The following is a 113,546-nucleotide window of genomic DNA, read 5'->3' as shown; positions in this document are numbered from 1 at the left end:
TCCTCTCGGCCGAGGAGAACCTGCGGGTCCTCGGCCAGCTGGTCGATCGCTTCGAGGACCGCATGCCCGAGCCGCGCCGCATGGACGGCACGCTCGAGGACGCGGCCTACGCGGCCCGGATCAGCGCCGGCACCGTCGGCCTCCGGCTCGTCGCCACGCGGTTCGTCGCCAAGGCGAAGCTCAGCCAGAACAAGCCCCCGCACGTCGTGGAGCGCGTGCTGCACGAGCTCGAGCACGGCGCGGAGTACCCGAACGAGGCGCTCGCCGCGGAGATGCGGCGCGCCAGGGACCGGGCCGCGGGCGGATCCACCGGGGCCGACGCGTGAGCGGCCTGCTCCTCGCGGGCGGCCGCCTGCCCGGATCCGACGCGCCCGTCGACGTGCTCGTGCGCGACGGCGTCATCGCGTCCGTCGGGCCGGCCGGATCCGCGGACGCGTCGGGCGTCGAGACCCGCGCGCTCGACGGCCGGTTCGTGATCCCGGGCCTCTGGGACAACCACGTGCACTTCACGCAGTGGACGAAGGTGGCGCGCCGCCTCGACGTCTCGCGTGCGTCGTCCGCCGCGGAGGCCGTCGACCTCGTGCGCGACGCGCTGGCCGCCCGCGCGGCGTCCGCCGGATCCGGCCCCGTCACGCGCGCCGGCGCCCCCGAGGCGCTCGTCGGCTACGGCTTCCGCGACGGCCTCTGGCCCGACCTGCCGACGAAGGACCTGCTCGACGCCGTCGCGGGCGACATCCCGGTGCTCCTCGTCAGCGGCGACCTGCACTGCTGCTGGGCGAGCTCGGCCGCGCTCGCGCCGCACGGCTACGGGGATCACCCCACCGGCCTCCTGCGCGAGGACGACTGCTTCGACTTCATGTACCGCGTGGAGGAGGGCGACGCGTCGTCGCTCGACACGCAGGCCGTGCAGGTCGCCCGTGAGGCCGCCCGCCGCGGCGTGGTCGGCATCGTCGACCTCGAGATCGACTGGAACGCCGACCGCTGGCGCCGCCTCGCCGCCCTCGGCCACGACGCGCTCCGCGTGGAGGCCGGCATCTGGCCGCAGGACCTCGACCGGGCGCGCGACGCGGGCCTCCGCACCGGCGACCCGCTCGAGGGCACGGGGGGCCTCGTGCGGGTGGGGCCGGCCAAGGTCGTCACCGACGGATCCCTCAACACCCGCACCGCGTACTGCTTCGACCCGTACCCCGACCTCGACGGCCAGGGCGGCGACGCGCACGGCGGCGCGTGCGGCCAGCTCTCGGTCCCGCCCGAGGAGCTGCGCGGGCTCATGGAGCGCGCCGCCCGGCAGGGGCTGCGGCCCGCGATCCACGCCATCGGCGACCACGCCAACCGGCTCGCGCTCGACGCGTTCGCGCACCTCGACCGCGTGCTCGGCGGCGCGCACCGCGACGCCGACGGCACGGCCGGATCCATCGAGCACGCCCAGCTGCTGACGCACGAGGACGTGGCGCGCTTCGCCGCGCTCGGCGTGGTCGCGAGCGTGCAGCCCGAGCACGCCATGGACGACCGCGACATCGCCGACGTCTACTGGGCCGGGCGCACGGCCCGTGCCTTCGCGCTCGCCGACCTGCGCGCCGCGGGCACGCGCCTCGCGCTCGGCTCGGACGCGCCCGTCGCCCCGCTGGACCCGTGGGCCACCATGAGCGCCGCCGTCGGCCGGTCGCGCGACGGCCGGGAACCATGGCACCCCGAGCAGGCCATCGACCGCGCGGCCGCGCTCGACGCCTCCGTGCGCACGCGCGTGGCGGCGGGGGAGCGGGCCGACCTCGCGGTCGTCGACGCGGATCCGCTCGCGGGCTCCACCTCCGCCGACGACCTCCGCGCGATGCGGGTGTCCGCGACCCTGCTCGGCGGCCGGTTCACGCACGACACGCTCGGCGGCTGAGCGGCAGGAACACCGTACGGTCGCCGGGCGTTGGGCCCAGCATGAGAGCGATCACCTACACCCGCACGGGTGCCCCCGATGTCCTGCAGCCCGTCGACCGCGACGAGGCCGCCCCCGGATCCGGCGAGGTGCGCGTCCGCGTCGTCGTCTCCGGCGTGAACCCGACCGACTGGAAGTCCCGCGACGGCGGGGCGCCCGGTCAGGAGCTCCCGTTCCCCGAGGTCGTCCCGAACCAGGACGGCGCGGGGATCGTCGACGCCGTCGGCCCGGACGTCACCGACCTCGCCGTCGGCGACCGGGTCTGGATCATGCTGGCCGCCCACGGCCGCCCCACCGGCACCGCGCAGGAGAAGACCGTCCTCCCCGTCGACCGCGTCGCGCCCCTGCCCGACGGCCTCTCCTTCGACCTCGGCGCGAGCCTCGGCGTGCCCGCCGTCACCGCCCACCGCGCCCTCACCGTCTCCGAGGACGGCCCGTCGCGCCTCGCGCCCGGCGCCCTCGCCGGCACGCACGTGCTCGTCGCGGGCGGCGCGGGCGCGGTCGGCCACGCGGCCATCCAGCTCGCGCGCTGGGCCGGCGCGACCGTGATCACCACGGTCAGCTCGCCCGAGAAGGCCGCCCTCGCGACGGCCGCCGGCGCGCACCACGTCGTGGACTACAAGCACGGCGACGCGGTCGCGGAGATCCAGACCATCGCGCCGGACGGCGTCGACCTGATCGTCGAGGTCGCCCCCGCGCAGAACGCGGAGCTCAACCAGGCGGTCGCGAAGAACCGCGCGTCGGTCGCCGTCTACGCGAACAACGGCGGCGACACCGTCACCCTGCCCGTGGTCGACAGCTTCGTGAAGAACCTGCGCTACCAGTTCCTGCTGCTCTACACGGTGGGCCGGGAGGCGCTCGACGCCGCCCGCGCGGACATCCACCTCGCCCTCATCGACGGCGCGCTGCCGGTGGGCGAGGAGGCGGGCCTGCCCCTCACCCGCTTCGCGCTCGAGGACACGGCCGACGCCCACCGCGCGGTCGAGGACGGCGTGACCGGCAAGGTGCTCATCGACGTGACGCCCGCCTGATCCACCGGGCCCCTGACGACGGATGGCCGCACCGCCCTCGGGCGATGCGGCCATCCGTCTGCGGGCCGCCGGTCGGCGGCGGATGCGGCTACTCGGTGCCCGCGACGCGGCCCCGGGAGCGCGGCCGGGCGAGCAGCCGCTGCATCACGAGCGGCGCCAGGGCGCTCGCGTTGAGGCAGGTGGAGATCAGGAACGTGATGGCGAGCAGGTTCGTCGGGATGTCCCACGCGTCCCCGAGGAGGTGCAGCGCGAGCACCCCCAGCGAGACCGCGAGCAGCAGCCACGACGATCCGCGGAGCCACCGCGGGGTGCGCGCCCCCGCGAGGGCGACGACCGCCATGACGGCGGCGTTGGCGATGGCGAGGGCGAGCGGGCCGGTCATGCCGGCCCTCCGCCTGGAGCGAGGTGCGTGATGGCGTGATCGTGCATGGTGTCGTCCCCCTTCGACGGGCCGGATGGCCTGCCTCGACTCTTCCGCAGGGGGAGCGTGGGGTGAAGTCGGCGCTATCGGGGACACGGGACAGCCCGGGCGCGTCGTCAGGGTGCGGCGCGCACCCGCGGCGTCGTCCCGGAGAGGTCGAGGCCCACGTCGACCAGCTCCACGCGGCCGCCGAGCGCGCGGCCCGGTCCCCGCAGGAGACCGGGCTTTCCCGCGCCGAACGTGACCGTGACGTCGGCCGGCAGCACGGTCGGATCCGGCACCCGGCCGTCGTCGCAGCCGACGCCGCTCGGGATGTCGCACGCCACGACGACGGGGCCGTCGGCGGCGCGGACGACGGGCAGGAGCGCGGACACCACCCGGCGCGCCTCGCCGCGGAGGGCGGGGCTCGCGGTGGTGCCGATGCCGAGGATCCCGTCGACGACGAGCGCGGAGGCCCGGCCGAGCGCCGCCACGCCTGCGTCGTCGAGCTCCTCGGACGTCGTGATCGGCACGCCCGCAGCGGCCACCCGTGCGGCACCGGCCTCGTGGATCCGCGACGCCGTGCGGATCACCCGCACCTCGCGTCCGTCCCGGGCGAGCTCGGCCGCGGCGAGCAGGGCGTCGCCGCCGTTGTTGCCCGCCCCGACCAGCACGAGCACGGCCCCGGCGGGCACCTCGGCGCGGCAGACGCGCGCGAGCCCCGCGGCCGCGACGCGCATGAGCTGCGCCCCGGCCGCCAGCAGCGGGGCCTCGGCGGCGCGGATGTCCGCGGCCGCGTAGCCGTCCGCGATCGTGGCGCGGTCGCTCGTGGCGGGCTCGCTCACGACGGCACGATCCGCTCCACCAGCATCTCCGCCCACGCCCGGTAGACGCGGCCGTACAGGGTGTCCTCGGGGTTCGGCGCCGTGAACTCGGGGATCCGCCAGGCCGGGAACGGCACGCTCTCGGCGCGGTCGTGCCGCGCGACGACCCGGCGGGTGCTGCGGTTCAACGCGTCGGCGTGGCGTCCCACGGCACCCGCGATGAGCGGCGGCGTCACGGGGGAGATCTCGAGCGGCGGCACCTCCGTCACGAGCACGAGCGCGCCCTCCGGCATGCGGGCCTGCATGCTCGTGATGCACGCGTCGAGGAGCGACTCCCACAGCGGCGTCGGGGTGAAGCGGATCGCGTCGCCGATGCCGAGCGCCACGACGGCCACGTCGGTGCTCGCCCAGGCCGGGAACGCGTCGAGGCCCGCGCGCCAGGAGCGGACGGTGAAGTCGGGGAAGGACTGCACCGACCAGAAGACGCCGCGGCCGGTGCGGACGGCGAGCTTGTGCGCCACCTGGCCGGCGACGCCGAGGTCGTGCGACACGGTCTGGTAGCCGACCGCGGTGCCCTCGCCCACGACGGCCAGGCCGTAGGGATCCGGCCCCGGCAGCGAGCCCGTGGGGGAGTCGCGCGGGAAGGTGGCGCGCCGCATCTCGCGGTAGAGCACGCGGTACTGGAGGAGCCCCACGGTGGCCGACCGGAGCGACGCGAGCGGCCCGGCCGAGAGCGCCCGCCAACCCGGTGCGGAGAGCGCTCCCCGGGTGTCGTGCGCGTCGGCGGCGTCGTCGCGACCCGGTTCGGCGTCGGGGGGCGGTGCGCCGGTCATCGCAGCCCGTCCCGTCCGTCGCGACGCCCCCGGAATGAGGACGATCGCAGGATATCCCGTGCACGGGCGCCCCCTCCACCGCGACGGGGGTGACGGGGGCGCCGCGGCGGCCGGATCAGGCCAGGATGTCGCGCACCATGGGCGCGACGATCGTGCCGTAGCGCTCGATCCCGCCCATCATGCGCTCGTGCGAGAACGGGCCCGCGCTGTACTTGAGGTCGAAGCGCGTGGCGCCCACGGCCTTCAGCGTCGCGGCGATCTTGCGGGCGACGGTCTCGGGGGATCCGACGTAGAGCGAGCCGTGCTCGATCTCCTGCTCGTAGGACGCGCGGGCGAGCGGCGGCCAGCCGCGGTCCTTGCCGATGCGGGCGTGCATCACCTGGTAGTCGGGGAAGAACGCCTCGCGCGCCTCGGCGTCGGTCGCGCCCACGTAGCCGGGCGAGTGGATCCCGACGGGCAGGCGCGGCTGCTCGAGCTGGTCGAGGGCGCGCGCGAACAGGTCGGCGTAGGGCGCGAAGCGGTGCGGCTCGCCGCCGATGATCGCGAGCATGAGCGGGAAGCCGTGGCGCGCGGCGCGCACGACCGACTCGGGGCTTCCTCCCACGCCGACCCAGGTCGTGAGGCCCTTCGCCGTCTTCGGGAACACGTCGTGGTCGGTGAGGCCGGCGCGCGTCGACCCGCTCCAGGTGACCGGCGTCTCCTTCACGAGCTCGGCGAAGAGGCCCAGCTTCTCCTCGAAGAGGCGCTCGTAGTCGCTCAGCTCGTAGCCGAACAGCGGGAACGACTCGGTGAAGGATCCGCGGCCGAGGATGACCTCCGCGCGGCCGTCCGACACGGCGTCGAGCGTCGCGAAGCGCTGGAACACGCGCACCGGGTCGTCCGAGCTGAGGACGGTGACGGCGGATCCCAGGCGGATGCGGTCGGTCTTCGCGGCGATGGCGGCGAGCGCGACCTCGGGGGCGGAGATCGCGTAGTCGTCGCGGTGGTGCTCGCCGAGGCCGATGAAGTCGATGCCGACCTGGTCGGCCAGCACGCCCTCGGCGACGACGTTGCGGATCACCTCGGCGTAGGGCAGCTCGTGGCCGTCCGGTCCGACCGTGACGTCGCCGAACGTGTCCAGTCCGAGCTCGATCTCCTGCGCCATGCTGCCCTGCTTCCCTATCTATGCGAACGTATGCATCTGGGTCAACTGTAGGGGCGGGGTCGGCATTCCCGCGAATCCGGCGGGCGGTCCGTCGGGTCAGTCGACGACGGGCGCCGCGCGCGCGATCTCGGTGTCCTCGACGCGCGACTCCGGCATCAGCAGGCCCGCGACCACGGTGGCCAGGGCGCACACGCCGACCGCGAGGAAGACGGCGCCGGACGCGGCGATCACGGCGTCCGGATCCTTCTGCCCGCCGGCCGACGCCGCGAAGATCGCGTTGGCGATCGCCCCGAAGACGGCGACGCCCACGGCGCTGCCGATCGACCGGGCGAAGAGGTTCGCGCCCGTGACGACGCCGCGCTCGCCCCAGCCGACGCTCGACTGCGCGCCGATGAGGCTGGGCGTCGCGACGAGGCCGAGGCCGAGGCCCACCACGAAGCAGCCGGCCGCGATCCCGGCGAGCGTGGGCGTGCCGGCGAGCGCCGCGATGGATCCGGTGCCGACGATCGTGAGCGCCATGCCGATGAGCACGGTGCGGCGGAACCCGATGCGGAGGTACAGGCGGCCGGAGAGCGACGCCGAGATCGGCCAGCCGATCGTGAGGGCCGCGAGCGCGAGGCCGGAGACGAGCGGCGTGACGCGCAGCGACCCCTCGAGGTAGGTGGGCACGTAGGAGGTGAGCCCGATGAGGATCGCGCCGACGCCGAGCGAGACCAGGGTGGTCGTGAGCAGCAGGCGCCGCGAGAACACCCAGAGCGGGAGCACGGGCTCGGCCGCGCGGCGCTCCACCAGCAGGAACGCGACGATCAGCACGGCGCCGACCGCGAACGCGCCGATGCTCGGCACGGAGTCCCACGCCCAGGCCTGGCCGCCCTCGAGCACCGCGAGGATCAGCAGGCTGAGGCCCACCGTGAGGAGCGCGGCGCCGGCGTAGTCGACGCGGTGCTTCGTGCGCTCGATGGACTCGTGGAAGCGGCGGACGATCATCCACCCGGCGAGGAGGCACAGCGGCACGTTGACGAAGAAGATCCACCGCCAGGTCGTGAACTCGGAGAACACGCCGCCGAGCGTCGGGCCGACCACGCTCGAGACGGCCCACACGCTCGCGAGGTAGCCCTGCGTCTTCGCGCGCTCGGCGACCGTGTAGATGTCGCCCGCGATCGTGATCGCCATGGGCGCGACCGCGCCGGCGCCGAGGCCCTGGATCGCACGCGCCGCGATGAGCGCGGGCATGCTCCACGCGACCCCGCACAGCACGGATCCCACGAGGAACAGGCCGATGCCGATGAGGATGATCGGCTTCCGTCCCACCGTGTCGCTGAGCTTCGCGTAGAGCGGCACCGACACCGCCTGCGCGAGCAGGTAGATGGAGAACAGCCACGGGAACGAGGCGAAGCCGCCGAGGTCGTCCACGATGGACGGCACGGCCGTGGCGAGGATGGTCGAGTCGATGGCCACGAGGCCCGTCGTCATCATCAGGGCGATGAGGATGGGTCCGCGCTCGGATCGGAATCCGACGCCAGTGGTGTCAGTCATGGGCCTCCCGGGTCGAACGGTGAACGGCCGCAGGGCCGCGCGCATTCCCGCCCCGGGTGGAACGGGTGTGGTCGACTGGGGCATCCCCACCGGAAGGACCCCCTGTGACATTCCGCGCGCCCGACGCATTCACCACCCGCCCCACGCTCCGCGGCACGTTCGGCATGAGCGCCTCCACGCACTGGCTCGCCTCCGGCACCGGCCAGGCCGTGCTGGAGCGCGGCGGCAACGCCTTCGACGCCGCGGTCGCGAGCGCGTTCGTGCTGCACGTCGTGGAGCCGCACCTCAACGGGCCGGGCGGCGACATGACCGCCGTCGTCCACGTCGCGGGGGAGGAGGCGCCGAAGCTGCTCATGGGGCAGGGATCCGCGCCCGCCGCCGCGACCCCCGAGCGCTTCCGCGCCGAGGGCCTCGATCGCGTGCCCGGCGCGGGTGCGCTCGCCGCGGCCGTGCCCGCCGCGGTCGACGCGTGGTTGCTGCTGCTCCGCGACCACGGCACGTGGGAGCTCGCCGACGCGTGGGCTTTCGCCATCGGGTACGCGCGCGACGGGCACCCCGTGCTCGAGAGCGTGCGCCGCACCATCGCGGGCGTCGGCGACCTCTTCCGCGACCACTGGTCCGCGTCGGCCGCGTTCTGGATGCCGGACGGCGACGCGCCCGTCGCGGGGTCGCTCGTGCGGAACCCGGCGTGGGCGGCGGCGATGGAGCGGATCCTCGCCGAGGCGTCGTCCGCGGCCGGCCCGCACGCGACGCGCGAGGCCCGCATCGAGGCCGCCCGCACCGTGTGGGCCGAGGGCTTCGTCGCGGAGGAGATGGTGGCGAGCGTGCAGGATCCGCACCGGCACTCCACGGGGGCCGACCACTCCGGGCTCCTCACCGCCGCGGACCTCGCCGGCTCGCGCGCCTCGTGGGAGGACGCGGTGTCGGTCGAGTTCCGCGGGCTGCGGATCTGGAAGACCGGCGCCTGGGGACAGGGCCCGGCGCTGCTGCAGGCGCTGATGATCCTCGACGGGTTCCCGGACGAGGAGATCGACCCGGCGACGGCCGCGGGGATCCACCGCATCATCGAGGCGCAGAAGCTCGCGCTCGCCGACCGCGAGGCGTACTACGGCGACGCCGTGCCGGGCGGCGCGCCCCTCGACGTGCTGCTGAGCGCGGAGTACGCTGCCGAGCGGCGCGCGCTCATCACGGACGCGGCGTCGCACGAGCTGCGTCCCGGCCGCGTCGACGGCGTCGAGCCGTTCCTCCCGCCGCTCGTCGTCGAGGGCGACGCGCCCGCGTCCGCCGGCGGCACGGGCGAGCCGACCGTCTCCCGCACGGGCGAGACCCGCGGCGACACCTGTCACCTCGACATCGTCGACCGCTTCGGCAACATGATCTCCGCCACGCCGTCCGGCGGCTGGCTCCAGTCGTCGCCGTTCATCCCGTCGCTCGGCTTCTGCCTCGGCACGCGCCTGCAGATGACGTGGCTCGAGCCCGGCGGCCCGTCGTCGCTCGTGCCCGGGCGCCGGCCGCGCACGACCCTGACGCCCACGCTGATCACGCGCGACGGCGAGCCGGTGGAGGCGCTCGGCTCGCCCGGCGGCGACCAGCAGGACCAGTGGCAGCTGCCGTACCTGCTGCGCACGATCGTCGGCGGGTTCTCGCCGCAGCAGGCCGTCGACGCGCCCACGTTCCACACCACGAGCGTCCCCGGATCGTTCTGGCCGCGCACCTGGACGCCCGGCGGCCTCGTCGTCGAGGGCCGCGTGGGCGACGACGTCATCGCCGACCTGCGGGCCCGCGGGCACGTGGTCGAGGTCGTCGGCGACTGGACGCTCGGGCGCCTCTCGGCCGTGACGCGGGATCCCGCCACCGGCCTGCTCGGTGCCGCGGCCAACCCGCGCGGGGCGCAGGGCTACGCGGTCGGACGATGACGCTGGACCGGCAGATCGCCTCGGCGCTCATCGCGGACCACGCCCGGCGCCGCATCGGGAGCGACGCGGCGCTGCGGGCGGCGTCGGCACCCGGCCGGTTCGTCGCAGAGCCGGACGCCGCCACCCCGTCGGCGGGCGTCGTGCTCGGCGCGTCCGAGCAGCGGAACGCGACGTGCGGCGACGTGGTCGACCTGCGGGTGCTCGCCGCGGATCCCGCGCACCCGGCCGTCGACGCGGGCGCGGCCGTGGATCCCGCCGAGCCGATCGTCGTCCGCTGGCACGGGCGCGGCTGCACGGTCTCGCAAGCCTCCGCGTCGATGCTCGCCGAGCTCGTCGAGGGGCGGACGGCCGCGGAGGCGCAGGCGCTCGTCGTCGAGCTGCGTGCGCTGATCCGCTCCTACGAGCTGCGGCCCGGCGCCGAGGACCGCCTCGGTGACGCCTTCGCCCTCGCGGACTCCGGCCGCTACCCGCTCCGCGGCACGTGCGCGCTGCTCGCGTGGCACGCGCTGGAGGAGGCGCTCGCGCGCTGAGGAGGGTCCGTCAGCCGTGCGCGCACGTCTCCTCGGCCGCGGTCTGGCCGGTCACGTCCTTCGGGAGCACCGTGCCGGCGTCGGGGGCCGGGCTCGCGGTGCCGGCGGACGGATCCGCGGACGGCGCCGGGGTGGACGTCGGCGCCTGCACGCCGCCGCCGATGGAGCCGGGCGCGAGGCTGAAGTCGGAGTCGGAGGACACCACGCCGATGAGATCCTTCCCGGCCTGCGTGTCCGGGTCGACGCGACCGTCGTCGCGTCGGATGCTCGGGTACTGCACGAACGTGAAGCGATCCGCGGGGATGTCCTTGACGGTGAGGGCGATGGAGGCGATGGCCGCCGGGCTGTCCATCGACGTCGAGAGGCTCATGTTCTCCACGACCGCGCGGGCGATCTCGTAGACCTTCGCCGGGTTCGTCAAGGTGCCGCTGCTCGTCACCGTGCGGACGAGGGCTCCGAGGAACACCTGCTGGTTGCTGATGCGATCGATGTCGCTCGCATCGCCGACGCCATGGCGGGTCCGTAGGAACTCGGCGGCCTCGTGGCCGTGGATGACGTTGATGCCGGCCGGCAGGTCGAGGCTCGTGTACTTGTCCTTGATGGGCTTGGCCAGGCACACGGGGACTCCGCCCACGGCGTCGGACACCGCTTCGACGCCCTTGAACTGCACGACACCGGCGTAGGGGATGTCGATCCCGGTGATGCTCTTGATGGTGCGGACGACGCAGCCCAGCCCGCCGCGGCTGAGCGCCGTGTTCAGCATCACGTGGGTCGCTCCTGGGACGTCCGACTTGCCGTCCTCGCTCTTGCACGACGGGATGTCGACGAGCATGTCGCGCGGGAAGGAGATGGCGGTCGCCCGCGTGTGATCCGCGCTGATGTGCACCAGGACGGTCGCGTCGTTGAGTCGACCCGTCCCCACGACCTTCGGGTCACCGAACCCGTCCCCCTGTCCGTCGCGGCTGTCGCTGCCGACGAGGAGGATGTCGGCGCCGCCGTCGAGGCCGCCGAGCGCTGGCGGGAGCGCGGCGCCGTCCGAGATGTCGACGGAGTTCGCGGCGACGGTGTTGCTGAGCTCCCATGCCGCGATGGCCGCGATCGACCCCGCACTGACGGCGGCTACCGCGCCCATGGCGGAGATCGTGAGGAGGACGGATCGGATCGCGCTCGGGCGACGAAGCCGACCGTGTCGGGCGATGCCCCCTGGTCCCTGGCGCGCGCGGCGAGGGGTCTCAGCGGAGGAGTTCGATCGTGCGTGGTCGTCGATGTTCACGGATCTCCAAATCGCGGTCGGCAGAGCGGGAGGAACCCCTCGACGTCGAGACGGGACGGGTGGGGGATACCTGCCGCGCCGACATGGTACATGCGGTGAATCCGGTGAATACGGGAGGGCGGGCGCGCGCTCTTGGCCCTGCCCCCGCCCACCCTTATTTCCTTACTGGCGAATTACATCGGCCGGCACGCGGCGGCACGTGTCGCCGGTGTGCAGCATCGCGGATCCGGTGTTCGGGCCGTAGACGCCGTCGACGGTGACGCCGATCTGCCGCTGTACGGCGAGGAGTGCGTTGTACGTCGCGGCTCCGAAGATGCCGTCCTCCGTCAGGCCGCGGTGGTAGCACTGGTTGAGTGACGCCTGCAGGGTCGCCACGCCTTCGCCTCGCGTACCTTTCTCCAGGGTGCAGCGGCCGGTCTCGATGCTCACGTCCTCGTAGGCCGGGAAGTAGTTGACGCGTTCGCCGGCCGAGTTGTTGTAATAGGAGTAGTGCTCGTTGCAGTAGCGCGAGGCGGCATCCGACGTCCTCACGTCAGGCGGGGTGCCGGTGCTGATCATCGTCTGGCTCGTCGACGTCGACCCGGATGCAGCAGGTGCTGCCGCAGGAGCCTGGTCCGCGCCCACCGCCATGGCGGCCGGCGCCTGCGTCAGGCAGGCGGCTGCGATGATTCCGGTGATGATCGCAAGGCGTGGGAGAAACGATACGGATGTCATGTGCAGAACCTCATTCTCGGACCTCCTTGGTCCTCGGCTGAACCGTAATGCTGCCGGCTCTCCGGATTGATTTCTGTGCACAGGAGCGGGCGCGTGGTCCTCGGGAACCGGGTCCTCTTTCTCGCTCCTGGAGGACCTCTCTCCGTCGTGCAATTATTTCTTGAATGTCGAAATGGAGAAACTCCGCAAGAGGTCGGTTTCTGGTGGAATCCGGCCTCCACGGGCAGACTCGCCCTCGGGTCGATGGCGCGGGATTCGTCGACTCACGCAGACAGTGCCTTCTGATCGCGCGAGATCGCCCGACTTCGCCCCCGCGCCGTCGTCCGGTGACGGCGCTGTTCATGGGCGAGCCGGCGATGGCCGCGATCGACTCGGCGCCGATAGCGGCGACCGCCACCAGCGCGGCAGCAGTGACGGCGACGGAGCGGATGGCAGGTGAGCGACGGAGCCGACCGTGCCGTGATGTTCCCGCCGATTCGGGCCTCGTACGCGATGGGTCTGTCTGGGTGCGTCCCGTCCTGCGGGTTCGTCGCGGGTCTCGGGGCTCCAGGTCGTAGTCAAAGCGAGGGGAATCCGTGCGATGTCGGGACGCTGCGTTCGTCGGATCTGTGACGCGGCGACACGGTACGACCATCGAATAGGAGAGCGCGGGCACGCATTCTCGGACACGTGCCCGCGCCAGGGTGTTCCTTTACTGGCGAAACACGGCGGACGGGACGCGTCGGCAGGCGTTGCCGGTGTGCAGCATCGCGGATCCGGTGTTCGGGCCGTATACGCCGTCGACGGTCACGCCGACCTGCCGCTGCACGGCGAGCAGCGCGTTGTACGTCGCGGCTCCGAAGATGCCGTCCTCGGTCAGGCCGCGGTGATAGCACTGGTTGAGTGACGCCTGGAGCGTCGCAACGCCTTCGCCTCGCGTACCCTTCTCCAGGATGCAGCGGCCCGTCTCGACGCTCGCGTCCTCGTACGCCGGGATGTAGTTGACGGTCGAGGGGTCTCCGCCCTGCAGATACGAGTAGTGCTCATTGCAGTAACGCGAGGCGGCATCCGACGTGCTCACCTCGGGCGACGAGGTCGTGGCCTTGGTGTCGTGGTCCGTCGTCGACGACAGAGATGATTCCGGTGCTGTGGGAACGTGTCCCGCATCAGCGGCCATTGCGGCGGGCGCCTGCGTCAGACATGCGGCGGCGATGATCCCCGTGATGATCGCCATGCGTGGGAGAAGTCGTGCGGATGCCATTCGTGAAACCCCATTCTCGGACCTCCTTGGCCCTCGAGGGGAACGGTAATGACGACGGTCACTGAGATCTGCACTTATGCACAGGGAGCGCGGCGCGATCGGTGGGACGCGCTTCTGTCATCCCTCGCCAACGGAATTCCGCGGTGCATCATGATGTTTTTCTTCTCGTGCTGGAACGGACGATCGCCGGGTGGATTCCGCTTGTGGTGAAAGCGCCCGGACCTGGCCCGAGGGTCCACGTGGCTCTTGCGTGGAGCTGACTGCCGAGGAGCGTCCGAGCCACGCGAGGGTGAGAGGTCGGCAGCCGTCCGACTGCGACTGCCATCCGTCAGGGTCGTAGGTCGACGTCCGCGCCCGTGCTGAGGTCGGCGGCCTCGACGAGCCGGGCGTCGTGGGCGGCCAGGTAGCGGCGCGCGCCCTCGTCGCCGCGCACGGATGCGGCGAGCGACTGCCAGTGGTCGCGGCCGAGGACGGTGGGGTGCCCGGGCCGGCCGCGGAACACGGCCTGGCGGAGCGTCGACGGATCCACCGGTGCCGTGTCGACCACCCGACGGATCGTGGACGCGTCGAGGTCGGGCACGTCGACCGGGACGACGGCCAGCGCGACGGGCGGCGGATCCAGGGCCTCCGCGGCCCGGAGCGCCGCGCGGAGGGAGGCGGACATGCCGTCGGCCCAGTCGTCGGCGCGGACGACGACCGCGTGGTCGGCCTCGGGAAGCGGGCCGAGCAGCGCCGCCGCCTCGTCGGCGGACGCGCCGAGCACCACGAGCACGGGGGAGCAGCCGCCGTCGGCGAGCGCGCGGATCGCGGTCGCGAGCCACGGCGTGCCGTCGGGATGCGTCGCGAGCGCCTTGGGACCGCCGAACCTGGTGCCCGCGCCGGCGGCGAGCACCACGCCCGCGATCCGCGTCGCCGAGCGCCCGTCGTCGTCCGCGCCCCGTGATCCCGCCATCCGCCCATGCTAGGAGCGCGCCCGCCGCGCCCTCGCCGTGCCCGGTCGCGCGGGACGCGCTCGATAGATGGATCCCGACACCGCGTTCGCGCTCGCCCTCACCCTGACGCTCGGCGTGCCGGTGCTCGTGATCCTCGTGGCAGTCGTCCTCGCCGTCGCCAAGGCCCGGTGATCCGGCTGGGGTTGGTACCTCGTCGGGAGCACGATCGTCGCGCTCGTCCTGGCCCTGGGTCTCGCCGTGCTCGCCGCGTGGGCGACGCGGGACGTCGTCGAGCAGCCCGACGGGGGCGCCGGCGCCTTCGGGATCGTGCTGATGGGCGTCATCGGCGGCGTCGCGACATTCGTCATCGGGCTCATCGCGGGCACCGCCGGCCTCATCGCGTCCGCCGTCCGCCGTCGCGACCGCGTGCCGTCCTCCGCCCTGGTCCACGGCTGATCCGGCGCGACCCTGTGCACGACCGTCGCGCCGCGGCGCCCGCAGCCGGATCCGCGACCGCGTCCGACCGCCCGATGCCCGACGGAATCGCCTCCACAGGCGACCGCCTGCCGCCGCGCCGCCGCCCCGATCGGACCCGCCCTCCCGGCCGCGTCACCCGCGCGGCGACGGGCGTCGCCACCCGCGTCGGCCCGACCGGGACCTTCGCCGCGTTCCTGGTCCTCGGCCTCCTCGTCATCACCGCCGCGTCGAGCCTGTTCGCGGGCCTCTACGTCGCGGTCGTCGACGACGACAGCGTCGCGCTCCTCGACGAGCCCGCGCTGCACCTCGCGATGGACGTCCGCTCGCCCTGGCTCGACACCGCCGTCACCGTCTTCACGGAGGCCGCGGGCGTCTACGCCGTGCCGATCGTGGGCGTCGCGGTCGTCGTCGCGCTCGCGATCCGTCGGCGCCAGTGGGTTCCGGTCGTGCTCGGGATCACCGCGGGCGCCGGATCCCTGCTCACGACCGAGGTCGGCAAGGAGCTCGTCGGCCGCGACCGCCCGCCGCGCGCCGACGCCGTGCCGCCCTACGAGACGTCGCCCTCGTTCCCGTCCGGGCACACCCTCAACGCGAGCGTCGTCGCCGGGATCGTCGCGTACCTGCTGGTGCTCCGGCAGATGCGGCGGGCGACGCGCGTGCTCACCTACGTGGTCGCGATCGCGTTCGCCGCCTCCGTGAGCCTCAGCCGCGTCTACCTCGGCCACCACTGGCTCACCGACGCGATCGCGGGCTGGCTGCTGGCGCTCGCGTGGCTGGCGCTCCTCGTCGTGGCGCATCGCGTGCGGCTGCGGCTGAGGGATGCGCGCGAGCGGGACGCCCGGGAAGACACCTGAACTGGCGGGCCTCGTCAGCCCGCCGACACCCGCCGCCCCTGCACGTGCACGCCCGCGATGGCGGGCTCGCGCAGGCCCATCAGGAGGGTGAAGAGGATCTGGTCGGTGGCGCGCTCGTCGTCGTCCGCGCGGATGCCGTGGGCGAGCGTGAGGGCGAGCGGCTCCCAGCGGTCGGGCGTGATCGTCAGGAAGTCGGCGTCCTTGCCCACGTCGAGGTTGCCGTAGCGCTCCTCCATGTCGAGCGCGCGGGCGCCCGCGAGCGTGCCGGTGAAGAGGAGCTCGGCGGCGTCGATCTCCACGCCCGCGTCGCCCGGCTCCGACAGGTGCACCTTGAACGCGTCGTTGAGCACGCGGGAGACGAGCCACTCGTCGCCGGCACCGACGTCGGATCCGATCGCCACGTTCACGCCCGACGCGACCGTGCGCCGCCACGGCATGGTGCCGGATCCGAGGAACTGCTGCGACGTCGGGCAGTGCGCGATGCTGCTGCCCGTCTCGGCGAGCCGCGCGAGCTCGGAGTCCTGGCAGTGCACCGCGTGCGCGAACACGCTGCGGCGGCCGAGGAGGCTGGATCCGCCCCGCTCCGACCCGGGCAGGAAGAGCCCGTCGTAGGTGTCGAGGTAGGTGTCGGTGCCGAAGACCTCGCGGACGGCGGCGATCTCGCCCGTGCCCGGCCGGTCGTTCTCGTTGAGGTGCGAGTGGAAGTGCACGCCCTCGCCTCGGGCCACGTCGTACAGCTCGCCGAGGCCGCGCAGCGTCGCGGGCGTGACCGAGAGGCTGAAGCGCGGGACGATCGCGACCTGCAGCGTCGCCGTCGTCGCGTCGCCCGTGTCCACGGCGTGCCAGCGGTCGATCTCCGCGCACGACAGCGCGATCGCGTCCTCCTCCGAGGTGAGGAGCGGGGTCGCGGGGCCGGAGCCGACCGTCTGGATCCCGCGGCCGCTGACGAGCCGCAGCCCCGCGTCGCGGGAGGCCTCGAACAGGGCGTCCTGCGCGTGCGGGAACGCGGATCCGAAGACGAGCGCGCTCGTCGTGCCGGCCATGATCCGGCGGCGCGTGAAGTCGGCGGCGATCATGCGCGCGAAGCCCTCGTCCGCGAGGCGCGCCTCGGAGGGGAACACGCACGAGTCGAGCCACTCGAGGAGCTGGCCGCCGCCGTGGGCGCTCGTCGTGTACGTCTGCGGGAAGTGCACGTGCGCGTCGACGAAGCCGGGGATGAGGAAGTCGGACGCGGAGCCGTGCACGGGCGCGTCGGCGAACGCGGCCGGGAGCGCGCGGAACGGGCCGACCCACGCGATCCGGCCGGCGTCGTCGACCGCGAGCGCGCCGTCGGGGACGGAGACGAGGTGGCGGCGGGCGTCCTGCACGAGCGGCGAGCCCGTGATGTGGAGGACGTGGCCGCGGTGGACGGCGCGGCGCCCGGCGGTGGCGGGCGGCGCGGGATGGGTGGTCCGGGGTTCGCTCATGCGGGGGGATCCGTTCGCTCGACTGGTGCGCGGCGGTGCTGGACGGCGGGAGCCCGAGGGCATCACGCGGGGCCGGATCCTGCTGCGGCGCGGCGTCGCGTCGCGCGGGATCGGGAACCCGGTCGATCGTCGACCTCGGGACGGGGCGTGAGGTCCGACACGCCGTGAGGCGCGGCGGCGCTCAGGAAGCGGTGACCCTTCTCGGCGTCGTCAGGTCGGGGGCCGCCGGGTCGGTCCCGCGCCGGCGCCTCCCGGCGAGTCCGCATGGAGCAGCGGCTGGAGGAGCTCGTCGATGCGGGCGACCCGACGGCGCCGGACGAGGGCCAGACCGGCGACGGCCACGGCGATCACCGCGGGCAGGGTCCAGGCGAGGGGCGGCCCGCCGAGCACGCCCACGGCCACGGCGCCGCCGAGGAGCGCCGCGGCGACGAGCATCGCCCACGGTCCGCCGAGCTGGTCGTAGACCTCGCGGCGGCGGAGCAGCAGGAACCGCCACGAGTCCGCGTCGGCGTCCGCGGGGAGCCGGCCGTCGTCGATCGCCTCGGAGACGTCGACCCCGCGCGTCCGGGACGGGGTGCCGCGGCGCCGGAGGGAGAGGGCCCCCGTGAGGATGAGGCCGACGACGACGCCGACCGTGAGCGTCCCCAGGATGCGCTCGGGGCTCACATCCTGGCCGAGCACGACGGACCAGTACGTCCGGATCACGGCGTAGGCGACGGCGACGCCCATCGCGGGCACGACCGCGGGCGCGTCGGCGAGTCGGCGTCGGGCGCGCCGCAGCCTGCCGTGCGCGGGGCGTGCGGTGCCGGTCACGGTGTTGGGCGCGGATCAGGCGCCGGCGGGGCGCGTCGGGATGGCGGCGGCGGGGTCCGTGGCGGATCCGCGGGACGCGTCACGCTCGCGGAGCTGGCTCAGGAGGTCGTCGATGCGGGGGATCGTGCGGCGCGCCTGGATCACGCTCACGGTGCCGAGGGCGAGGAAGACGACCACGATGATCCACCCGGCGGACGAGCCGGGGGCGAGGACGATCGCCGCCCCGCCCATCGCGACCAGCACCGCGACGAGCACGGGCATGAGCCACATCGACCGGCGGAACTGCCGGCGCCGCCACTCGAGGGCGGGGATCCACGCGGCGGGGTCGGCGTCGCGCGGGAGCTGGCGCGTCCTCACGGCGGTGGTCACCTCGGCCATCGTGTGGGCGCCGCCGCTGCGGCGGCGCTGGCGGGCGACGACGAACGTCATCACGCCGGCGATGAGCAGCGAGCTGACGAGGGTCGCGACCGTGCGGCCGGGTGACAGGGCGTCGTCGAGCAGGAGGGGCCCGAACAGGGTGCGGACGAGGAAGACCGTGAGCGCGAGGACGAGGAAGACGATCCCCAGGGGAGCCCGCTGGAACCGATCGGACAGGGCCTTCATGCGGTGGTGCCCCGGGTGATGCGCGTCGTCGTCGATGTCATGGTCGGCTCCTCGGGGTCGGTCGGGCGCCGATCGTCGGACGCGGAGCACATTATCCAGCAGCCGGGGGAATCCGGTCGTCGGGGGCGGGCGGCGCCCACTCGGCGCGTCGGGCGTCGTCCGCGCGCACCTGCTCCTGCAGCGGGATGAGCAGGGCGTCGACGCCGTCGCGGCGGCGGGAGCGCGAGACGAGGAGCGTCGCGGTGTAGGAGGCGAAGACGGCGAGGAACACGAGGTACGCCGCATCGGGGGCGTCGAACGCGCGCGAGCGCGGCAGGAGCGCCAACGCGACGAGGAGCGCGAGCGTGAGCGGCAGGGCCCACGCCTCCAGCCGGATCTCGCGGCGCCGTCGCTCGAGCGCGCCCTGCCAGGCGATCGGATCGGCCCCTGACGGCAGCTCGCCGTCCTCCGCCGCCTCCGACACCTCGACCTCGCGCGGCGCCCCGGGCCAGCTGAGGCGGCGCATCCAGAGCGCAGCCACCCTCGCGATGCCCACGAGCACCGCGACGAGGCCGCGCAGGATGATCGACCCTAGGCCCTCCGGCGGCCGATCGAGGTCGAGCGCCGTCAGCCACGCGAAGACCAGGACGGCGACGGCGAGCACCTGCACGACCGCGGGCGCGTCGGCCCAGGCGCGGCGGATCCGCCGGTACAGCGGCTGCGGGCGGTCGGGTGCGGTCGATGCCATGGGTCCCCCTCGGACGGCGTCGGATGGTCGCGCGGCACCGGGGGAGGATCCCCCCGGCATCCGTGTCCCACCCTACGCAGGGGCCGTGCGAGGCTTGACGCGGGCGATACCATCGCGCGCCGTCCGGCCGTCGCCCTCCCGCCCGTCCCGCGCCCGCTCGCCGGCGCTCCACCGGAGGTGCCGTGCTCGAGATCGCCGCCGAGGTGCTCGACGCCCTCGCCGACGGCCGCCGCCTCGCCGTCGCGTGCGTCACCGACGTGCTCGGCAGCGCCCCGCGCACGGCGGGCACGGCGATGGCGGTCGACGACCGGGGCCGCGTGATCGGATCCATCTCCGGCGGCTGCGTCGAGGGCGCGGTCGTCGAGGTCGCGGCGGGCGTGCTCGAGGACGGGGTGCCCGCGCTCACGTCGTTCGGCGTCAGCGACGACGACGCGTTCCAGGTCGGCCTCACGTGCGGCGGGCGGATCGGCGTGGTGGTCGTGGAGGTCGCTCCCGCCGGCGACACGCGATCGCCCGTGCCCGCCGCCGTGCGCGCCGCCCTCGAGGACGCCCGCACCGGACGTGCCGCGTCGCTGGCGCTCGTGCTCGACGGACCGGCGGCCGGCACGTGGGTCACCGGCGCGCCCGATCCCGCTGTGGACGCGGTCGTCGGCGCCGACCCCGCCCGGCGGATCCGCGCCGGGCTCACGGCGCGCCTCGCCACCGGCCGATCGGGCACCACGGAGGTCGACTGCGCCGACGGGCCCCTGCGCGTCCTGCACCTCGTGGCCGCCCCGCCGCCCCGGCTGCTGGTCTTCGGCGCCGTCGACTTCTCCGCCGCGCTCGCCGACGCGGCCGCGCTGCTCGGCTACCGCGTGACGGTGTGCGACGCCCGACCCGCCTTCGCGACCCGCGCCCGCTTCCCGTCGGCCCACGAGGTCGTCGCCGAGTGGCCCGACGAGTACCTCGCGCGCACCGCGGTCGACGCCCGCACCGTGATCTGCGTGCTCACCCACGACGACCGCTTCGACGTGCCGCTGCTGGTGGAGGCGCTGCGCCTGCCTGTCGCGTTCGTCGGGGCGATGGGATCCCGCACCACCGACGTGCGCCGCCGCGCGCTGCTCGTGGAGGAGGGCCTGACGGACGCGGAGCTCGCGCGCCTGCGCTCGCCCATCGGCCTCGACATCGGCGCGTCGACGCCCGAGGAGACCGCCGTCTCCATCCTCGCGGAGGTGCTCGCCGCGCGCGCCGGATCCGCGGGCGCGCCGCTGACCACGACTACCGGACCGATCCACGGGGAGCCCGCATGACCGCCGCATCCGCATCCGCCGCGGCGCAGCCCGGCCTCGCCCGCCGCCTCGGCCTCCTCGACGCCACCGTGCTCGGCCTCGGCGCGATGATCGGCGCGGGGATCTTCGCCGTCATGCCCGCGGCGGCCCGCGCGGCGGGCGGCGGCCTCCTCGTCGGCCTCGCGATCGCGGCCGTCGTCGCGTCCTGCAACGCCACCGCGTCCGCGCAGCTCGCCGCCCGCTACCCGTCCTCCGGCGGCTCCTACCTGTACGGCCGGGAGCGGCTCGGGGCGTGGCCGGGCTTCCTCGCGGGCTGGTCGTTCGTCATCGGCAAGACCGCGAGCTGCGCCGCCATGGCGTTGACCTTCGCCGCGTACGCGGTGCCCGCGGCGTGGCAGCGGCCGGTGGCGGCGCTCGCCGTCGTCGCGCTCGCCACGGTCGGCTGCCTCGGCGTGACCCGCACGGCCCGGCTGGCCCGCGTGATCATCGCGGTCGTCCTCGCCGTGATCGCCCTCGTGCTGGTCGCCGGCCTCGTCGCGGGCGGGCCGGCCGCCGCGGGACCGAGCGTCGACGTCGCCGACACCACCCCCTACGGCGTCCTCCAGTCGGCGGGGCTGCTGTTCTTCGCCTTCGCGGGGTACGCGCGCATCGCGACCATGGGGGAGGAGGTGCGGGATCCCGCCCGCACCATCCCGCGCGCGATCCTCCTCGCGCTCGGCGGCGCCCTCGTCGTCTACGCGCTCGTCGCCGTGACGCTCCTCGGGGTGCTCGGGGAGGCGCGGCTCGCCGGATCCACCGCGCCGCTCGCCGACCTCGTGCGCGACGCGGGCTGGGCGTGGGCGGTTCCGGTGGTCGGCGTGGGCGCGGCGGCCGCGTGCCTCGGCGCGCTGCTGGCGCTGCTCGCCGGGATCGGACGCACGTCGCTCGCGATGGCGCGCGAGGGCGACCTGCCGCGATCGCTCGCCGTCGTGCACCCGCGGTACCGGGTGCCGCAGCGGGCCGAGATCGCGGTCGCCGCGGTGGTCGTGGCGCTCGTGCTCACGGTGGACCTCCGCGGCGTCGTCGGCTTCTCGTCCTTCGGCGTGCTCCTGTACTACGTGGTCGCGAACGCCGCGGCCTTCACGCAGGAGCGCGCGGACCGGCGGTACCCGCGGGCGCTGCAGGTGCTCGGCGTCGTCGGCTGCCTGGTGCTCGTGGCGACGCTGCCCGCGACCTCGATCGCGGCGGGTGCGCTCGTGCTGCTGGTCGGCGTGGGCGGGCGAGCGTTCGTCCTCGCGCGCCGGCGTCGCGCCGTCTCCCGCTGACCGCTCCGCGCCCGCTACTCCCGCGTCCCGCGCTCCCCGAGCGTCGTCGGGCTGTCGAACCGCGGCTGCGGACCGCCGCCGTTCAGCAGCCGCCACACGCGGTCGCGCGACATCGGCAGGTCGTGCGGGCGAATCCCGATCGCGTCCCGCACCGCGTTCGCGAGCGCCGGCGCGACCGGGTTGTAGGGCGCCTCGCTCATCGACTTCGCGCCGTGCGGCCCGTTGTCGTCGTGCGTGTCGGCGAACAGCACCTCGGTCACGGGCAGGTCGGCGAGCTGGGGGATGTGGTAGTTCCGCAGCACGTCGGTGAGGATCCGCCCCTCGCCGTCGTGCACGACCTCCTCGAACAGGGCCGTGCCGATCGCCTGGGCCGTGCCGCCCTCCACCTGGCCCCGCAGCTGCGCGGGGTTGAGCACCGTGCCGGCGTCGACGGCCTGCACCGAGCGGAGGATGCGGACCTCGCCGGTCGCGGGATCCACGGCCACCCGGAAGGCGTGCACGTTGAAGGCGAGGGAGCGGAGCGCGCCGTCCTCGTGCGCCGGGGCGGAGAGGCCGTCGGGGCCCACCAGCTCGGCGACGGGGATGGAGACGGAGTCCGCGACGAGCGCGTCCGGCGTGAGCGCGAAGGCCTCTGCGGCCAGCCCCGTCCGCGCCGCGGCCGCCGCGCGCAGCGTCCCGGCGAGCGCGGTCGCGGCCACGTGCACGGCCTTCCCGGCGACGACCGTGCCCGCGGATCCGAACGCGCCCGTGTCGTAGCGCGTGACGTCGGTGTCGGACTGGCGGATGCGGATCCGGTCGGGCGTCGTCCCGAGCGCGGTCGCGGCGAGCTGGGCGTGCACGGTGGTCGTGCCGTTGCCGAACTCGGCCGTGCCCACCGACACCGTCACGACGCCGTCGGCGGCCATCGCCACGGTCACGTCGGCGAAGTGCCCGCGCGGCGGCATGGTCGCGATCATCGCGGCGGCCATGCCCTCGCCCACGAGCCAGCGGTCGCCGTCCGGCACCGGATCCCCGCCGCCGTCCGCCAGCGCCGCCTCCGCGAGGTCGAGGCACTGGTCGAGCCCGTAGCTGCCGCCGAAGCCGAGGTCGGGGCCCTCCGCGTGCGTGATGATCAGCGGGTCGCCCGGCACGACGGCGTTCCGCCGCCGGATCTCGAAGCCAGAGATGCCGAGCTCCCGCGCCAGCTCGTCGAGCGCGGACTCGATGGCGAAGATCACCTGACCGAGGCCGTAGCCGCGGAACGCGCCGGACGGCAGGTTGTTCGTGTAGACGCTCTGCGCGTCCACGCGCTTGGCCGGCGAGCGGTAGAGCGCGATCGACTCGTTGCAGCCGTGGAACATGACGCCGGGCCCGTGGTTGCCGTACGCGCCCGTGTCGCTCAGCACGTCGACGGCGAGCGCCGTGAGGACGCCGTCCGAGGTCGCGCCGACGGTGACGCCCACCCGCATCGGGTGCCGCGCAGGGGAGAGCGTGAACTCGTCCGACCGCGTGAACTCCAGCTGCACCGGGCGCCCGGTGGCGAGCACCGCGAGGGTGACGACGTCCTCGGTGAGGATCTCCTGCTTGCCGCCGAACCCGCCGCCGACGCGCGCGGTGAACACGCGCACCTGATCCGGCGAGAGCTCGAACAGCCGGCAGATCTCGCGCTGCACGAGGAAGGGCACCTGCGAGCTGGTGCGGAGGATCAGGCGGCCCTCCTCCATCCAGCCGACGGTCGCGTGCGTCTCCAGGTGCGTGTGGGCGACACGCTGCGTGGACCACGTGCCGGTCACGACCGCGTCGGCGCGCGCCAGGCCGGCCGCCACGTCGCCGTGCTCGCCGTGCATCTCCGCCACGATGTTGCGCTGCGGGTCGGCGAGGCGCGAGACGGCGGGATCCTTGTCGCCGTGCACCAGGGGAGCGCCCGGCCGCCGGGCCTCCTCCGGGTCGAAGACGGCGGGGAGCACCTCGTACTCGACCCGCACCAGGCGCACGGCGGCCTCCGCGATCCCGACGTCGTCGGCGATCACCGCCGCCACGCGCTGCCCGCGGAACCGCACCACGTCGTCGAACACGCGGCTGTCGTCCGGATCGTCGAAGCGGTCCTCGTGCCGCGCGGACGAGTAGAGCGTGGCGGGGGAGTCGTGGTGCGTGAGGACCGCGTGCACGCCCGGCAGCGCGAGCGCGTCCGTCGTGTCGATGGAGCGGATGCGCGCGTGCGGGTGCGGGCTCCGCACCAGGCTCGCGTGCAGGAGGCCCGGGACCTGGACGTCGAGCGTGTACGGCTCGAGGCCGCTGACGACGCGCTCGCTCGCGGGCGCGTGCAGCGACGTGCCGACGCGACCGGTCTGGGCGCGCTCGGCGGCGCGGGCGTCGTCGGCCGCGGTCGGGGATCCCGTCGTCCGCACCGGCCCCAGCCCCTCGGGTCGCGGCCCGCCGCAGCCGTCCGCGTGCGCGTGGTCGGGGCCGCCGTGCTCCCCGCGGATCGCCTCGTCGATCGCCCGGTACCCGGTGCACCGGCAGAGGCTGCTCTTCATCAGCCGCGGGAGGTCGTCGAGCTCGTCCTCGGCGAGGGAGGCCGCCGTGACGACCATGCCGGGCGTGCAGAACCCGCACTGGAACCCGGCCGCCTCCACGAACCGCTCCTGCACCGGATGCAGGTCCCCCGGGGTCCCGAGCCCGGCCGCCGTCGTGACCTCCCGCCCGGCCGCCCGGAACGCCGGCAGGATGCACGACTGCACGGCCTCGCCGTCGAGGAGCACCGAGCAGGCCCCGCAGTCGCCCGAGTCGCAGCCCTTCTTGACGCTGAACACCTCGTGCGCCCGCAGCCACGTGCGCAGGCTCTGCCCGGGGGCCGGCTCCCCCGGGATCTCGCGGCCGTCGACGTTCATGCTCACGGGCGGGCTCCTGCCGTCGTCGTGGTCGCGGCGCCGGGTGGGGTGCCGCGCTCGCCGGATGCCGGCCCGTCGCCCGAGCCCGCCGCATCGCCGGCCAGCTCCGCGCGGATCTCCTCCGCGAGCAGCGCGCTCACGGCCCGGCGCCAGTCGGCCGCGCCGTGCGCGTCGGTGAACCAGGATCCGATGCCCCGCACGTCGTCGGCGAGCGCCGCGGCGGCCGGGAGCGCGGGGTAGCGCAGCTGCTCGGGCCGGAGGGTGGCGCCGGTCACGGTGAGCGTGAACGCGCCGCCCTCGTCGAGCCGGCCGATCACCACGGACCCGGACCGCCCGATGGGCGACAGCGCGATCTTGCGGAACGCCGTCCGCGCGCGCAGCGACGCCGCCGGCACGTGGATCGAGCGGAGCACGTCGCCCGGTCGGAGCGCGGTGGTGCGGTCGCCGGTCACGAGCTCGGCGACCGGCATCCGCTCGTCCTGCACGGGCGCGTCGGCCGTCGCCGCCCGCCAGATCAGCGCCTCCGCGTCGAGCGCGGACGCGAGCGCCGTCATCGGGCCCGCGGGCAGCGCCGAGCAGATGTTCCCGCCCACGGTCGCCACCCGCCAGACCTTCGTCGACCCGAACAGCGCCGTGCACGCCTGGAGGAAGAGGGGATGCGCTGCCCCGCCATCCCCCGGCGCGATGCCGGCCACCCGGGCGATGGTGCACGTCGCGGCGATCTCCAGCCCGGCGTCCGTGACCACGAGCGGCTCCCAGCCGAGCGCGTGCAGGTCGACGAGACCGGTGAGGTGCGGGTGCGGCTCGGCGAAGATGCCGGATCCGCCCGCGAGCGCGGCGACGCTCGGCCCGAGGGCGGCGAGGTCGTCGCGCGTCCGGGCGGGCACGACGGAGCGGACGGTCGGCTGGTCCATGGGTCTCCTCCCGGGCGTCCCGCGGGACGGTCGCGGATCCGGGGAGCGCGGCCGTGCGTGGGGGTGTGACAGCGATCCTCGCATCCGCCGGGCGCCGCCCCCGCCCGCGCGCCCCCGAGTTGCCGACGTCGGGACGCGCTGCCACGCTCGGGGGGGGGGGGGAGACCCGGGGAGACCATGAGCATCCGCACCACCGCCAGCGCCGCCCGTCCCCGCCGCCGATCCCGCGGCGGATCCGCGCTCGCCGCGACCGGATCCGCGCTCGCCGCGTCCCTGCTCCTCGCCGGCTGCGCACCCGCTCCCGACGGACCGCCCGTACCGCCGTTCGACGCCGTCGCCCTGCCGCCCGAAGCGCCCACCGCGGTCCCGGACCAGCGCGTCGCGGCGGGCGAGGTCGTCGCCCTCGCGAGCGTGGACGCGGACGGCATCGACGGGCCGGTCGTCGCCACCTCCGTGCGGGGCGTCACCGAGGGCCACCCCTCCTACTGGTCCGGCTTCGAGGACGGCGCGCGCTTCGCCGACCGGATCCCGTACTTCGCGTTCGTCCAGACGCGGTGGCTCGAGGGCGAGCGCGCTCCGGCCACCGGTCCGGTGCTCCGCCCCTTCCTCGCCGACGGCACCGAGGTCGACATCATCCAGCGGCAGGTCGGCGGCGTCAGCGCGTCCGCGGAGTGCCCGTACGAGATGCCCGTCCTCCGCCGGGACGACGGCTACGCCGCCGAGGAGCACCTCGAGTGCGTCGTCTACGCCGTGCCGGAAGGCGAGGAGCTCGCCGAGCTGCGCTGGCACGACGTCCCGCGCACCATCCTCGAGACGCCGGATCCCGCGACGCACCCGTTCCTCGCCGCCCCCGTCGTCTGGGAGGTCGACGCCCTGCCCGCGGCCTCCACCGAGGCCGAGGGATGACGCCACCGCGCCGCGCGCGCCGCGAGCTCCGGGTCGCCGCCGTGCTGCTCCTCGTGCAGGGCGTGCTCATGGAGGGCCTGGTCGCCGTGGGGCTCGTCGTCCTGCTCGCGCTCGGGATCCCGCAGGCCGCCATCACGGACCACGCCGAGGTCTTCGCGCTGCCGTACCTCCGCGAGAACCTCTACCCGATGATGGCGATGAGCGGGATCTTCGCCGCCCTCCGCATCACCGCGGCCGTCGGCCTCTGGCGGGACCGGCTCTGGGGGCTCGCCCTCGCCTGCGTGATGTGCGTCGTCACGCTCGTCCTGATGGTGTTCCTGCTGCCCGCCGGGCTCCTCGACGGCGTGCTCTCCGGCACGGCCCTCGTGCTCCTCCTGCACGCGCGGCTCGGACGCGACGCGACGGGCGCGGTGCGCTCCGCGCTGAGCCCCACCGACCGCGCCTGATCCGCCGAGGGCCCCCGAGCGGGGGCGCGCACCCGCGCTCGGTAGAATGATCCGTCGCCACCCGTCGGGTCGGCCGACCGCACCAGGCACACGAGAAGCACCAAGGGGATGATCCATGGCGGGCAGCGCACGGCAGTTCAACGTAGCGCTCGAGCCGACGGTCGATCCGGCCACCAGCGAGGAGGAGTACTCCCGCCAGGACGACGCGGTGGCGCCCGCGCCCGCCACGTGGCCCACCACGCACCACCGCCCGGACGTCGTCATCCGCAAGGGCCTCGCCACGCTGGTCAACCGCACGCTCACGCCGCACCAGGCGCTCGTGACCGACCTCCTCTTCATCCGGGACGCGCTCCTCGCGACCGGCATCGACTTCTGGCTCATCCGCGGCAACGACGAGCGCCCGGTCATCGCCATCGACGTGGCGAACCGCGACACCGTCGTCCGCGCCCTCGTCGCCGCGTGCGCCGACGAGCCCCTGTACGCCAAGACCGTCGACGGCCGCCGCCGCCCGCCGCTGCTCGTTGCCGACGGCCGCCTCACCGACAACCCCGACGCCGGGATCTTCCGCCTCTACCGCCCGCGCATCGAGCCGGCCGGCCTCCTGGCCTACGGCGCGTCCACCGCGGTCGAGCTGCAGTTCTTCCGCTTCGAGGGCGAGAACATCGTCTGGCCGGTCGAGAACTCGCTCACGCGCGAGATCCTCCCCGCGGCCGAGGTCGTGCCCGCCACGGTCGAGATGTACGGCCACGAGTGGAAGACGCTGCGCGGCATGTTCGACGCGCAGGCGTCCGACATCACGTTCGACATCGACATGGTCTTCTCCTGGGTCGACGGCAACGACCCCGAGTTCCAGAAGCGCCGCGCCGAGCGCATGAAGGACGTCGTGGTCGGCGAGGGCGACGACTCCGAGGCCCGCTTCCGCCAGATCGACGAGCTCAAGTACGCGCTCCGCTCCGTGTACCTCTTCGCGCCGTGGGTGCGCCGGATCTTCATCGTCACCGACTCCCCGAAGCCCGCCTGGCTGGCCGAGCACCCCGGCGTCACGTTCGTGCGCAGCGAGGAGTTCTTCACGGACCCCGCCGCGCTGCCCACGCACAACTCGCAGGCCGTCGAGTCGCAGCTCCAGCACATCCCGGGGCTCAGCGAGCACTTCCTCTACTCGAACGACGACATGTTCTTCGGCCGCCCCGTGCAGCCGGGCATGTTCTTCTCGCCCGGCGGGATCACCAAGTTCATCGAGGCGGCCACGCGCATCGGCCTCGGCGACAACGACTCCGACCGCAGCGGGTTCGAGAACTCCGCGCGCGTCAACCGGCGCCTGCTGATGGAGCGCTTCGGCCGCCTCATCACGCGCCACCTCGAGCACGCGGCCACGCCGCTGCGCAAGAGCGTCCTGCTGGAGCTCGAGCGGGAGTTCGCCGAGGACTTCCACCGCACGCAGCTCAGCCGCTTCCGCTCGAGCACCGACATCTCGGTCACCAACTCGCTGTACCACTACTACGCGCAGATGACCGCGCGCGCGGTGCAGCAGGAGAGCGCCAAGGTCACGTACGTCGACACCACGTCGCGCGCGGGGCTGGACCTGCTGCCCGGCCTCCTCAAGCGCCGCTCGCAGGACTTCTTCTGCCTCAACGACGGCTCCTTCCCTGAGGTGCCGGCCGACGAGCGCCAGGCGCGCGTGCAGGACTTCCTCGAGCGGTACTACGGGATCCCCGCGCCGTGGGAGGCGGAGGTCCAGGACACCGCCGACGCCGCGTCGCCCGCCGCTCCCGCCGCTCCCGCGGCTCCCGCCCCTCCCGCCGAGTGAGCCGCGCGGGGAGCCCCGCCGACCGCACGCCGTACGAGGTGCTCGGCGTGGATCCCGCGGGCGACGCCGCCACGCTCCGCGCGGCGTACCGCCGGCTCGTCCGGGCGACGCACCCGGACACGGGCGGGGAGGCGCACCTCTTCCACCAGGTGCAGCGCGCGTGGGAGCTCGTGGGGGACCCGGCCGATCGCGCGGCGTACGACCGCGGGCAGGGCCGGGCGAGCACCGCGGACGACGACCCGCTCGGCCCGGACGACGCCGGGTACGCGCCCGCTCCCGGATCCGGCACCCGCATCGGCGCGTCCGTGCATGGCGTCGCGGGCGCGCTCGCCCGCGCCCACTACCTCGACCGCGTCGCCGCGTGGCAGTCGGTCGCTCCGGGCACCGACCTCGGCGTGGATCCCTGGTCGCCCGAGCTGGTGCGCCGCGCCCCGCGCGACATCCGCTGGCTGCTCGCGAAGGCGCTGGCCGAGGAGGCGACCGCGCGCGCCGCGGCGTCGCTCGGCATGGGCGCCACGATCTTCCACGACGTGCGGCCGCTCGACGGCGCGGGCAAGGTCGACCACGTCGTGCTCGCGCCCGCAGGCCTCTTCGCGCTCAGCTCCGAGGACTGGGGCGCGTCCGTCCAGCTGGTGCGCGGCGAGCTGCAGCCGGTCGCCCCGGATCCCGACGGCGCCCTCGCCCCGGGCGACGCGCCCGTGACCTGGCTCGTCGGCGCCGCGCGCGCCCTCGCCGCCTCGGCGGGCGTGCGGTTCGCCGCCGCGGTGGTCGTCGTGCCGGACGACGCGCTCGCGCATCCCGTCGAGCGGGTCGAGAGGGGCCGCAATCGCGGTGCCCTCGTCGTCCGCCGCTCCGTCCTGCCGCTCGTGCTGCGCGACGGCGTCTCGGAGGAGGGGCGGCTCAGCGTCGCGGATCCCTACGCCGTCCGCGCCCTGCTCCGCGAGCGCCTGACGCTGCTCGGACCCGCCGCGGGCTGACGCCGGATCAGGCGGGCAGGTCGGTGGGCGCGTCGCCCGCGCCGGCTCCCGAGTCGGCCGCGTCCTCGTCGCTGCCGAGCGAGTCGCCGCCGCTGGAGAGGCCGCCGTCGCCGGGCGCCTCGTCGTCGTCGACGTGCTGGATGCTCTCGCCGTCGGGGACGGTGCCGCCGACGCTCGCGTCGGAGTCGCCCTCGCCGGGCACGGCCTGCGTGACGCCGGGGGCGCCCTGGACGGTGGACAGGGGATCGATGTCGGAGTCGCTCATCACTCGACCGTACGCTGCAGCCCGGCGCGCGTCCGGCTCGGCGAGATGGGCGCCCGGACCGCGGCTCAGGCGGCGGGGGAGAGCGGCGAGGCGATCTCGTCGACGCAGCGGGAGAACGCGTCGGCGAGCACCTCGAGCTCCCGGGCATCCGGGCGCGGATCCGGGAAGAGCGCCCGCGCCTCCCCGGCGTCCCGACCGGCGAACACCAGGGCGCGCTCGTGCAGCCGCTTGTCCCCGGCGGAGACGCAGGCCTCGCCCATGGCGCCCAGGTGGTGATCGGCCCGCGCCTCGAGGCCCGCCGCGCGGGCGTGCGCCACCCGCCAGAGGATCGGGGTGCGCGGGTTGTGGAGCGTGGTGCTCGCCACGACGCGGTCGACGGCCGCGTCGAACTCCTCGACGGGGAGGATCGTCCGGTCCAGCCGGGCTTGGGCGCGGATCAGCTGGCAGACCTCGACGGCCGTGGCGGGAGGCGAGCCCGGTGCGGCGGCGGGCGCATCGTCGTCGAGCGCCGCGACGTAGTCGAGCGCCGCGTCGAGCAGCGGGCCGCCGCCCTCGCGGCTGTCCTCGGCCGAGCGCTGCGCGAGCTCGAGCGCCGCGCGCTCGTCGCCGACGGCGACCAGCGTCTTGAGCAGGGAGATGCGGCTGCGCAGCCGCAGCATGAACATGGCGCCCCCGAGCACCGCCGGACTCGCGTCCCGGCCGCGCGCGAGGTCGACCCCCAGGATCTCGTCGCGATCCGGCTGCCGGCCGCTGGACAGCTCGTGGACCTCGCGCAGGAGCGCGATCGCGGCGCGCGGCTGACCGGCGTACCGCAGGAGGTCGGCGTGGTTGATGACGCATTCGACGCCGTACCGGATCGCGTCGGCGTCCGTGCGCAGGAGCCGGTCGGCCGCGGCGATCCCGCGGTCCAGCAGCGCGGACGCCCGCCCGGCCTCGCCCGCCCGGGCCAGCACCAGCGTGAGCGTGTTCAGCGCGAGGAACAGGTGGTCGGGCGTGCGGTCGTCGACGCCGTCGACGTAGCGCCGGGCGTTGTCGACCAGCTCCGAGGTGCGCCACAGCTGCGGGGGCGTGTCGATGAGGGTCTCGTTGATCATGCGGTGGCCGGCCTCTTCCCGTGGGGCGCCGGCAGTCCGGCGCTCGTGTCGCGCCGTCGGGCGCCCCGCGTCCCGACGGCCGTGGGCGGGGTCGCTGGCCGGATCGGGACGGCAAGCCCACGGTAGGCCGCACGCGCCGCGGGGCGCCCGTCCCGTCCACACCCGCGGCCCACGCACGAGCGCGCCGCCCGCGATGCGGACGGCGCGCTCGGAGACGGTGGTTCAGTCGATGCGCTTCAGGCTATCCAGGCGGCCGAGGAGGTCGCGGTCCTGCGCGTCGAGGTCGCCCTCGGCGGCGACGATGCGGATGGCGGCCTCGAAGTCGAGGTCCTGGTCGTCGGCGACGCCCGCGACGTCGGCCACGACCCAGAGGAAGCTGACCAGCTCGGGGAGGATCTCCGACAGCACGGCGTCCGGGAAGATCGCCGCGGCCTGGCGGAACATGCGGTCGGTGGCCGGGCCGCCGAACGCGTGGTCGAGGTCGGCGACGATGCCGTCGTCCTCGTCGAGGTCCGTGGAGATCCAGTTGGCGACGTGCTCGCCGTCGAGGTGGATCGCCGAGATGAAGAGGGGCTCGCCACCCGACTCGCTCTCGACGATCTCGGTGATCGTGTAGCCGGCGACGCCGGGAGGCGTGAGAAGGGAGTCGTCATCCATGCGCTCATGCTATCCGGGCGGGACCTCCGGCGGGCCCGGAGTCCCGCGGTGCCGCGCGGATCCGGGCGTCTCCCGCGGGTAGCCTCGACGGATGACCCCCGCCGCCGACGCCGCGCCCTCCGCGGCCGCGGCCTCGCCGACAGCTGCGGCCGCGAGCGACCTGCCCGCGGTCCTGGATCCCGCCGCCTGGCGCGAGCGCGCGGCCCGCCACGCGGACCGCGCCGACGCCTTCTCCGCGGGCTTCCGCGCGCGCCGCCTCGCCGGACGCACCCACGAGGTCGACGACTTCCTCTTCACCTACTACCCGCACAAGCCGTCGCTCCTGAAGCGCTGGCACCCGGGCGCGGGCGCGGTGCTCCAGGACGCGGCGGGCGACGAGCGCGCGGCGTGGCGCTGGTACCTCCCGGACGCCGACCGGGCAGCCGGCGGCGTGCGGGTCGACGCGGCCGGGTACCTCGAGGCGCGCGGATCCACCGCGTCCTTCATCGAGCGGATCCTCGGCCGCACCGCCGCGCGCCCCGGCCGCTTCTCCTGCTTCGGCCTGCACGAGTGGGCCATGGTCTACAGGGTCGGTCCCGGCGAGCAGCGGCACGAGAGGCTGCCGCTGCGCCTCGGATCCGCCGCCACCGACGAGGTCGTCGAGGCGCACAAGCTCGCGTGCACCCACATCGACGCGTTCCGCTTCTTCACGTCCGAGGCCGTGCCGCGGAACGCGCTCGCCCCCACCCGGGAGACACAGCCTGACCTCGAGCAGCCCGGCTGCCTACATGCCGGGATGGACGTCTACAAGTGGGCGACCAAGCTCGGCCCGCTCGTGCCCGGCGAGCTCCTGCTCGACGCGTTCGAGCTGGCCCGCGACATCCGCTCGCTCGACATGCGCGCGAGCCCGTACGACGTGTCCGGCCTCGGGCTCGAGGCCGTCCGGATCGAGGAGCCCGCGGGCAAGGCGCGGTACGCGGCCGAGCAGCGCGGGTTCGCGGAGCGGTCGAACGCGCTGCGGGCGCGGATCCTGGACGAGCTCGCGCACGCCCGCCGCGTGGCCGCCGCCGGGCTCTAGCGCCCGCGCATCCCCTCGGGGTCGCGCAGCCGCTCGATCTCCCGGCGGTCGCGCTTCGTCGGGCGTCCCGCGCCGCGGTCGCGCACGATCGTGGCCGGCGCGGCGTCGCGCGGCGGCGGCGGGGGAGTGAGGTCGGTCATGGCCTCCGCGGCGATCGCGGGACCCACGCGCTTCACGAGCGTGCGTCGCACCACGAGGATCCGCTCGGCACCGGCCACGCGCACGCGCACCTCGTCGCCCGGCCGCACCGACTGCGACGCCTTCGCGCGCTCGTCGCCGACCCTCACGTGCCCGGCCCGGCAGGCGGCCGTCGCCTGCGACCGGGTCTTGTAGATCCGCACGGCCCAGAGCCAGCTGTCGACCCGGACGGCGGCCTGCGCGGACGGCGCGGCGCCCGCGGGAGGCGGGGCGGCGTCGGACGGCATGCTCCGACCCTAGGCGACGCCTCCCCGGTACGCTGGCCCGAGCATGTCGATCTCCCGCCGCACCCTCCTCACCGCGTCCGTGTCGGGGCTGTCGCTCCTCGGGCTCGCGGCGTGCACGCGGACGACGCCGACGCCCGCGACCCCCACGGCCGTGCCGTCGACGACGCCGGCCCCCACGCCCACCGCGGGCGCGGCCGGCGTCCCGGACCCGGTCGCCTTCGCGCGCTCCGACTGGGCCGGCGATCCCTTCGCGCGCGGATCCGGCAGCTTCCTCCGACCGGGCGCCACGACCGCCGACCGGGAGGCGCTCGCCCGCCCCATCGAGGACCGCGTGTTCTTCGCCGGCGAGGCGACGAGCGCCGACCGCCCCGGCACGGTCGCGGGGGCCCACGCATCGGGGCTCCGCGCGGCGGGCGAGGTCGATCGCGCGGGCGCCGGATCCGAGCGCGTCGCGGTCGTCGGCGCCGGCATCGCGGGCACGGCGGCGGCCCGCGCCCTCCGCGACGCCGGGCACGACGTCGTCCTCGTGGAGGCGCGCGCGGACCTGGGCGGCCGGATCCGGGCGGCCGGCGGAACCGGCTGGCCGCACCCCGCGGAGCTCGGCGCCCTCTGGATCGCTGCCGACCCCGACGACCTGCTGCGCGACGCGCTCGAGGCCGCCGGCATCACGCGCTACGGCCTCGCGCTCGTCGCCGAGGACCGCGGCGCCGACGGGGCCGTGCTGGATCCGTCGAGCGCCGGATCCGACGCCGTCGCCGCCGCGCGCGCCTGGGCCCTCGCGCAGCCGGGCGCCGTGAGCCTCGCCGCCGCCCTCCGCGCGACCGGCGCCGACGCGCTCTCCACCGAGGGCGGCGCCGCCTCGCCCGCCGCCCGCCTCGCCGCGCTCCTCGCGACCGACGTCGCGATCGCCCACGGCGCGGCGCCCGACGAGCTCTCGGGAGCCCGTGGCCTCGACGAGCCGGCGCCCGTCGGCAACGTCGCCGTCACGGGCGGCTTCGCGGGCCTCGTGCAGCACCTGCTGCGCGACCAGGACATCGACGTGCTGCGCGAGTCCACCGTGACCCGCATCGCGTACGGCAACGGCCGGGTGGGGCTGCGGCTCGGATCCGGCGAGTCGCTGTCGGTCGACCGCGTGGTCGTCACCGTGCCGCTCGGCGTGCTGCAGGAGGGCGCGATCGCCTTCGACCCGGCGCTGCCGTCCTCGCACGACGTCGCCATCCGCGCGCTCGGTCCCGGCCGCGCCGACCGCATCTGGCTGCGCTTCGCCGAGCCGTTCTGGTCGACGACGGCCACGGTCTGGACCTCGTCCGACGCGGACGGCCGCTACACCCGCTGGTACAACCTCATGCCGATCTCCGGCGAGCCCGTGCTCATGGCCGAGGTGGGCGCCGCGGCCGCGGAGCGCATCGCGGCCTTGGACGACGACGCGCTGCGGGCGGCCGCGCTGCGCAGCCTCGCGCCGTTCGCGGATCCGGCGCTCCTCGCGACGGGGACGGCGACCCCGGATCCCGGCCCGAGCGCCGAGCCGACCCCCTAGGCCGCGGTGCCCGCCGGGCCGTCGCCGAGCGCGTCGCGTCGGCTCTCGCTGCGCGCCAGGCGACGCCGGGTCTCGGCCATCTCGTACGGCAGCAGCCAGCGGACGAAGCTGCTGAGCACCTGCTGGGCTCCGTCGCGGTCGACTCCGACGAGGTCGATGATGCGCGCCATCGCGTCCTCGTGGGACTCCGCCCGCGCGAGCGTCGCGCCCAGCGCCTCCAGGTCGGCGCCGGCGGCGAGCCGTGCCCGGTCGGCGGAGATCTGCGTCTCGACGGCGCTGCGTTCGGCGGCCGCTCCGAGAGCGGTGACAGCTCCCGGGACGTGTCGCGCGATCATCGCGGCCGTGACCCGCACCTGAAGCGGGTCGGCCGTGCGGATCCCCAGGGCGGGCATCGTCGCGCGCGCCTCGTGCTCGCCGGGCTCCAGGTCGCTCCACTGCGACGTGGCCACGTGGACGGGCACGCGCGTGCTGTCACCCGGATCCAGCGGCACGGCGCCGGGCGTCCCGCCGACGAACGCGAAGTCGATGCCGCGGGCGACGCCGCCGCGCGGCGTCAGGCTGCCGACCGTGTGGAACGACGCGACGGGCACCCAGCGTGCGTCGCCGACGTCGACCACGTCGACCACGAGGGCCTCCGGATCGGGGTCGTCCCGCACCACCGACGGCCAGCGCAGCTCGAGCGCCGGCCCTGCCGCGTCGTCGGGTCAGGCAGCGGAGCGTCCGTCGTCGGTGACCATCCGTCCATGCTGTCACGCGACAGCGGGGCGCCGGAGGGAGCGGCGGCTGCCGTCGTCCGCGGCTCAGCGGCGGACGGCCTCCCTGTCGCCCGCGGATCCCCGTGCCCGCCGGGGCGCTGGCGTCCCCGCGGTCTCCGCCACCGATTCGTCCTCGGCATCCGACGGCGCGGGCTGAGAGGGTGTCGTCCCGCGCGGCGCGTCGGAATGGGGCGTCCGCCTCCGCGTCCCGGCATCCGCCGGCCGCACGCGGCTCAGCGCCACGACGAGCGTGGACACGCCCGCGAAGACGCCCGCCACGAGCGCCAGCCACGCGGCGATCTCGAACGGGACGCCGACCTGCGCGGGGTCCAGGAAGAAGTACGGGTACCAGCCGACGCGCGGTCCGCGGACCTCCGTGAACGCGCACCACGCGACCGGGAAGAGCATCGCCCAGCCGACGGCCTTCCACGTGACGCGGGGGCGGCCCGGCGCGAGGGTCCAGTCGAGGAGCGCGTACGCGGGGATCACGAAGTGCAGCAGCCGGCTCGACCACGGCACCTCGACGTAGTACGCCTGCGAGCTCGACTCGAGCACGATGAGGCCGAAGACCACGCCGGACACCACGACGTAGCTCAGCACCACGGCGCGCACGGCGGCCATGAGGGGCGGCTCCACGCGGCCGAGCAGCGCATGCGCTCCGGACGCCGCGAGGACGACGACGCCGGCCATCCCGCTCTGCGTCGTGAAGTAGCTGAACCAGTTCTCGGCGGCGAAGGACGTGAAGCCCTGCACGTAGTCGAAGTCGGCGACCAGCGCGGCGACCACGACGATCGCGGCGACCAGGCGCACGCCACCGAGGATCCTCTGCACGTGTCTCCGATCGCGGCCGACTCCGGGCAGGTCCGCCGCGTCCAGTCTACGAACGAGGTCTCACGATCGGCTCCGTGCCCTCGCGCGTCGCGCGCGGGAGCGGCAGGATGACGCGCATGAGCCCTTCATCGCGATCCACCAGCCAGCAGGTGCAGTTCGGATCCTTCGGCGGCGTCGACGTCCTCGAGGTCGTCGACGTCCCCCGGCCGTCGCCCGGCCCCGGCGAGGTGCTCGTCGAGGTCTTCGCGGCGGGCATCAACCACATCGAGGCCTACATCCGCCAGGGGAGGTTCCCCGACGAGGTGCCGACCGCGTTCCCCAACGGCCAGGGGAGCGACTTCGCCGGCTGCATCGCGGCCGTCGGCGAGGGCGTCACGCGCTTCAAGAAGGGTCAGGACGTCCTCGGCCACACCGTCATGGCCGCCCACGCGACGCACGTGGTCGTGCCCGCGGGCAACGTCGTGCTGAAGCCCGCGCAGCTCCCGTGGGAGGTCGCGGGCGGACTGTTCCTCGCGGGCCTCGTCGCGCACGACGTGCTGCACGCCGTCACGGTCGGCGAGGGCGACACGCTCGTCGTCACCGCGGCGGCCGGCGGCGTCGGCAGCATCGAGGCGCAGCTCGCCATGCGGCGCGGCGCCCGGGTGATCGGCACGTGCGGTGAGCGCAACTTCGACTACCTGCGCCAGATCGGCGTCACCCCGGTCGTCTACGGCGACGGCCTCGCCGACCGGATCCGGAAGGCCGCCCCGAACGGCGTGCAGGGCTTCGTCGACAACTTCGGCGGCGGCGAGCACGTGGCCGAGGAGCTGGGCGTGGCGGGCAAGCGCTTCAGCTCGAGCGACGACCGCCGGGAGCTCGAGCTCGAGGCCGTCCTGCCTCCCGTGGAGGAGGACGACGTCCACCGCTCCCGCACGCTCGCGACCGTCGCGGACCTCGCGGCCAAGCGCGACGTCGACGTGCTCGTCTCGGGCTTCTACCCGCTGGCCGAGGTGCAGGAGGCGTTCGACGACCTGGAGCGCCGGCATGCTCGCGGCAAGATCGTGCTCGGCATGCGGCCGGTGCACTACCCGGGCGACCGGCGCAGCACCGCGAAGGCGCGCGACGTGGCGGAGGGACGCGCCTGACCCGGATCGGGTGACGCCCGCCGGGCGGGGCGCGCGCCGGTCAGCGCGCGACGACCTCCGCGGGCTCCGGCTCGGCCGGGGCCTCGATGTGCGCCTCGCGCCAGCGCAGCAGGTCGCGCACCGCGGGCGACTCGTCGCACTCGAGCATCGCGACGGCGGCACGCGGCGTCGCGTCGTTGACGGCGAGCCAGGAGCGCACGCGTTCGGACGTGTCGCCCACCAGCATCGTGAGCACGGCCGCCGGCACCTGCGGGTTGCGGGCGAGGCACGCGCGGACGCCCTCGTCGGCGTCGCGCGCGAGCGCCTGCTGCACGTCGAGCGGCGCGTGCAGGCTGCTCGCCACGCTCTCCCGCACCTTGGGGTCGCGGTGCTCGGCGAGCAGGCGCAGCCGGCGGATCTTGCTGGGCGTGACCTCGGGCGCGGGATGCAGCGCCGCGGCCTGCTCCGCGGTGAGGACGGCGGGCGCGGTCCGGTGCAGGGCCTCGAGCTGCGCGGCGGTGGTGAACCTGATGCACGACATGCCCCGACGCTATCGAAGGTGCCCGTGAGATGGTGGGTCCATGACCGCTGAGCGCCCGCCCGAGCCCCCGCGCGGGGCGCATCGCGACAGCGGCGACGCGTGGGTCGAGGGCCCCGACGGCCAGCGCTTCTGGGGCGCGTTCGGCGCGTCGGGCCTGCTGGTGCACGACCCGGATCGCGGCGTCCTCCTCCAGCACCGGGTCGCGTGGAGCCACCACGGCGGCACGTGGGGCCTTCCCGGCGGCGCGCGTCACGCGGGAGAGTCCGCGGTCGACGGCGCCGCGCGCGAGGCGGCCGAGGAAGCGGGGGTGCCGCCCGCGGGGATCCGGCCCGTGCTCGCGACCGTGCTCGACCTCGGCTTCTGGAGCTACACCACCGTCACGGCCCGCGTCGTCCGGCCCTTCGAGCCCCGCGTCGCGGACGCGGAGAGCATCGAGCTGCGCTGGGTGCCCGTCGAGGACGTCGACGGCCGCGAGCTGCACCCGGGCTTCGGGCGCGCCTGGCCGATCCTGCGCGACGAGCTGACGCGCGAGGTCACGCTGGTCGTGGACACCGCCAACCTGCTCGGCTCCCGGCCGGACGGCTGGTGGCGCGACCGCGCCGGATCCACCTCCCGCCTCCTCGGCGAGCTCGACGCCCTGGCGCGCGACGGCCTGCCCGCCGCCGACCTCGGCCTGCCCGGCGACGTGCGGTGGCCGGACGTCGTGGCCGTCGTGGAGGGGCTCGCGCGCGACGCGGCGCGGCCCGCGGAGCACGCCGCGGATCCCTCCTCGCCGACGCTGCGGGCACCCGGCGTCGCCGTGGTCGAGGCCGCGGCGGACGGCGACGGCGACGGCGAGATCGTGCGTGTCGTCGGCGCCGCCCGGGACGCCGGCCGCGAGGTCGTGGTGGTCACGGCGGACCGCGGGCTCGTCGCCCGGGTCGAGGCGCTCGGCGCGCGCGTCATGGGCCCCGGGCGGATCCGCGCGCTGCTCGACGCGCGCGCGGACCGCGACGCGGGCTAGGCCGCGGGAGCCCGCTCGGCCGTCGCCGACCCGGCCGTCGCGCCCATGGCCACGGCGGCGGACGTCGCCTCGACGATCCCCGTGCGCCAGAGCGCGTGCAGGGCCTCCGCGGTCGGGCGGTCGCGGGCCGCGAGCACGCCCCCCGATGCCGGGAACAGCGTGTCCTCGCCGTCCGCGTCGAGCACCACGCCTCCGGCCTCCCGCACGATGAGCGTCGCGGCGAGGTGGTCGACGGGCCCGAACGAGCCGATCACCGCGCCCGCGCCGTGGCCGAGCGCGATGCCGGCGACCGTGAGCGTGCCGGACCCCATGATCCGCAGCGTGCACCAGCGCGCGGCGAGCGCGTCGAGCAGCGGCAGCATGCCCGGCCAGGGCGCGTGCCCGGCGAGCTCGGTGCTCACCATCCGGCCGCGCAGCGGATCCGCGTCGGGCGCGTGCACGCCGCCCGGCTCGGTCGACAGGTCGAGGCGCGCGCCGGCGGACCACGCGCCCTCGCCGGCAGCGGCCTCGACGACCGTGCCGCGCCAGGGGTCCGCCACGACGCCCACCACGGGTTCGCCGTCGACCACGAGGGCGAGCGAGAAGCTCGTCCACGGCACGCCGTTCGCGAGGTTCGCGGTGCCGTCGACCGGGTCCAGGTACCAGCACGGGCGACCGGGCACGGCCTCGCCGCCGTACTCCTCCCCGACGAGCACGTGGTGCGGGAACTGCGCACCGACGACCGCGCGCACGTCGCGCTCGACGGCCCGGTCGATCTCCGTGACGTGGTCGGCGGGGTTCGCCTTCGTCGTGACGGCGCCGACCGCGTGCGAGCGGACGTGGTGCACGGCGCGCGCCGCGAGGTCGCGCGCCGCGGCGCGGGCCCGGGCGCGCTCGGCGGAGGGGGCGGACGCGCGGGCATCCGCGGCGGCGGGATCCGCGGCCCGGCGCGCGAGCACGTCGAGGAGCGTCGCCAGCTCGTTCGTCGTGATCGCGTCCACGCCGATGGACGCGAGCCACTCCATCTGCGACGGCTCGTCGACGGTCCAGCAGGTGACGCCGGCGCCGAGGGCGTGCACGGCGTCCACGAGGGCGCGCCCGACGATCAGGTGCGGCATGTTGACGACCGCCGGCCGGAGCTCCGCGAGGTCGTCCGCGGTGGGCGGCTGCGGGTCGGCCCAGGGCAGCCAGATCACGGCGGCCGGGTCGAGCTCGCGGATGGTGCGCATCCCGTCGAGGTGACCGCACCAGGCGACGCGCGGCGTGCGCGGCGCGGCGGCCACGACCGCGAGGGCGGCGGCGGCCGGATCCCCGGACGCCATGTCGATCACGAGCTCGACGTCCGTGCCGGCGAGGAGCTCGAGCGCCTCGGCGAGCAGGGGGATCCGCAGCTGGCCGCCGCCGAGCGCGCGCACGTCGGCGAGGTCGAGGTCCCGGACCCGCGCGTCGACGCCCCAGAGGCGGTCGAGCGTGTCGTCGTGGAGGAGGACGACCGCGCCGTCGCGCGTCACCTGGACGTCGACCTCCACCGTCCGCGCGCCGGCCTCGGCCGCCGAGCGGATGGCGGCGAGCGTGTTCTCGCGGTGACGGGAGGAGTCGCCGCGGTGCGCGGTCGCGGCCGTCATCGCGCGTCGTCCGATGCGGCGGTCGCGGTGGATGCGGCGGGCGCGTCGGATGCCACGGGCGTTGCCCGGTCGGGCACGAGGATCCCGTCCCGGTAGTGCCGCACCGCCCGGAGCGTCACGGTGCCGGCCTCGCCGACCGCGGGCGCGGATCCGGTGACGAGCGCGCGGACCTCCACGCCGCCCGCGTCGAGCACGAGCTCCTGGAAGTGGCCGTGCGGCAGCACGCGGCGCACGACGACGGACGTCGCGTCGGGCTCGGGACGCGTCCCGCGCGGCGCGTAGGACACGTCCTCGGGGCGGACGGCCCAGACGTCCGCGTCCGCGGAGGTCGGGACGAAGGCCTGGGGCGGGCCGGCCGTGAGCGTCTCGGGCGTCGTGCCCTGCAGGCGCGGCGTCGGCAGCAGGTTCATGCTGCCGATGAACGACGCGACCACGAGGGTCCGCGGCCGGGCGTAGAGCTCGGTCGGGGCCGACACCTGCTCGATGCGGCCCTGGTGCATCACGGCGACGCGGTCGGAGATCGCGAGCGCCTCGTCCTGGTCGTGCGTGACCATGACGGTCGTGATCCCCAGCCGCTGCTGGATGTCGCGGATCTCCTCGCGCACCTTCACGCGCAGCTTCGCGTCGAGGTTCGACAGCGGCTCGTCGAGGAGCAGCAGGTCGGGCTCCTGCACGATCGCGCGGGCGAGTGCCGCGCGCTGCTGCTCGCCGCCCGAGATGTGCGCGGGCCGCGAGTGCGCGTGGTGCGCGAGGTTCACGGTCTCGAGCGCGGCCATGACCCGACGGGCGACCTCGTCCTTCGGCAGCTTCCGCAGCGTGAGCGGGAAGGCGACGTTCTTGAACACCGTGAGGTGCGGCCAGAGCGCGTAGTTCTGGAACACCATCGCGCTCGGCCGCTTGTCGGGGCCGGACGCGGTGACGTCCCGGCCGCCGATGACCACGGATCCGCGGTCGGGCTCGAGGAACCCGGCGATCATGCGGAGCGTCGTGGTCTTGCCGCAGCCCGACGGGCCGAGGAGCGCGACGAGCTCGCCGCGCGCGACGTCGAGGTGGAGGTCGTCGACGATGGTGCGGCCGCCGAGGTCCTTGGACAGGCCCTGGACGACGAGGCCGGACGGCGAGGCGCCAGCGGTGCCGTCGTCGTGGACGCGCGGGGGAGCGGCGGTGGTGGTGGATGGGGCGGATGCGGTCATGGCCGGCCTAACGGATCTGGAAGCCCTCGGCCAGACGCCCGCCCATGATGTGGCGGCGGGCGAGCAGGAGGAGGGCGACGGAGGGGACGGAGAGGAGGATCGCGAACACGGCGGCGACCTGCTTCGGGTGGTTGAGGACGAGCGAGTACATCTCGGTCGGCATCGTCATGTAGACGGGCGCGCCCACGAGGTAGGTGCCCTGCGCCTCGTCGAACGCGGCGAGGAACGACATGAGCACGGCCACGAGGATCCCGGGCAGCGCGAGCGGCAGGGTCACGTGCAGGAACGTCCGCACGCGTCCGGCGCCCGCGTCGCGCGCGGCCTCCTCGAGGGAGCGCGGCACGGCGCTGAACGCGGCGGCCGGGATCCAGGTCATGAACACGACGGTCCCGATGAGCTGCACGATGACGATGCCCGTGATCGTGTTCATGAGGTGCAGCCCGTAGAACAGGGACGCCATCGACACGAAGAGGCCCATCTTGGGGAACGCGTTGGTGGCGAACAGGCCCACCAGCAGGATCCGCCGGCCCGGGAACGAGAACCGCGAGAACGCGTACGCGGCCGGCAGGCACACCAGGGCCGAGACGAGCACCGTGATGGGCGCGAAGTACAGCGAGTTGCGGACGGCCGCGGCGAGCTCGGCGTCCTCGAACACCACGCGCCACCAGTCGAGCGTGAGGCCGGCGGGCACGAGGCTCGGGTAGTCCCAGCTCGTCGCGAACGCGTGCGCCGCGAGCCAGAGCAGCGGGCCGAGGATGAAGACCGCGACGACCGCGAACAGGGCCGCCTGGATCCACCCGCGGGCGGAGAGGAGAGCGCGCATCAGACCCGGCCCTCCTTCTTCGCGGACCGGAAGTTGGCCCGGACGTAGAGGAACGCGATGCCCGATGCGAGGACGAACACCACGACCGCCATCACGATCGACTGCTGCGGGTGGTTGAAGCCCGTGAAGTACTTCGAGATGTCGACGCCGAGCATGCTGGGCGCGTTCGGCCCGGTGAAGTACGGCACCGTGAAGGAGCCGAGCACGCCGATCGCCGTGAACGTCGTCGCGATGACGAGCGGGATGGCGGCGAGCGGCACGAGCACCCGCGTGACGATGGCCCACGTCGAGGCGCCCGCGTCGCGCGCGGCCTCGATCATGGCGTCCGGGATGCCCTGCACGCCGGAGGTCGCCATGAGCGTGGCGAACGGGAGGCTCGTCCACACGGATCCGATGACCACCGCGACGGTCGTGTAGCCCCACGTCGGCCCGTCGAGGCCGACGAGCGCGAAGACCGTGCGCACGAAGCCGTCGCCCGAGTAGAAGGTGAGGATCGCCCACGACGCGATGACCACGGGGATGAAGAGGGGAACGATCGCGAGCCCGGCGAACAGGGACGCGAGCCGGCCACCGCGGAGGCGGAGATTGAGGGCGATCGCCAGGGACAGGGCGATGACGATCGCGGTCGAGAGGACGGTCACGACGACCGTCACGCCGAGGTCGCGGAGGAACCGCGGGTCGGTGAACACGTCGACGTAGGCGTCGAACGTCCCCCACCAGCTCGTCGCGGTGCGGGTCCCGAGGCCGATCGTGGCGATCGTGCTGTTGAGGCCGCCCGTGTGGCCGAGGCTGAATCCGATGGCGAGCACGACGGGGATCCCGACGAAGAACGCCAGCAGGAGCGCGGGCGGGAGGGCGAGCGCCAGGCCGACGCCGGCGCGGCGGGTCTCCGGGGAGACCCGCCGCGCGCGGGCGGCCCGGGCGGCGGGATCCGCCGTCCGGACGGCCGTCACTGGCCGGGGACCTTCTGGTCCCAGAGGTTCGACATGTCCGACGCCATCTGGCTGTAGTAGCCGGGGCGCAGCGTCGACGGGTCGGCCGAGGCGAACTGGTCCTTGAGGTCCGCGGGCACCTGGTCGAGGGAGATCACCGGGTAGCCCGCGATGGTGCTGGCGATGATGGCCTGGCCCTCGGCGGAGAGCACGTAGTCGGCGAGCTTCTGCGCGACGTCCTGGTGCTCGGCGGTCTTGGGGATGCCCAGGAAGGACGCGTGGCCGGTGAACGCCGGGTCGGAGATCTGCGCGTACTTGACGGTCGCCGGGAGCGTGCCCGACTTCTGCGCGGTGATGACCTGGTCGCTCCAGACCGGGGCCATCTCGATGGCGCCCGTGCCCAGGAGGTCGAGCACCTGGTTGTTGCCGTTGGGGTAGACGCCGCCCTGGTACATGGCGGAGTTCAGTCCCTTGAGCTCGTCGAAGCCCGCGTCCCACGCGCTCTCGAGCGACTGGTCGTAGCCGGTCGTCATCTTCTCGCGCGTGGCGTCGTCGACGTGGGTGTCGAGGACGGTCGTGACGAAGGCCTGGCCGGATCCGCCGGTGGAGGGGGAGTTGTAGGCGAACTGGCCGGGGTTGGCGCGGATCCAGGAGAGCAGGTCGGAGAGCGTCTTGGGCGGGTCGGTCACCTTCGTGGAGTCGTAGGCGAGCAGCACGGACGAGGCGCGGTAGGGGATCCCGAAGCCGCCGCCGGACTGGACGGTCGCGTCGGGCACGGTCGCGAGGTTCGGGATGGTGTCGGCGGAGACGGGCGCGAGGAGCCCGCCGGTGCCGGCCGCGGCGGTGAAGCCCGCGTCGATGAGGTCGTAGCCGGGGTCGGATCCGCCCTGCACCGAGCTGGTGAGCGTGGCCATGGTCTGGGCGTCGTGCTCGCCGTGGAGGTCGAGCGTCGTGGTGACGGACGCGCCGGGGTTCGCCTTCTCGAACGCGGGGATGATCCCGTCGTCCCAGAGGGCCTGGACGTTGGTGTCGCCGGAGATGAAGACGCGGGCGGTACCCGATGCGTCGGTGACGGCGTGGTTCTGGGCCTGGGCCTGCGTGCTCGTGGTGGGAGCGCAGCCCGCGAGCGCGACCGCGGCGGACGCGGCGGCGGCGAGGGCGAGGAGGGAACGGCGGGGGATCACGGGTCGGGTGTCCTTCTGCTGGGGGAGCGATGCGGATCGCATCGTTTCGATGGTGCGGTGCCGCGGTGGCCCGCGGGTGAACGGGACGTGGCGATCGCGGTCCCCGGCGGCGAACGCGCGCGGCGGCCGACCGGGCCTCAATAGGGTGGGGCGCATGAGGAGGAACTCGCCGCGCACCTCCGTGACCCTCGCCGACGTGGCCGCCCTCGCGGGCGTCTCGACCTCCACGGCGTCGCTCGCGTACCGCAGCACCGGCTCGATCACGCCCGCCACCCGCGCCCGGATCCTGCGCGCCGCGGCCAGCATCGGCTACGCGGGGCCGGATCCCACGGCCAGGTCCCTCAAGAGCGGCCGCACCGGCATCGTCGGCGTCGTGGTCGCCGGCAGCATCCGCCGGGCGTTCCAGAACCCGGTGGCGCTCGCGACGATGGCGGGCCTCAGCGAGGCGCTCGACGAGCTCGACGTGGGCCAGCTGCTGCTGCCGGGCCGACGGGAGCCGCGCGAGGGATCCGCGCCCCTGCTCGAGGGCATGCCCGTCGACGCCGTCGTGTTCCTCACCCGCGGCGAGGAGGTGGACGCGCTCCTGCCCGGGCTGCGCGCGCGACGGATCCCCATGGTCGGCGTCGAGGGCCCGCACGGGGAGGGCGTCGCCGTGGTCGACATCGACGACGCCCGCGGCATGGGCGAGCTCGCCCGTCATGTGCGCGCCCTCGGCCACCGCCGCGTCGCCGTGCTGATGCGCACCACGCGGATCGAGGAGGACGGCCCGCCCGGCCCCGTGATCCCCGTGGGACGCGGTCTCGAGGAGATCGTCAACCGCACGATCCGCGAGCGGCTCCGCGCCGCGCGCAGCGTCTTCCCCGACGCCGTGCGCGTCGAGGCGGGCGGGCGCGACCTGGAGGCGGGGGAGCGCGCCGCGGGCGTGCTGCTCGACCTGCCGTCGCGGCCCACGGCGATCCTCGCGCAGAACGACATGCTCGCCGCGAGCGCCATCCGCGCCGCCGCGGCCCGCGGCCTGCGCGTGCCCGAGGACCTCACCGTCACGGGCTTCGACGGCGCGCACCTGCCGTGGCTCGAGCGCCAGCTCACGACCGTGGAGCAGCCGCTGCACGACCGCGGGGTGCGCGCCGGGCGCATGGTCGGCGAGCTGCTCGCGGGCCGGGCGCCGGCGGACGTCGTGCTGCCGGTGCACGTGCGCATCGGCGACACGGCGGCCGCGCCCGCCTGATCCGCGGCGCTAGCGCCCCGCGGGGTCCGTCACGAAGTCGATGAGCTGCTCCACCCGGCCGAGCAGCGCCGGCTCGAGGTCCTGGTACGAGCGCACCTGCCCGAGGATCCGCTGCCACGCCCGCGCGATGTCCGCCTGCTCGTCGTGCGGCCAGCCGAGCGCAGCGCAGATGCCGTGCTTCCACTCGACGTTCCGCGGGATCACGGGCCACTCGCGGAGGCCGAGCCGCCCGGGCTTCACCGACTGCCAGACGTCCACGTAGGGGTGCCCGACCACGAGCGCGTGCGCCCGGTGCGGTCCGCGGGCGACGGCCTCGGCGATCCGGCTCTCCTTGGACCCGGGCACGAGGTGGTCGACGAGCACGCCCACGCGGCGCCCCTTCCCGGGGCGGAAGCGGTCGAGCTCCTCGTCGAGGTGGTCGACGCCCTCGAGGTACTCGACGACGACGCCCTCGATGCGGAGGTCCTCGCCCCACACCTTCTCCACGAGCTCGGCGTCGTGCCGGCCCTCCACGAAGATCCGGCTGGGCAGCGCCACGCGGGCCTGCCGGTCGGCGACCGCGAGCGATCCGGAGGCCGTCCGCGCAGGACCGGCGGGCGCGGCGCGGGGCACGCGCAGGGCGACGGGCTCGCCCTCGAGCAGGAAGGACCCGCCGAGCGGGAACGTGCGCTGCTTCCGCTTGTAGTCCTCGAGCACGACCATCCCCGACTCGACGCGGACGATCGCGCCGCAGAACCCGGTGGACAGCTCCTCGACCACGAGGTCGCGCGTCGCGTCCTGCGGCCGCGGGGCCTTCTTCGCGGGGCCGCGCCAGCCGGCGGCGAGCACGTCCTGTCCGTAGCGGTCGTCGGCGGGAGGAGGCGGCGTCATCCTCCGAGGCTCTCACGGGACGCGTCGCGCACCCGGTCGACGAGCCGACGCCACGGGCCGTCGACCGCGGCCTCGCCGAGGCGCGCCTCGCGGTCGCCCGCGCGCACGAGGTAGACGAAGCGGTCGGCGCCCGGCGCGGGCACGGCGGGCTCGTCCCACGGGCAGGCGTCCACGAGGTCGTCCCACTCGGCCGCGCCGTCGTCCACGCGCACCGACCAGGTGCGGGTCATGCCCGTCACCCCGCCCGTGCGCGACACGGCGATCTCCACCTAGACCTCGATCCCGACGCCCTCCCACGCCGCCTGGACCGCGGCGACCTCGGACGCGCCCTCACCGTACCGCGCCGCGGCGGCGTCGACCGTGGCCCGCGCGAAGGCCCGGAAGTCGGCGTCGGCGCGCACGGCGCCGGCTTCGATCACGTCGTACCAGACGCGGCCGGCGCCCTCCCAGGCCTCGCCGCCGATCCCGGTGGCCGCGAGGAAGAAGGCGCGGTTCGGGATCCCGGAGTTGATGTGCACGCCGCCGTTGTCCTCCCGGGTCTCCACGTAGTCGTCCATGTGCGCGGGCTGCGGGTCCTTGCCGAGCACGTCGTCGTCGTAGGCCGTCCCGGGCGCGCGCATCGAGCGGAGCGCGAGGCCCGTCGACCGGTCGAGGAACAGCTCCGCCCCGACGAGCCAGGTCGCCGCGTCCGCCGTCTGGCCGAGCGCGTGCTGCTCCACGAGCACGCCGAAGACGTCGGAGATGGACTCGTTGAGCGCGCCCGACTGCCCCTGGTAGACGAGGCCGAGGGTGAGCTCGGTGACCCCGTGGGCCAGCTCGTGCCCGATGACCGTGAGCGAGCGCGTGAAGGGCGCGAAGACCTCGCCGTCGCCGTCGCCGAAGACCATGCGCGTGCCGTCCCAGAAGGCGTTGTCGTACTCCTCGCCGTAGTGCACGGTCGCGAGCAGCGGCAGGCCGCGGTCGTCGAGCGACTCCCTGCCGTAGACCTCGGAGAAGAGGGAGTACGTCGCGCCGAGCCCCGCGTAGGCCTCGTCGACCTGGGCGTCGCCCGTGTCGGGCGCGCCCTCGACGCGCACCGTGCGGCCGGGCAGCTCCTCGCGGTTCCCCGCGTCGGAGATGGTGCGGTGGATCCCCGACGGGTCCCGCTCCGCGAGCGCCGACGGGTCCGGCTCGGCGCCCGGCCCGCGCCGGTCGTGGATGAGGGGCCCCTGGTCGCGGAGGGCGCGGCGGGCGGCCTGGCGGGCGGCGGCCAGGTGATCGGGGTCGGCCTCGGCGAGGCGGGTCAGCAGGTACGGCGGGAGGATGGTGCGTCTCATGGTCCGAGACTCGCACGGGGCGGCGACATCGTCCCGGGTCGCAGCGGATCCGGGGCGGGGGTCGCGCGATCGCGTCCCGTCGCGTACGGTGCCTCAGCTCGTCCAGCGGTACCCGAGCTCGGGCCGGCCGGGCGTGCCGTAGCGCGGCACCCGCTCCACCTGACCCACGTCGGCCAGGTACTCGAGGTACCGACGCGCCGTCACGCGCGACACGTCGAGCGCGCCCGACACCTCCGCGGCCGAGACGCCCTCGGCGGCAGCCCTCGCGGATCCGTCGCCCTGCGCGATCCCGCGCACGAGGTCGAGCGTCTCCGCCGACATGCCCTTGGGGAGGCGCGCGTCGGCCGCGGGGGAGCGCAGCGCCGCGAGCGCCCGGTCCACCTGCAGCTGGGTCGTGCTGCCGCTGCCCGCGCCGAGCCCCTCGCGGTAGCCGACGTACGCCGCCATCTTCTCGGCGAAGGCCGCGAACGTGAACGGCTTGATGAGGTACTGCACGATGCCCGCCGTCACCGAGCTGCGGACGACGGCCTGGTCGCGCACCGCGGTCACGGCCACGACGTCGGTCGCGCGTCCGGCGGCGCGGAGGCGGCGGCACACCTCGAGGCCGTGCATGTCGGGCAGCGTCATGTCGAGCAGGACCAGGTCGATCCCGTCCGGCCCGGCCTCCGCCACGCGCCGGAGCGCCTCACCGCCCGTGTGCGCGACGCCGGCGACCTGGAATCCCTCGAGCCGACCGACGTAGAGGGCGTGGGCCTCGGCGGTCAGCGCGTCGTCGTCCACGACCAGCACCCGGATCACGCGGGGACCCCGCCGTCGTGGGCGCCGTCGCCGTCGCGGAGGCCGGTCGGGTCGTCCGCCCGGGAGTCGGCGGCGGGATCCGCGGGCAGCACGACCCGCACGCGCGCCCCGCCCAGCGGCGCGTCGGCGTCGCCCACCTCCACCCGCCCGCCGAGCCGCGCGGCCGAGCGCGCCACGAGCGCCAGCCCCACTCCGCGCGGTCCGCCGTCGCCCGACTTGGTCGTGACCCCGAACTCCAGCACGCGCGGCCGCACCGCGGGATCCACGCCCGGCCCGTCGTCCGCCACCTCGACGACGAGCCCGCCCGCCTCCGTCCGCGACAGCGACAGCTCCACCCGCCCGCGGTCGTCCCCGCGCGCCGTCGCGACGGACGGGTCGGCGGCCGCGTCGATGGCGTTGTCCACGAGGTTCCCCACGATCGTCACGAGCTCCGTCGCGGGCACGGCCGGGTCGCCCGTCCCCGCGGCGACGCGCACCGACAGCTCCACGCCGCGCTCGGCCGCCTGCGCCGTCTTGCCGCGCACGAGCGCCCGCACCACGGGATCCGCCTCCGCCGCCAGCCCGCCCTCCGACGCGCGGCGATCCGTCTCGAGCTCCGCCGCCGCGAGGGCGAGCGCCTCGCGGGGCCGCTCCAGCTCGATGAGCGACACGATCGTGTGCAGCCGGTTGGCGAACTCGTGGGTCTGCGCGCGCATGGCGTCGGAGAGGGTGCGCAGCGTCGCGAGCTCGCCCGAGAGGCGCTGGATCTCGGTCCGGTCGCGCAGCGTCGTCACCGTGCCGAGCCGCGCGGCGCTCCCGGTGCGGCCGGTGGGCAGCGCGGGCCGCTGCGTCACGACGAGGACGCGCCCTCCCGGCAGGTGCACGACCTCGTCGGCCGTGGCGCCCTCGAGGAGCAGCCGCTCGATCGCGGGCGGCAGCCCCAGCGCGCGGACCTCGACGGGACCTGAGGCGGGATCGAGCTCCAGGTCGAGCAGCTCGGCCGCCTGGTCGTTGTGCAGCACGAGCCGACGGTCGCGGTCGACGAGCACGATCCCCTCGCCGACGGAGTGCAGCACCGACTCGTAGTACGCGAGCATGCGCGCCATCTCCTCGGGCCCCAGCCCCCACGTCGTCCGCTCGAGCGAGCGGCTGAGGAGCACGGCCCCGGCCGCGAGGAGGAGCGCGAGCGCCCCGACCGTGCCGACGAGCCCCGGCAGGCGCGCGCCGAGCACCTCCGTGACGCGGTCGACGGTGACGCCGGCCGCGACCAGCCCCACGATGCCGCCGTCCGCGCCGCGCACGGGCACCACCGCGCGCACGCTCGGCCCGAGCGTCCCCGTGAAGGTCTCGGTCAGCGACCGCCCGGCGAGCGCGGGTCCCGTCGTGCCGAGGTACCTGCGGCCGATCTCGTCGGGGTCCGGGTGGGTCACGCGCACGGTGTCGCGGTCCATGATCGTGACGAAGTCGACCCCGGTGTCGCGCGTCACGTCGAGCGAGTAGTCGAGCAGGGCGGCCGTGGGATCCGCGGACGCGAGCCCCTCCGCCACCCGCGGCGAGTCGGCCACGGTCGTCGCGACGGCCAGGCTCCGGTCCGCCGCGGCCTGCTCGGCGCGCTGCCGCGAGTCGGCCCAGAGCGCCGTGGTCGCGACGACGGCGACGAGGAGCAGGACCGCGAGCTGGACGACCAGCAGCCGGGCGGCGATGCCGCGGGGGAGGCCCACCCGGGGGCGGACCGTCCGCGGGGGACGGGGCGGCTCGGCGAGCGCGCGTCGCGCCATGCTGCCCCCTCGCGTCCGCCGACACCCGGCAGGAACATTATGAACACAACGCCGGAGCGCCCCCGCGCGTGGGCCATCCTGGCGAGGACCGCCTGGTGCACCCGTGCGCCGGCGCCGCTCACGAGACAAGGACGTCCCATGACCCACCCCATCGCCGCGCTCCGCCGCCTGGACCGCCAGCACTACCTCTACATCGCCGTCATCGTCGCGGTGATCCTGGGCGTCACGGTCGGGCTCGTCGCCCCCGAGACGGGCGTGGCGCTGAAGCCCATCGGCGACGCGTTCGTGGCCCTCATCAAGATGATGATCGCGCCCATCATCTTCTGCACCATCGTGCTCGGTGTCGGCTCGGTCGCGAAGGCGGCCACCGTGGGTCGCGTCGGCGGCCTCGCGCTCCTCTACTTCATCGTCATGTCGACGTTCGCGCTCGCGATCGGCCTCGTCGTCGGCAACCTCATCCACCCGGGCGACGGCCTCGACCTGAGCGGCCTGCGCGCGCCGGCGGGCTCGACGGAGGCGACCGGCGAGACGGACTTCCTCCTCTCGATCATCCCGACGTCGCTGCTCTCGTCGCTCACCTCGGGCAGCATCCTGCAGACCCTCTTCGTGGCGCTCCTCGTCGGCTTCGCGCTGCAGCAGCTGGGGAAGCGCGGCGAGCCCGTGCTCGAGGGGATCCGCAACATCCAGGTCCTCGTGTTCCGCATCCTGAGCATGGTGATGTGGGTGGCCCCTGTCGGCGCGTTCGGCGCCATCGCCGCGGTCGTCGGCGCCACCGGGTTCCAGGCCGTCATCAGCCTCGCGACCCTCATGATCGGCTTCTACATCACGTGCGCGCTGTTCATCGTGGTGATCCTGGGCACGCTCCTGTGGCTCGTCGCCCGCGTCAACATCTTCAAGCTCATGCGGTACCTCGGCCGCGAGTACCTCCTCATCGTCTCGACGTCGTCGTCGGAGGTCGCGCTGCCGCGCCTCATCGCGAAGATGGAGCACGTGGGCGTCTCCAAGCCCGTCGTCGGCATCACCGTGCCCACGGGCTACTCGTTCAACCTCGACGGCACGGCGATCTACCTCACGATGGCGTCGCTCTTCATCGCGCGCGCGCTCGGCAGCCCGCTGGCCCTCGGCGAGCAGGTGTCGCTCCTCGTCTTCATGATCATCGCGTCGAAGGGCGCGGCGGGCGTCACGGGAGCGGGCCTCGCGACCCTCGCGGGCGGCCTGCAGTCGCACCGCCCCGACCTGGTGGACGGCGTCGGGCTCATCGTCGGCATCGACCGCTTCATGTCGGAGGCGCGCGCCCTCACGAACTTCACCGGCAACGCGGTCGCGACCCTCCTCATCGGCACCTGGACCCGCGGCATCGACGCCGACCGGGTCGCGCTCGTCCTCGGCGGCGGCGACCCCTTCGACGAGAAGAGCATGGGCACCGAGCACGACGCCCGGCTCGCGGCCCCGGCCCAGGCCCTCGAGGCGGACGTCACGCGCTCGGGCGAGCTCGGCGACGAGCCGCGCGCCTCCTCCCGCTGACCCCGAACGGGGCCACGCCCGGGTGCCGTCCACCGTGGTCCCGGCCGTGTCCGATCCGTTACGCTGTCAGGTCACAGGAGGTACCACCATGGATGGACGCGAAGAGGGTCACGGCGCCACGCGCGTGCCCGAGCAGTACACGAGCACGGACACCACGGCCACCTTCCGCGATGAGCTCGGGGCGGCGCTCGCGGGCCTCGACGGCGCCATCTCCGCGGAGGAGAAGGACGCCGTCACGGCGCTCCCCTCGGGATCCGCCCTCCTCGTCGTCCGCCGTGGCCCCAACCAGGGCGCGCGCTTCCTCCTCGATGCCGACGTCACGGTCGCCGGCCGCCACCCGGACGCCGACATCTTCCTCGACGACGTCACCGTGTCGCGCCGCCATGCGGAGTTCGTCCGCCAGGGCACGTCGTTCCAGGTCAAGGACCTCGGTTCCCTCAACGGCACCTACTTCGACGGCGTGCGGATCGACACCGCTCTCCTCCAGGACGGCGCGGAGGTGCAGGTCGGCAAGTTCCGTCTCACGTTCTACGCGTCGCGCACCGACCTCGTCGGCCGGACGACCGAGTAGTGCCGGCGTCCGCCGCCCGGTCGACGCCAGCCCGCACCCCCGGTCTCCTCAGCATCGGGCAGGTGCTGGCGCGCCTCACGCCGGAGTTCCCCGACCTGACCAACAGCAAGCTCCGCTTCCTCGAGGAGCAGGGACTGGTCCAGCCGTCCCGCACGGAGTCCGGCTACCGCAAGTTCAGTCCCGCCGACGTCGAGCGCCTGCGCACCGTCCTCGGGATGCAGCGCGACCACTACCTCCCGCTCAAGGTCATCCGCTCCTACCTGCACGACGTCGACGCCGGGCTCTCACCCGCGCTCCCCGGCGGCGCGCCCGTCCCGTCGGCCTCCATGCTCGACCAGGAGCGCCGCTACAGCCGCGCCGAGCTCGTGCGCGAGTCCGGCGCCACCGCCCCGCTCCTCGGCGACGCCATCACGGCGGGCGTGCTCATGCCGGCGGAGGTCTACGGCGAGGAGGCCGTGCAGGTGATGCGCGCGCTCGTCGAGCTGCAGCGCACCGGCATCGAGCCGCGCCACCTCCGCGGATTCCGCCAGGCGGCGGAGCGTGAGCTGAGCCTCATCGAGTCCGCCCTGGTGCCCGTGTCCCGCCGCCGCGACGCGTCGAGCCGCGCGCACGCCGCGGAGCTCGCCCGCGAGATCGCCACGCAGCTCGAGGTCGTGCGGGGGAGCCTCATCCGCTCCGCGCTCGGCCGCCTCTCGTCCTGACCGCGTTCGCGTCGACGAGCGGGGCCGATAGGCTGACGTGTCCGCACGGGGCCATCCGCATGCCGGAGGGATCCGTCGGGACCGGTCGATGCGCACCCCCGACGGGGGCGCGGTGGAGGGCCGGGACGACACGCCGGGCGCTTCCGCCGGATGTCGTTGATCGGGCCCGCGGGCCCCGCTACCGTGAGAACACGAACCCGACGAACCGACCCGAGCAGCGCGCGAACCCCACCGGGGCGAGCGCTGAGGGGTGGAAGGCAGAACGATGAGCGACTCCACCCCGGACTCCGGGCGCTACGACCTCGGTCTGCTCTTCACCGACGGCCTCCCGGAGATGGACGCGAGCGCCGGCTACCGTGGTGCCGTGGCCGCGCGTGCCGCGGGGATCACCTACCGCCAGCTCGACTACTGGGCCCGCACCGGCCTGGTCGAGCCCACCGTCCGCGGGGCATCCGGCTCCGGCACGCAGCGCCTCTACGGCTTCCGCGACATCCTCGTGCTCAAGCTCGTCAAGCGCCTCCTCGACACCGGCATCTCCCTGCAGCAGATCCGCACCGCCGTGAACCAGCTCCGCGAGTCCGGCGTCGTCGACCTCGCGCAGACCACGCTCATGAGCGACGGCGCCAGCGTCTACCTCTGCACCAGCAACGACGAGGTCATCGACCTCGTGAGCCGCGGTCAGGGCGTCTTCGGCATCGCCGTCGGCAAGGTCCTCCGCGAGGTCGAGCACTCCCTCGTCGAGATCGACACGCAGACCGTGGATCCCACCGACGAGCTCGCCGCGCGTCGCGCCGTCAAGGCGTCCTAGACCCGAGCCCGGGTCGGCGGTACTCCCGCCCGGCCTCGGAGACGACGAACGCCGCCCCTCGAGGAGGAGCGGCGATCGGGAGCGGACGGGTCAGCGCGCTGCGTTCTCCGCGTAGTCGCCGATCTTCGCCGTGCGCATGATGCGCTCGAGCAGCTGGTCGAAGTTGCGCGCCATCTCCTGCGCGCTCTCGCCGGGCCACACGTGCAGCGGCTTGGCGGCGCCCTGCGCCTGCTGGAGCGAGGTGCGCTCGGGCAGCTGCGGGCTCAGCACGAGCGGGCCGAACATGTCGCGGAGCTCCTTGATGCGGAACTGGTGCTCCAGCGACTGGACGCGGGCGCGGTTGACGATGATGCCGAGGGGCTGCAGGCGCGGGGAGAGGCCGCGGCGGATCTCCTCGATGGCGCGCAGCGCGCGGTCGGCGGCGGCGACGGAGAAGAGGCCGGGCTCGGTGACGACGGTGACGCGGTCGCTGGCCGCCCACGCGGTGCGCGTGAGGGCGTTGAGCGAGGGCGCGCAGTCGATGAGCACGAGGTCGTAGTCGGCCTCGACGTTCGCGAGGGCCTCCTCGAGCTTCCAGATGTCGCGGATGCTGGGGTGCGGTCCGTCGAAGTTGATGGCCGACGGGCTGCCGATCATGACGTCGATCGTGCCGGGGCGGCCCTTGGTCCACCCGCTGGGCGCGATGGCCGCGCGGACGATCTTCTCCTTGGGCGAGGCGAGGACGTCGGCCACGTTGAGGTGCCCGGCGACCTGGATGTCCATGCCCGTGGACACGTCGGCCTGCGGGTCGAGGTCGACCACGAGGGTCCTCAAGCCGCGGGAGAAGGCGGCGGACGCCAGTCCCAGGGTCACTGTGGTCTTTCCCACGCCCCCCTTGAGGGAGCTGACGCTCAGTACATGCACGTGGGAGAGGCTACCGTCGATACTCTGGGAAGACCTAAACGCGGGGGTGCCCGAGCCCCATCCGACGAGAGGCCCCGCCATGTTCGAGAAGATCCTGGTCGCCAACCGCGGGGAGATCGCGATCCGCGCGTTCCGGGCCGCCGTCGAGCTGGGCGCCCGCACGGTCGCCGTCTACCCGCACGAGGACCGGCACTCGCTGCACCGGCTCAAGGCGGACGAGGCGTACCTGATCGGCGAGGAGGGCCATCCGGTCCGCGCGTACCTCGACGTCGACGAGATCATCCGCGTGGCGAAGGAGTCGGGCGCCGACGCCATCTACCCGGGGTACGGCTTCCTGTCGGAGAACCCGGACCTGGCGCGCGCCGCGGCGGCGAACGGCATCGTTTTCATCGGCCCCGACGCCGGGGCGCTCGAGATGGCCGGCAACAAGGTCACGGCCAAGGAGCACGCGACCGCGGCCGGCGTGCCGGTGCTCGCGTCCACGCCGCCGTCGACCGACGTGGAGCTGCTGCTCGAGCAGGCGGCGGGCATCGGCTTCCCGATCTTCGCCAAGGCCGTCGCGGGCGGCGGAGGCCGCGGCATGCGGCGCGTCGAACGCGCGGAGGACCTGGAGGACGCGCTCCGCGCCGCGATGCGCGAGGCGGACAGCGCGTTCGGCGACCCGACCATGTTCCTCGAGCAGGCCGTGCTCCGGCCGCGGCACATCGAGGTGCAGATCCTCGCCGACGCCACGGGGGAGACCGTGCACCTCTTCGAGCGCGACTGCTCGGTGCAGCGCCGGCACCAGAAGGTCGTCGAGATCGCGCCCGCGCCGAACCTCGATCCCGCGATCCGCGACGCCATGCACGCGCACGCCGTCGCCTTCGCGCGCAGCATCGGCTACGTCAACGCCGGCACGGTCGAGTTCCTGCTCGACACCGACGGGCCGCGGGCGGGCCAGCACGTCTTCATCGAGATGAACCCGCGCATCCAGGTCGAGCACACCGTGACCGAGGAGGTGACGGACGTCGACCTCGTCCAGTCGCAGATGCGCATCGCGGCGGGGGAGACCCTCACGGAGCTCGGCCTCCGACAGGACGCGATCGTGCTGCGCGGCGCGGCGCTGCAGTGCCGGATCACGACGGAGGATCCCACCCAGGGCTTCCGGCCGGACACCGGCAAGATCACGACGTACCGCTCGCCGGGCGGCGGCGGGATCCGCATCGACGGCGGCACGGTCGCGACCGGCGCGCAGATCAGCCCCCACTTCGACTCGATGCTCGCGAAGCTCACGTGCCGCGGCCGCGACTTCCCGGCCGCCGTCACACGCGCCAAGCGCGCCCTCGCCGAGTTCCGGATCCGGGGCGTGTCCACGAACATCCCGTTCCTGCAGGGCGTGCTCGACGACCCCGACTTCCAGGCGGGCGACATCAGCACGTCCTTCATCGACGAGCGTCCCGGCCTCGTCCGCAGCAACGTGTCGAAGGACCGCGGCACGAAGATCCTCAACTGGCTCGCCGACGTCACCGTCAACCAGCCGAACGGGCCGCGCACCGCGGTCGTCCGGCCCGCCGACAAGCTGCCCGACGTGGACCTCCGGCTGCCGGCCCCCGCGGGATCCCGCCAGCGGCTCCTCGAGCTCGGACCGCGCGGCTTCGCCGAGGCCCTGCGCGCGCAGACCGCCCTCGCGGTCACGGAGACGACCTTCCGCGACGCCCACCAGTCGCTGCTGGCCACGCGCGTCCGCACGCGCGACCTGGTGGCGGTGGCCCCGTACGTCGCGCGCACGACGCCCGAGCTCCTCTCCGTCGAGGCCTGGGGTGGCGCCACCTACGACGTGGCGCTGCGCTTCCTCGGGGAGGACCCGTGGGAACGGCTCGCGTCGCTGCGCGATGCGCTCCCGAACGTCGCGATCCAGATGCTGCTGCGCGGCGCGAACACCGTCGGCTACACGCCGTACCCCACCGAGGTCACCGACGCGTTCGTGCGGGAGGCGGCGGCCACGGGCGTCGACGTGTTCCGCATCTTCGACGCGCTCAACGACGTCGAGCGGATGCGGCCCGCGATCGACTCCGTGCTCGCCACCGGCACCACGGTCGCCGAGGTCGCCCTCTGCTACACGGGCAACCTGCTCGACCCGTCGGAGGAGCTCTACACGCTCGACTACTACGTGCGGCTGGCCGAGCGCAGCGTGGCGGCGGGCGCGCACATCCTCGCGATCAAGGACATGGCCGGGCTCCTGCGTCCCGCCGCCGCCGAGAAGCTCGTCACCGCGCTCCGCCGCGAGTTCGACCTCCCCGTCCACGTCCACACGCACGACACCGCGGGCGGCCAGCTCGCGACCCTGCTGGCGGCGAGCCACGCCGGCGCCGACGCGGTGGACGTCGCGAGCGCGCCCATGTCGGGCACCACGAGCCAGCCCTCGGCGTCCGCGCTCGTCGCCGCCCTCGCGGACACCGAGCGCGACACGGGCCTCTCGCTCGACGCGGTCAGCGACCTCGAGCCGTACTGGGAGGCCGTGCGCCGCCTGTACCGGCCGTTCGAGTCCGGGCTCGCGGGGCCGACCGGGCGCGTGTACCGGCATGAGATCCCGGGGGGCCAGCTCTCGAACCTCCGGCAGCAGGCGATCGCGCTCGGGCTCGCCGACGACTTCGAGCTGATCGAGGACATGTACGCCGCGGCCGACCGGATCCTCGGCCGGATCCCCAAGGTCACGCCGTCCTCGAAGGTGGTCGGCGACCTCGCCCTCCAGCTCGCGGCCGCGAAGGCCGATCCGGCCGACTTCGAGCGGAACCCCCAGGACTACGACATCCCCGACTCGGTGGTCGGCTTCATGGCCGGCGAGCTGGGCGACCTGCCCGGCGGCTGGCCGGAGCCCTTCCGCACCCGCGTGCTCCAGGGACGCGACGTGCGCATCGGCGTCACGCCGGTGTCCGCCGAGGACCGCGCCGCCCTCGAGGTGCCGGGGGCCGCCCGGCGCCGCACGCTCAACCACCTCCTCTTCCCGCAGCCGACGGAGCAGTTCGAGACCATCCGCGAGCTGTTCGGCGACCTCTCCGTGCTCGACACGGACGACTACCTGCACGGCCTGCGCCCGGGGCAGGAGCACGCGGTGCGGATCAGCAGGGGCGTCGAGGTCCTCATCGGGCTGGAAGCCGTGGGCGACGCCGACGAGTCGGGCATGCGCACCGTCATGGTCGTCATGAACGGCCAGCTCCGCCCGGTGTTCGTGCGCGACCGCGGCATCGCCGTCACGACCGCCGTCGCCGAGCGCGGCGACCCGACGAACCCCGGCCACGTGTCGGCGCCGTTCTCCGGCGTCGTCACGCTGAAGGTCGAGGAGGGCCAGGTCGTCGCCGCCGGCCAGCCCGTCGCATCCATCGAGGCGATGAAGATGGAGGCGGCCATCACGTCGCCCGTCGCGGGACGCGTCGCGCGCCTCGCGGTGCCGACCACCCAGCAGGTCGACGCGGGCGACCTGCTCGTGGTCGTCGAGCAGTAGGAGATGAGCCAGGACATGACGGACCGAGACCCGCAGCAGGACGAGCGCTACGACCTCGTGATCGTGGGGGCCGGATCCGGCAACTCGATCGCCGACGAGCGCTTCGCCGACCAGCGCGTGCTGCTCGTCGACGACGGCGAGCACTTCGGCGGCACGTGCCTCAACGCGGGCTGCATCCCGACGAAGATGCTCGTCCACGTGGCGGACGTGGCGGCGGAGACGCGCGACGGCGCCGCCCTCGGGATCCGCGCGTCGGTCGACGCCGTGGACTGGCCCGCGATCAGCGCGCGCGTCTTCGGCCGCATCGACGCGATCAGCGAGGGCGGTCGCGAGTGGCGCGAGAGCGGGATGGAGAACGTCACGCTGCTGCGCGAGAGCGTCGGCTTCGAGGCCCCCGGCGTGCTCGTCTCGGCGAGCGGCCAGCGCATCCTCGCCGACCGCATCGTGCTCGCGGCGGGCTCCCGCCCCCGGCCGCTGCAGGCCGCCTACGCGCCCGATCCGGACATCCACGACTCCGACTCGATCATGCGGATCGCCGAGCTGCCCGCCTCGCTCCTCATCGTCGGCGGCGGCTACGTCGCGGCCGAGTTCGCGCACGTATTCAGCCACCTCGGCGTCCACGTGACGCAGGTCGCCCGGTCCGCCCACCTGCTCGGCAACCTCGACGCCGACGTCTCGACGCGCTTCACCACGCTCGCCCGCACGCAGTGGGACGTCATCACCGACTGCGAGGTCGAGGAGATCGAGCGCGACGGCGACGTGCTCCGCTCGCGCCTCGCCTCCGGCCACCTGGTCGAGACGGAGGCCGTGCTCGTCGCGCTCGGCCGCGTCCCCAACACGGACACGCTCGCCGTCGCGAACGCGGGCTACGACCTGCACGATGACGGCCGCATCGTCGTGGACGACCGGCAGCGCGTGCTCGCGGGCGGCGAGCCGGTGCCCGGCGTCTTCGCGCTCGGCGACATCAGCGCCGACCACCAGCTCAAGCACGTCGCCAACCACCAGGCCCGCGTCGTGCAGCACAACCTGCTGCACCCGGACGACCTCGTCGGGGGAGCGCCCGGTCCCGTGCCGCAGGCGGTCTTCTCGCGCCCGCAGATCGGGTCCTTCGGCCTGACCGAGGCGGAGGCGCGCGCGGCCGGACCCGTCGTCACGATCGAGCAGCCGTACTCGTCCACCGCATGGGGCTGGGCGCTCGAGGACACGACGTCGTTCTGCAAGCTCGTGGTGGATCCGCGCGACGGCGGCACGCTCCTCGGCGCGCACATCATCGGCTCGGACTCGGCGGCGCTGATCCAGCCGCTCCTCCTGGCCGCGAGCCTCGGCCACCGGGTCACCGGTCTCGCGCGTGCGCAGTACTGGCCGCACCCGGCCGTGACGGAGATCGTCGAGAACGCGCTGCTCGCCGCCGAGTCCGCGGTGGCCGACTGGGCACGGGAGAATGGGCGGGGCGACGCGCCCGCGGGGGCCGGTCGATCCTGACCCGCCGCCGAATGAGGACCCACGGAAGCAGAGAATGACTGAACGACAGATCCGCCTGTTCGGCGATCCGGTGCTGAAGACCGTCTCCTCGGAGATCCACGAGATCGACGAGGGCGTGCGCGCCCTGGTCGAGGACCTCCTCGACAGCGTGCGGCCCGACGGCCGTGCCGGGGTGGCCGCCGCGCAGATCGGCGTCAACCTCCGGGCATTCAGCTACAACGTGGGGCCGGCGTTCGGCTACGTCCTCAACCCCGTCATCGAGGAGCTCCGCGGCGAGGCCGTCCTCGTCGACGAGGGCTGCCTCTCGGTGCCGGGCCTCTGGTTCCCCACCATGCGCCACCCCGAGGCCGTCATCTCGGGACTCGACCTCGACGGGAAGCCCGTCCGCATCGAGGGCACGGGCGTGCTCGCGCAGGCCTTCCAGCACGAGGTCGACCACCTCGACGGCCTCGTCTACCTCGACCGGCTCGACAAGCAGCGCCGCCGCGAGGCCATGAAGCAGGTCCGCGAGTCCGACTGGTTCTGACCCCGCCCGCTCCGTCGACCCGCGCGCTCGCGCGGGTCGACGGCGTCGGTCAGTGGACCAGCGAGTGCCCCTCGGTGGTCGGCGCCGCCTCGTAGATCCGGGTGATCACGTCGGCGAAGGCGTCGAGCACCACCTGGCGCTTGATGCTCAGCTTCGGCGTCAGGTGCCCGGCCGCCTCGGTCAGCTCCACCGGCAGCACGACGAACTTGCGGATGGACTCGGCGCGCGACACCGTCGCGTTCGCCGCGTCGACCGCGCGCTGCACCTCGGCGAGCACCGCCGGGTTCTGCGAGGCCTGCTCGAGCGACATGGCCGGGTCCTGGCCGTTGTTCCCGAGCCAGACCGTGAGCATCTCCGGATCCAGCGTGATGAGCGCCGAGATGAACGGCCGCCGGTCGCCCGCCACCACGACCTGCCCGACGAGCGGGTTCGCCCGGATCGGGTCCTCGAGCGCGGCCGGGGCGACGTTCTTCCCGCCGGCGGTCACGATGATCTCCTTCTTGCGGCCCGTGATCGTGAGGTAGCCGTCGGCGTCGTAGCTGCCGAGGTCGCCCGTGCGGAACCACCCGTCGTCGAAGACCGCCGCGGTCGCCTCCTCGTCCTGCCAGTAGCCGTCGAAGACGTTGACGCCCTTCACCTGGATCTCGCCCTCGTCGGTGATGCGCGTGGTCACGCCGGGCATGGCCGGGCCCACCGTGCCGATGCGGAAGCCCCTCACGAGGTTCACGCTCACGGGCGCCGTCGTCTCCGTGAGTCCATAGCCCTCGAGGATGGTGAGGCCGAGCGATCGGTAGAAGTGCCCGAGCCGGAGGCCCAGCGGCGCGGACCCGCTGACGGCGAAGCGCACGCGCCCGCCCATCGCCTGCCGGATCTTGGAGTACACGAGCGCGTCGAAGACCTTGTACTGCAGCTTCAGCGCGAGCGGCACGGATCCGGCGTCGACCGCGACCGAGTGCGCGTACGCGACGTCGGCCGCCCGGCGGAAGATCTTCCCGCGGCCCGCGCCCTCGGCCTTCTGCTCCGAGGAGTTGTAGACCTTCTCGAAGACGCGCGGGACCGCGAGCAGGAACGTGGGCCGGAAGGACGCGAGCGCGGGCAGGAGCTGCGTCGTGTCGGCCTGGTGCCCGGTCTTCACGCCCGCCTGCACGTTGAGGATGGAGATGAAGCGCGCGAACACGTGCGCCGTCGTGATGAACAGCAGCGTCGAGGCGCCGACCTGCACGACCTCCTCCATCGCCACCTCGGCGTTCCGCGCGAGCTCCACGAAGTTCGCGTGCGTGAGGATGCAGCCCTTGGGCCGGCCGGTGGTCCCGGAGGTGTAGATGAGCGTCGCCATATCCGAGCCGACCGCGATGTTCCGGCGTCGCTCGATCTCGGCGTCCGGCACGTCGACGCCCTGCTCGGCGAGCTTGTCCAGGTCGCCGAGGTCGATCTGCCAGACGCGGCGGACGGCGGGCAGCTCCGGGTGCACCTCGTCGAAGCGGGAGAAGTGCTCGGCGGACTCGAGGATCATGGCGACGCTGCCCGAGTCCTGCATGTTCCAGTGCACCTGGCCGGGGGAGGAGGTCTCGTAGACCGGCACGAGGACGGCTCCGGCGAAGAACACCGCGAAGTCCACGAGCGTCCACTCGTAGCGCGTCCGGCACATCATGCCGATGCGCTCGCCCGGCTCGATCCCCGCGGCGACGAGTCCCTTCGCGAGGGCGACGACCTGGCGGTGGAACTCGGACGCCGAGACGTCGCTCCACCCGCCCGACCCGTCCGGCAGCGCGAACAGCGGAGCGTCGGGGCTCGTCCTCACGCGGTGCACCAGGACGTCGGTGATGTTGTCGTCGGGTCTCGCCTCGACGACGGCGGGCATGGTGTGCTGTTCCACGGCAACTCCCTCGGTACCGGAAATGGATGTGATCAGACTACGGGCCGGGCCCGCCGGGCGCTCGTCCCCGGTCGGGGGCGTCCGGCGCGTCAGTAGGATCGACGGGCGAGACGATGAGGAAGGGCCCGCGGAGTGCATGCAGTAGGGATCGACATCGGCGGGACCAAGATCGCGGGAGCCGTGGTCGACGAGCTCGGCGTCATCACGGCGGAGGAGCGCACGCCCACCGAGGCGAGCAGCCCCGACGCGATCGTCGAGGCCGTCGTCGGGATGGTCGCGCGGCTCCGTGCCCAGCATCCCGACGTCGTCGCGGTCGGCGTGGCCGCGGCCGGCTTCATCGACGCCGCGCAGTCCACCGTCTACTACGCCCCGAACATCAACTGGCGCAACGAGCCGGTGCGGGAGAAGCTGCGCGGCCGCATCGACCTCCCCATCGTCATCGAGAACGACGCGAACGCCGCCGGGTGGGCCGAGTTCCGCTACGGCGCGGGCCGCCTGGTCAGCGACATGGTGACCCTCACGATCGGCACGGGCGTGGGCGGCGCGATCGTCGCCGACGACCGGCTCTTCCGCGGCGGCTTCGGCGCGGGCGCGGAGCTCGGGCACATGCGCGTCGTGCCCGACGGCCTGCCGTGCGGCTGCGGCGCCCGCGGATGCATCGAGCAGTACGGATCCGGCCGCGCGCTCCTGCGCACCGCCGACGAGCTGGCCGACCTCGGCGGGACGCACGGGGAGGGCCTCGCCGCCCGCCGCCGCGAGGTGGGGACGCTCACCGGCCACGACGTCAGCGACCTCATCCAGGCCGGCGACCCCGGCGCGCTCCTCGCCCTCCGCCGCCTCGGCGGCTGGCTCGGCGAGGCGGCCGCGAGCATCGGCGCGATCCTCGATCCCCAGATGTTCGTGATCGGCGGCGGCGTCGCGCAGGCGGGCGACCTGCTGCTCGACCCCATCCGCGAGGCGTACCTCGCGCACCTCCCGGCCCGCGGCTACCACCCGGAGCCCGAGTTCCGCATCGCCGAGCTCGTGAACGACGCCGGCGTCGTGGGCGCGGCCGACCTCGCCCGACGTCACGCCGCCGCGTTGCACCACGGGGCCTGAGCCCGGGCGCCGGCCTGCGGCGTCGCGCCGCCCCGGCCGCCTATGCTGGATGCGACCCCACCCGGAAGGTGACCGACGATGTTCTACTGGTTCATGAAGAACCTGGTCGCCGGACCCCTCCTCCGGAGCACGTTCCGACCGTGGGTCACCGGGCTGGAGAACATCCCCGCCAAGGGCGGCGTGATCCTCGCGAGCAACCACCTGTCGTTCATCGACTCGGTGTTCCTGCCGCTCCTGGTCGACCGCAACCTCGTCTTCCTCGCGAAGAGCGACTACTTCACCGGCACCGGCCTCAAGGGCTGGGCCACCAAGATGTTCTTCACGGCCACGGGCATGCTGCCCATCGACCGCTCCGGCGGCAAGGCGTCCGAGGCGTCGCTCAACACGGGCCTCCGCGTGCTCGCCGAGGGCCGCATGCTCGGCATCTACCCCGAGGGCACCCGCAGCCCCGACGGGCGCATGTACCGCGGCCGCACGGGCGTGGCGCGCATGATCCTCGAGGGCGACGTCCCGGTCGTCCCGATCGCGATGATCGACACCGAGAAGGTCATGCCCATCGGCACCCGCATCCCGAAGGTCCGGCGGATTGGTGTGGTCATCGGCGAGCCGCTAGATTTCAGTAGGTTCGCCGGCCTCGAGGGAGACCGCTTCATCCTCCGCTCCATCACCGACGAGATCATGTACGAGCTCTCGAGGCTGAGCGGCCAGGAGTACGTCGACGTCTATGCGACCTCGGTCAAGGAGAAGCGCGCGAGCGCGGCCCGCTGACCGACGCCCGCACCGCCTCCACCGCGCACCACGCGCACGACACGAACCGGGATCCCACCGTGGCCTCTGAGCACCTCGTCCCCGCCCATCCCGACGTCCTCGCCGGCCTCGACCACTGGCGCACGCTCGAGGTCAAGCAGCAGCCGCAGTGGCCCGACGCCGCGGCCGTCCACGCCGCGTCCGCCGAGATCGCCCTGCTGCCGCCCCTGGTCTTCGCCGGCGAGGTCGACCTCCTGCGCTCGCGCCTCGCCGCCGCCGCGGACGGCCGCGCGTTCCTCCTCCAGGGCGGCGACTGCGCCGAGACCTTCGCGGGCGCCACGGCGGACGCCATCCGCAACCGCGTGAAGACCGTGCTCCAGATGGCCGTCGTCCTCACCTACGGCGCGGCCATGCCGGTCGTCAAGATGGGCCGCATGGCCGGCCAGTTCGCGAAGCCCCGCTCGAGCGACTCGGAGACGCGCGGCGACCTGACGCTGCCCGCGTACCGCGGCGACATCGTCAACGGCTACGAATTCACGCCGGAGTCGCGCGCCGCGGATCCCGCGCGCCTCGTGAAGGGCTACCACACGGCCGCCTCGACGCTCAACCTCATCCGCGCCTTCACGCAGGGCGGCTTCGCCGACCTCCGCGAGGTCCACAGCTGGAACAAGGGCTTCGCCGCGAACCCGGCGAACCAGCGCTACGAGCAGCTCGCGCGCGACATCGACCGCGCCATCAAGTTCATGGAGGCCGCGGGCGCCGACTTCGACGACCTCAAGCGCGTCGAGTTCTACACCGGCCACGAGGGGCTCCTCATGGACTACGAGCGCCCCATGACGCGCATCGACTCGCGCACGGGCACGCCGTACAACACGTCCGCGCACTTCATCTGGATCGGGGAGCGCACGCGCGACCTGGACGGCGCGCACGTCGACTTCCTCTCGCGCGTCCGCAACCCGCTGGGCGTCAAGCTCGGACCGTCCACCACGCCGGAGACGGTCCACGAGCTCATCGAGAAGCTCGACCCGGACCGCGAACCCGGCCGGCTGACCTTCATCACGCGCATGGGCGCGGGAAGGATCCGCGACGCCCTCCCGCCCCTGCTCGAGGCCGTCAAGGCGTCGGACGCGAACCCGCTCTGGGTCACCGACCCCATGCACGGCAACGGCCTCACCACGCCCACCGGCTACAAGACGCGGCGCTTCGACGACGTGGTGGACGAGGTGCAGGGCTTCTTCCAGGCGCATCGAGCGGCGGGCACGCACCCGGGCGGCATCCACATCGAGCTCACGGGCGACGACGTCACCGAGTGCCTGGGCGGATCCGAGCACATCGACGAGGCCACGCTCGCGACCCGCTACGAGTCGCTGTGCGACCCGCGGCTCAACCACATGCAGAGCCTCGAGCTCGCGTTCCTCGTCGCGGAGGAGCTGGCCGCAGCGCGCAGCTGACCCCGCCCGCACGATGATGCCCCGCCGCCGTCGAGGCGACGGGGCATCGTCATGCCTGGTCCGCGGTGGTGAGCGCCGGATCAGCCGGAGGCAGTGATGCCGAGGTTGACGGTGGACCCGCGGCGGACCATGGCCCCCGCATCCGGGCTCGCCGACGCGACCTTCGTGATGCTGTCGGGCAGGGCATCCCAGAACGCGGAGTACGCGTACTTGAAGCCCGCCTTGTCGAGCTCGGCCTTCGCTCCATCGCGCGTGAGGCCGACGACCTTCGGAACCGCGACGAGGTCCGGTCCCTTGGAGATCTCGAGCCCCACCTTGCTCCCGGGGGCGTCGCCGAGGCCGGAGCGCACCGGGTTCTGGTCCAGCTGGTAGACCGAGATGACCTCGCCCGCGTCGACGTCGTCGCTGAAGCTCTGCTTGCCCGCCTCGCCGACGAGTCCCGCCTGGGCGAGCGTGGCGACGGCCTGGTCCACCGAGCGCCCGGCGACGTCGGGGATCCGACCCGCGGCGACCACCAGGGTCACGGGCTGCTGTTCCGGGTACTGGGCGCCGAGCGGGGCTCCCGAGGGGTCGAGCACCTGCACGACGGTGCCCGGGGCGGCGTCGCCGTACTGCTTGATGGTCGCCTCCTGCACCACGAAGGGCACGCCCTCCAGGCGCGTGCGGGCGTCCGCCTCGGCGGCCCCGGCCACATCGGGCACGTCGAGCAGCCTCGGTCCGGTCGAGGCGTAGACGGTCACGGTGGAACCCTGGTCGACGGGCGTCCCCGATGCCGGGACGCTGCGGGTCACGTGCCCCACCTCGACGTCCACGCTCGGCTCCTCGGCGCGCGCCACGACGAAGCCCTGGCCCTGGAGCGTGCCCGCCGCGTCGTCGACCGCCATGGCGGTGACCTGCGGCACGGGGATCCGCGCGCCCGGACCTTGGCCGTAGTACCACCCGGTGCCGCCGGCGAGGGCGGCGAGCATCACGACGAGCAGCGCCAGCATCCAGCCGCGCGAACGTCGGCGCGATCCGGCGGCGGCGAGCGCGACGACGGACTCCGGCTCGGTGCGCTCCGTCTCCTGCCGCGTCATCACGGGCGGACCGCCCACGACCTGCGTCTCGCCGGTCGTGACGGAGGGGAGGGCCGGTGCGCTCGGGAAGACGACGGTGCGCTGGAGCGGAGCCGGATCCCCTGAGCGGGCGTCCAGGCGGTTCTGGACGGCGTAGAGCTCGTCCAGGAGCGCCCGGGCGTCGCGCGGCCGCTGCTCGGGATCCCGGGCGGTCGCCCACAGCACCAGCTCGTCGAGCTCGACCGGCACGGACGCGTTGGCCGTGCTGGGGGTGGGCACCTGGTCGTTCGCGTGCTGGTACGCGATCTGCATCGGCTGCTCGCCCTTGAACGGCTGCTCGCCGGCGAGCATCTCGTACATCATGATGCCGACCGCGTAGATGTCGCTGCGGGTGTCCGCGATGCCCCGGGTGACGAGCTCGGGGGAGAGGTACGCGATGGTGCCGAGCAGGGCCTGCCCGGTCGCGGTGTTCGCGCTGACGGCGCGCGCCAGGCCGAAGTCGCCGATCTTGATGCGCCCGTCGTCGGCGAGCAGCACGTTCTCGGGCTTCAGGTCGCGGTGCACGATGCCGGCCTTGTGCGCGGCGGCGAGGCCCGAGAGCACGGCCTCGAGGATGTCGAGGGTCTGCTCGGGCGTCAGCCGCTCGTACTCCTGCAGCAGCTCGCGCAGCGTCATGCCCGGGAGGTACTCCATGACGAGGTACGCCATGTCCGAGTCCTGGCCCTGGTCGAAGACGTTCACGACGTTGGGATGCGCCAGCCGCGCGGCCGAGCGCGCCTCCTGGATGAAGCGGTCGCGGAACGCGCTGTCGTCGGCGAGGTGCCCGTGCATCACCTTGACGGCGACGCGGCGCTCCAGCCGGAGGTCGGTCGCCACGTAGACCGTCGCCATGCCGCCGCGCGCGATGCGGGACCTGACCTGGTACCGACCGTCGAGGAGACGGCCGATCATGGGGTCGGTCGGGCTGGAGGTCACTGGATGATTCTAGGGATCGCCGGTGCCGGGGCCTCCCCGGCACACCGGTGCGCCGCCCGGCGGGTGCGCCTGCGGATCGGCGTCAGCCGATCTCGTCGAGCCAGGCCCAGGCGGAGGCCTCCCACTTGGCGTACGCGTCGGGGTACGCGGAGTACTGCACGGCCTGCGCCGCCTGCGTGACGGTCATGGACTTCCATCCGGCGATGTCGAGGAGCCCGGCGGTGAGGCCGGGGTTGGGGTTCAGGGGGCCGCCGAAGAACGCCCGCGCCGCGTAGCGGGTGTCGTGGAGCTGGTCGGGCGTGCCCCATCCCTGGCTCGGGCGCTGCTGGAACAGGCCGATGGAGTCGCGGTCGCCCCAGTCGAGGTTGCGGAGGGTCGACTCCTGCGCGGCGGTCGCGAGCGCGATGACGAGCCCGTAGTCGCTCACGCCGACGGAGCGTCCGACCTCGACGATGGTGCGCGCGTTGCGACGCATCTCGTCGGTCATGATCGTCGTCCCGTTGAGCGACGCCACCTGCACGACGGAAGCCGATGCGTGGGGGATGGTCAGCGTCCTGCCCGCGTAGATGATGCTCGACCAGTTGAGGCCGTTGGCGTTGAGGATGTCCTGCACGGTGACGCCGGACTCCTTCGCGATGCTGTGCAGCGTGTCGCCGGTCTCGATCGTGTAGGTGCCGGACAGCCCCTCCTTCGCGGCAGGGGAGGCGCTGGCGGGCACGGAGGGCGCGGCCGGCGCCGCGGTGGATCCGGCGCCGGGGATCGTGAGGCGGTTGCCGGGGAAGATCGTGCTGGTGGCCTGGAGGCCGTTCGCCTGGAGCACGGAGGACGCCGACACGCCGTGCCGTCCGGCGATGCCCGAGACGGTGTCGCCCGCGACGACGGTGTAGCTGGCGCCCGATCCCGTGGACGCCGCTGCGGGCGCCGACGACGACGCCCCTGATCCGCCGAGCGTGAGCGTCTGGCCGGGGAAGATCGTGGTCTTCCAGCCGAGGCCGTTCTGCGCGAGCACGGATGCGGTGGAGAGGCCGTAGCGTCCGGCGATGCTGGCCACGGTGTCTCCCTGCTCGACCACGTACGTCGAGGGAGCGGCCACGGTGGGCGCCGCCGTCGGGGCGGCCGTCGGAGCCTGTACCCGGGGGAGCTTGGTCTGCGTCGGACCGGACTTGGCCTTGGGCACGCGCTTGACGGGGGCCGCCTCCGCGGGCGTCGCCATGCCGAGGCTCACCGCGAGGGAGCCGACGAGCACGATGGGCATCGTCGCGAGCAGCGCCTTGGAGCGGCGATTCGCCGAGCGTCCGTTGGCGGCGTCCGCGGACCGGTGGGGGTCGCGAGGGGAAGTGGGTTCGCTCATGGGCATGCTGGTCTACTCCGGCCGTCGTGCTCGATTCCCTGATGCAGGTGTTCCACGTTAACACGCAGGTAGAGAAAAGAACACATAAGGGACGCATGTGACTGGAGTGAACAGCGACACGCCCCTTCGGCGGATAGGCAGGCGCGCGTCGCCGCCGAACGCCTCGGTCGCCGGCCGCCCGTTCCCCGGTCGACCCGGGACGTGCCAGCATGTGAGTCGTGAACGAGCCCTATGCCGACCGTGAGTGGTTGACCGTCCCCGATCTCGTCGACCTCCTGGGTCTCACCGTCAGCCGCGTGCGCCGGCTCATCGAGGACAGGCGCCTCCTCGCGGTCCGCCTCGACGGCGTGCTGAAGGTGCCGGCTGTCTTCCTGCGAGACGGCGAGCCGCTGTCCGAGCTGCGTGGCACGATCATCGTGCTCGGCGACAACGGCTTCACGGACGAGGAGGCCATGCACTGGCTCCTCACCGAGGAGCCGAGCCTCGGAGCGGCCCCCGTCGACGCCCTGCTGGCCGGGCGCAAGGCCGAGGTGCGTCGGGTCGCGCAGGCCAGCGCCTGACCGACGCACGCCTGGTCCTCGGCCTGCCGCCGCGCCGCCCCTGTCGCGCTCAGGTGACGCGGCGGGTGACGCTGTCGACGAGCAGCTCGAGCTGATTTCTCGCCCGGGCGCTGATCGGGGCATCCCGCAACGCCGCCAGGGACTCCCGCACGTGGCGGGCGATCATCCCCTCGACTTCGTCGAGGGCGCCGCTCTCGCGGAGGATCGACTGGAGCGCGCGGATCTGCTCGTCGTCGAGGTCCGGATCACCGAGGAGCGCGTCGACCGTCCGGCGAACCCCGTCTGGCAGGCGACGGCGGGCCAGCGCGATGAGGACCGTGCGCTTGCCCTCGCGGAGATCGTCGCCGCTCGGCTTCCCGGTCACGGCGCTGTCCCCGAAGACGCCGAGCACGTCGTCGCGCAGCTGGAACGCGACGCCGAGCGGCAGCCCCACGGCGCGGAGGGCGGCGACCTGCTCGGGCGTCGCCCCGGCGAGGCTCGCCCCCACGACGAGCGGCGCCTCGATGCTGTACTTCGCGGACTTGTAGACGATCACGTTATGGGCGCGGGCGAGCGTGTCGTCCTCCGGCACGGTCGGCCACGCGACCTCCTCCAGCACGTCGAGGTACTGGCCGAGCGTGACCTCGGTCCGCATCGTCGCCAGCTCGGCGCGCGTGGCGCGGGCCGCCGACCCGTCAGCGAGCGCGAGGAGCGAGTCGATGAGGAGCTCGTCGCTCCACCCCAGGAGCAGGTCGCCGAGGAGTATCGCGCCCGCCTCGCCGAAGTGCGGCGAGGACCCGACCCAGCCGCCGGCGGCATGCAGCGCCTCGAAGCGCCGGTGGGCGGCGGGTCGGCCGCGACGCGTGGAGGACCTGTCGATGATGTCGTCGTGCACGAGCGCAGCGGCATGGAAGATCTCGAGGCCCGCGGCGACGCCGACGACGGCGCGGTACCCCGGTCGCTCCTCGCCCTGCGGGCGCCCCGCGGGCGAGGGCTCGAGGTCGATCACCGAACGCCATCCCCAGTAGCAGAACTGCGCGCGGAACCGCTTCCCGCCTCTCAGCAGATCCGAGGAGAACTCCTGGATGGGCACAAGATCCGGGCTGATCTCCCGCAGTCCCGCCGCCTGCGCCGTCAGGAAGTCGTCGAGGCGGGTCTGGACGTGGCTGACGAGGCGGTCGCTTTCGGGCACTCGCCTAGCCTAGCCAGGGGCAGGGAGCTAGAATTCACGAGTGAATACCAACGCGTCGTCCCGAGCCTGAGGGGAACATGATGCCGCTTTCCGAGCAAGAGCAGCGCCTGCTGGAGGAGATGGAGCGCAGTCTCTATCACAACGACGCAGACTTCGTGGCGACCGTCAGCGGTCGCCGCAGCAGACCGAACTACACGATGGTCGTGGTCGGGGTGCTCGTCATCGTCCTCGGCATCGCCGCGCTGGCCGCCGGCGTCATCACCAAGCTGGCCATCATCGGCATCCTCGGCTTCGCGATCATGATCGTGGGCGCGCTCCTCATCTTCAGCCCGCGTGAGGCGGCTGCCGGTGCTTCGTCCCCGGGTGCGCCTCGATCGCCCGGCCGCGGCGCCGGGAAGCGACCCTCCTCCTCGTCCTCATTCATGGACCGCATCAACGATCGCTGGGAGAAGCGCCAGGGCGGTCAGGACTGACCTCCCGCTGAGGCGGTCCTCCACCGCCCTCCACTCGACCCGAAGGGGCCGATCCCGAACCGGGATCGGCCCCTTCTCCTGTCCCCTCCACCGCCCATATCCCTCCCCAGCGCCCCGCCGGCCGTCCTCGGACCGCCCGTGGGGCACTTCTGCGTGCCCGCGGCGCGCCGGTCGTCACATTCCCCTCCACATCCCTCCCCGCGAGAAGGGCCAGCAGATCACTGGGATCGGGGGACAGTCCCCGCGAATTCACCCCGCGTCCCTGGCGGTGGGTGGAGGGCTGTGGAGTAAAGTGGAGCAAGTCCTGAACCACGGCCGGAGAGACAGGGGGTGTCGGTGTGTTCCTCGGCACCCATTCGCCTCGTCTCGACGACAAGGGGCGGCTCATCCTCCCCGCGAAGTTCCGCGACGAGCTCGAGGGCGGCGTCGTCATGACCCGCGGCCAGGACCGCTGCATCTACGTGTTCACGACGCGCGAGTTCGAGGAGCTGCACGACCGCATGCGCCAGGCGCCGCTCGCGAGCAAGCAGGCGCGCGACTACATGCGCGTCTTCCTGTCCGGGGCGAACGCCGAGACGCCGGACAAGCAGCACCGCATCACCATCCCGCAGGCGCTCCGCACCTACGCGGGACTCGACCGCGAGCTGGCGGTCATCGGCGCGGGCAGCCGCGTCGAGATCTGGGACGCCGGCACGTGGGACGACTACCTCACCGCCAACGAGAGCGCGTTCGCCGACACCGCGGAGGAGGTGATCCCCGGCCTGTTCTGACCCCGGCCCCTGACTCCCAGCCGTCCGACGCCCTGCCGCACTTCCCCGGTGGCAGGTCGGGACGGATGGGGATCAGGAGCCGCGGACAGGACAGCGGGATGCCATGGCCCTCGACGACATCCACACCCCCGTCCTCCTCGAGCGGTGCCTCGAGCTGCTCGCCCCCGCCCTCCAGGGCGAGGGCGCCGTGCTGGTCGACGCCACCCTCGGGATGGCCGGCCACTCCGAGGCGTTCCTCGACGCGCTGCCCGGCCTCCGCCTGGTGGGCCTGGACCGAGACCCGGACGCCCTCGCCATCGCGGGGGAGCGTCTCGCGCGCTTCGGCGACCGGGTCCACCTCGTGCACACGGTCTACGACGGCATCGGGCGGGCGCTCGACGGGCTGGGGATCGGGCAGGTGCAGGGCGTGTTCTTCGACCTCGGCGTCTCGTCGCTCCAGCTGGACCGCGTCGAGCGCGGGTTCTCGTACTCGCAGGACGCGCCGCTCGACATGCGCATGGACGGCACGGCCGGCCTCACCGCGGCGCAGGTCGTGGCCGAGTACGACGAGCTCGAGCTGCGCCGCATCTTCTACGACTACGGCGAGGAGAAGCTCGCCCCCCGCTACGCCAGCCGCATCGTCCAGGCGCGTGAGGTGGAGCCGATCACCACGTCGGCGCGGCTCGTCGAGATCATCCAGCAGGCCACGCCCGCCGCGGTGCAGCGGGCCGGGCACCCGGCCAAGCGCGTGTTCCAGGCGCTGCGCATCGAGGTCAACCAGGAGCTGAGCGTGCTGGCGCGCGCGATGCCGGCCGCGATCGACCGGCTCGCCGTCGGGGGACGCGTGGTCGTGGAGTCGTACCAGTCGCTCGAGGACCGCATCGTGAAGCGCGAGCTGCGCGCCCGGTCCACGAGCACCGCGCCCGTGGGGCTCCCCGTCGAGCTCCCCGAGCACCGTCCGGAGCTCAAGCTCCTCGTCCGCGGCGCCGAGCTCGCGGACCAGCACGAGATCGCCCAGAACCCCCGCGCCGCTTCCGTCCGGTTGCGCGCCGCCGAACGAGCCAGGAGGCGACACGCATGACCGATGCAGCACGCGCGACCGCGCGTCCCCGGATCCGGCCGTCCGCCGAGCCGCCCACCCGCCACATCGAGGTCGTCGCCACCCGCGGCCAGCGGCGCGCGCGACCGCGCACCGTCTATGCCGTGATCGTGGTCGGCGGGCTCTTCGCCGTCCTCCTCGCGCAGCTCCTGCTCTCCATCGGCCTGTCCGACGGGGCCTACGCGATCCAGTCGCTCCAGCAGCAGCAGAAGGAGCTCGACCGCACCCACCAGGCGCTGACCGAGGACGTCGACCGGCTGTCGTCCCCGCAGAACCTGGCGCGGAACGCGCAGGCCCTCGGCATGGTCGCCAGCGCGTCGCCCTCCTTCCTCTCGCTCGACGGCACCATCCAGGGCACCCCGCAGGCGAAGGACGGCGCGACGACGGCGCTCACCGCCGACACGCTCATCGGCAACTCGCTCCTCTCCGGGGTCCCGCTCACCATCGAGAGCGACCCGAAGAAGCGCGCGGCGGCCCTCCAGGCTGCTACTTCGCAGGACGGCGCGGCCGCGGTCGACCCGGGTTCGGCCATCCCCGGATCCGCCGAGGCCTCAGGCGGGGTGACCGCCGGGACCCCGAGCGCGCCTCCCGCGTCCGGCGCGGCCTCCGGGCTAGCGTCGGCCACGGCGATCCCGACCCCGCAGACCCGATGACGCCGGGCCCCGTCGCGGGGCGACCGGCATCGCACGACACCGCTCCGACGGAGCACCGCACCGCACCGCAGGCACCGAGAGGAACCCCCGAGTGAGCACGATCTCGAACCGACGGCGCATCGCCTTCTCCCTGATCGCGATACTCGCCGTCATCGGGGTCTTCGTCGTCAAGCTGATCGACATCCAGGTCGTGCAGGCCTCGGAGCTCAACGAGGAGGCGCTGGGCAAGCGGGCCATCTCCCAGACCCTGCCCGGCGTCCGCGGCAGCATCTACGACGCCGACGGCAAGGTGCTCGCGGACAGCGTGCTCCGCTACGACGTGACGATGGACCCCTCCAAGGCGGGGCCGTTCACCCGGACGGTCACGGGCGACGACGGGAAGCCCGCCAAGCAGGACGTGTCGCTCGCGGACGCCGAGGCGCAGCTGGGCGCGATCACCGGGCAGAAGCCCGAGGAGATCGACGGCCTCATCACGTCCTCGCTCGCCAAGGACCCGAAGTCGCTCTTCGGCTACGTGACCAAGGGCGTCGACGTCGACGCGTACCTCGCCATCCGGGACCTGAAGATCCCGTGGATCTACTTCCAGGCCGTCTCCAGCCGCACCTACCCCAACGGCCAGATCGCGGGCAGCATCCTCGGCTACATCGCGGGCGACGGCACGATCAAGGCCGGGCTCGAGCAGGAGTACGACTCGTGCCTCGCCGCCCAGGACGGCGCGCAGACGTACGAACGCGGCGCGGACGGCGTGCCCATCGCCGGCAGCACCGTCACGCAGAAGCCGGCCAAGGACGGCAGCGACGTGATGACCAACATCGACACGGACCTCGAGTACTTCGCGCAGACCGCCGTCGCGGAGCAGGCCGTCAAGGTCGGCGCCGACTACGGGCACGCGACCATCGTGGAGGTCAAGACGGGCAAGGTCCTCGCGGTCGCCGAGTACCCGTCCGTCGACCCCAACGACGTGTCCGCCACGAAGCCGGAGGACCGGGGGAGCCGCGCCTTCAGCTCGCCGTTCGAACCCGGATCCACGCTCAAGGCCGTGACGGCCGCCGCGCTCCTCGACTCCGGCAAGGCCGACGCGGGCACGCACGTGGTGGCGCCGTACACCTTCACGCGCCCGAACGTGAAGCTCAGCGACAGCTACGTCCACCCCGACCTGCACTTCACGCTGGCGGGCGTCCTCATGGACTCCTCGAACACGGGCATCTCGACGCTCGGCGAGCGGCTGTCGGCCGAGGACCGCTACGGCTACCTCAAGGCCTTCGGGGTCGGCGAGAAGACGGCCATCGACTTCCCCGGCGAGAGCAGCGGCCTGGTGCGCCCGTACCAGGAGTGGGACCCGCAGACCAACTACGCGACCATGTTCGGCCAGGGCCTCACGACCACGGCCCTCCAGGTCGCGAGCATCTACCAGACCATCGGCAACCACGGGGTGAAGCTGCCGCTCTCGCTCGTCTCCGGCTGCAAGGCCGCCGACGGCACCGTCACGGACCAGCCCTCGACGCAGGGCACGCAGGTCGTCTCGCCCCAGGCCGCCGACTCCACCGTCAACATGCTCGAGACGGTCGTCACCGACGGGCACCTCTCCAAGGACCTCACGATCCCCGGCTACCGGGTGGCCGCGAAGTCCGGCACGGCGCAGGTCGCGGAGGCCGACGGCAAGTACGGCAAGAACTACCTGGTGTCGATCGCGGGCCTCGCGCCGGCCGAGGACCCCCAGTACGTCGTGTCGATCAGCCTCGCCAATCCCGATACCATGAAGTCCTCGGCGGCCGCGGCGCCCGTCTTCCAGAAGATCATGTCCCAGGTCCTGAAGACGTACCGGGTGCCCCCCTCCACCGTGCCGTCCCCGAACCTCCCGACGACCTACTGAGAGATGAGGGCGATGACCTCCCCTGCCACCCCCGCCCTCCGCCCCGAGCATCCCGTCGCACGGTCGCTGTCCGGCCTGGTGAGCGACTTCGCGCTCGACGTCGTGGGCGACGTGGACGACGTGGAGGTCACCGGCGTCACCCTGGCCTCTGGCGACGTGCAGCCCGGCGACCTCTACGTCGGGCTCCGCGGCGCCCGCGCGCACGGCGCCCGCTTCGCCTCCGACGCGGCCGCGAGCGGCGCGGTCGCGGTGCTGACCGACCCCGACGGGCTCGCCGACGCGCAGGGCTCCGGCCTGCCCGTGATCCTCACCCCCGACCCGCGCGCGGCCCTCGGCGACATCGCCGCGTGGGTCCACCGCTCGGCGGAGAACCCGGCGACGCTGTACGGCGTCACGGGCACGAACGGCAAGACGAGCGTGGTGTACCTGCTCGACGGTCTGCTCCGCCAGCTCGGCGTCGTGACCGGGCTCACCTCCACGGCCGAGCGGCGCATCGGCGAGGAGAGCATCACCAGCCGCCTCACCACGCCCGAGGCGAGCGAGCTGCACGCGCTCCTCGCCCGCATGCGCGAGGCGGAGGTGCGCGCCGTCACGATCGAGGTCTCGGCGCAGGCCCTCACCCGGCACCGCGTCGACGGCCTGGTCTTCGACGTGGCCGCGTTCATCAACCTCAGCCACGACCACCTCGACGACTACGCGGACTTCGAGGAGTACTTCGACGCGAAGCTGTCCTTCTTCGACCCGGACCGCGCGCGCCGCGGCGTCGTCTCGCTCGACACCGAGTGGGGGCAGCGCATCGTCGAGGGCTCGCGGATCCCGATGACGACCATCTCCTCGAAGCCGGGCGTGGAGGCCGACTGGACCGTGACGGTGCTCGAGCAGACGCCCGACTCCACGGGCTTCCGGCTGGAGGGCCCCGACAACCGCGTGCTCGTCTCGCGCGTGCCCGTCCCCGGCTGGTTCATGGCCGCCAACGCCGGCCTCGCGATCGTGATGCTCGTCGAGTCCGGCTACGACCTCGACGCGGTCGCCCACGTGCTCGACCGCGACGGCGGCATCCAGGCCTACATCCCCGGCCGCGCCGAGCGCGTCTCCGGCGACACCGGACCCCTCTTCTTCGTCGACTACGGGCACACCCCGGACGCGTTCGAGCAGACCCTGCAGGCGCTGCGGCCGTTCACGCCGGGCAGGCTCGTGATGGTGTTCGGCGCCGACGGCGACCGGGACACCACGAAGCGCGCCGAGATGGGCGCCATCGCGGCCCGGCTCGCCGACGTCGTGGTCATCACCGACTACCACCCGCGCTACGAGGACCCGGCGTCGATCCGGGCGAGCCTCATCGCGGGTGCCCGTGCCGCGGTCCCCGACCGCGAGATCCACGAGGTGCCCGACCCCGCCACCGCGATCCGCACGGCGGTGTCGCTGGTCGGCGAGGGGGACACCATCCTCGTCGCCGGACCCGGGCACGAGGACTACCACGAGGTGGCCGGGCGCAAGATCCCGTTCTCCGCCCGTGACGACGCGCGCGCGGCCCTCCGCGACGCAGGCTGGAGCTGACATGATCGCCCTCACCCTCGCCGAGATCGCCGAGGCGGTCGACGGCCGCCTCCTGCTGCGCGGCGACGCGACCGCGCAGACCGTCGTCGACGGCGCGGTCGACACGGACAGCCGGCTCATCGCGCCCGGCGGGATCTTCGTCGCCAAGCCCGGGGAGGAGACGGACGGGCACCTGTTCGCGCCCGCCGCGGTCGAGGCCGGCGCCGCGCTGCTCCTCGTCGAGCGCGAGCTCGACCTGCCCGTGCCCCAGGTGCTCGTGCCCGACGTCGTCGACGCGCTCGGCCGCCTGGCGCACGAGGTCGTCGCGCGGGTGCGCGCGCTCGGCGACCTGCGGATGGTCGCGGTCACCGGATCCAACGGCAAGACCACCACGAAGAACCTGCTGCACGCGATCCTCTCCACGCAGGGCGAGACCGTGTCGCCCGTCGCGTCCTTCAACAACGAGGTCGGCGCGCCGCTCACCATGCTCAAGGTGACGCGCTCCACGCGCTTCCTCGTGGCGGAGATGGGCGCGAGCGGGCTGGGCGAGATCACGCGCCTGATCCGCATGGCGAAGCCCGACGTCGGCATCGTGCTCACGGTCGGCCTCGCCCACGCGGGCGGCTTCGGCGGCATCGAGCGGACGCTCGTGACGAAGACCGAGATGGTCAAGGACCTGCTGCCCGAGGACACGGCCGTCCTCAACGCGGACGACCCGCGCGTCTCCTCCATGAGCGACAAGACGGAGGCCCCCGTGCTCTGGTTCGGCCGCGACGCGCGCGCCGCCGTCCGCGCGACGGACATCGTGGCCTCCGCAGCGGGCACGACCTTCACGCTGCACCTGCCGGACGGATCCACCCGACCCGTGTCCTTCCGCGTGCTCGGCGAGCACCACGTCACGAACGCCCTGGCCGCGGCGGCGGGCGCGTGGGCCCTCGGCGTCGACGGCGACTCCATCGTCTCCGCGCTGCAGACCGTGCAGCGCGCGGAGCGCTGGCGCATGGAGGTGCTCGGCGGCAACGGCATCACCGTGATCAACGACGCCTACAACGCGAGCCCCGACTCCATGGCCGCTGCCCTCCGCACGCTCGCGCAGATCCGCGGCCCGGAGCAGCGCACGGTCGCGGTGCTCGGCGAGATGAGCGAGCTCGGCGAGTTCTCCGAGGAGGAGCACGACCGCGTGGGCCTGCTCGCCGTGCGCCTCAACATCGGCCAGCTCGTCGTGGTGGGCCGTGCCGCCCGCCGCCTGCACCTCGAGGCCATCGCCCAGGGCTCCTGGGACGGCGAGTCGATCTTCGCCGAGGACGTCGACGAGGCCCGCGAGATCCTCGATCGGATCCTCCGCGACGGCGACCTCGTGCTCGTGAAGTCGTCGAACTCGGCGGGGCTCCGCTTCCTCGGCGACGAGCTGGGGGAGAAGCACTCGTGGTAGCCCTCCTCTTCGCGGGCGCGTTCTCGCTCGCCTTCACGCTGTTCCTCACGCCGCTGTTCATCAAGCTGTTCCACCGGCTGCAGTGGGGCCAGTTCATCCGCGACGACGGGCCGCAGACCCACCACACCAAGCGCGGCACCGCGACGATGGGCGGCATCGTCATCATCCTGGCGAGCGTGCTCGGGTACTTCGTGGGGCACCTGCTCACGTGGGACGGGATCCGCTTCGACCCCGTGACGCCGTCGGGCCTGCTCGTGGTGTTCATGATGGTGGGCCTCGGCTTCGTCGGCTTCCTCGACGACTACCTGAAGACCCGCAAGCAGCAGTCCCTCGGACTCGGCGGCTGGCAGAAGATCGCCGGTCAGGTCATCGTCGCCACCGTGTTCGCGGTGCTCGCCATCACGCTGCGCGACCCGGTCTCGGGACTCACGCCCGCGTCCACCGCCATCAGCCTGTTCCGCGACCTGCCCGTCGACTTCCTGGCGCTCGGCGCGGTCGTCGGCACGGGCCTGTTCATCGTCTGGATCTGCCTCATCGTCGCGAGCGCCTCGAACGGCGTGAACGTGGCCGACGGGCTCGACGGCCTCGCGGCCGGCGCGTCGATCTTCTCGATCGGCTCGTACGTGATCATCGGCTTCTGGCAGTTCAACCAGTCGTGCGACAGCGTCTCCAGCTACCAGAACGAGTACCGCTGCTACGAGGTCGCGAGCCCGCTGGACCTCGCCATCATCGCGGCGTCCATCGTGGGCGCGCTCATCGGCTTCCTCTGGTGGAACACGTCGCCCGCGCAGATCTTCATGGGCGACACCGGGTCGCTCGGCCTCGGCGGCGCCCTCGCGGCCCTCGCGATCCTCAGCCGCACCGAGCTGCTGCTCGTCTTCATCGGCGGCCTCTTCGTGATCGTGGCGGGCTCGGTCGTGCTCCAGCGCATCTACTTCAAGCTCACGCACGGCAAGCGCATCTTCCTCATGAGCCCGCTGCACCACCACTTCGAGCTCAAGGGCTGGGCGGAGGTCACGGTCGTCGTGCGCTTCTGGATCATCGCCGGGCTGCTGGTGGCGGCGGGCGTCGGCACCTTCTACCTGGAATGGATCACGCAGTAGAGATGACGGACGCTCCCCTCGACGACGGCCGGGTGCTCGCGCGACCCGACTCCCTGCACAGCTGGCACGACGACTGGACCGGCCTCCGCGTCGCCGTCCTCGGGCTCGGCCGCACGGGCTTCTCCGTGGCCGACACGCTCATCGAGCTCGGCGCCGACGTGCTCGTGGTCGCGGCCGACGCGTCGGCAGAGCGGCTGGCGCTGCTCGAGGTGATCGGCGGGCGGCTCGTGCGGCCGACGGACGAGGAGCCCGTCCCTGCGGAACTCGTCGCCTTCGCGCCCGAGCTCGTCGTCGTGTCGCCCGGCTACGCGCCGACGCACCCGCTGCCGGCCTGGGCGACGGAGGCGGGGATCCCGCTGTGGGGCGACATCGAGCTCGCCTGGCGCGTGCGCGACAAGACGGGGACGCCCGCCGAGTGGATCACCATCACCGGCACCAACGGCAAGACCACGACCACGCAGCTCACGGCCGCGCTCCTCCAGGAGGGCGGCGTGCGCGCGGTGCCGTGCGGGAACATCGGCCTGCCCGTGCTCGACGTCGTGCGCCACCCGGACGGCTTCGACGTGCTCGTGGTCGAGCTGTCGAGCCACCAGCTGCACTACATGCGCGAGGTGCGGCCGTACTCGAGCGCCTTCCTGAACCTCGCCGACGACCACCTGGAGTGGCACGGGTCCCGCCAGGCGTACGCGGCGGCGAAGGGCCGCGTCTACGCGGACACGCGCGTCGCCTGCGTCTACAACCGCGCCGACCGCGCGACCGAGGACGCGCTCCGCGACGCCGACGTGCAGGACGGCGCGCGCGCCATCGGCTTCGGCCTGGACGCGCCGGGTCCGAGCGACCTCGGCATCGTCGACGGGATCCTCTGCGACCGCGCCTTCCTCGAGGAGCGGTTCACGAGCGCCCTCGAGCTCACGACCCTCGACGAGCTGCGCGCGGTCGGCCTCGCCGCGCCGCACATCGTGCAGAACATCCTCGCCGCGGCCGCGCTCGCCCGGTCCTACGGCGTGGAGCCCGGCGTCGTCCGGCAGGCGCTGCTGCGCTTCGAGCTGGACAGCCACCGCATCGAGCGGATCGGCGAGCGCGACGGCGTCGCGTTCGTCGACGACTCGAAGGCCACGAATCCGCACGCCGCGTCCGCGTCGCTCGCGGCGTTCCCCTCCGTGGTGTGGCTCGTCGGCGGCCTCCTCAAGGGCGTCGAGCTCGACGAGCTGATCCGCGTCCACGCGGCGCGCCTGCGCGCCGCCGTCGTGATCGGGGTCGAGCGCACCCAGGTGCTCGCGGCATTCGCGCGACACGCGCCCGACGTCACGGTCCTCGAGGTGGCCGAGAGCGACACTGATGAGGTCATGCGGTCCGCCGTGCGGCTCGCGGCGGGCGTGGCCCGGGAGGGCGACACCGTCCTCCTGGCCCCGGCAGCGGCATCCATGGACCAATTCACCGACTACGCCGATCGCGGACGCCGATTCCGGGCCGCGGTCGACCATCACCTGGGAGGTGCGGCGGATGACACTGCCCCCGAGAACGACGCGGACCCCTCGCGCGGCTGACGCGCCGGGCCCCCGCGGTCCGCGCACCCCGCAGGCACCCGAGCAGGACGGGCATGAGGGGACGCAGCGTCGCGGCCTCGCCGCGCGCATCCACCTCGGCCGCGCCTTCCACGCGGAGAGCGGCTCCTACTTCCTCCTGCTCGGCACGACGCTCTTCCTGGTCGTGTTCGGCCTGGTGATGGTGCTGTCGTCGTCGAGCATCGACTCGTTCGTCGCCGGCGGCGGCTTCTTCGGCATCTTCCTCAAGCAGGGCATGTTCGCGCTCATCGGCGTGCCGCTGATGCTGCTGGTCTCGCTCGTGCCGCCCATGTTCTGGAAGCGCTGGGCGTGGGTGCTGCTGATCGCGGCCAGCGCCGTGCAGCTGCTCGTGTTCGGCCCCATGGGCGTCAAGGTCGGCGAGAACATCGGCTGGATCCGCATCGCGGGCACGACGTTCCAGCCCGCCGAGCTCATCAAGGTGGGCCTCGTGATCTGGCTGGCCTTCATCCTCGCGAGGAAGCGCCACCTGCTGCGGACCTGGCCGCACATCCTCATCCCCGTGCTGCCCGTCGCGGGCGGCGCCGTCGGCCTCGTCGCGCTCGGCGGCGACCTCGGCACCGTCATCATCATGGCGAGCATCGTGCTGGGCGCCCTGTTCTTCGCGGGCATCCCGATCGGCAAGCTGACGCTCATGCTCACGATCGGCTCCGTGCTCGCCGTGCTCATGACCGTGATCAGCGACAGCCGCATGCGTCGCGTCACCGAGTTCATCACCGGGCAGTGCGACTACGCGGGTGGCTGCTGGCAGTCCACGCACGGCCTGTACGCGCTGGCCGCGGGCGGGATCTTCGGCGTCGGCCTCGGCAACTCGAAGGCCAAGTGGATGTGGCTGCCCGAGGCGGACAACGACTACATCTTCGCGATCATCGGCGAGGAGCTCGGCCTCATCGGCGCCATCGTCGTCATCCTGCTGTTCGTCGTGCTCGCCATCGGCTTCATCCGCGTGATCCGGGCCAACACCGACACGTTCGCGCGCGTCGCGACGGGCGCGGTCATGACCTGGATCATCGTGCAGGCGTTCGTCAACATCGCCGTGGTGCTCAACCTGCTCCCGGTGCTCGGGGTGCCGTTGCCGTTCGTGTCGTCGGGAGGGTCGTCGCTCGTCACGACGCTCGTGGCGATGGGCATCGTGCTGGGCTTCGCCAGGAGGCCCACGACGGAGGAGTCGCCGGACGTCGTGCCCGCCGTGATCGGCATGCGCTCGTGACGACCTACCTGCTCGCCGGCGGCGGCACCGCGGGGCACGTGAACCCGCTGCTCGCCGTCGCGGACGAGCTGCGCGCCCGCGAGCCGGAGGCGACGATCCTCGTGCTCGGCACGCGCGAGGGGCTCGAGTCCCGGCTCGTCCCGGCCCGCGGCTACGAGCTGCTCACCATCGCCCGCCTGCCGTTCCCACGTCGTCCGAACGGGGCCGCCGTGCGCTTCGCCCCGGCGTTCACGCGGGCGGTGGGGCAGATCCGCCGCATGATCGCCGACCGCGGCGTCGACGTGGTCGTCGGCTTCGGCGGATACGCGGCCGCACCCGCCTACCTCGCCGCGCGCCGCTCGGGTGTCCCCGTCGTCGTGCACGAGGCCAACGCGTCGCCCGGACTCGCCAACCGCCTCGGGGCACGTGTCGCCACCGCCGTCGGGATCACGTTCCCGGACACCGTCCTCCCACGGGCGCAGGTGGTGGGCATGCCGCTGCGCCGCGAGATCGCGACCCTCGACCGCGAGGCCGTCCGCGACGCCGCGCGCGCCGAGCTCGGCCTCGACGCCGACCAGCCGACGCTCCTCGTCACGGGCGGATCCACGGGCGCGCGCAGCCTCAACCGCACCGTGGTGCAGGTGGCCGAGCGCATCACCGGAACGGGCGCGCAGATCCTGCACATCGTCGGCGGCGCGCAGGAGTTCACCGACCCGGGCGTCGAGCGCTACCACGTGGTCGGCTACTCCGACCGGATGGAGCTCGCGATCGCCGCGGCCGACCTGGTCGTCTCCCGCGCCGGGGCCGGCGCGCTGTCCGAGCTCACGGCCGTCGGCCTCCCCGCGGTCTACGTCCCCTACCCGGTGGGCAACGGCGAGCAGGCCGTCAACGTCCGCGGCGTGGTCGCGGCCGGCGGCGGGATCGTCGTGGCCGACGCCGACTTCACGCCCGACTGGATGCTCGCGCACGTCCTCCCGCTCCTGTCCGACCCGGCGGCGCTCGCGCGCATGTCCCGGGCGGCGGCCTCCGTCGGCACGCGCGACGGCGCCGCCCGCATGGCCGACCTCGTCCGCGACGCCCTCGCCGCCCGCCCGTCCCGGACCGCCGCGCGGCGCTGACCGCGCGCCGCCCGCCCGCTTCCCACCCTCCGAGGAGACCGCACGTGATCGCACCCGACCTGACCATGGACATCCCGACGGAGCTCGGCCGCGTCCACTTCGTGGGCATCGGCGGGTCCGGCATGAGCGGCATCGCGCGCCTGTTCCTCGCCGCCGGCCACCGCGTCACGGGATCCGACTCCCGCGACTCCGACGCCGTGCAGGCGCTCCGGGAGCTCGGCGCCGAGATCCACGTCGGCCACGACGCCGCGCACGTGGGCGACGCGGAGGCGCTCGTCGTCACGGGCGCGCTCTGGCAGGACAACCCCGAGTACGTGCTCGCGAAGGAGCGGGGCCTGCCGATCCTGCACCGCTCGCAGGCGCTCGCCTGGCTCATCTCCGGCCAGCGGCTCGTCGCCGTCGCGGGCGCCCACGGCAAGACCACGTCCACGGGCATGATCGTGACCGCGCTCCTCGAGGCGGGACGCGACCCGTCCTTCGTCAACGGCGGCGTGATCGGCGGGCTCGGCGTCTCGAGCGCCCCCGGATCCGAGGAGCTCTTCGTCGTCGAGGCCGACGAGTCCGACGGGTCCTTCCTCCTCTACGACACGTCCGTCGCGCTCATCACGAACGTCGACGCCGACCACCTTGACCACTACGGCTCGCACGAGGCCTTCGACGACGCGTTCGTGCGGTTCGCGAGCGCGGCGTCGGAGCTCGTCGTCATCTCGAGCGACGACCCGGGCGCCCGGCGCGTCACCGCCCGCATCGAGGGCCGCGTGATCACCTTCGGCGAGGACCCCGCAGCCGACATCCGGATCACCGACATCGTCACCGACGGCCCGGTCGCCTTCACGCTCACCCACGACGGGGTCTCCCGCCGCGCCGCCCTCCGCGTCCCGGGCCGCCACAACGCGGTCAACGCGGCCGGCGCCTACGCCGTGCTCGTGGGCCTGGGCGTGGATCCCGACGACGCCATCGCGGGCCTCGCCGGCTTCGCCGGCACGGGCCGCCGCTTCGAGCTGCACGCCGAGGTCCGCGGCGTGAGCGTCTACGACGACTACGCGCACCACCCCACCGAGGTCCGCGCCGCGCTCGAGGCCGCGCGCACGGTCGTCGGGGAGGGCCGCATCATCGCCGTGCACCAGCCGCACCTCTACAGCCGGACGCAGATGATGGCCGGCGACTTCGCCCGCGTCTACGAGGAGCTCGCCGACCACACCATCGTGCTCGACGTGTACGGCGCGCGCGAGGACCCGATCCCCGGCGTCACCGGCGCCCTCGTCTCCGAGCGCTTCCAGGAGGCGAGCCACGTCGACTACCTGCCGGACTGGCAGCAGGCGGCCGACCGCGCGGCGGAGATCGCGCGCGACGGCGACTTCATCGTGACCCTCAGCTGCGGCGACGTCTACCGCATCATCCCGCAGGTGATCGGCGCGCTCGAGCGCGGCGCCGGATCCCCGCAGCCCGCCGCGTCCGCCCGGCCGCGCGAGTGAAGCGGCCCGAGGGCTTCGACCGGCCCCGGGTCCCGAAGCCGCCCGCGCCCGACGCGCCCGTCGAGGGCGCGGACCCGCCCGCCCGCCGCCGCCGCCGGGGATCCCCTCCCGCCGACGCGCCCGCGCCCCCGGCGACCCCGGCTGCGCGTCCGGGTGCCGGCGCGCCGTCGCGACCCACGACCCCGCGTCCCGTCAGCCCTCCGCCCGTGCCGCGCACCGGCACGGGGCCGCGCGTCGGCGGCCCGGCGGAGCCCGCCGCACCCTCGCCGTCGACGCCCGCGACCGCGCGGCCCCGCGCCGCGTGGCGCGACGACGACGAGCCCGACACCGAGCCGATCGTCCTGCCGCACCTCGCGCAGGCGCCGGTCCAGGCGCCGCCCGCGCCGCGCACCGGTCGGGAGGAGCCCGCACCGCGCGGGGGCCTCGCCGGTCGCCTCGGAGCACGGGCCCGCGGAGTCGCGGGCGCCGCAGCTGCCGCGAAGCCGCTCCGTCGACGCACGCACACCGCCGCGGAGGCGGATCCGGCGCCTCGCGCCCACCGCCCCGCCCGTCCCGCGAGCGCGGCCACCGGCGACGCCGAGGCACGCCGCCAGCTGCGTCGGGCCCGCCGCGAGCGCCAGCGCTACGAGCGCCAGGAGGTGCGCCGGTTCACGCAGCGCGCACGCCGGCGCCGCGCCGGGCTCCTCGGCGCGCTCGGCGCCGTCCTCACCCTCGCGATCGTCGTCGGCATCGCCGTGTACTCGCCCCTGCTCGCCCTCCGCACGGTCGAGGTGGAGGGTGCGGATCGCGTCTCGCCGGCGAGCATCCAGGCCGCTCTCTCCGACCAGGTCGGTACGCCGCTGCCGCTGGTCGACCTCGACCGCGTCGGGGACGAGCTCCGCGCGTTCCCCCTCATCCGCAGCTACAGCACCGAGAGCCGCCCGCCGTCGACGCTCGTGATCCGCATCGTCGAGCGCACGCCCGTCGCCGTGATCCAGTCCGGCGCGGGCTTCGACCTCGTGGATCCCGCGGGCATCACGATCGAGCGCGCGACGGCGCGTCCCGACGGCTACCCGCTCATCGACCTGCCGAGCGCGGACTTCTCCTCCCCGCGGTTCCAGGCCGCCGCGGCGGTGCTCGTCGCGCTGCCGTCCGACTTCCTGCCCCAGGTCGACAGCATCCAGGCGAACACGACGGACGACGTGATGCTCACGCTCCGCACCGGCAAGAAGGTGCTGTGGGGGAGCGGGGACCGGTCGGTCGACAAGGCCCAGGTGCTGCAGGCGCTCGTGAAGGCGCGCGGCGACGTGGGCTCCTACGACGTGTCGGCACCCGACGCGCCCGTCGCCGGACCCTGATCCCGCCCGGCCTTCGCGACACGCGGCACGGGAGTCGTCGCACCGCCCCCCGGCCCCCTAACGTCGGGATCAGGAAATGCATACTGAGTAAACTCTAAGCCTCCACCGGAGGTCGAAGGTTCTAGCGGAGGCCCGTCGTGTCGAACAACCAGAACTACCTCGCCGTCATCAAGGTCGTCGGCATCGGCGGTGGCGGCGTCAACGCCGTGAACCGCATGATCGAGCTCGGTCTGCGGGGCGTGGAGTTCATCGCGATCAACACCGACGCGCAGGCCCTGCTCATGAGCGACGCCGACGTCAAGCTCGACGTCGGCCGCGAGATCACCCGCGGCCTCGGCGCCGGCGCGGACCCCGAGGTCGGCCGTCGCGCCGCCGAGGACCACGCGGAGGAGATCGAGGAGGCGCTGGCCGGCGCGGACATGGTCTTCGTCACCGCGGGTGAGGGCGGCGGCACCGGCACCGGCGGCGCGCCCGTCGTGGCGCGCATCGCGAAGTCGATCGGCGCGCTCACCATCGGCGTCGTCACGAAGCCCTTCGGCTTCGAGGGCAAGCGCCGCTCGGCTCAGGCCGAGCTCGGCGTGGCGACGCTGAAGAACGAGGTCGACACGCTGATCGTCGTCCCGAACGACCGCCTCCTGGAGATCAGCGACCGCGGCATCAGCATGCTCGAGGCCTTCGCGACCGCCGACCAGGTGCTCCTCGCGGGCGTCCAGGGCATCACCGACCTCATCACCACGCCCGGCCTCATCAACCTCGACTTCGCCGACGTCAAGTCCGTCATGCAGGGTGCGGGATCCGCGCTCATGGGCATCGGCTCGTCCCGCGGCGCCGACCGGTCGATCAAGGCCGCCGAGCTCGCGGTCGCCTCGCCCCTCCTCGAGGCGAGCATCGAGGGCGCCCACGGCGTCCTGCTGTCCATCCAGGGCGGATCCAACCTCGGCATCTTCGAGATCAACGACGCGGCCAAGCTCGTGCAGGAGGCCGTGCACCCCGAGGCGAACATCATCTTCGGCGCCGTCATCGACGACACCCTCGGCGACGAGGTGCGCGTCACGGTCATCGCAGCCGGCTTCGACGGCGGCGAGCCGGCGTCCAAGGTCGAGAACCGCCGCAGCGGCTTCGTCGCCGCGGGCGGGGGAGCGGTCGCCGCTCCCGAGGCCGTCGAGCAGGCGCCGGCGCGCCCGCAGGCGGAGGCGCCCGTCGCGTCCGTCCCCGCGAGCGACCCGACGTTCGAGGACGACGGCGACGACCTGGACATCCCCGACTTCCTGAAGTGACCGACGCTCCGCAGACCGGCGGCGCGCACGCGCCGGACGCCCACCCCGACGAGGCCCACCCCGGCCTCGCCGAGCGGTGGGCGTCCGTGCAGGCGGACGTCGCCGACGGGATCCGCGCCGCGGGCCGCCGGAGCGAGGAGGTGACCACGATCGTGGTCACCAAGTTCCAGCCCGTCTCGCTGCTGCGCGCCCTCGTCGACCTCGGCGTCCGCGACCTCGGCGAGAGCCGCCACCAGGAGGCCCAGGGCAAGGCGGCCGAGCTCGAGGGCACGGGCGTCGCCTGGCACTTCGTCGGGCAGCTGCAGGGCAAGAAGGCCAGGCAGGTGAGGCGCTACGCCTCCGTCATCCACTCCGTCGACCGCGCCTCCCTCGTCGACGCGCTCGCGTCCGACGAGGGGGAGACGCGCGTCTTCCTGCAGGTGAACCTCACCGACGACCCGGCGCGCGGAGGCGTCCCGCCCGCGGAGGCCGAGGTGCTCGCGGAGCACGCGGCGACCGCTGCCGGCATCCGCGTCCTCGGCGTCATGGCGGTCGCGCCGGACGACGGCGAGCCCCGCCGCGCGTTCGCGCGCCTCCGGGGGATCTCGGACGACGTGCGCCGCATCCTGCCCGACGCGCGCGCCATCTCGGCCGGCATGTCCGGCGACCTCCGCGAGGCGCTGCTCGAGGGCGCGACACACCTTCGGATCGGATCGGCAATCACGGGAAAGCGACCCGACGGCCCTTAATGTCGGAGGTGCGGTCCGGTCGGAGGCCGAGCCCGGAAAGAGGAATGATGGCCAACCCACTTCGCAAGACCATGGTGTACCTGGGACTCGCCGACGAGGAGCTCGAGTACCAGCAGGGACAGCAGCCCGCGCAGCAGCAGCAGTCGCCCGTGCAGGCCGTCCCGACCCCCGCCCCGGCTCCCCAGCAGCAGGCGAAGCGGGCCCCCGTGACCCCCCTGCACAAGCCCTCGACCACCACAAGGAATGCGGCGCCGGCTGAAATGAACGAGATCCTCACCGTCCACCCCAAGGCCTACAAGGACGCGCAGGTCATCGCCGAGAACTTCCGCGAGGGCGTCCCGGTCATCATCAACCTGTCGCAGATGACGGACGACGACGCACGTCGCCTCATCGACTTCGCCAGCGGGCTGTCCATCGGCCTGTACGGCAAGATCGAGCGCGTCACGGCGAAGGTCTTCCTCCTGTCGCCGTCGCACGTCGCCGTGTCCGGCGAGCAGTCGGCCACCGAGGCCGAGGTCGAGGCCTCCTTCTTCGGACGCTGATCCACCGAGCCCCCGGGATGGCGGGCGCCGAGGGGACCTCCCATCGGCGCCCGCCATACTTGTGTCCGTGATCATCGTCAACATCGTCGCCACCGTCCTGTGGTTCGCCCTCCTGGCGTTCATCATCTGCATGTGGGGCCGGTTCGTCCTCGACCTGGTCCAGTCGCTGTCCCGGCAGTGGCGTCCGCGCGGCGCGATGCTCATCGTCGCCGAGGCGTCGTACACGGTCACGGATCCGCCCATCGGCTTCGTCCGCCGGCTGATCCCGCCGCTGCGCCTCGGTCCCGTGGCGCTCGACTTCGGCTGGATGATCACGATGCTCGTGGCGATCATCCTGTTCAACGTCGCCAGCGGCCTCATGCGCTGAGGCACGGCCGACGCGTCCGCTGATCCGCGCCCGGGTCCCCGGAGCGACGCGATCCGCTGATAGCGTTGGGTCGCACGTTGTCCCGAATCCCCCGTCCGCACCCGCGGACCCCGCTCTACGCACAAAAGAGGTGGCAGGCCATGGCTCTCACTCCTGAAGACGTCGTCAACAAGCGTTTCCAGCCGACCAAGTTCCGCGAGGGATACGACCAGGACGAGGTCGACGACTTCCTCGACGAGGTGGTCGTCGAGCTGCGACGCCTCCACCAGGAGAACGACGAGCTGCGCCAGCGCCTCTCGTCGGGCGACGCCGCGCCGGCCGCGACCACCGTCATCGACGCTCCCGCTCCCGCGCCCGCCGCGGTCGAGCAGGCCCCCGTCGTCGTCGAGCCCGAGCCCACCCCGGAGCCCGAGCCGGCCCCGGTCGCGGCGCAGACGGCCGCCCCGGTCGCGGACGCGGACGACGAGACCTCCAGCACCAGCAGCCTGCTCAGGCTCGCCCGCAAGCTCCACGAGGAGCACGTCCGCGAGGGCGTCGAGAAGCGCGACGCGCTCGTCGCCGAGGCGCACGCCACCGCCGCGCGCATCGCGGCCGAGGCCGAGGCCGAGCAGCGCTCGAAGACCGCCGCCCTGGAGAAGGAGCGTCAGATCCTCGAGGGCCGCATCGACGAGCTGCGCACGTTCGAGCGCGAGTACCGCACCAAGCTCAAGGGCTACATCGAGGGCCAGCTGCGCGAGCTCGACTCCGCCGGTTCCAGCGAGGCGCCCGCCACCGCCTCGTTCGGCAACTAGCACCGCTCCACCCGCGCGCCCGACGGCGGCGTGGGACCCGGCTCCTGAGAGCCTCGGGGTCCCGCGTCGCCGTCGTCGTTCGCGGGCCCGCATCGCCGCCCGCACCTGCACCGCCCCGCACCGCACCGGAAGAGGTCACCCGATGGAGCACCGCACCATCCCCGTCCCCGACGGGCTCGACGGGCAGCGCGTCGACGCGGGCCTCGCCCGGCTCCTCGGCTTCTCCCGCAGCTTCGCGGCCGAGGTCGCGGAGGCCGGCGGCGTCACGCAGGACGGGCGACAGGCCGGCAAGTCCGACCGGCTCGTCGGCGGATCCATGCTCGCCGTCACTTGGCAGCCGCGGCAGGAGCCGTCGGTCGTGCCGCTCGCGGTGCCCGACCTCGGCATCGTGCACGACGACGACGACATCGTGGTGGTCGACAAGCCCGTGGGCGTCGCGGCCCATCCGAGCGTCGGCTGGACCGGTCCCACGGTCCTCGGGGCGCTGGCGGCCGCCGGATTCCGCCTCAGCACCTCGGGCGCGGAGGAGCGCAAGGGGATCGTCCACCGCCTCGACGCCGGCACCAGCGGACTAATGGTGGTGGCCAAGACCGAGCGCGCGTACACGGAGCTCAAGCGCCAGTTCCACGACCGCGAGGTCGAGAAGGTCTACCACGCGGTCGTCCAGGGCCATCCGGATCCGCTCGCGGGCACCATCGACGCGCCCATCGGCCGCCACCCGCGCAGCGACTGGAAGTTCGCGGTCACGGCCGACGGGAAGCCGTCGGTCACGCACTACGAGACGCTCGAGGCGTTCCGGCGCGCGGCGCTGCTCGAGGTGCACCTGGAGACCGGCCGCACCCACCAGATCCGCGTGCACATGGCCGCGCAGCGGCACCCCTGCGCGGGCGACGCGATGTACGGCGCCGACCCGACCCTCTCGGCCCAGCTCGACCTCCACCGGCAGTGGCTGCACGCCATGCGGCTCGAGATCACGCACCCCGCCACGGGTGACCGCGCGTCGTTCTCGAGCACGTACCCGGCCGACCTGCAGCACGCGCTCGACGTCCTGCGCGACTGATCCGCGACACGCCCGAGGGCCCTCCCGGAGCCTGCCTATGATGGCCAGACCGCCGATCGACCAGTAGAAGAGACCCGTGCCCCGCAACGACTCGTTCGTCCACCTCCACGTCCACAGCGAGTACTCGATGCTCGACGGGGCAGCCCGCGTCGGCCCGCTCGTCCAGGCCGCGGCCGACCAGAAGATGCCGGCTGTCGCGATCACCGACCACGGCAACGTGTTCGGGGCATTCGACTTCTGGAAGCAGGCGAAGGCGGCGGGCGTGAAGCCCATCATCGGCACCGAGGCGTACATCACGCCGGGCACGCACCGCGGCGACCGCACCCGCATCCGCTGGGGCAACGGCGGCCAGGACGACGTGTCCGGATCCGGCGCCTACACGCACCTCACGATGCTCGCCGAGACCACGGAGGGCATGCACAACCTCTTCCGGCTCTCGTCCCGCGCCTCGCTCGAGGGCTACTACTTCAAGCCCCGCATGGACCGCGAGCTGCTCAGCACGTACGCGAAGGGCCTCATCGCCACCACGGGCTGCCCGTCCGGCGAGGTGCAGACGCGCCTCCGCCTCGGCCAGTACGACGAGGCGGTCAAGGCGGCGGCCGACTTCCGCGACATCTTCGGGGCGGAGAACTACTTCTGCGAGGTCATGGACCACGGGCTCGGCATCGAGCGCCGGATCATGACCGACCTCCACCGGCTCGCGAAGGACCTCGGCCTCCCGCTCGTCGCCACCAACGACCTCCACTACACGCACGAGCACGACGCGACCAGCCACGCGGCCCTCCTGTGCGTCCAGTCCGGCACGACGCTCGACGACCCCAACCGCTTCAAGTTCGACGCCGACGAGTTCTACCTCAAGACCGCGCAGCAGATGCGCCACCTCTTCCGCGACCACGAGGAGGCGTGCGACAACACGCTCCTCATCGCCGAGCGCTGCGACGTCCAGTTCAACGAGTCCGCCAACTACATGCCGCGCTACCCGGTGCCCGAGGGCGAGAGCGAGCAGACCTGGTTCGTCAAGGAGGTCGAGCGCGGCCTCGTGCGCCGCTACCCGCGCGGCTTCTCCGACGACGTGCGCAAGCGCGCGGACTACGAGGTCGGGGTCATCGCGCAGATGGGCTTCCCGGGCTACTTCCTCGTCGTCGCCGACTTCATCGGCTGGTCGAAGGAGAACGGGATCCGCGTGGGCCCCGGCCGCGGATCGGGCGCGGGCTCGATGGTCGCGTACGCCATGGGCATCACCGACCTCGACCCGCTGGAGCACGGCCTGCTGTTCGAGCGGTTCCTCAACCCCGACCGCGTCTCCATGCCCGACTTCGACGTCGACTTCGACGACCGTCGCCGGGGCGAGGTCATCCGCTACGTGACCGACAAGTACGGCGACGAGCGCGTGGCCCAGATCGTCACGTACGGCACCATCAAGGCCAAGCAGGCGCTGAAGGACTCCAGCCGCGTGCTCGGCTACCCGTTCTCCATGGGCGACAAGCTCACCAAGGCCATGCCGCCGGCGATCATGGGCAAGGACATCCCGCTGTCCGGCATCCTCGACACCGACCACCCGCGCTACCGCGAGGCGGGCGACTTCCGCGAGGTGCTCGCGATGGACCCGGAGGCGCAGAAGGTCTTCGAGACCGCGCAGGGCATCGAGAACCTCAAGCGGCAGTGGGGCGTGCACGCGGCCGGCGTCATCATGTCGAGCGAGCCCCTCATCGACATCATCCCGATCATGAAGCGGGAGCAGGACGGCCAGATCGTCACGCAGTTCGACTACCCCGCGTGCGAATCCCTCGGCCTCATCAAGATGGACTTCCTGGGGCTGCGCAACCTCACGATCATCGACGACGCGCTCAACAACATCGAGTCGAACCGCGGCGAGAAGCTCGTGCTCGAGGACCTCGGCCTCGACGACCAGGGCGCGTACGACCTGCTGGCCCGGGGCGACACGCTCGGCGTCTTCCAGCTCGACGGCGGGCCCATGCGCTCGCTCCTGCGCATGATGAAGCCCGACAACTTCGAGGACATCTCGGCCGTCATCGCGCTCTACCGACCCGGGCCCATGGGCGCCAACTCGCACACCAACTACGCGCTGCGGAAGAACGGCCTGCAGGAGATCACCCCGATCCACCCGGAGCTCGAGGAGCCGCTGCGCGAGGTGCTCGGCACCACGCACGGCCTCATCGTGTACCAGGAGCAGGTGATGTCGGTCGCGCAGAAGCTCGCGGGCTTCACGCTCGCGCAGGCCGACCTGCTCCGACGCGCGATGGGCAAGAAGAAGAAGTCGGAGCTCGACAAGCAGTTCGAGGGCTTCTCGCAGGGCATGAAGGACAACGGCTACTCGATGGCCGCGGTCAAGGCCCTCTGGGACATCCTGCTGCCGTTCTCCGACTACGCGTTCAACAAGGCGCACTCCGCGGCCTACGGCGTCGTCTCCTACTGGACCGCGTACCTCAAGGCCCACTACCCGGCCGAGTACATGGCCGCGCTGCTCACGAGCGTCGGCGACTCCAAGGACAAGATGGCGCTGTACCTCAACGAGTGCCGGCGCATGGGCATCAAGGTGCTGCCGCCGGACGTCAACGAGTCGATCGGGTTCTTCGCGGCAGCGGGCGCCGACATCCGCTTCGGCCTGGGCGCCGTGCGGAACGTCGGCGCGAACGTCGTCGAGGCGCTCCGCGGCGCCCGCACGGAGCAGGGCGCGTTCGAGTCGTTCGACGACTTCCTCAAGAAGGTGCCGCTGCCGGTCGCCAACAAGCGCACCGTGGAGTCGCTCATCAAGGCCGGCGCCTTCGACTCGCTGGGCGACACCCGCCGGGCGCTGCTCGAGGTGCACGAGGGCATGATCGACGCCTCCGTCAGCGACAAGCGCGCCGCCATGAACGGGCAGGTCGGCTTCGACTTCGACAGCCTCTGGGACGAGCCGCAGCACGCGCGCAAGGTGCCCGAGCGGCCCGAGTGGGCGAAGCGCGACAAGCTCGCGTTCGAGCGGGAGATGCTCGGGCTCTACGTGTCCGACCACCCGCTGGCCGGGCTCGAGATCCCGCTCGCGAAGCTCGCGTCGACGGGCATCGCCGAGCTGCTGGCGACCGACGCGTCGATGGACGGGGAGACGGTCACGCTGGCGGGGCTCCTCACGAGCGTGCAGCACCGCACGGCGCGCAACTCGGGCAACCAGTACGGCATGGTGCAGCTCGAGGACTTCGGCGGCGAGATCACCTGCATGTTCATGGGCAAGGCGTACCAGGAGTTCGCGCCGGCGCTGCAGAGCGACACCGTCGTGGTGATCCGCGGCCGCGTGTCCACCCGGGACGACGGGATGAACATCCACGCCTTCTCGATGTTCCAGCCCGACCTCGGGCAGAGCCTCGGCTCGGGGCCGCTGCTCATCAGCCTCGCCGAGAACCGCGCGACGACGGAGACCGTCATGGGCCTCAACGACGTGCTGATCCGGCACTCGGGCGACACCGAGGTGCGGCTGCAGCTCGTCAAGGGCGACACGGGACGCGTGTTCGAGATCCCGTTCCCGGTCACCGTGAGCGCGGACCTCTACGGCGAGCTGAAGTCGCTGCTCGGGCCGAACTGCCTGGGCTGATCCGCGCGGCCGCGGCCCTTCGCCACGGGGCCGGGGGAGCCGGCGCTCAGGCCTCGGAGCCCGGCCGGAGGTAGCGGCGCGCGTGGTAGACGAGGGGCTCGTCGTCGACCCCCGCGCCGCCGTCCTCGATGCGCACGATCACCACGATCGCGTCGTGCACGCGCACCCGCTCGACGATCCGGGCGACGAGGAGCGCGGTCCCGCCCGCGAGCACGGGCAGGCCGTGCGGGCCGGACGACCAGTGGTCGCCCGCGAAGCGCTCGGACGCGGGGCCGCTGAGCCGCTCCGCGAGGTGGCGGTCGCGCGCGCCGAGCACGTGGATCGCGACGTGGTCGGCCACGGACAGGGCGGCGGCGCTCGAGGCCGTGCGGGCGAGGCTGAAGCTGGCGAGCGGCGGATCCGCCGAGACGGAGGCGAGCGACGTGGCCGTGAAGCCGACGGGGGCGCCCTGCGCGTCACGCGTCGTGACCACCGCGACGCCCGCGGCGTGGCGCCGGAACGCGACGCGGAAGGCGGCCTGGCCCGGGGCCTCGGCGAGCGTGATGGCGGGGTGCGCGTCCATGCCTGGAGACGCTAGCCGCCGGATCCGCCCCGCGCCCGCTCGGTAGACTTCCGGAGTCATGATGCGCATCCAGGACCTCCGCGGCACCACGCCCAGCACCGCCGACCTTCTCGACCTCCTCCCGCGTCCGGTCACCGACGTCGCCGTCGCGCTCGACGTGGCGCGCGAGCTCGTCGAGGACGTGCGCACGCGGGGGAGCGCCGCGCTCCTGGACCAGGCGGAGCGGCTCGACCGTGTCCGTCCGGACGCGATCCGCGTGCCCGCCGCGGCGATCGCCGCCGCCGTCGACGACCTCGACCCCGCCGTGCGCGCGGCGCTCGAGGAGGCCATCCGCCGCGTGCGTCTCGGCTCCCAGGCGCAGGTCCCGCCGGAGACCACCACCACCGTCGTGCCCGGCGGCACCATCGTCCAACGCTGGCAGCCCGTCCGCCGCGTCGGCCTCTACGCGCCGGGCGGCAAGGCCGCGTACCCGTCGAGCGTCGTGATGAACGTCGTCGCGGCGCAGGTCGCCGGCGTCGCGAGCATCGCCCTCGCGTCGCCCGCGCAGGCGGCGCACGGCGGATCCGTGCACCCCGCCATCCTCGGCGCCGCGGGCCTCCTCGGCGTCGACGAGGTCTACGCGATGGGCGGGGCGGGGGCCATCGGCGCCTTCGCGCACGGCGTGGCCGACCTCGGCCTCGAGCCCGTCGACGTCGTCACGGGACCCGGCAACATCTACGTCGCCGCCGCCAAGCGCGTCGTCCGCGGCGTCACGGGGATCGACTCCGAGGCCGGAACGACGGAGATCCTCGTCATCGCCGACGCGCACGCCGACGCACGCCTCGTCGCCGCCGACCTCGTCAGCCAGGCGGAGCACGACGAGATGGCGGCGTCCGTCCTCGTCACCGACTCGCCCGAGCTCGCGCGCGCGGTCGACGCCGAGGTCGAGGCGCTGGCCGCCACGACCCCGCACTCCGCCCGCGTCGGCCAGGCGCTCACCGGTCCGCAGTCGGCGATCCTCGTGGTCGACGACCTCGTCACCGCCGCGCGCTACAGCGACGCGTACGGCCCCGAGCACCTCTCCGTCCAGACCGCCGACCCGGACGCCCTGCTCGCGCAGCTGCACAGCGCCGGCGCGATCTTCCTGGGCCCGCACTCCCCGGTGAGCCTCGGCGACTACCTCGCGGGATCCAATCACGTGCTCCCGACAGGCGGCCAGGCGCGCTTCGGCTCGGGCCTCGGCGCGTACACGTTCCTCCGCCCGCAGCAGGTGGTCCGCTACGACGCCGCCGCGCTGCGCGACGCCGAGCCCATGATCGTCGCGCTCAGCCGCGCCGAGGACCTCCCCGCGCACGGCGACGCGGTGACGGCGCGCCTCACCCGCTGACGTATCCTGGCCACACCATGTTCTGCCCCTTCTGCCGCCACCCCGACTCCCGCGTCGTCGACTCCCGCACGAGCGACGACGGCCTGTCGATCCGCCGGCGTCGGCAGTGCCCCGAGTGCAGCCGTCGCTTCAGCACGACGGAGACCGCGAGCCTGAGCGTGATCAAGCGCAACGGCGTGGTCGAGCCGTTCAGCCGGGAGAAGATCGTCACCGGCGTCCGCAAGGCGTGCCAGGGACGTCCCGTCACCGACACCGACCTCGCGGTCCTCGCGCAGCGCGTGGAGGAGGCGATCCGGGCAACGGGCGCCTCGCAGATCGAGGCGAACGACATCGGGCTGAGCATCCTGCCGCCGCTCCGCGAGCTCGACGAGGTCGCCTACCTCCGCTTCGCCAGCGTCTACCAGGGCTTCGACTCGCTCGACGACTTCGAGTCGGCCATCGCGCAGCTCCGCGTCGCGCACGCCGCGACCCCCGACGCCGACGCGCTCTGACCCGCGGCGGTGCGGCCGGCGGCATCCGGCGGGACCTCGGTCAGGCGCTAGCCTGGTGCCGATGTATCCCCTCCTCTTCCGCACGGTCCTGTCGCGCATGGACCCGGAGGACGCCCACCATCTCGCGTCCACGGCCATCGCCCTCCTCCCGTCGTCCGGCTTCGGCTGGATCGCCCGGCGTCTGACCGCACCGGATCCGTCGCTCGCGGTCGACGCCCTCGGCCTCCGCTTCCCGTCCCCGTTCGGCGTCGCCGCGGGTTTCGACAAGGACGCGCAGGCCGTGCTCGGGCTCGGCCAGCTCGGCTTCGGCCACGTGGAGGTCGGCACGGTGACCGCCGAGGCGCAGCCCGGCAACCCGCGCCCCCGCCTCTTCCGGCTCATCGACGATCGCGCCGTCATCAACCGCATGGGCTTCAACAACGGGGGAGCTGCGGCCCTCGCCGACCGGCTCCGTCGCCTCCGGGCCCGGCGCGACCGGCCCGTCATCGGCGTCAACATCGGCAAGACCCGGGCGGTGGCGGTCGAGGACGCCGTGGCCGACTACGTCCGGTCCACGCGCCTCGTCGCCCCCGTCGCCGACTACCTGGCCGTCAACGTCAGCTCGCCGAACACCCCGGGGCTCCGCGGCCTGCAGGAGATCGAGCTCCTCCGGCCGCTGCTCACGAGCATCCGGGACGCGGCCGACGGCGTGCCCGTCCTCGTCAAGATCGCGCCCGACCTGCAGGACGCGGAGGTGGAGCGGATCGCCGAGCTCGCGACGGAGCTGGGCCTCGCGGGCGTCATCGCCACGAACACGACCCTGTCCCGCGCGGATCTCCGGACGGACGCCGCGGTCGTCGAGGCGGCCGGCGCGGGCGGCCTCTCCGGGGCGCCGCTCGCCCCGCGCGCGCTCGACGTGCTCCGGATCCTGCGCCGGGTGCTGCCGGTCGACGCGTGCATCATCTCCGTCGGCGGCGTCGACACGGCCGAGGACGTGCAGGCCCGACTCGACGCGGGCGCCACGCTCGTGCAGGGCTACACGGCGTTCCTCTACCGCGGCCCGCTCTGGGCTCGGTCGGTCAACACCGGGCTCGCGCGGATACGTCGCCCGCGCTGACCCGGTCGCACGCGCTCGTCCCCGAGGGGCGGGAGCCGTCCGATCAGCTGAAGGTGACCTTCTCGTGCCGCTTGACCTGCGGCTTGGGCAGCCGCATCGGCCGCATCTGGATGGTGCGCATGCCCGTGTACCAGCGGATGCCGCGCTCGACGCGGTCGGCGCCGACGCGGGCGACGATGGCGGCCCGGACGCGACGACCGGTGAAGTACGCGTCGATGATCGCCGCGATGACGAACACGTAGATCGACAGCAGCGGGATGGCCGACAGGCTCGGCAGCACGAACGTGAGCACGACCACGACACCCATGACGGGGAGGAGCAGCTCGCCGACGCTCCAGCGGGCGTCCACCACGTCGCGCGCGAACCGCTTCTGCGGGCCCTTGTCGCGGACGGGCAGGTAACGCTCGTCGCCGGCGGCCATGCCGGCGTTGGCCCGGGCGCGCGCCTCGCGCGCCTTCTCCTTGGCCTGCTGCGCCGCCAGCTTCCGGTCCTGGGGCACGAGCGGGCGGAGGTTCGCGGCCTCCCGCTCCCGACGGGTCGGGGTGGGGCCCTTCTTCCCGTCGGCCGTGCGGCCGTCGACGGGCGCCGTGGCGCTCGTCTCGGCGGGGGTCTCTGCGGGGGTCTGCTGCTTCGCCACGTCTCTCGTCCTTGCCTGGAGTGAATCTAAGATTACCTGCATGACGCCTCCCGACACCTCCGCAGACGCCGTGACCGCACCGGACCAGGAGGCCGTCGACCGGCTCGCGGCCGCCGTCGCGGGTGGGCTCCCCGCCACGATCGCCGACCTCTCGGCGCTCGTGCGCATCCCCTCCGTCTCGTGGCCGGCCTTCGACCCGACGCACGTCGCCGCCAGCGCGGACGCCGTCGCGGGCCTCCTCGCGGGGCTCGGCGTCTTCGACGACGTCTCCGTCCACCGCGCCACGACGCCGTCGGGCGACGACGGGCAGCCGGCCGTCCTCGCCACGCGTGCGCCGAGGAACGGCAAGCCCACGGTGCTCCTCTACGCCCACCACGACGTGCAGCCCCCCGGAGCGGACGAGCATTGGGAGACGCCGCCCTTCGAGCCGACCCTCCGCGGGGACCGCCTGCACGGGCGCGGGGCCTCCGACGACAAGGCCGGCATCATGACCCACGTCGCGGCCATCCGGGCGCTCGTCGAGGCGGAGGGTGACGACCTCGACCTCGGGCTCGCCGTGTTCATCGAGGGCGAGGAGGAGGCCGGATCCCGCTCCTTCTCCGACTTCCTCGCGACGCACCACGACGCCCTCGCCGCCGACGTCATCGTCGTCGCCGACAGCGACAACTGGGACGTCGACACCCCCTCCATCACCATCGCCCTCCGGGGCAACGTCACGTTCCGGCTCACGGTGCGCACGCTCGACCACGCGTCGCACTCCGGCATGTTCGGCGGGGCCGTCCCCGACGCCATGATGGCCGCCGTCCGCCTCCTCGACTCCCTGTGGGACGAGCGCGGATCCGTCGCGGTCGCCGGACTCGCCTCCACCGAGATGGACACGCCGGCCTACGACGACGCGCGCCTCGCCGAGGAGGCCGCGCTCCTGCCCGGCGTCTCCGCGGTCGGCACCGGCCCGATCCTGACCCGCCTGTGGGCGCAGCCCGCCATCACGGTCACGGGCATCGACGCGCCCTCGGTGGCCAACGCGAGCAACACCCTCCTCCCGGAGGTGTCCGTGCGGATCAGCGCGCGCATCGCCCCGGGCCAGACGGCCGCGGACGCCTACCGCGCCCTCGAGGCGCACATCCAGGGCAACCGCCCCTTCGGCGCGCACGTGGAGATCAGCGACGTCGACCAGGGCGACCCGTTCCTCGTCGACACGACCGGGTGGGCGATGGCCGAGGCCACCGCCGCCATGACGGCGGGCTGGGGCCGCGCGCCCGTGCAGGCCGGCATCGGCGGATCCATCCCGTTCATCGCCGACCTCGTCGAGGCGTTCCCGTCGGCGCAGATCCTGGTGACGGGCGTCGAGGACCCGGACACGCGGGCCCACAGCCCGAACGAGTCCCAGCACCTCGGCGTGCTGCAGCGCGCCATCCTGAGCGAGGCCGTCCTCCTGTCGCGCATCGCCCGTCGCGCGTGACGTTCGCCGGCCGGTCCCGGAGCGCGTGACGGATCGGGCTGTCCCGCGGGAACACCCGGGTGACTCCCGCGGTTGCACGACGTAGACTCCACCGGAGTCGCCCGACCGCAGATCCCACCACCCGAGGAGTGCTCATGACCGACACCACGCTGACCGAGACCGCCCAGGCGGCCCACCGCGTCGGACTCACGGACACCGCGGCGAGCAAGGTCAAGAGCCTGCTCCAGCAGGAGGGCCGCGAGGACCTCCGCCTCCGCGTCGCCGTCCAGCCCGGCGGCTGCTCCGGCCTCATCTACCAGCTCTACTTCGACGAGCGCGAGCTCGACGGCGACGCCACGGTCGACTTCGACGGGGTCGAGGTCATCGTCGACAAGATGAGCGTCCCGTACCTCGACGGCGCGACCATCGACTTCGAGGACACCATCCAGAAGCAGGGCTTCACCATCGACAACCCGAACGCGGGCGGCTCGTGCGCGTGCGGTGACTCGTTCCACTGACACACGGAACGGTAAGCGGATCTGGGCCCGGAAACACGGGGCCCGAGCAGGGAGTCGTCCTTCGGGCGGCTCCCTGTCGCGTAGTGTGGAACCCGTCACATCCGGTTCTTCGAAGGGTCTGCACGTGCGCTTCACTCGCCGTCAACGTTGGCTGACGATCCCCGTCGCCCTGGGCATCTCGGTACTCCTCGCGGGGTGCACGCAGCAGCAGCTCCAGGGCTTCCTGCCGACGGAGCCGGGCACGACCAACCACGTCGACTCGGTCATCGGCCTCTGGGTCACCGCCTGGATCGTCCTCCTGGCCGTCGGAGTCCTCACGTGGGGCCTCACCATCTGGGCCGCGGTCGTGTACCGCCGGCGCAAGGGCCAGACGGGCCTTCCGGTGCAGATGCGCTACAACATGCCGATCGAGATCTTCTACACGATCGTCCCGCTGATCCTCGTCCTCGGCTTCTTCGCCTTCACCGCGAAGGACCAGGCCGCGATCGAGGCCCGCTTCGACAAGCCCGAGGTCAAGGTCCAGGTCTTCGGCAAGCAGTGGGCCTGGGACTTCAACTACCTCGGCGGCGAGACCGAGGCCGGCCAGCCCATCGAGGGCGGTGCCTACGAGCAGGGCGTCCAGGCCGTCGACGACCCGAACGGCCCCCAGGGCTCCATCGACAAGGACAAGCTCCCCACGCTCTACCTGCCGGTCAACACCAAGGTCGAGCTCGAGCTCAACACGCGCGACACGCTGCACTCCTTCTGGGTGGTGGACTTCCTCTACAAGAAGGACCTCATCTCCGGCAAGACGAACTACATGACGTTCATCCCGGAGAAGGAGGGGACGTACATGGGGAAGTGCGCCGAGCTCTGCGGCGAGTACCACTCCCTCATGCTCTTCCAGGTCAAGGTCGTCTCGGTCGACGAGTACAACGCGTACATCGAGAAGCAGAAGGCGGCCGGATTCGCGGGCGACCTCGGCAAGGACTACGACCGCCTGCAGAACCTCCCCGGCACCGAGGTGCCGGCCACCACCGAGTCGTCCGAGAAGTAGGGCACACACCGTGACATCGACACTGAACCGTCCCACAGAGATCCCCGCGGGCCAGGCGAAGGTCCTCGACGGCTCCGGCAAGGCCGAGCGTCGGGGCAACGTCGTGGTCAACTGGATCACCTCCACCGACCACAAGACCATCGGGTACCTGTACCTGATCACCTCGTTCCTCTACTTCTGCCTCGGCGGCGTCATGGCGCTCGTCATCCGCGCCCAGCTCTTCGAGCCGGGCCTGCACGTGGTGGAGACGAAGGAGCAGTACAACCAGCTCTTCACCATGCACGGCACGATCATGCTGCTCATGTTCGCGACGCCGCTCTTCGCGGGCTTCGCCAACGTGCTCATGCCGCTGCAGATCGGCGCACCCGACGTCGCGTTCCCGCGGCTCAACGCCTTCGCGTACTGGCTGTTCAACTTCGGCTCGCTCATCGCGGTCGCCGGATTCCTCACCCCGGCCGGCGCGGCCTCGTTCGGATGGTTCGCCTATGCGCCGCTGTCCAGCACGACGTTCTCGCCAGGATTGGGAGGGAATCTCTGGGTGATGGGTCTGGCGCTCAGCGGATTCGGCACGATCCTCGGCGCGGTCAACTTCGTGACGACGATCATCACGATGCGCGCCCCCGGCATGACCATGTTCCGCATGCCGATCTTCACGTGGAACATCCTCGTGACGTCGATCCTCGTGCTCATGGCCTTCCCGGTCCTCGCCGCCGCGCTGTTCGGCCTCGGCGCCGACCGCATATTCGACGCGCACATCTACGACCCGGCCAACGGCGGGGCGATCCTGTGGCAGCACCTCTTCTGGTTCTTCGGGCACCCCGAGGTGTACATCATCGCGCTGCCGTTCTTCGGCATCGTGTCCGAGGTCTTCCCGGTCTTCAGCCGCAAGCCGATCTTCGGGTACAAGACGCTGGTGTACGCGACCATCTCCATCGCGGCCCTCTCGGTCACGGTGTGGGCGCACCACATGTACGTCACCGGATCCGTCCTGCTGCCGTTCTTCTCGCTCATGACCATGCTCATCGCGGTCCCCACCGGCGTGAAGATCTTCAACTGGATCGGCACGATGTGGCGCGGCTCGGTCACGTTCGAGACGCCCATGCTCTGGGCCATCGGGTTCCTCATCACGTTCACGTTCGGCGGCCTGACCGGCGTCATCCTGGCCTCGCCGCCCCTGGACTTCCACGTGTCCGACACCTACTTCGTCGTGGCGCACTTCCACTACGTCGTGTTCGGCACGGTCGTGTTCGCCATGTTCTCCGGCTTCTACTTCTGGTGGCCGAAGTGGACGGGCAAGATGCTCAACGAGCGTCTCGGCAAGGTCCACTTCTGGCTGCTGTTCATCGGCTTCCACACCACGTTCCTCATCCAGCACTGGTTGGGCGTCATGGGCATGCCGCGTCGATACGCGACGTACCAGCCCGAGGACGACTTCACGTGGATGAACCAGCTGTCCACCATCGGCGCCGGCATCCTCGCGCTGTCGATGATCCCGTTCTTCCTGAACGTCTGGATCACCGCGCGCACCGCGCCCAAGGTCACGGTCAACGACCCGTGGGGCTACGGCCGCTCACTGGAGTGGGCGACCTCGTGCCCGCCGCCGCGGCACAACTTCACGTCGATCCCCCGGATCCGTTCGGAGGCTCCGGCCTTCGACCTGAACCACCCCGAGGCGGGCATCCCCGTGGGAATCGGTCCGGCCAAGGACGCTCCCGATGCCGCCACCTACGACATCTCCAGCGACAAGGTGAAGTGACGTGCGCGCCAATAGGAACCTCTTCTACGTCCTCGCGGTCTTCTTCGTCCTCGCGGCGGCCGCATACACGACCTGGCATCTGATCGACCAGGGCACGGTGGAGTGGGTCGGAACGCTGGCCATCGCCCTCTCGGGTGCACTGGCCGCGTTCATCGGCTTCTTCGTCGCCCGGCTCTACGCGGCGCAGAACGGCGAGCTGCCGGAGGACCGCAGCGACGCGAACGTCGACGACGGCGACCCGGAGCTCGGCTTCTTCAGCCCCTGGAGCTGGTGGCCCGTGATCCTCGCGGCCGGGGCCGCCTCGGTGTTCCTCGGCCTCGCCGTGGGCATCTGGATCGCGATCATCGGTGGCGGTCTCGCGATCATCGCGCTCGTGGGCTGGACCTACGAGTACTACCGCGGCTACTTCGCGCGCTGATCCGATGGTCGACATCCGACACGCGCAGGCCTCGGACGGGGACGCCGTCTTCGCCCTGTGCCAGCAGCTCGACATGATCAACGCCCCGGCCACGCGCGACGACTTCGACGTGACCTTCTTCCACATCCTCCGGGCCAACAAGGACGAGGGGCGCGATGTCCTGCTCGTCGCTGAGGACGCCGGCACGGTCGTCGGGTACGCGTACCTGGTGGTGTCGCGGCTGCTGTATGCCGGTGGGCTCAGCGCGCACCTCGAGGAGCTCGTCGTGGACACGACGGCGCGCAGCGCCGGGACGGGCTCCGGCCTCGTCCGCGCGGTGGAGCGGCTGTGCGGTGATCGCGGCGTCGGGCAGATCACGATGAGCACGCGCCGCGCCGGCGAGTTCTACAAGCGCCTCGGCTACGAGCGGACGGCGGAGTTCTACAAGAAGCTCCTGCGCTAGTCGCGCGGTGATGCACCGGAGATGCCCGGTCCCCTCGGGGGCCGGGCATCTCGTCGTGGACGGGGAGGGTGGCCGCGACGACGCCTGTCGTGCTCTGTCGGCTCGGCACCACCGACAGGTCGTCCAGCCCGGTGCCGACGGTCCCATCGTCGGCGTCCCCGGGGAGGTGACGCTCACTGTCGCCGCCTCGGGAGGGCCGACGGCGGAGGCGTCAGCGGCCGCTTCCGTGCGGTCCGACGATGCCCGGCATCGTGTCGAGGGGCCCTGAGCGGCGGAGCTCGTGACGAGAGCACGTCCTCCGATGGTGCGACCGGTCGTCGGCGCCGCCGGTGCAGGTGGTCCACGGAGAGCACGGTCATGAGGGGCTCCACCGGGCGCCCGCGTCCGCCAACGGGCGTGGCGCAAGCGGACGCCGCGCGCCCGGGGCGAGGCGCCGATGGCGAGTGTCCGGATGGGGACTCCCTGATGCGGGAGAGGACTGGGCGACGGTCCCGGTCCGAGGCGCATGCTCACGGTCGTGGAGAGGCGAGAGGGGCCGGACTTCCCCCGGGAGGGCGGTGCGACTCCATCGGCGGCTCGACTCCGCCATCCCCGGTCTGCAGCTGCGGAAGGCAGACGTCGGCGTCGCATCGGTGTACCTGGCGGACTCAGGCCGGTGTGCGCCGGACGCGTCGCCGGAGGACGTGGATCATGACGTCGATCGTCACGTCCTGTCGCGTGGCGTCTGGCCACACCGAGATGTCCAGCGGGGAGGGCAGGTCCTCGGCGTGCGGATCGCGCGGGTGATGGGCGGACGGGCCCATGGCCAGCAGCGACTCGACATCCGAGACGGTCAAGGACAGGACGCGGTGCACGCGCGTCTCCGAGACGGCGTCGAACAGGGGCTCTGCGGCCTCGAGGATCCGCTCGCGCTTGTCCTCCTGGACGCCCACGGCGCGACCGGCCGCGCGGAGCTCGGCCAGGTGTCCCGGCCCGGCGGCGACGATGGCCACGTGCCCGCCGGCGGACAGGGCGCGGTGGAACTCCGGGAGGTTGCGCGGGGCGAACACGTCGAGGATCACATCAGCCGCGCCATCGCGCACCGGCAGGGCCGCCCACGTGTCGGCGACCAGGCCGTCGACGTCGTCCCTCCCGCGGACGGCGATCCCGACGGCCGCGGGGGAGAGGTCGGCGGCGAGCCCGGACGCGCCGGGGAAGCTGCCGAGGACGCGGTGGAGGTAGTGTCCCGTTCCGCATCCGGCGTCCACGATGCGGAGCCCGTCGGCCACCTTCGGGGCGGCATCCGGAACGGACCCCTCGTGGCCCGGCACGGCGTCGCGGATGCCGCGGATCAGCTCGTCGACCAGCGGAGCGTAGTGACCCCGCTCGAGGAATGCGCCACGCGCGGCCAGCATGTCGGCCGTGTCGCCCGTGACACGGGTTCCCGGCCCGAGGAGGGTGGCGTATCCACGCTTGTTGGCGTCCACGGCGTGACCGCGAGGGCAGCGCAGCACGAGCGGCGGGACGGCGTGGAGGTCCTCGCCGCAGGTGGGGCAGCGGAGCCACGACGCGAGCCGGACGAGATCCACGGGTGCTCCTCGAGCGGATGGCTGACGCGATGGGTGAGCGCACGAGAGCCGGCCCGGCGTGACGCCGGACCGGCTCTCGAGTCACGTCCGCGGTTGAGCGCGAACGGGGTGGTGCCTAGTGGTGGTCGGCGTGGCTGCGCTCGACGTCCTTCGTGGTGACCGGGGAGATCCTGTCCTCGAAGAACCACTTGGACAGCGCCGCGCGGGCCCGCTGGTTGACCGTGATGCGTCCACGGCTGTCCGGCCGGATCATGAGCGGCTTGTAGTCGTCGAAGCTGACCAGGCGCCAGCGCTCGTACTCGTCGAGCTGCTCGTGCACCTCGATGAACTCGCCGCCCGGCAGCTTCACGATGCGTCCCGACTCGACGCCGTGGAGGGCGATCTCGCGGTCCTTCTTCATGAGCGCCAGGCAGATGCGCTTCGCGACCTGGTAGGCGATGACCGGTCCGAGGATCAGCAGCGCCTGCAGCGTGTGGATGACCCCCTCCATCGACACCTTGAAGTGCGTGGCGATGAGGTCGGAGCTCGCGGCGGACCAGAGGACCGCGTAGAACGTGACGCCGGCGGCACCGATCGCGGTGCGCGTGGGGGCGTTGCGCGGACGGTCGAGGATGTGGTGCTCGCGCTTGTCGCCCGTGATCCACGCCTCGATGAAGGGATAGAGCGCGACGAGCACGATGAACAGACCCAGGACCGTGATCGGCAGGATGATGTTGAACGAGAACGTGTGGTCGAACAGCACGAACTCGAGTCCCGGCGGCACGAGGCGCAGAGCGCCGTCCGCGAAGCCGATGTACCAGTCGGGCTGCGTTCCCGCCGACACCGGCGAGGGGTCGTATGGGCCGTAGTTCCAGATCGGGTTGATCGTGAAGAACGACGCCATGACCACGATCACGCCGAAGACGACGAAGAAGAACCCACCCGCCTTGGCCGCGAACGTGGGCAGCACCGGGACGCCCACCACGTTCTCGTTCGTGCGACCGGGGCCGGCGAACTGGGTGTGCTTGTGCACGACCACGAACAGCAGATGGAGTGCGAGGAACGCCACGAGGATGGCCGGCAGCAACAGGATGTGCAGGGTGTAGAGCCTCGGGATGATGTGCGTGCCCGGGAACTCGCCGCCGAAGAGGAGGAAGGAGATCCACGTGCCGATGACCGGGATGCCCTTCACCATGCCGTCGATGATCCGCAGGCCGTTGCCGGAGAGCAGGTCGTCGGGCAGCGAGTAGCCCGTGAAGCCCTCGGCCATCGCGAGGATGAAGAGGACGAAGCCGATGAACCAGTTGAGCTCGCGCGGCTTGCGGAACGCACCCGTGAAGTAGATGCGCAGCATGTGCAGGCCGATGGACGCCACGAACAGCAGGGCCGCCCAGTGGTGGATCTGCCGCATGAGCAGGCCGCCGCGGATGTCGAACGAGATGTCGAGCGACGACGACATGGCCACCGACATCTCGACGCCCTTGAGGGGCGCGTAGGAGCCGGCGTAGTGCGTCTCCGCCATCGACGGGTTGAAGAAGAAGGTCAGCCACGTGCCCGTGAGCAGGATGACGACGAAGCTGTAGAGCGCCACCTCGCCGAGCATGAAGGACCAGTGGTCCGGGAAGATCTTCCGCCCGAACTCCTTGACGGCGACGCTGACGCTGGTGCGCTCGTCGAGGTACGTGGCGGCGGCGGCGGTCAGGCCGCCTCCGCTCTTGGCGGCGGGCGCAGCGGCACCCGTCGTGGTCGGATCAGCTGTTGTAGTCACCACGACGCTCCCAGAAACTCGCCCCTACGGGCTCGGTGAAATCACTCTGTGCAATGAGGTAGCCCTCGTCGTTGACGGCGATGGGCAGCTGCGGCAGGGGCCGCTTGGCCGGTCCGAAGATGACCTCGCAGTGGTTGGTCACGTCGAACTGGGACTGGTGGCAGGGGCAGAGCAGGTGGTGGGTCTGCTGCTCGTAGAGCGCCACCGGGCAACCCACGTGCGTGCAGACCTTGGAGTAGGCGACGATCCCGTCGTAGGACCAGCCCTTGCGCTCCGGCGCCTCGACGAGGTCCTCGGGGCGGAGGCGCATCAGCAGCACCGCGGCCTTGGCCTTCTCCTCGAGCTTGCCCTCCTCCAGGTCCATGAGGGAGGCGGGGATGACGTGGAACGCGGAGCCGATGGTGACGTCCGACGCCTTGATCGGCGTGCCGGAGGGATCGCGGGTGAGGACCTCGCCCTTCTTCCACAGCGTGTGGCTGAGGGCGGAGGCGGGCTCCTCGGCGCTGCCCGGGTACAGGTCGCGGAAGAGGATCACGGCCGGCAGCGGGAAGGCGACGAGCGCGCCGATCAGGCTGTTGCGGATGAGGGAGCGACGACCGAAGCCGGACTCCTCGTTCGCCTGGGCGAAGATCTCGACGGCGCGGGCCTGCGTGGCGGGCGAGCCGCCCTGCGGGTGGCGCTCGTCGATCAGCTCGTGGTCGCTCATGAGCGCCTTGGACCAGTGGATGGCGCCGATGCCGAGGCTCAGGAGCGCCAGCGCGATGCCGACGCCGAGGAAGAGGTTGTTGAGGCGCACGCTGCCCGGGTCGTCCGCGTAGATCGGGAAGCCGAAGTAGGCGCCGATCGCGAAGACGCTGCCCACGATGGACAGGTAGAACCAGGTGTAGACGACGCGCTCGGCCGTCTTCGCCTTCTTGGGGTCCTTGTCCGTGACGCGGAGGCGGTGCTCCGGGAAGCCGGGATTCTGGAAGCCGTCGCGGGTGGCGACAGCGGTGCCGCCGGCGAGGACGACGTCGCGACCGGCCGGGTCGAGCTCGCCGGCCTCGGAGCCCGCGGGGACGACAGCCGACTCGTCCTTATCGTCGTGTGCCATGTGCGTGCCTCTCCTGTGTTCTGGTGCGGGTCATCGATGCGGGCGTCAGTTGGACCGTGCCGTGAGCCACACGGTCAGGGCGACGATGCCGCCGAGGCCGAAGATCCACATGAAGAGACCCTCGGAGACCGGGCCGAGCCCGCCGAGGTCGGCGCCGCCGACCGTGCTGTTCTGCTCGATGTACTGCAGCGACGTGATGATGTCGCGCTTGTCCTCGGGGGAGATGTTCGTGTCGTTGAAGACCGGCATGTTCTGCGGACCCGTGACCATGGCCTCGTAGATGTGGACCGGGGCCACGCCCTTGAGGCTCGGCGCGAACTTGCCCTCGGTCAGGGCGCCTCCGGCCGCGGCCACGTTGTGGCACATGGCGCAGTTGATGCGGAAGAGCTCGGCGCCGTTGGCCGCGTCGCCCTTGCCGTCGAGGTACTGGCCGTCCGGGATGGCCGGGCCGGGAGCGAGCGAGGCGACGTACGCCGCGAGCTCCTTCACCTGGGTGTCGGTGAACTGCGTGGGCTTCTCGGGTGCCTGCACGGTGGTCGCCTGCAGCGGCATGCGGCCGGTGCCCACCTGGAAGTCGACGGACGCCGCGCCGACGCCGATGAGGGTCGGGGCCACTCCCGTTCCGGTCGCGTTCATGCCGTGGCAGGTCGCGCAGTTGGAGGCGAAGAGCTTCTGGCCCTCGTCGATGGTCTGCGCGGACTTCAGATCCACGTCGGCCGACGCGCTGCCTGCCTGGATCATCGAGTACGCGCCGCCCGTGGTGAGCAGGCCGATGGCGAGCAGGGCGATGGTGGTCAGGGGGCTGCGGCGACCGGTTCGACGGGCGCGTGCTGTCTTGGTGCTCATGCTGTGGTTGTTGCTCCCGCTCGGTGCTATTTGAGGACGTAGATGACCAGGAAGAGCCCGATCCAGACCACGTCGACGAAGTGCCAGTAGTAGGACACGACGATGGCGCTCGTCGCCTCCCGGTGCCCCATGGAGCGGACGGCGAAGATGCGCCCGATCACGAGGAGGAAGGCGATGAGGCCGCCGGTGACGTGCAGCCCGTGGAAGCCCGTGGTCATGTAGAACGCCGAGCCGTAGGCGTTGCCAGAGAGCGTGATCCCCTCGGTGACGAGGGTCGCGTACTCGAAGATCTGGCCGACGACGAAGATGGCGCCGAGGGCGTAGGTGAGGAAGAACCACTCGACCGTGCCCCACTGGCTGGGCTTCCATCCCGTGGCGCGAGCCTGGAGGCGCTCGGCCGCGAACACGCCGAACTGGCAGGTGAACGAGCTCGACACGAGGATGAGCGTGTTCACGAGGGAGAAGGGCACGTTGAGGCGACCCGCCTCGAACTCCCAGAGGGCGCCGGACGTCGAGCGGAGGGTGAAGTAGATCGCGAAGAGACCCGCGAAGAACATCACCTCGCTGCCGAGCCACACGATGGTGCCGACGGCGACCGTGTTCGGCCGGTTCACCACCGGCGCGGTCGATACTGGGGAGATTGAGGTGGTCGTCACAGGTTCCATTATGACCTAGGCCGACGACACCCGATGCCCACCCGGCCGCCCGTGAGATCCGATCCAGCCGCTCGTTAGGCTGATCGCCATGCCCTCCGCCCCGACCTGGCCCGCGCTCATCACCACGCTCATCGAGGGGCGCCACCTGTCGGTGTCCGAGTCCACCTGGGCGATGCGCCAGGTCATGCGCGGGGAGGCCACTCCCGCGCAGCTGGGCGGCCTCCTGGTCGCGCTGCGCGCCTCGGGGGAGACGGTCGACGAGATCGTCGGCTTCCGGGACGCCGTCCTCGAGGAGGCGCTGCCGCTCGACGCGGATCCGCGCGCCCTCGACATCGTGGGGACGGGAGGCGACCCTTACGGCGCCGTCCTCAACATCTCGTCGGTGGCCGCGGTCATCGCCGCGGCCGCGGGCGTCCCCGTCATCAAGCACGGCAACCGCGGGGCGAGCTCCTCCTCGGGCGCGTCCGACGTGCTGACGGCGCTCGGGGTCGACCTCACCATCACGCCCGAGCGCGTGGCGGAGGTGCTCCGCGAGACGGGCATCACGTACGCCCACGCCGCCCTCTTCCACCCGGGCTTCCGTCACGCCGCGGCGACCCGGCGCGAGCTCGGCATCTCGACGCTGTTCAACGTGCTCGGGCCGCTCTGCAACCCGGCGCGCCCCGAGGCATCCGCGGTGGGCGTCGCCGACCTCTCGCGCGTCCTGCTCATGGTCGGCGTCTTCCGGACCCGCGGCGCGACAGCGCTCGTGTACCGCGGCGACGACGGCATCGACAAGCTGACGACCACCGGGCACAGCCACATCTGGGAGGTCAGCCGGGGCGCGGTCACCGAGCACGACCTCGACCCGCTCGAGCTCGGGATCCCCCGCGCTCCCATCGAGGCGCTCCTCGGCGACGGGGTGGAGGAGAACGCGGAGGTCATCCGTCGCGTCCTCGCCGGCGAGCCCGGTCCGCAGCGGGACGTCGTGCTGCTGAACGCGGCGGCGGGCCTCGAGGCCTTCGACCTCATGGGGGATCCGACGCGCGTGCAGCAGCCCATGGCGCGTCGGCTGCGGGAGAAGGTCGCCGTCGCCGCCGATGCGGTGGACTCCGGCCGCGCCGCCGCGAAGCTCGAGGAGTGGGCGGCCGCGACGCGCGCCTGATCCGCATCCGGCCGGTCGATGTCGCGCGTGCGGCGGATGATGGACGCATGTGCGGGAGATTCGTGGTGGCGCGGGCGACGGGCGACCTCGTCGGCGACTGGTCCGTGGACGACGTCGAGGGCGACGACCCGGCCCCCTCGTGGAACGTCGCCCCGACGAGCACCGTCCGCATGGTCGCCGACCGGCGTCCGCACGGCGACGCGGACGGCGCGGTCCGCCGGGTCCTGACCGCAGCGCGGTGGGGGATCGTCCCGCCGTGGGCGAAGGTGGTGCAGGGCGCCCCGCTCATCAACGCGCGCGTCGAGACCGTGACGGAGAAGCCGACGTTCCGCAGGGCCGTGCTCACGCGACGGGCCGTCGTGCCAGCTGACGGGTACTACGAGTGGCAGGCGACCGCGTCCGGCAAGCAGCCCGTCTACCTGCACGGCGAGGACGATCAGGCGCTGGCGTTCGCCGCCGTGTACGAGCACTGGAGGGATCCCGCCGTCCCGGAGGGGGAGCCCGGCGCATGGCTGCGGAGCCTCGCCATCATCACGTCCGCCGCGAGCGACGCGCTCGGGCGCATCCACGACCGCACGCCCGTGATCGTGCCGCGCGACCGCCTGGACGACTGGCTGGACGCCGGCACGACGGGGGTCGAGAACGTGCGGCACCTGCTCGGCTCGCTGCCGGAGCCCCACCTCGTGCCGCGGCTCGTGTCGACGCGCGTCAACAGCGTGCGGAACGACGGGCCCGACCTCCTGGCGCCCCTCGACGCGGGATCCACCGACGACGGGCAGCCGACGCTGCTCTGACGACGCGGCGAGCTCCCCCGGACGGCCGCCGGATGCGCCGCGCGCCCCGCCAGCGGTGCTGACGGGGCGCGCGGATCGTGCGGGTGCGGTCTACTGCACGTCGTCGTCGACCCAGTCGAAGGTCTTCGTCACGGCCTTCTTCCAGAGACGCAGCTGGCGCTCGCGCTCGGCGTCGTCCATGTCCGGCGTCCAGCGGCTGTCCTCCTGCCAGTTCTGGCGGAGGTCGTCGAGGTCCTTCCAGAACCCGACGGCGAGGCCCGCGGCGTACGCGGCGCCGAGCGCGGTGGTCTCCGCGACGACGGGGCGGACGACGGGCACGCCGAGGATGTCCGCCTGGAACTGCATGAGCAGGTTGTTGGCGATCATGCCGCCGTCGACCTTGAGCTCGGTGAGGTCGACGCCGGAGTCGGCGTTGACCGCGTCGAGCACCTCGCGCGTCTGGAAGGCCGTGGCCTCCAGCGCGGCGCGGGCGATGTGGCCCTTGTTGACGAAGCGCGTGAGGCCCACGAGCGCACCGCGCGCGTCCGAGCGCCAGTACGGCGCGAACAATCCGGAGAACGCGGGGACGAAGTACACGCCGCCGTTGTCCTCGACCGTGGCGGCGAGGGTCTCGATCTCCGCGGCGCTCGACACGAGGCCGAGGTTGTCGCGCATCCACTGCACGAGCGAGCCGGTGACGGCGATCGAGCCCTCGAGCGCGTAGTGCGGCTCCGCATCGCCCAGCTTGTAGCCGAGCGTGGTGAGGAGGCCGTTCTGCGAGTGGATGATGTCGGTGCCGGTGTTGAAGATCAGGAAGTTGCCGGTGCCGTACGTGTTCTTCGACTCGCCCTGGTCGAACGCGGCCTGGCCGAAGGTGGCCGCCTGCTGGTCGCCGAGGATGCCCGCGATGGGGACCTCGCGCAGGAGGCTGGACGACTCGACGACGCCGTAGACCTCCGAGGAGCTCTTGATCTCGGGGAGCATCGAGCGCGGCACG

105 protein-coding genes (2 of these 105 cut by a window edge) are annotated in these 113,546 nt (G+C 73.2%); 60 read left to right on the top strand and 45 right to left on the bottom strand.

Annotation, left to right across the window (positions count from 1 at the left end):
- The 3 genes in view from ITJ40_RS09910 to ITJ40_RS09900 are tightly spaced (at most 41 nt apart) and all read left to right on the top strand, a layout consistent with a single transcriptional unit that may run on beyond the window.
- On the top strand, positions 1-326 hold the 3' end of the coding sequence (locus tag ITJ40_RS09910; RefSeq protein WP_194666835.1) for an FMN-binding negative transcriptional regulator. Its footprint begins 343 nt before the window's first position; only the last 326 of its 669 coding nucleotides appear in the window; the start codon falls outside the window, past its left edge; it ends in the stop codon at positions 324-326.
- A complete protein-coding gene (locus ITJ40_RS09905) occupies positions 323-1,888 on the top strand; it encodes an amidohydrolase (RefSeq protein ID WP_194666834.1) in 1,566 nt (521 codons plus the stop codon). The genes ITJ40_RS09910 and ITJ40_RS09905 overlap by 4 nt, the downstream gene beginning before the upstream one ends.
- A 41-nt stretch (positions 1,889-1,929) precedes the next feature.
- A complete protein-coding gene (locus ITJ40_RS09900; RefSeq protein WP_194666833.1) occupies positions 1,930-2,958 on the top strand; it encodes an NADPH:quinone reductase in 1,029 nt (342 codons plus the stop codon).
- Positions 2,959-3,046: 88 nt separating this feature from the next.
- Here ITJ40_RS09900 and ITJ40_RS09895 read toward each other — a convergent pair whose 3' ends face one another.
- The 5 genes from ITJ40_RS09895 to ITJ40_RS09875 all read right to left on the bottom strand — a co-directional run bounded on the left by ITJ40_RS09895 (position 3,047) and on the right by ITJ40_RS09875 (position 7,695).
- Positions 3,047-3,340, bottom strand: a complete 294-nt coding sequence (locus ITJ40_RS09895) for a hypothetical protein (protein WP_194636341.1) — start codon at positions 3,338-3,340, stop codon at positions 3,047-3,049.
- Positions 3,341-3,495: 155 nt separating this feature from the next.
- Entirely contained in the window at positions 3,496-4,203 is a 708-nt protein-coding gene (locus tag ITJ40_RS09890) for an NAD(P)H-hydrate epimerase (protein ID WP_194666832.1), read from the bottom strand.
- A complete protein-coding gene (locus ITJ40_RS09885) occupies positions 4,200-5,015 on the bottom strand; it encodes an esterase (RefSeq protein WP_194666831.1) in 816 nt (271 codons plus the stop codon). The genes ITJ40_RS09890 and ITJ40_RS09885 overlap by 4 nt, the downstream gene beginning before the upstream one ends.
- A gap of 115 nt (positions 5,016-5,130) precedes the next feature.
- On the bottom strand, positions 5,131-6,159 hold the full coding sequence (locus ITJ40_RS09880; protein WP_194666830.1) for an LLM class flavin-dependent oxidoreductase: 1,029 nt from the start codon (positions 6,157-6,159) through the stop codon (positions 5,131-5,133).
- Between the two features lie 96 nt (positions 6,160-6,255).
- Positions 6,256-7,695: an MFS transporter gene (locus ITJ40_RS09875; protein ID WP_194666829.1), complete on the bottom strand. Its 1,440-nt coding sequence runs from the start codon at positions 7,693-7,695 to the stop codon at positions 6,256-6,258.
- Between the two features lie 104 nt (positions 7,696-7,799).
- Here ITJ40_RS09875 and ITJ40_RS09870 point away from each other — a divergent pair, with 104 nt between their 5' ends.
- Positions 7,800-9,611, top strand: coding sequence for a gamma-glutamyltransferase (locus ITJ40_RS09870; protein ID WP_194666828.1), 1,812 nt, complete (start codon positions 7,800-7,802; stop codon positions 9,609-9,611).
- Positions 9,608-10,141, top strand: coding sequence for an iron-sulfur cluster assembly scaffold protein (locus ITJ40_RS09865; RefSeq protein WP_194666827.1), 534 nt, complete (start codon positions 9,608-9,610; stop codon positions 10,139-10,141). The genes ITJ40_RS09870 and ITJ40_RS09865 overlap by 4 nt, the downstream gene beginning before the upstream one ends.
- 10 nt (positions 10,142-10,151) lie before the next feature.
- On the opposite strand, the gene ITJ40_RS09860 is transcribed toward ITJ40_RS09865, so the two are convergent.
- The 4 genes from ITJ40_RS09860 to ITJ40_RS09845 all read right to left on the bottom strand — a co-directional run bounded on the left by ITJ40_RS09860 (position 10,152) and on the right by ITJ40_RS09845 (position 14,320).
- Entirely contained in the window at positions 10,152-11,273 is a 1,122-nt protein-coding gene (locus tag ITJ40_RS09860; RefSeq protein WP_194666826.1) for an LCP family protein, read from the bottom strand.
- A 303-nt stretch (positions 11,274-11,576) separates the two neighbouring features.
- Positions 11,577-12,128: a peptidoglycan-binding protein gene (locus ITJ40_RS09855; protein WP_194666825.1), complete on the bottom strand. Its 552-nt coding sequence runs from the start codon at positions 12,126-12,128 to the stop codon at positions 11,577-11,579.
- Positions 12,129-12,819: 691 nt separating this feature from the next.
- A complete protein-coding gene (locus ITJ40_RS09850; protein WP_194666824.1) occupies positions 12,820-13,341 on the bottom strand; it encodes a peptidoglycan-binding protein in 522 nt (173 codons plus the stop codon).
- Positions 13,342-13,696: 355 nt separating this feature from the next.
- Positions 13,697-14,320 carry an NTP transferase domain-containing protein gene (locus ITJ40_RS09845; protein ID WP_194666823.1) on the bottom strand — a complete coding sequence of 208 codons (624 nt, stop codon included), beginning with the start codon at positions 14,318-14,320 and terminating at the stop codon, positions 13,697-13,699.
- Between the two features lie 238 nt (positions 14,321-14,558).
- Here ITJ40_RS09845 and ITJ40_RS17060 point away from each other — a divergent pair, with 238 nt between their 5' ends.
- Positions 14,559-14,756, top strand: a complete 198-nt coding sequence (locus ITJ40_RS17060; protein ID WP_228511903.1) for a hypothetical protein — start codon at positions 14,559-14,561, stop codon at positions 14,754-14,756.
- A 74-nt stretch (positions 14,757-14,830) separates the two neighbouring features.
- A complete protein-coding gene (locus tag ITJ40_RS09835) occupies positions 14,831-15,631 on the top strand; it encodes a phosphatase PAP2 family protein (RefSeq protein ID WP_194666822.1) in 801 nt (266 codons plus the stop codon).
- Positions 15,632-15,645: 14 nt separating this feature from the next.
- Here ITJ40_RS09835 and ITJ40_RS09830 read toward each other — a convergent pair whose 3' ends face one another.
- The 4 genes from ITJ40_RS09830 to ITJ40_RS09815 form a co-directional block, all read right to left on the bottom strand.
- Positions 15,646-17,097 carry an amidohydrolase family protein gene (locus ITJ40_RS09830; protein WP_194666821.1) on the bottom strand — a complete coding sequence of 484 codons (1,452 nt, stop codon included), beginning with the start codon at positions 17,095-17,097 and terminating at the stop codon, positions 15,646-15,648.
- Between the two features lie 210 nt (positions 17,098-17,307).
- The gene (locus ITJ40_RS09825) at positions 17,308-17,910 is read right to left on the bottom strand and encodes a hypothetical protein (protein WP_194666820.1); all 603 of its coding nucleotides are present in this window, start codon (positions 17,908-17,910) and stop codon (positions 17,308-17,310) included.
- 15 nt (positions 17,911-17,925) lie between these two features.
- The gene (locus ITJ40_RS09820) at positions 17,926-18,513 is read right to left on the bottom strand and encodes a hypothetical protein (protein ID WP_194666819.1); all 588 of its coding nucleotides are present in this window, start codon (positions 18,511-18,513) and stop codon (positions 17,926-17,928) included.
- Between the two features lie 91 nt (positions 18,514-18,604).
- On the bottom strand, positions 18,605-19,240 hold the full coding sequence (locus ITJ40_RS09815) for a hypothetical protein (protein WP_194666818.1): 636 nt from the start codon (positions 19,238-19,240) through the stop codon (positions 18,605-18,607).
- A 182-nt stretch (positions 19,241-19,422) separates the two neighbouring features.
- Here ITJ40_RS09815 and ITJ40_RS17440 point away from each other — a divergent pair, with 182 nt between their 5' ends.
- Entirely contained in the window at positions 19,423-20,529 is a 1,107-nt protein-coding gene (locus tag ITJ40_RS17440; protein WP_194666817.1) for an XdhC/CoxI family protein, read from the top strand.
- Positions 20,526-21,812: an APC family permease gene (locus ITJ40_RS09805; RefSeq protein ID WP_194666816.1), complete on the top strand. Its 1,287-nt coding sequence runs from the start codon at positions 20,526-20,528 to the stop codon at positions 21,810-21,812. Before ITJ40_RS17440 ends, ITJ40_RS09805 begins: the two co-directional genes overlap by 4 nt.
- A 14-nt stretch (positions 21,813-21,826) precedes the next feature.
- Here the strand turns inward: ITJ40_RS09805 and ITJ40_RS09800 are convergent, their stop codons facing one another.
- Positions 21,827-24,688 (bottom strand): molybdopterin cofactor-binding domain-containing protein, encoded by a 2,862-nt coding sequence (locus tag ITJ40_RS09800; protein ID WP_194666815.1) that lies wholly within the window; start codon positions 24,686-24,688, stop codon positions 21,827-21,829.
- Complete coding sequence (locus ITJ40_RS09795) at positions 24,685-25,596, bottom strand: FAD binding domain-containing protein (RefSeq protein ID WP_194666814.1); 912 nt, start codon at positions 25,594-25,596, stop codon at positions 24,685-24,687. The genes ITJ40_RS09800 and ITJ40_RS09795 overlap by 4 nt, the downstream gene beginning before the upstream one ends.
- Positions 25,597-25,773: 177 nt before the next feature.
- Between ITJ40_RS09795 and ITJ40_RS09790 the strand changes: the two genes are divergently transcribed.
- The 4 genes from ITJ40_RS09790 to ITJ40_RS09775 all read left to right on the top strand — a co-directional run bounded on the left by ITJ40_RS09790 (position 25,774) and on the right by ITJ40_RS09775 (position 29,732).
- Positions 25,774-26,502 (top strand): hypothetical protein, encoded by a 729-nt coding sequence (locus ITJ40_RS09790; RefSeq protein WP_194666813.1) that lies wholly within the window; start codon positions 25,774-25,776, stop codon positions 26,500-26,502.
- Entirely contained in the window at positions 26,499-26,948 is a 450-nt protein-coding gene (locus tag ITJ40_RS09785) for a hypothetical protein (RefSeq protein ID WP_194666812.1), read from the top strand. Before ITJ40_RS09790 ends, ITJ40_RS09785 begins: the two co-directional genes overlap by 4 nt.
- Positions 26,949-27,063: 115 nt before the next feature.
- On the top strand, positions 27,064-28,755 hold the full coding sequence (locus ITJ40_RS09780) for a stealth family protein (protein WP_194666811.1): 1,692 nt from the start codon (positions 27,064-27,066) through the stop codon (positions 28,753-28,755).
- Complete coding sequence (locus tag ITJ40_RS09775) at positions 28,752-29,732, top strand: J domain-containing protein (RefSeq protein ID WP_194666810.1); 981 nt, start codon at positions 28,752-28,754, stop codon at positions 29,730-29,732. Before ITJ40_RS09780 ends, ITJ40_RS09775 begins: the two co-directional genes overlap by 4 nt.
- A gap of 7 nt (positions 29,733-29,739) precedes the next feature.
- Here the strand turns inward: ITJ40_RS09775 and ITJ40_RS09770 are convergent, their stop codons facing one another.
- The 3 genes from ITJ40_RS09770 to ITJ40_RS09760 form a co-directional block, all read right to left on the bottom strand.
- The gene (locus ITJ40_RS09770; protein ID WP_194666809.1) at positions 29,740-29,997 is read right to left on the bottom strand and encodes a hypothetical protein; all 258 of its coding nucleotides are present in this window, start codon (positions 29,995-29,997) and stop codon (positions 29,740-29,742) included.
- Between the two features lie 65 nt (positions 29,998-30,062).
- On the bottom strand, positions 30,063-31,091 hold the full coding sequence (locus ITJ40_RS09765; protein WP_194666808.1) for a hypothetical protein: 1,029 nt from the start codon (positions 31,089-31,091) through the stop codon (positions 30,063-30,065).
- Positions 31,092-31,313: 222 nt separating this feature from the next.
- Positions 31,314-31,748 carry a hypothetical protein gene (locus ITJ40_RS09760; protein ID WP_119403303.1) on the bottom strand — a complete coding sequence of 145 codons (435 nt, stop codon included), beginning with the start codon at positions 31,746-31,748 and terminating at the stop codon, positions 31,314-31,316.
- 91 nt (positions 31,749-31,839) lie between these two features.
- On the opposite strand from ITJ40_RS09760, the gene ITJ40_RS09755 reads away from it, so the two are divergent.
- Positions 31,840-32,805, top strand: a complete 966-nt coding sequence (locus ITJ40_RS09755) for a 3-methyladenine DNA glycosylase (RefSeq protein ID WP_194666807.1) — start codon at positions 31,840-31,842, stop codon at positions 32,803-32,805.
- Here the strand turns inward: ITJ40_RS09755 and ITJ40_RS09750 are convergent.
- On the bottom strand, positions 32,802-33,230 hold the full coding sequence (locus tag ITJ40_RS09750; protein WP_194666806.1) for an RNA-binding S4 domain-containing protein: 429 nt from the start codon (positions 33,228-33,230) through the stop codon (positions 32,802-32,804). The two genes, ITJ40_RS09755 and ITJ40_RS09750, sit on opposite strands and share 4 nt — an antisense overlap.
- Before the next feature lie 43 nt (positions 33,231-33,273).
- Here ITJ40_RS09750 and ITJ40_RS09745 point away from each other — a divergent pair, with 43 nt between their 5' ends.
- On the top strand, positions 33,274-34,767 hold the full coding sequence (locus ITJ40_RS09745; protein WP_194666805.1) for an FAD-dependent oxidoreductase: 1,494 nt from the start codon (positions 33,274-33,276) through the stop codon (positions 34,765-34,767).
- Here the strand turns inward: ITJ40_RS09745 and ITJ40_RS09740 are convergent.
- Both ITJ40_RS09740 and ITJ40_RS09735 read right to left on the bottom strand, forming a co-directional pair.
- Positions 34,764-35,423, bottom strand: a complete 660-nt coding sequence (locus ITJ40_RS09740; protein WP_194666804.1) for a hypothetical protein — start codon at positions 35,421-35,423, stop codon at positions 34,764-34,766. The two genes, ITJ40_RS09745 and ITJ40_RS09740, sit on opposite strands and share 4 nt — an antisense overlap.
- A 144-nt stretch (positions 35,424-35,567) precedes the next feature.
- On the bottom strand, positions 35,568-36,353 hold the full coding sequence (locus ITJ40_RS09735; protein WP_370532023.1) for a Pr6Pr family membrane protein: 786 nt from the start codon (positions 36,351-36,353) through the stop codon (positions 35,568-35,570).
- 116 nt (positions 36,354-36,469) lie between these two features.
- Here ITJ40_RS09735 and ITJ40_RS09730 point away from each other — a divergent pair, with 116 nt between their 5' ends.
- A complete protein-coding gene (locus ITJ40_RS09730) occupies positions 36,470-37,477 on the top strand; it encodes an NADP-dependent oxidoreductase (RefSeq protein WP_228511900.1) in 1,008 nt (335 codons plus the stop codon).
- A gap of 40 nt (positions 37,478-37,517) precedes the next feature.
- On the opposite strand, the gene ITJ40_RS09725 is transcribed toward ITJ40_RS09730, so the two are convergent.
- Positions 37,518-37,997: a hypothetical protein gene (locus tag ITJ40_RS09725; protein ID WP_194666803.1), complete on the bottom strand. Its 480-nt coding sequence runs from the start codon at positions 37,995-37,997 to the stop codon at positions 37,518-37,520.
- 40 nt (positions 37,998-38,037) lie between these two features.
- Here ITJ40_RS09725 and ITJ40_RS09720 point away from each other — a divergent pair, with 40 nt between their 5' ends.
- Positions 38,038-39,000, top strand: a complete 963-nt coding sequence (locus tag ITJ40_RS09720; RefSeq protein ID WP_194666802.1) for an NUDIX domain-containing protein — start codon at positions 38,038-38,040, stop codon at positions 38,998-39,000.
- Here ITJ40_RS09720 and ITJ40_RS09715 read toward each other — a convergent pair.
- From ITJ40_RS09715 to ITJ40_RS09695, 5 genes are read right to left on the bottom strand one after another with little or no spacing between them, the layout of a single operon-like run.
- Positions 38,997-40,604: an inositol monophosphatase family protein gene (locus ITJ40_RS09715; protein WP_194666801.1), complete on the bottom strand. Its 1,608-nt coding sequence runs from the start codon at positions 40,602-40,604 to the stop codon at positions 38,997-38,999. The genes ITJ40_RS09720 and ITJ40_RS09715 overlap by 4 nt on opposite strands.
- On the bottom strand, positions 40,601-41,797 hold the full coding sequence (locus ITJ40_RS09710) for an ABC transporter ATP-binding protein (RefSeq protein WP_194666800.1): 1,197 nt from the start codon (positions 41,795-41,797) through the stop codon (positions 40,601-40,603). The genes ITJ40_RS09715 and ITJ40_RS09710 overlap by 4 nt, the downstream gene beginning before the upstream one ends.
- A 7-nt stretch (positions 41,798-41,804) precedes the next feature.
- A complete protein-coding gene (locus ITJ40_RS09705) occupies positions 41,805-42,620 on the bottom strand; it encodes an ABC transporter permease (RefSeq protein WP_194666799.1) in 816 nt (271 codons plus the stop codon).
- Positions 42,620-43,573, bottom strand: coding sequence for an ABC transporter permease subunit (locus ITJ40_RS09700; RefSeq protein ID WP_194666798.1), 954 nt, complete (start codon positions 43,571-43,573; stop codon positions 42,620-42,622). The genes ITJ40_RS09705 and ITJ40_RS09700 overlap by 1 nt, the downstream gene beginning before the upstream one ends.
- Positions 43,570-44,778, bottom strand: a complete 1,209-nt coding sequence (locus tag ITJ40_RS09695; protein ID WP_228511899.1) for an extracellular solute-binding protein — start codon at positions 44,776-44,778, stop codon at positions 43,570-43,572. The genes ITJ40_RS09700 and ITJ40_RS09695 overlap by 4 nt, the downstream gene beginning before the upstream one ends.
- A 112-nt stretch (positions 44,779-44,890) precedes the next feature.
- Here ITJ40_RS09695 and ITJ40_RS09690 point away from each other — a divergent pair, with 112 nt between their 5' ends.
- Positions 44,891-45,964: a LacI family DNA-binding transcriptional regulator gene (locus ITJ40_RS09690; protein ID WP_194666797.1), complete on the top strand. Its 1,074-nt coding sequence runs from the start codon at positions 44,891-44,893 to the stop codon at positions 45,962-45,964.
- Between the two features lie 9 nt (positions 45,965-45,973).
- On the opposite strand, the gene ITJ40_RS09685 is transcribed toward ITJ40_RS09690, so the two are convergent.
- The 5 genes from ITJ40_RS09685 to ITJ40_RS09665 all read right to left on the bottom strand — a co-directional run bounded on the left by ITJ40_RS09685 (position 45,974) and on the right by ITJ40_RS09665 (position 50,705).
- On the bottom strand, positions 45,974-46,834 hold the full coding sequence (locus ITJ40_RS09685; RefSeq protein WP_194666796.1) for a DUF3097 domain-containing protein: 861 nt from the start codon (positions 46,832-46,834) through the stop codon (positions 45,974-45,976).
- Entirely contained in the window at positions 46,831-47,103 is a 273-nt protein-coding gene (locus ITJ40_RS09680) for a protealysin inhibitor emfourin (RefSeq protein WP_194666795.1), read from the bottom strand. The genes ITJ40_RS09685 and ITJ40_RS09680 overlap by 4 nt, the downstream gene beginning before the upstream one ends.
- Positions 47,104-48,150, bottom strand: coding sequence for a M4 family metallopeptidase (locus ITJ40_RS09675; RefSeq protein WP_194666794.1), 1,047 nt, complete (start codon positions 48,148-48,150; stop codon positions 47,104-47,106).
- Positions 48,151-48,243: 93 nt separating this feature from the next.
- The gene (locus ITJ40_RS09670) at positions 48,244-48,948 is read right to left on the bottom strand and encodes a response regulator (protein ID WP_194666793.1); all 705 of its coding nucleotides are present in this window, start codon (positions 48,946-48,948) and stop codon (positions 48,244-48,246) included.
- Positions 48,945-50,705: an ATP-binding protein gene (locus tag ITJ40_RS09665; RefSeq protein ID WP_228511897.1), complete on the bottom strand. Its 1,761-nt coding sequence runs from the start codon at positions 50,703-50,705 to the stop codon at positions 48,945-48,947. Before ITJ40_RS09665 ends, ITJ40_RS09670 begins: the two co-directional genes overlap by 4 nt.
- 138 nt (positions 50,706-50,843) lie before the next feature.
- Between ITJ40_RS09665 and ITJ40_RS09660 the strand changes: the two genes are divergently transcribed.
- From ITJ40_RS09660 to ITJ40_RS09645, 4 genes are all read left to right on the top strand, one after another.
- Positions 50,844-52,229: a cation:dicarboxylate symporter family transporter gene (locus ITJ40_RS09660; RefSeq protein WP_194666792.1), complete on the top strand. Its 1,386-nt coding sequence runs from the start codon at positions 50,844-50,846 to the stop codon at positions 52,227-52,229.
- 88 nt (positions 52,230-52,317) lie between these two features.
- Positions 52,318-52,800 carry an FHA domain-containing protein gene (locus tag ITJ40_RS09655; RefSeq protein ID WP_194636378.1) on the top strand — a complete coding sequence of 161 codons (483 nt, stop codon included), beginning with the start codon at positions 52,318-52,320 and terminating at the stop codon, positions 52,798-52,800.
- Complete coding sequence (locus ITJ40_RS09650) at positions 52,800-53,501, top strand: MerR family transcriptional regulator (RefSeq protein ID WP_194666791.1); 702 nt, start codon at positions 52,800-52,802, stop codon at positions 53,499-53,501. The genes ITJ40_RS09655 and ITJ40_RS09650 overlap by 1 nt, the downstream gene beginning before the upstream one ends.
- Before the next feature lie 265 nt (positions 53,502-53,766).
- Entirely contained in the window at positions 53,767-54,309 is a 543-nt protein-coding gene (locus ITJ40_RS09645; protein ID WP_012038569.1) for a MerR family transcriptional regulator, read from the top strand.
- 90 nt (positions 54,310-54,399) lie between these two features.
- On the opposite strand, the gene ITJ40_RS09640 is transcribed toward ITJ40_RS09645, so the two are convergent.
- A complete protein-coding gene (locus ITJ40_RS09640) occupies positions 54,400-55,212 on the bottom strand; it encodes a ParA family protein (RefSeq protein WP_012038568.1) in 813 nt (270 codons plus the stop codon).
- A 79-nt stretch (positions 55,213-55,291) separates the two neighbouring features.
- On the opposite strand from ITJ40_RS09640, the gene ITJ40_RS09635 reads away from it, so the two are divergent.
- From ITJ40_RS09635 to ITJ40_RS09625, 3 genes are read left to right on the top strand one after another with little or no spacing between them, the layout of a single operon-like run.
- Entirely contained in the window at positions 55,292-58,693 is a 3,402-nt protein-coding gene (locus ITJ40_RS09635; RefSeq protein ID WP_194666790.1) for a pyruvate carboxylase, read from the top strand.
- Between the two features lie 15 nt (positions 58,694-58,708).
- Complete coding sequence (locus ITJ40_RS09630) at positions 58,709-60,175, top strand: mycothione reductase (RefSeq protein ID WP_194666789.1); 1,467 nt, start codon at positions 58,709-58,711, stop codon at positions 60,173-60,175.
- Between the two features lie 34 nt (positions 60,176-60,209).
- Positions 60,210-60,701, top strand: coding sequence for a peptide deformylase (locus ITJ40_RS09625; protein WP_043586449.1), 492 nt, complete (start codon positions 60,210-60,212; stop codon positions 60,699-60,701).
- 49 nt (positions 60,702-60,750) lie between these two features.
- Here ITJ40_RS09625 and ITJ40_RS09620 read toward each other — a convergent pair whose 3' ends face one another.
- Complete coding sequence (locus ITJ40_RS09620; protein ID WP_194666788.1) at positions 60,751-62,577, bottom strand: AMP-dependent synthetase/ligase; 1,827 nt, start codon at positions 62,575-62,577, stop codon at positions 60,751-60,753.
- Between the two features lie 132 nt (positions 62,578-62,709).
- On the opposite strand from ITJ40_RS09620, the gene ITJ40_RS09615 reads away from it, so the two are divergent.
- The 3 genes from ITJ40_RS09615 to ITJ40_RS09605 all read left to right on the top strand — a co-directional run bounded on the left by ITJ40_RS09615 (position 62,710) and on the right by ITJ40_RS09605 (position 65,873).
- The gene (locus tag ITJ40_RS09615) at positions 62,710-63,675 is read left to right on the top strand and encodes an ROK family glucokinase (RefSeq protein ID WP_194666787.1); all 966 of its coding nucleotides are present in this window, start codon (positions 62,710-62,712) and stop codon (positions 63,673-63,675) included.
- Between the two features lie 78 nt (positions 63,676-63,753).
- On the top strand, positions 63,754-64,443 hold the full coding sequence (locus ITJ40_RS09610; protein ID WP_086507413.1) for a 1-acyl-sn-glycerol-3-phosphate acyltransferase: 690 nt from the start codon (positions 63,754-63,756) through the stop codon (positions 64,441-64,443).
- Positions 64,444-64,502: 59 nt separating this feature from the next.
- Positions 64,503-65,873 (top strand): class II 3-deoxy-7-phosphoheptulonate synthase, encoded by a 1,371-nt coding sequence (locus ITJ40_RS09605; RefSeq protein WP_194666786.1) that lies wholly within the window; start codon positions 64,503-64,505, stop codon positions 65,871-65,873.
- Between the two features lie 80 nt (positions 65,874-65,953).
- Here ITJ40_RS09605 and pknB read toward each other — a convergent pair whose 3' ends face one another.
- Entirely contained in the window at positions 65,954-67,903 is a 1,950-nt protein-coding gene (gene pknB / locus ITJ40_RS09600; RefSeq protein WP_194666785.1) for a Stk1 family PASTA domain-containing Ser/Thr kinase, read from the bottom strand.
- Positions 67,904-67,985: 82 nt separating this feature from the next.
- A complete protein-coding gene (locus tag ITJ40_RS09595; RefSeq protein WP_194666784.1) occupies positions 67,986-69,260 on the bottom strand; it encodes a LysM peptidoglycan-binding domain-containing protein in 1,275 nt (424 codons plus the stop codon).
- A gap of 212 nt (positions 69,261-69,472) precedes the next feature.
- On the opposite strand from ITJ40_RS09595, the gene ITJ40_RS09590 reads away from it, so the two are divergent.
- Complete coding sequence (locus ITJ40_RS09590; protein WP_086505910.1) at positions 69,473-69,814, top strand: Rv2175c family DNA-binding protein; 342 nt, start codon at positions 69,473-69,475, stop codon at positions 69,812-69,814.
- 49 nt (positions 69,815-69,863) lie between these two features.
- Here ITJ40_RS09590 and ITJ40_RS09585 read toward each other — a convergent pair whose 3' ends face one another.
- Positions 69,864-70,985: a polyprenyl synthetase family protein gene (locus ITJ40_RS09585; protein ID WP_194666783.1), complete on the bottom strand. Its 1,122-nt coding sequence runs from the start codon at positions 70,983-70,985 to the stop codon at positions 69,864-69,866.
- Between the two features lie 77 nt (positions 70,986-71,062).
- On the opposite strand from ITJ40_RS09585, the gene ITJ40_RS09580 reads away from it, so the two are divergent.
- From ITJ40_RS09580 to dnaE, 20 genes are all read left to right on the top strand, one after another.
- Positions 71,063-71,458 (top strand): DUF3040 domain-containing protein, encoded by a 396-nt coding sequence (locus ITJ40_RS09580; protein WP_194666782.1) that lies wholly within the window; start codon positions 71,063-71,065, stop codon positions 71,456-71,458.
- A gap of 338 nt (positions 71,459-71,796) precedes the next feature.
- The gene (gene mraZ / locus ITJ40_RS09575; protein WP_194666781.1) at positions 71,797-72,228 is read left to right on the top strand and encodes a division/cell wall cluster transcriptional repressor MraZ; all 432 of its coding nucleotides are present in this window, start codon (positions 71,797-71,799) and stop codon (positions 72,226-72,228) included.
- Between the two features lie 103 nt (positions 72,229-72,331).
- Positions 72,332-73,288 carry a 16S rRNA (cytosine(1402)-N(4))-methyltransferase RsmH gene (gene rsmH / locus ITJ40_RS09570; protein WP_194666780.1) on the top strand — a complete coding sequence of 319 codons (957 nt, stop codon included), beginning with the start codon at positions 72,332-72,334 and terminating at the stop codon, positions 73,286-73,288.
- On the top strand, positions 73,285-73,959 hold the full coding sequence (locus ITJ40_RS09565) for a hypothetical protein (RefSeq protein WP_194666779.1): 675 nt from the start codon (positions 73,285-73,287) through the stop codon (positions 73,957-73,959). The genes rsmH and ITJ40_RS09565 overlap by 4 nt, the downstream gene beginning before the upstream one ends.
- Positions 73,960-74,050: 91 nt before the next feature.
- Positions 74,051-75,832, top strand: a complete 1,782-nt coding sequence (locus ITJ40_RS09560) for a penicillin-binding protein 2 (protein ID WP_194666778.1) — start codon at positions 74,051-74,053, stop codon at positions 75,830-75,832.
- Positions 75,833-75,844: 12 nt separating this feature from the next.
- On the top strand, positions 75,845-77,389 hold the full coding sequence (locus ITJ40_RS09555) for a Mur ligase family protein (protein ID WP_194666777.1): 1,545 nt from the start codon (positions 75,845-75,847) through the stop codon (positions 77,387-77,389).
- A gap of 1 nt (position 77,390) precedes the next feature.
- Positions 77,391-78,800, top strand: a complete 1,410-nt coding sequence (gene murF / locus ITJ40_RS09550) for a UDP-N-acetylmuramoyl-tripeptide--D-alanyl-D-alanine ligase (protein ID WP_194666776.1) — start codon at positions 77,391-77,393, stop codon at positions 78,798-78,800.
- The gene (gene mraY, locus ITJ40_RS09545; RefSeq protein ID WP_194666775.1) at positions 78,794-79,903 is read left to right on the top strand and encodes a phospho-N-acetylmuramoyl-pentapeptide-transferase; all 1,110 of its coding nucleotides are present in this window, start codon (positions 78,794-78,796) and stop codon (positions 79,901-79,903) included. Before murF ends, mraY begins: the two co-directional genes overlap by 7 nt.
- Positions 79,904-79,905: 2 nt before the next feature.
- Positions 79,906-81,450, top strand: a complete 1,545-nt coding sequence (gene murD / locus ITJ40_RS09540) for a UDP-N-acetylmuramoyl-L-alanine--D-glutamate ligase (RefSeq protein ID WP_194666774.1) — start codon at positions 79,906-79,908, stop codon at positions 81,448-81,450.
- Positions 81,407-82,696: a putative lipid II flippase FtsW gene (gene ftsW / locus ITJ40_RS09535; RefSeq protein WP_194666773.1), complete on the top strand. Its 1,290-nt coding sequence runs from the start codon at positions 81,407-81,409 to the stop codon at positions 82,694-82,696. Before murD ends, ftsW begins: the two co-directional genes overlap by 44 nt.
- Positions 82,693-83,793, top strand: a complete 1,101-nt coding sequence (murG, locus tag ITJ40_RS09530; protein ID WP_194666772.1) for an undecaprenyldiphospho-muramoylpentapeptide beta-N-acetylglucosaminyltransferase — start codon at positions 82,693-82,695, stop codon at positions 83,791-83,793. Before ftsW ends, murG begins: the two co-directional genes overlap by 4 nt.
- Positions 83,794-83,837: 44 nt before the next feature.
- Entirely contained in the window at positions 83,838-85,268 is a 1,431-nt protein-coding gene (murC, locus tag ITJ40_RS09525) for a UDP-N-acetylmuramate--L-alanine ligase (RefSeq protein ID WP_194666771.1), read from the top strand.
- Positions 85,265-86,605 carry an FtsQ-type POTRA domain-containing protein gene (locus tag ITJ40_RS09520; RefSeq protein WP_370532022.1) on the top strand — a complete coding sequence of 447 codons (1,341 nt, stop codon included), beginning with the start codon at positions 85,265-85,267 and terminating at the stop codon, positions 86,603-86,605. The genes murC and ITJ40_RS09520 overlap by 4 nt, the downstream gene beginning before the upstream one ends.
- A gap of 137 nt (positions 86,606-86,742) precedes the next feature.
- Entirely contained in the window at positions 86,743-87,882 is a 1,140-nt protein-coding gene (gene ftsZ / locus ITJ40_RS09515) for a cell division protein FtsZ (RefSeq protein ID WP_045528255.1), read from the top strand.
- The gene (locus ITJ40_RS09510; protein ID WP_194666770.1) at positions 87,879-88,610 is read left to right on the top strand and encodes a YggS family pyridoxal phosphate-dependent enzyme; all 732 of its coding nucleotides are present in this window, start codon (positions 87,879-87,881) and stop codon (positions 88,608-88,610) included. Before ftsZ ends, ITJ40_RS09510 begins: the two co-directional genes overlap by 4 nt.
- 47 nt (positions 88,611-88,657) lie before the next feature.
- Positions 88,658-89,152, top strand: a complete 495-nt coding sequence (locus ITJ40_RS09505) for a cell division protein SepF (RefSeq protein ID WP_015490518.1) — start codon at positions 88,658-88,660, stop codon at positions 89,150-89,152.
- A gap of 67 nt (positions 89,153-89,219) precedes the next feature.
- Positions 89,220-89,519: a YggT family protein gene (locus ITJ40_RS09500; RefSeq protein ID WP_043669906.1), complete on the top strand. Its 300-nt coding sequence runs from the start codon at positions 89,220-89,222 to the stop codon at positions 89,517-89,519.
- 140 nt (positions 89,520-89,659) lie between these two features.
- Positions 89,660-90,310 (top strand): DivIVA domain-containing protein, encoded by a 651-nt coding sequence (locus ITJ40_RS09495; protein WP_194666769.1) that lies wholly within the window; start codon positions 89,660-89,662, stop codon positions 90,308-90,310.
- Positions 90,311-90,452: 142 nt separating this feature from the next.
- On the top strand, positions 90,453-91,370 hold the full coding sequence (locus tag ITJ40_RS09490; protein WP_194666768.1) for an RluA family pseudouridine synthase: 918 nt from the start codon (positions 90,453-90,455) through the stop codon (positions 91,368-91,370).
- A gap of 127 nt (positions 91,371-91,497) precedes the next feature.
- Positions 91,498-94,959 (top strand): DNA polymerase III subunit alpha, encoded by a 3,462-nt coding sequence (gene dnaE, locus ITJ40_RS09485; protein ID WP_228512293.1) that lies wholly within the window; start codon positions 91,498-91,500, stop codon positions 94,957-94,959.
- A 46-nt stretch (positions 94,960-95,005) separates the two neighbouring features.
- Here the strand turns inward: dnaE and ITJ40_RS09480 are convergent, their stop codons facing one another.
- Entirely contained in the window at positions 95,006-95,521 is a 516-nt protein-coding gene (locus ITJ40_RS09480) for a flavin reductase family protein (RefSeq protein ID WP_194666766.1), read from the bottom strand.
- A 61-nt stretch (positions 95,522-95,582) separates the two neighbouring features.
- Between ITJ40_RS09480 and hisD the strand changes: the two genes are divergently transcribed.
- From hisD to ITJ40_RS09465, 3 genes are all read left to right on the top strand, one after another.
- Entirely contained in the window at positions 95,583-96,887 is a 1,305-nt protein-coding gene (gene hisD / locus ITJ40_RS09475) for a histidinol dehydrogenase (protein ID WP_194666992.1), read from the top strand.
- Between the two features lie 17 nt (positions 96,888-96,904).
- Positions 96,905-97,378: a transcriptional regulator NrdR gene (gene nrdR / locus ITJ40_RS09470; RefSeq protein ID WP_194666765.1), complete on the top strand. Its 474-nt coding sequence runs from the start codon at positions 96,905-96,907 to the stop codon at positions 97,376-97,378.
- A gap of 61 nt (positions 97,379-97,439) precedes the next feature.
- Positions 97,440-98,474, top strand: a complete 1,035-nt coding sequence (locus ITJ40_RS09465; RefSeq protein WP_194666764.1) for a quinone-dependent dihydroorotate dehydrogenase — start codon at positions 97,440-97,442, stop codon at positions 98,472-98,474.
- Positions 98,475-98,517: 43 nt separating this feature from the next.
- Here the strand turns inward: ITJ40_RS09465 and ITJ40_RS09460 are convergent, their stop codons facing one another.
- On the bottom strand, positions 98,518-99,111 hold the full coding sequence (locus tag ITJ40_RS09460; RefSeq protein WP_194666763.1) for a DUF3043 domain-containing protein: 594 nt from the start codon (positions 99,109-99,111) through the stop codon (positions 98,518-98,520).
- Between the two features lie 40 nt (positions 99,112-99,151).
- On the opposite strand from ITJ40_RS09460, the gene ITJ40_RS09455 reads away from it, so the two are divergent.
- The 6 genes from ITJ40_RS09455 to ITJ40_RS09430 all read left to right on the top strand — a co-directional run bounded on the left by ITJ40_RS09455 (position 99,152) and on the right by ITJ40_RS09430 (position 104,722).
- A complete protein-coding gene (locus tag ITJ40_RS09455; RefSeq protein ID WP_194666762.1) occupies positions 99,152-100,573 on the top strand; it encodes a dipeptidase in 1,422 nt (473 codons plus the stop codon).
- 134 nt (positions 100,574-100,707) lie between these two features.
- Positions 100,708-101,070, top strand: a complete 363-nt coding sequence (gene erpA / locus ITJ40_RS09450) for an iron-sulfur cluster insertion protein ErpA (protein WP_012038530.1) — start codon at positions 100,708-100,710, stop codon at positions 101,068-101,070.
- Between the two features lie 124 nt (positions 101,071-101,194).
- Positions 101,195-102,106, top strand: coding sequence for a cytochrome c oxidase subunit II (gene coxB, locus ITJ40_RS09445; RefSeq protein WP_194666761.1), 912 nt, complete (start codon positions 101,195-101,197; stop codon positions 102,104-102,106).
- A 10-nt stretch (positions 102,107-102,116) separates the two neighbouring features.
- The gene (gene ctaD / locus ITJ40_RS09440; RefSeq protein WP_194666760.1) at positions 102,117-103,862 is read left to right on the top strand and encodes a cytochrome c oxidase subunit I; all 1,746 of its coding nucleotides are present in this window, start codon (positions 102,117-102,119) and stop codon (positions 103,860-103,862) included.
- 1 nt (position 103,863) lies between these two features.
- Positions 103,864-104,280, top strand: a complete 417-nt coding sequence (locus ITJ40_RS09435) for a cytochrome c oxidase subunit 4 (RefSeq protein ID WP_194666759.1) — start codon at positions 103,864-103,866, stop codon at positions 104,278-104,280.
- Between the two features lie 4 nt (positions 104,281-104,284).
- Complete coding sequence (locus ITJ40_RS09430) at positions 104,285-104,722, top strand: GNAT family N-acetyltransferase (protein ID WP_194666758.1); 438 nt, start codon at positions 104,285-104,287, stop codon at positions 104,720-104,722.
- A 647-nt stretch (positions 104,723-105,369) separates the two neighbouring features.
- Here ITJ40_RS09430 and ITJ40_RS09425 read toward each other — a convergent pair.
- The 5 genes from ITJ40_RS09425 to ITJ40_RS09405 form a co-directional block, all read right to left on the bottom strand.
- Positions 105,370-106,290 (bottom strand): SAM-dependent methyltransferase, encoded by a 921-nt coding sequence (locus tag ITJ40_RS09425; RefSeq protein WP_194666757.1) that lies wholly within the window; start codon positions 106,288-106,290, stop codon positions 105,370-105,372.
- Between the two features lie 115 nt (positions 106,291-106,405).
- Positions 106,406-108,037 (bottom strand): ubiquinol-cytochrome c reductase cytochrome b subunit, encoded by a 1,632-nt coding sequence (locus tag ITJ40_RS09420; protein WP_194666756.1) that lies wholly within the window; start codon positions 108,035-108,037, stop codon positions 106,406-106,408.
- Entirely contained in the window at positions 108,021-109,130 is a 1,110-nt protein-coding gene (locus ITJ40_RS09415; RefSeq protein ID WP_194666755.1) for a ubiquinol-cytochrome c reductase iron-sulfur subunit, read from the bottom strand. Before ITJ40_RS09415 ends, ITJ40_RS09420 begins: the two co-directional genes overlap by 17 nt.
- A 45-nt stretch (positions 109,131-109,175) precedes the next feature.
- Complete coding sequence (locus ITJ40_RS09410; protein ID WP_194666754.1) at positions 109,176-109,976, bottom strand: cytochrome c; 801 nt, start codon at positions 109,974-109,976, stop codon at positions 109,176-109,178.
- Between the two features lie 26 nt (positions 109,977-110,002).
- Positions 110,003-110,641, bottom strand: a complete 639-nt coding sequence (locus ITJ40_RS09405) for a heme-copper oxidase subunit III (RefSeq protein ID WP_194666753.1) — start codon at positions 110,639-110,641, stop codon at positions 110,003-110,005.
- A gap of 79 nt (positions 110,642-110,720) precedes the next feature.
- On the opposite strand from ITJ40_RS09405, the gene trpD reads away from it, so the two are divergent.
- Together trpD and ITJ40_RS09395 are read left to right on the top strand one after the other, a co-directional pair.
- Positions 110,721-111,776 carry an anthranilate phosphoribosyltransferase gene (gene trpD / locus ITJ40_RS09400; protein WP_194666752.1) on the top strand — a complete coding sequence of 352 codons (1,056 nt, stop codon included), beginning with the start codon at positions 110,721-110,723 and terminating at the stop codon, positions 111,774-111,776.
- A 47-nt stretch (positions 111,777-111,823) separates the two neighbouring features.
- The gene (locus ITJ40_RS09395; protein WP_194666751.1) at positions 111,824-112,570 is read left to right on the top strand and encodes an SOS response-associated peptidase; all 747 of its coding nucleotides are present in this window, start codon (positions 111,824-111,826) and stop codon (positions 112,568-112,570) included.
- Between the two features lie 90 nt (positions 112,571-112,660).
- Here ITJ40_RS09395 and glpK read toward each other — a convergent pair whose 3' ends face one another.
- On the bottom strand, positions 112,661-113,546 hold the 3' portion of the coding sequence (gene glpK, locus ITJ40_RS09390; RefSeq protein ID WP_194666750.1) for a glycerol kinase GlpK. 632 nt of this gene lie beyond the right edge of the window; the window shows 886 of its 1,518 coding nt (coding positions 633-1,518); its start codon lies beyond the right edge, outside the window — the gene reads right to left on this strand; the stop codon is at positions 112,661-112,663.

The sequence above is a fragment of the Clavibacter sp. VKM Ac-2872 genome (genome assembly GCF_015351105.1).
Taxonomy (GTDB): domain Bacteria; phylum Actinomycetota; class Actinomycetes; order Actinomycetales; family Microbacteriaceae; genus Clavibacter.
Note: the sequence above shows the minus strand (reverse complement) of the source record. Positions and strands in the feature narration are given on the sequence as shown.

What these genes read in the sequence shown, in the direction of transcription:
- ITJ40_RS09565 (WP_194666779.1), top strand. Translation starts at nt 73,285, where the DNA reads ATGACCGATGCAGCACGCGCGACCGCGCGTCCCCGGATCCGGCCGTCC.
- nrdR (WP_194666765.1), top strand. Translation starts at nt 96,905, where the DNA reads ATGTTCTGCCCCTTCTGCCGCCACCCCGACTCCCGCGTCGTCGACTCC.
- ITJ40_RS09490 (WP_194666768.1), top strand. Translation starts at nt 90,453, where the DNA reads ATGGAGCACCGCACCATCCCCGTCCCCGACGGGCTCGACGGGCAGCGC.
- ITJ40_RS09770 (WP_194666809.1), bottom strand. Translation starts at nt 29,997, where the DNA reads ATGAGCGACTCCGACATCGATCCCCTGTCCACCGTCCAGGGCGCCCCC.
- ITJ40_RS09885 (WP_194666831.1), bottom strand. Translation starts at nt 5,015, where the DNA reads ATGACCGGCGCACCGCCCCCCGACGCCGAACCGGGTCGCGACGACGCC.
- ITJ40_RS09730 (WP_228511900.1), top strand. Translation starts at nt 36,470, where the DNA reads ATGAGCCCTTCATCGCGATCCACCAGCCAGCAGGTGCAGTTCGGATCC.
- ITJ40_RS09555 (WP_194666777.1), top strand. Translation starts at nt 75,845, where the DNA reads ATGACCTCCCCTGCCACCCCCGCCCTCCGCCCCGAGCATCCCGTCGCA.
- ITJ40_RS09685 (WP_194666796.1), bottom strand. Translation starts at nt 46,834, where the DNA reads ATGACGCCGCCTCCTCCCGCCGACGACCGCTACGGACAGGACGTGCTC.
- ITJ40_RS09850 (WP_194666824.1), bottom strand. Translation starts at nt 13,341, where the DNA reads ATGGCGATCATCACGGGGATCATCGCCGCCGCATGTCTGACGCAGGCG.
- ITJ40_RS09900 (WP_194666833.1), top strand. Translation starts at nt 1,930, where the DNA reads ATGAGAGCGATCACCTACACCCGCACGGGTGCCCCCGATGTCCTGCAG.
- ITJ40_RS09455 (WP_194666762.1), top strand. Translation starts at nt 99,152, where the DNA reads ATGACGCCTCCCGACACCTCCGCAGACGCCGTGACCGCACCGGACCAG.
- ITJ40_RS09745 (WP_194666805.1), top strand. Translation starts at nt 33,274, where the DNA reads ATGTCGATCTCCCGCCGCACCCTCCTCACCGCGTCCGTGTCGGGGCTG.
- ITJ40_RS09675 (WP_194666794.1), bottom strand. Translation starts at nt 48,150, where the DNA reads ATGAGACGCACCATCCTCCCGCCGTACCTGCTGACCCGCCTCGCCGAG.
- ITJ40_RS09875 (WP_194666829.1), bottom strand. Translation starts at nt 7,695, where the DNA reads ATGACTGACACCACTGGCGTCGGATTCCGATCCGAGCGCGGACCCATC.
- ITJ40_RS09820 (WP_194666819.1), bottom strand. Translation starts at nt 18,513, where the DNA reads ATGAAGGCCCTGTCCGATCGGTTCCAGCGGGCTCCCCTGGGGATCGTC.
- ITJ40_RS09580 (WP_194666782.1), top strand. Translation starts at nt 71,063, where the DNA reads ATGATGCCGCTTTCCGAGCAAGAGCAGCGCCTGCTGGAGGAGATGGAG.
- ITJ40_RS09705 (WP_194666799.1), bottom strand. Translation starts at nt 42,620, where the DNA reads ATGCGCGCTCTCCTCTCCGCCCGCGGGTGGATCCAGGCGGCCCTGTTC.
- ITJ40_RS09465 (WP_194666764.1), top strand. Translation starts at nt 97,440, where the DNA reads ATGTATCCCCTCCTCTTCCGCACGGTCCTGTCGCGCATGGACCCGGAG.
- ITJ40_RS09635 (WP_194666790.1), top strand. Translation starts at nt 55,292, where the DNA reads ATGTTCGAGAAGATCCTGGTCGCCAACCGCGGGGAGATCGCGATCCGC.
- rsmH (WP_194666780.1), top strand. Translation starts at nt 72,332, where the DNA reads ATGGCCCTCGACGACATCCACACCCCCGTCCTCCTCGAGCGGTGCCTC.
- ITJ40_RS09655 (WP_194636378.1), top strand. Translation starts at nt 52,318, where the DNA reads ATGGATGGACGCGAAGAGGGTCACGGCGCCACGCGCGTGCCCGAGCAG.
- ITJ40_RS09610 (WP_086507413.1), top strand. Translation starts at nt 63,754, where the DNA reads ATGTTCTACTGGTTCATGAAGAACCTGGTCGCCGGACCCCTCCTCCGG.
- ITJ40_RS09835 (WP_194666822.1), top strand. Translation starts at nt 14,831, where the DNA reads ATGCCCGACGGAATCGCCTCCACAGGCGACCGCCTGCCGCCGCGCCGC.
- ITJ40_RS09665 (WP_228511897.1), bottom strand. Translation starts at nt 50,705, where the DNA reads ATGGCGCGACGCGCGCTCGCCGAGCCGCCCCGTCCCCCGCGGACGGTC.
- ITJ40_RS09790 (WP_194666813.1), top strand. Translation starts at nt 25,774, where the DNA reads ATGAGCATCCGCACCACCGCCAGCGCCGCCCGTCCCCGCCGCCGATCC.
- ITJ40_RS09720 (WP_194666802.1), top strand. Translation starts at nt 38,038, where the DNA reads ATGACCGCTGAGCGCCCGCCCGAGCCCCCGCGCGGGGCGCATCGCGAC.
- murF (WP_194666776.1), top strand. Translation starts at nt 77,391, where the DNA reads ATGATCGCCCTCACCCTCGCCGAGATCGCCGAGGCGGTCGACGGCCGC.
- ITJ40_RS09750 (WP_194666806.1), bottom strand. Translation starts at nt 33,230, where the DNA reads ATGCCGTCCGACGCCGCCCCGCCTCCCGCGGGCGCCGCGCCGTCCGCG.
- ITJ40_RS09630 (WP_194666789.1), top strand. Translation starts at nt 58,709, where the DNA reads ATGACGGACCGAGACCCGCAGCAGGACGAGCGCTACGACCTCGTGATC.
- ITJ40_RS09815 (WP_194666818.1), bottom strand. Translation starts at nt 19,240, where the DNA reads ATGGCATCGACCGCACCCGACCGCCCGCAGCCGCTGTACCGGCGGATC.
- ITJ40_RS09785 (WP_194666812.1), top strand. Translation starts at nt 26,499, where the DNA reads ATGACGCCACCGCGCCGCGCGCGCCGCGAGCTCCGGGTCGCCGCCGTG.
- ITJ40_RS09795 (WP_194666814.1), bottom strand. Translation starts at nt 25,596, where the DNA reads ATGGACCAGCCGACCGTCCGCTCCGTCGTGCCCGCCCGGACGCGCGAC.
- trpD (WP_194666752.1), top strand. Translation starts at nt 110,721, where the DNA reads ATGCCCTCCGCCCCGACCTGGCCCGCGCTCATCACCACGCTCATCGAG.
- ITJ40_RS09480 (WP_194666766.1), bottom strand. Translation starts at nt 95,521, where the DNA reads ATGGACGCGCACCCCGCCATCACGCTCGCCGAGGCCCCGGGCCAGGCC.
- ITJ40_RS09855 (WP_194666825.1), bottom strand. Translation starts at nt 12,128, where the DNA reads ATGACATCCGTATCGTTTCTCCCACGCCTTGCGATCATCACCGGAATC.
- ITJ40_RS09760 (WP_119403303.1), bottom strand. Translation starts at nt 31,748, where the DNA reads ATGGATGACGACTCCCTTCTCACGCCTCCCGGCGTCGCCGGCTACACG.
- ITJ40_RS09880 (WP_194666830.1), bottom strand. Translation starts at nt 6,159, where the DNA reads ATGGCGCAGGAGATCGAGCTCGGACTGGACACGTTCGGCGACGTCACG.
- ITJ40_RS09845 (WP_194666823.1), bottom strand. Translation starts at nt 14,320, where the DNA reads ATGGCGGGATCACGGGGCGCGGACGACGACGGGCGCTCGGCGACGCGG.
- ITJ40_RS09625 (WP_043586449.1), top strand. Translation starts at nt 60,210, where the DNA reads ATGACTGAACGACAGATCCGCCTGTTCGGCGATCCGGTGCTGAAGACC.
- ITJ40_RS09695 (WP_228511899.1), bottom strand. Translation starts at nt 44,778, where the DNA reads ATGCGATCCGCATCGCTCCCCCAGCAGAAGGACACCCGACCCGTGATC.
- erpA (WP_012038530.1), top strand. Translation starts at nt 100,708, where the DNA reads ATGACCGACACCACGCTGACCGAGACCGCCCAGGCGGCCCACCGCGTC.
- ITJ40_RS09645 (WP_012038569.1), top strand. Translation starts at nt 53,767, where the DNA reads ATGAGCGACTCCACCCCGGACTCCGGGCGCTACGACCTCGGTCTGCTC.
- ITJ40_RS09830 (WP_194666821.1), bottom strand. Translation starts at nt 17,097, where the DNA reads ATGAGCGAACCCCGGACCACCCATCCCGCGCCGCCCGCCACCGCCGGG.
- ftsW (WP_194666773.1), top strand. Translation starts at nt 81,407, where the DNA reads ATGACACTGCCCCCGAGAACGACGCGGACCCCTCGCGCGGCTGACGCG.
- ITJ40_RS09895 (WP_194636341.1), bottom strand. Translation starts at nt 3,340, where the DNA reads ATGACCGGCCCGCTCGCCCTCGCCATCGCCAACGCCGCCGTCATGGCG.
- ITJ40_RS09415 (WP_194666755.1), bottom strand. Translation starts at nt 109,130, where the DNA reads ATGGCACACGACGATAAGGACGAGTCGGCTGTCGTCCCCGCGGGCTCC.
- ITJ40_RS09860 (WP_194666826.1), bottom strand. Translation starts at nt 11,273, where the DNA reads ATGGGCGCGGTAGCCGCCGTCAGTGCGGGGTCGATCGCGGCCATCGCG.
- dnaE (WP_228512293.1), top strand. Translation starts at nt 91,498, where the DNA reads ATGCTCGACGGGGCAGCCCGCGTCGGCCCGCTCGTCCAGGCCGCGGCC.
- ITJ40_RS09710 (WP_194666800.1), bottom strand. Translation starts at nt 41,797, where the DNA reads ATGACCGCATCCGCCCCATCCACCACCACCGCCGCTCCCCCGCGCGTC.
- ITJ40_RS09715 (WP_194666801.1), bottom strand. Translation starts at nt 40,604, where the DNA reads ATGACGGCCGCGACCGCGCACCGCGGCGACTCCTCCCGTCACCGCGAG.
- ITJ40_RS09660 (WP_194666792.1), top strand. Translation starts at nt 50,844, where the DNA reads ATGACCCACCCCATCGCCGCGCTCCGCCGCCTGGACCGCCAGCACTAC.
- murD (WP_194666774.1), top strand. Translation starts at nt 79,906, where the DNA reads ATGACGGACGCTCCCCTCGACGACGGCCGGGTGCTCGCGCGACCCGAC.
- ITJ40_RS09495 (WP_194666769.1), top strand. Translation starts at nt 89,660, where the DNA reads ATGGCTCTCACTCCTGAAGACGTCGTCAACAAGCGTTTCCAGCCGACC.
- ITJ40_RS09410 (WP_194666754.1), bottom strand. Translation starts at nt 109,976, where the DNA reads ATGAGCACCAAGACAGCACGCGCCCGTCGAACCGGTCGCCGCAGCCCC.
- ITJ40_RS09395 (WP_194666751.1), top strand. Translation starts at nt 111,824, where the DNA reads ATGTGCGGGAGATTCGTGGTGGCGCGGGCGACGGGCGACCTCGTCGGC.
- ITJ40_RS09505 (WP_015490518.1), top strand. Translation starts at nt 88,658, where the DNA reads ATGGCCAACCCACTTCGCAAGACCATGGTGTACCTGGGACTCGCCGAC.
- ITJ40_RS09405 (WP_194666753.1), bottom strand. Translation starts at nt 110,641, where the DNA reads ATGGAACCTGTGACGACCACCTCAATCTCCCCAGTATCGACCGCGCCG.
- ITJ40_RS09690 (WP_194666797.1), top strand. Translation starts at nt 44,891, where the DNA reads ATGAGGAGGAACTCGCCGCGCACCTCCGTGACCCTCGCCGACGTGGCC.
- ITJ40_RS09805 (WP_194666816.1), top strand. Translation starts at nt 20,526, where the DNA reads ATGACCGCCGCATCCGCATCCGCCGCGGCGCAGCCCGGCCTCGCCCGC.
- ITJ40_RS09865 (WP_194666827.1), top strand. Translation starts at nt 9,608, where the DNA reads ATGACGCTGGACCGGCAGATCGCCTCGGCGCTCATCGCGGACCACGCC.
- hisD (WP_194666992.1), top strand. Translation starts at nt 95,583, where the DNA reads ATGCGCATCCAGGACCTCCGCGGCACCACGCCCAGCACCGCCGACCTT.
- ITJ40_RS09755 (WP_194666807.1), top strand. Translation starts at nt 31,840, where the DNA reads ATGACCCCCGCCGCCGACGCCGCGCCCTCCGCGGCCGCGGCCTCGCCG.
- ITJ40_RS09780 (WP_194666811.1), top strand. Translation starts at nt 27,064, where the DNA reads ATGGCGGGCAGCGCACGGCAGTTCAACGTAGCGCTCGAGCCGACGGTC.
- ITJ40_RS09595 (WP_194666784.1), bottom strand. Translation starts at nt 69,260, where the DNA reads ATGCCCATGAGCGAACCCACTTCCCCTCGCGACCCCCACCGGTCCGCG.
- ITJ40_RS09765 (WP_194666808.1), bottom strand. Translation starts at nt 31,091, where the DNA reads ATGATCAACGAGACCCTCATCGACACGCCCCCGCAGCTGTGGCGCACC.
- ITJ40_RS09725 (WP_194666803.1), bottom strand. Translation starts at nt 37,997, where the DNA reads ATGTCGTGCATCAGGTTCACCACCGCCGCGCAGCTCGAGGCCCTGCAC.
- ITJ40_RS09430 (WP_194666758.1), top strand. Translation starts at nt 104,285, where the DNA reads ATGGTCGACATCCGACACGCGCAGGCCTCGGACGGGGACGCCGTCTTC.